Genomic DNA, 85,002 nt, shown 5'->3' with positions numbered 1-85,002 from the left:
TAAAGCTCGTAGTATTCATGGATTTCTGAGTGGGATTTACGCATCGTTATGTGCATATCAACTTAATCATCAAAATAAACCAACAATTCAAATTATGGAATCATTGGCTTAAGCGGGATTCGGGTTAAATAGTGTTGTGCCAACGCAGCCAAACCAATCACCAAGAATACTAGGGCGCCAATTTTATGAATCAGTGAAATCGGTAGTTTTTCTGCTAGCTTGTTGCCAATAAATACCGCAGGCGCATTAACCAACATGATGCCTAGTGTCGTCCCCAAAGTCACCCAGCCAATACTGTCAAAGCGTGCAGCCAGTGCAACAGTGGCAATTTGGGTTTTATCTCCAATTTCAGCCAAGAAGAACAAAACGAAAGTGGCGGTGAAAACCCCATATTTTTGCCACTTATTGATACTTTCAGATTCATCATCCAATTGATCGGGGATCAACATCCACACCGCCATAGCAATAAAGCCCAGAGAAACGATCCACAATAAAACGGTTGGACTTAAAACAGTGGTAATCCATTGACCCAACACAGCAGAAACCCCGTGGTTCACCACAGTCGCGAGGAAAATTGCAATTAAGATCGGAACGGGTTTACGAAAACGTGCAGCAAGCAGTAAAGCAAGTAATTGTGTTTTATCGCCCATTTCTGACAGGGCAACAACAGCAAGGGAAATGAAGAAAGCGGTTAACATGGTGCATTTCTCTGGCTAGCAAAAACATATACCGATGACTTATCCCTCCTGCTAGCCAATGTGCAGAGTGATAAATCAAAGGTCTTGCCAACAAAAGAAAGCTACGAAGAGCTCATTTGGTTCTTTGCTATGATGACCATGCTCGTTTTAGAGCAAATATGTTGACCATCACCTTTTTACTTTGCGTAAAAAGCGGCTACTCCCCAATGAAGTAATGTTATTCTAGCGAGGAATGCATGTTTTCGCAATTTTAATTTTCGATGACTCAATTTGATATGCAAAACAATAATCAAAAATTTCAAGAATTTATTCAACACTATATGCATGTGCAGGATGTATTAATCATTGCAGGTGGTCCATCTCAGCTCAATTTCGACTTAACCACCATTCAGCCCTCAAAAAAACTGCTGATCATTTGCTGTAATCAAAGTTTTCTTCAACTTCCTCAGGCTCAAATTGCTCATCATTCAGACTATGCATGGTGGTTACAGTATCAGCCCATGCTCAAAGCCTGCTTTCAAGGTGACATCATTAGCGGATGTGGTTTAGGTCACAACCGGCCATATCCTGAACATGAAGTAACCAACCTTAAAACCGTGCGCATCGATACGCAAGCGGAGTTATTTCATTCACCGTACTTTGTTTATGGTAATAATTGCGGCCTTCAAGCCTATTCACTCGCACATCTCTTTCAACCACAGCGTATTTGGCTGATGGGCTATGACTTTCAACACCAACAAGGTCAAACACATGCTTATCAGCATCAACATGTGCAAGAACTGGAGCATTATGAAAAGTTTTGGGGCTTATTTTTAAAAGACTTCCAACGCTTTGAACATTTAAGGCACAAGCTTTGGCCGACGGCGCACCCGCATCGTACGCTTCCACTCACCTACAACCTCAACGCAAACTCGGCATTAAAGCTGTACCCTTCACCCATTGAACTTCCTGATTGGCTTTGTCAGTCCACCACCACGCCATAAAAAAACCCTGCCAAAGCAGGGTTCATTTTGAAACTTAAACAGGTCAGATTAGATCAATAAAGTTCGGATATCTTTGAGCAGCTTCGTCAGTTTATTGGCAAAACGTGCAGCGTCCGCTCCATTAATCACACGGTGATCGTATGACAATGACAGCGGCAGCATCAAACGTGGATCAAAGCTTTCACCATTCCATACTGGCTGCATGGTTGCAGGTGAAATACCCAAAATCGCCACCTGTGGCCAGTTGACCAACGGTGTAAATGCCGTGCCACCAATTGAACCCAAACTGGTAATGGTAAAATTCGCACCTTGTAGATCTTTTGGCGATAGTTTTTTGTCACGTGCTTTTTGACTCAGCTCACCCAGCTCAATTGCAATCTGCTTAATCGATTTTTGATCTGGATTACGCAGTACAGGCACGGTCAAACCATCAGGCGTGGCAACGGCAATCCCCATATGGATTTCATTGCGTAGCAATACTGACTTGCCATCATCAGACAAATGACCTGCAAATTCACGCTCTTCTTTCAACAAATAAGCCACTGCTTTGATGATGAAAGCCATAATGGTTAAGCCAATACCTTCTTTCTTAAAGTTAGCTTTTAAATCATTACGCCAAGCTTCAAGATCGGTAATATCCGCAGCATCGAATTGCGTCACTTGCGGGATAAAATTGTTTAAAGACAATTGCGGAATCGACACTTGTTGTAAACGTGTCAAAACTTTCTCTTCCACACCACCAAAAGCATCAAAGCTTGGCAATTTCGGCAAGCCTGAAACCTGTGCCACAGCTTGAGCTGCAGGTGCAACTTGCGGAGTGGTCAAACGGGTTTTCACATAAGCGAATAAATCTTCTTTCATTAAACGCTCATGCGGGCCAGATGCTTTGACTTCTGCCAAAACCACACCTAATTCACGTGCAAGCTTACGAACGGCCGGACCTGCATACACTTTGGCATTGGCAGCATTTTGCTCTTTGGTGAGCTTATCTGCGCCTTGTGGTTGCGGTGCTGCTGCTTCAACTTTGCTTTCAGCTTTAGGTGCAACTGTCGCAGGCTGTGCTACAGCTGGTGCAGGTTTCGCTGCTGGCGCTGGTGCAGGTGCTGCAACAGCTTGACCTTCGGCTTCAATCGTCACTAAAGCGACGCCTTCAGAGACACTTTGCCCTAACTGAACATGAATCGCGGTGATTTTACCAGCGGTAGAGCTTGGTACTTCTACCGTTGCTTTGTCTGATTCCACCACGATGATACTTTGGTCTTTTTCAACCACATCACCCACAGCGACTAAAATTTCAGCCACTGCTGCTTTATCAACACCTAAGTCAGGCACTGCAATTTCTACAGGCCCAGACGCCGCAGCCGTAGACGGCGTTGGTGTTGCTTCTGCGACAATGGGTGCAGCAACAGGCTGTGCAGTTTCTTGCACAGGAGCCGATGCAACCGCAGCAGACGAAGCCGCCGTTTTCACAGTTAAAATCACTACGCCTTCTTTCACTACATCGCCAGCACTGATCGTGATCGATTCGATACGGCCTGATACAGTACTTGGAACTTCGACTGTCGCTTTGTCTGATTCCACCACGATAATACTTTGATCGACATCAATCTCATCACCAACAGAGACCAAAATCTCACTCACCGTAGCTTTCTCTACGCCAATATCAGGGACTTGCACATCGATACTTTGCGACTGAGGAGCATTGGCTGCAACAGGTGCTGCTGCAGCTTGTTCTGCTTCCACAACCGGAGTTGGTTCTGCTGCTTGGTCTTCAGTTGCATTTTGTACTGGCTCAGCTGTAGCAGCACTTTGACCTTCTGCTTCCAACTCGATCAGCACAGCACCTTCAGCAACACTGTCACCCAGATTAACTGCAATGCTTTTCACCACGCCTGCCAAAGTGCTTGGCACTTCAACAGAGGCTTTGTCAGACTCTAACAACACAATGCTGTCATCAACGCTAATGGTGTCGCCGACTTTCACTAAAATCTCAGCGACCGTTGCTTTATCTACACCAATATCAGGAGTCGTAATTTGCATGATTAGTTCTCCTCTTTGTAGTCAGCCACAGCATGCAGTTCAGGCGTTTCCTGCGGAGCCCATGCCACTGGACGGTCAGTATCTAGTTCAAAGCTTGAGATAGCATCTTTAACTAAACGTGCATCAACTTCGCCTTCATCCGCGAGTTTTTTCAATGTTGCTACCACAATATGTGCGGCATCGACACCAAAGTAGCTACGTAAGTTGCCACGTGTATCTGAACGACCATAACCATCTGTACCTAATGCAACGAATGGACGATTGTCTGGAAGATAGGCACGGATTTGTTCGCTATATGCACGCATGTGGTCAGTTGCCGATACCACAATACCGTCTTTTTCACGAAGCAATTGAGAGACCCAAGCTTCTTTCGTATCTTCAGCCAACGGATGTAAGCGGTTGTATTCTTCACACGCCATACCATCACGAGCTAATTCGTTAAAGCTAGTGACGCTCCACACGTTTGAATGAATTTGATATTCATCACGAAGGATTTTCGCTGCTTTGATTACTTCGCGCAGAATCACACCTGAACCCATCAACTGAACCGTTGCTTTCTCATCTTCTTCGAAGAGATACATACCACGTTTAATGCCTTCTTCAGCACCTTCAGGAATAGCTGGATGTTCGTAGTTTTCATTCATTACTGTTAAGTAGTAGAACACACGCTCTTGGTTCACGTACATGCGTTTTAAACCATCATGTACGATTACTGCCAACTCATAACCAAAACATGGGTCATAAGAAATACAGTTTGGAATCGTATTTGCCAAGATATGTGAATGACCATCTTGGTGCTGTAAACCTTCACCATTCAGTGTTGTACGACCCGCAGTTGCACCGAGCAAGAAGCCTTGCGCCTGCGCATCACCTGCAGCCCATGCAATATCACCAATACGTTGGAAACCAAACATCGAGTAGTACATATACATCGGAATCATTGGCAAGTTATTGGTTGAATAACTGGTTCCTAACGCAGCCCAAGCACTCATCGCACCCGCTTCGTTAATCCCTTCTTGTAACATGTGACCATCTTTAGCTTCACGGTAATGCATCAACTGTTCTTGGTCTTCAGGGGTATATTTTTGACCATGCGCAGCATAGATCCCCAACTGACGGAACATACCTTCCAAACCGAAAGTACGCGCTTCATCTGGCACAATTGGTACGACACGATCTTTAATGGCTTTTTCTTTCAATAATGATGAAATCAAACGTACCATCAACATGGTCGTCGATTGCTCTTTACCGCCACTGCCTTTCAGTACCGCATCAAACACAGACAATTCAGGAATCGCCAGCTGCTCGCTTTCTTTACGACGTGCAGGTAAATAACCACCCAATGCCTCACGACGTGCTTTCATGTATTTAATTTCAGGTGAATTTTCACTTGGACGGTAGAATGGCACTTCTTCAAGCTGTTCATCGGTAAATGGCAAGTTGAAACGGTTACGCACGTATTTCAACGACTCAAGCTGCATTTTCTTGATTTGATGCGTCTTATTGACTGCTTCAATCTCTTCCGACAAACCATAACCTTTGACTGTTTTTGCCAAGATAACTGTTGGCTGACCCGTTTCCTTCATCGCTTCGGCATAAGCCGCATACACTTTGAATGGGTCATGACCACCACGGTTCAGGTTATCAATATCTTCATCGCTTAAGTTGCGCACCAACTCTTCAGCTTCAGGATACTTACCAAAGAAATGTGCACGCGTATACGCACCGCCTTTCACTTGATAGCGTTGGAAGTCACCATCGACCGCTTCTTCCATCACCGCTTTTAAGGCACCTGAATCATCTTTTGCCAGTAGCGGATCCCAATGACGACCCCATACCACTTTAATCACACGCCAGCCTGCACCACGGAACAATGATTCAAGTTCTTGAATAATTTTACCGTTACCACGAACTGGGCCATCTAGACGCTGTAAGTTACAGTTCACGACCCAAATTAGGTTGTCGAGCTTTTCACGACCTGCAAGTGAAATGGCACCTGTACTTTCAGGTTCATCCATTTCACCATCACCGAGGTAAGCCCAAACTTTACGGTTTTCTTCTTTGATCAGGCCACGGTTCATCAAGTACTTTTGAATGTGTGCTTGATAGATCGACATGATTGGGCCTAGACCCATCGATACGGTTGGGAACTGCCAATAATCTGGCATCAAGTACGGATGTGGGTATGACGGCAAACCTTTACCCCCCACTTCACGACGGAAATTATTTAAATGTTCTTCAGTCAAACGACCTTCTAAGAACGAACGTGCATAGATACCCGGTGCACAGTGACCTTGATAATAGATCATGTCACCGCCAAAGCTGTCGCTATTGGCACGGAAGAAGTGGTTAAAGCCCACGTCATATAAAGTGGCAGATGATGCAAAACTTGCCAAGTGACCACCTAAGTCATCACCTGTTTTATTGGCACGCAGTACCATCGCTAAGGCATTCCAGCGGATCAGCGCACGAATACGGCGCTCCATATCCGAATCACCTGGCATAGGCGGCTGTTCTTCAACTGAAATGGTATTTAAGTAAGGAGTATTTAGTCGCTGAATGGGAACGTGCTTAGCAATCGCTTGTTGATAGAGTTTTTCAAGCAAAAATGCAGCGCGGTCAGTTCCCATGTGCTGTAAAACTGAATCAAATGCGTCCTGCCATTCTTGGGTTTCTTGCGCATCTGTATCGCCATAAAACGCCATACTTCACCTATCCTATGTGCTAAATATATGGCTCTATTAGTACCATATTTTGGCTAGGCTCAGTTATCGCCACAAATGAATACGAAATAGCTCTGTTATTTATTTACTAAATACTCATTGATTAACAATTACACAAATTTACATTTTTGGGTCAATTTTCGCCATTTTTCATACAGACAATATTTTTTAAAATGATAATTTTATAGTTATTAGCGATAAATAAAAAAGCCATTGTCTGTAGAGGTTCAGACAATGGCTTCGTATATAGATGTTATATGTGCTTATGGCAACATCGCTAAATACGTCGATGGGTTTTTGCGTTGACCATCTTTCACTACTTCGTAATGCAAATGTGGGCCAGTACAACGACCAGTACAACCAACGTTAGCAATATGCTCACCCGCAGCAACACGGTCGCCTACACGTGCAATTAAGCGTGATGCATGTGCATAACGTGTCAGGTAACCATTACCATGGTTGATTTCAACATATTGGCCATAACCTGTGCCCCAGCCTGATTTAGTTACTATGCCAGGGCCTGTTGCATAAATAGGTGTGCCACTTGCCGCAGAAAGATCTAAACCTGAATGATTTTCTGCACGGCCACCCATGGTACGACCACCATAGTTTGAGCTCACGCGCTTCATGTCTGGAAGTGGGTGGGCAATTAACCATGAATATGGATTATTTGAACTTGCTGAATAGTTTTGAGAGGAATTGCTTGAACCGTATTTTTTTGCGATTGTCGCATTGTTGAGTTCAATTGATTTTTCACGAATTTGAACATTCAACTTCGTTTCCGCTGGAACATCAATATCATTGCTTTCAGAGTAAGCACCTTGAGACAAAGTGCGAGTTAACTGTTCAATACGATCTGATGATGAGTCTGCTTGATTTAATTCAACTAAATCTGCAAAAGCGACTGAAGCGGCCGAAGCTGCCAATGAAAACGCCAATAAAATACGTCGTAAATGCATAAAAAACCTCTATAAACTGTTCTCTTTTGTTCCTTGTGTGATTTCGTCCTTGATATCAGCCAAAAGGAGCGCATAAGATTAAGACATAAACATGTAGGAAATATGTATGTCAGAACCTGTCAACGTCTTTCAACCAACAAGAAAACACATAAAAACAGGAAACTTGTCGTTTCTCTCAACGCAAGTTGCTGTATGGCAGAAACTTACGAAAATTGTTCAACCGCTATTGCCCCAACCGGATCAATGGCAAGTTGTTTGTTATATAAATGGTGTACTTATATTAACTGGAGAAAATCAGGCACTGATTAGTCAGTTGGCCTATTTGCAAAAGCAATATATTGCACAATTATCACAAATATACGAATTCAAGGATTTGCACAAGATTCAAGTCCGTCTGAGAACTCCGTCTCCAACGCCCCATTCCCCTGAAAAAATTTCAAGAACCCTCAGTACAGAAACTCAGGATTTACTCCGTAATGCTGCTGACTTTGTGAGCGACCCTAAGCTTAGCCAAGCAATGCTGCGTTTGGCAAGCAATAAAAAGTAACCACCCAGTTGTAACAGACAAATTTGAATGCTCAGAATGTGACAGACTTAACACTTACAAATGATACAATATAACATCACTATTATAAGACAATGACTTATGTCACATTCACATAACTAATTGGGCAATCATTAATGTCATCAAATGTTACAATTTCATAGCTATCTGGATCACTTTTGACATTGCGTAATAACTGATTATTTAATGCATGACCTGACTTATAGGCATCATATTTCGCAATAATTTGATGACCAAGCAAATATAAATCACCCACAGCATCTAATATTTTGTGACGAACAAACTCATCCGAGAAGCGTAAACCCTCTTCATTGACCACACCATTTTCATCTACGCCAATGGCATTTTCGAGACTCGCCCCCAAAGCCAAATTATTGGCTTTGAGATAATCCAAATCTTTCATAAAGCCAAAAGTCCGCGCTTCACTGACTTCATAGACAAATGTTTCGGTTGAAAAGTCGATGGTTGCCGATTGAAATTCTTTCTTAAATGCAGGATGGTCAAAATCAATCGTAAAATTTAATTGGAAACCGTCATGCGGTTGAAAGGCAGCACGTTTATCATCAATCAGTGCTTCGACAGGTTTAAGTATTTTTATGAATTTTTTAGGTGCATTTTGTTCTTGTAGTTCACCTTGCATAAGCAAATAAATGAACGGGCCTGCACTCCCATCCATAATAGGCACTTCAGATGCCGACACTTCCACAATCAGGTTATCAATCCCTAAACCAGCAATCGCACTCATAATGTGCTCAATTGTGCCCACCTTGGCGTTTTCTTGCACCAAGTTAGAACACATGAATGCTTCTTGAATCAGCATAGCATCAGCTGGAATATCAATCGGTGGATTTAAGTCGATACGACGAAACACAATGCCCCCATCGGCATGATGTGGCACAAAGTTAATCATCACTTTTTGCCCACTATGCAGTCCGATGCCACTCGCTTTCACGATGCGTTTCAGGGTACGTTGTTTCAACATGTGTCTTCTATCATCAGTTCACAAAACCGCTATACGTTAGCATATTTAGCCATTGATAAAAAACAAAAAGGTAGCTGATCAGCTACCTTTTGTAATCAATAGACACTTAAGTCATTGAATTTATGTTATTTACGTTGCTGATTTTTCAAGTAGTCTTGAATACTCATTGGCGTAGGGCGTGAATTCGATGCTGACGCCGCCGCAGCCGCCGGAGCAGCTGCTTCATTGTGCTGACGTTGAATCGCTGGTACATCATCTTCATCTACAGGTGCTTGTGCAGAAGCGACTGTACGCGTTGCTTGTGCGACAGGGCGTTTCACTGGCTCAGCAGAATCGGCAGAATTACGCGTTAAACCCGTTGCGATCACAGTTACACTAATTTCATCACGTGCATCTGGATCAAATACCGTACCGTAGAAAACTTGACCTTCATCAAGATCCACAATTTGGTTCACTACATCAGTGATTTCTTCAATTTCACCGAAGGTTACGTCATCGCCACCTGTTACGTTAATCAAAATGCCTTTTGCATTCATGATCGTCACGTTATCTAACAATGGGCTACGGATCGCTTGTTCAGCAGCTTGACGTGCACGGTTTTCACCACGACCAGAACCTGCACCCATCATGGCATAACCACGTGTACTCATCGCAGTTTTCAAATCGGCGAAGTCAAGGTTGATATGACCAGGACGCACCACAAGATCGAAGATACTACGTACAGCATTTAACAGTACGTCGTCTGCTTTTTTGTAAGCATCTTTCATCGAGATATCACGGAACACTTTTAGCAGGCGTTGGTTCGGAATAATAATCAGAGAATCAACATGTTGCTCAAGTGCTTCGATACCTTTCTCAGCAGATTGCTGACGACGTTTACCTTCAAAGTTAAACGGAGTCGTCACCACACCTACCGTTAAGATACCCATTTCTTTGGCAATTTCAGCAACAACTGGCGCAGCACCTGTACCTGTACCACCACCCATACCTGCAGTCACGAACACCATGTCCGTTCCTTCAAGGTGTTGGCGAATCAACTCACGGCTTTCTTCAGCAGCAGTTTGACCCACTTGTGGATTTGCACCTGCACCCAAACCACGGGTACTTTGCTCACCCAGTTGGATTTTAAATTGTGCATTCATGCGATCGAGTGCTTGTTTGTCTGTATTGGCACAAACAAATTTCACACCCTCGATATCTGATTCCAACATGTGTTGCACAGCGTTACCGCCAGCACCACCTACACCGAATACTGTGAAACGGGCTTGACCGTTGCTGTCGCTTTGATCATCTTCTAAAAATTCAAATGAGGCCATGCCTAAAAAATTCCTAATCCATAATTGGCAGACACTTCAGCCCGTATACTGCCTTGATCTTAATAAAAATTGTTTTTTAGAATGCTGTCCAAGTTCCAGCTTGTCAAGTACAAGCAATAATCCGTACAACTTCCCAACAATATTCCCAAATATTTCAACTTAAAAGATCGACTTCAAGGTGTCATTGAAGCCCGACCATGCCCGTTTTACCCGATTCAATACTGAAAGTTTTTCCGTATCTTCTGGCTCAACGATCGTATCTTGTGTTTCGCTTTGACTGAAAATTAACAGACCTGCGGCAGTCGCGTATTGTGAACGACGTAAAGCTGCTTGCTGTTGATCATCGGCATACACTTGCATAGGTGGATTACCTAAATGTGCAGAGACACCTAAAATCCGGCGTGCAAATGTCACCATTCCTTCAATTTGGCAGGCATCACCTGTGAGTACAACACCATGGTATAAACCATGAATTGCACCATGATCGACCAATTCATTACGCACTTGATTAAAGATTTCTTCATAGCGCGCAATAATGATTTCGGTCAGTTCAATACGGCTAATGGTTTGTGGACCATCAATCCCTTGGAACTGAATCATACTTTCAGGTTTAACCACTTTCAGGTCGACACAACCATACAACAGCTTAATGCGTTCCGCTTCTTCTGTTGTGGTTTGCAATACAGCAGCAATATCACGTGTTACATGCTCACCGCCACGTTGCAAGGTATGTGTCATCGCCAAGCGACCATCTAAATACACCGCGATATTGGTCGTACCTGCACCAATATCGACCAAGCACACACCATATTCTTTTTCATCTTTAAGCAAACTGGCTTCAGCTGTTGCTAATGATGAAATGACCATGCGTTCAACACCAATATTGGCGCCTTTTAATGCACGATCCAAATTCTGCATGGTGCTGATGGGCAACATCATCAAATGATAATGCCCTGTCATACTCCGTGCTGACATGCGAATCGGGTTTAATACCCACTCAGGTTCATCATCTAGTTCAAAACCTAAAGGTACAGCACTCACCAAATAGTGGTCAGACGTTAAATGACTGGCTTTGGCCAGTTCTAATGCACGCACCACTTCATTGGTGGTAATCGCATGGTCATTATTTTCAATTGGAGTGCGACCAGAGGCATAAAAACTTTTTAGTTCAGCACTTGGAATGGAAATCCACGCAGAATGTACACGACATTCCGCCATATCTTCCGCTTCCTGCACTGCATTTTTAATTGCGGTAACAACTTTATCGAGACTGACAATTTTCCCTTTATTCATGCCGCGGTTACGAGCGGTCGCCATCCCTACCACTTGGATAGTGTCTGGCGCGTGTACCTTACCAATCAAAACTGAAACTTTGTGTGTCCCAATGTCAATCGCAACAACCGAGGGAACAGCTTCATTCATTATTTACTACTACCATTCACATGTTTGTTTAATTTATGGCTTAAAGCCTCTACTTATAAAGCCGATCATTATGGCTTTACCGGCGCTGCATTCGCAATGCCTATGTCATCACTGGTTACAACAAACTGACCATTTACCGACTTTGCTGGCACAGAGTTTTTCCATTGAATCGCTAAACCATTTCGGTAGCGCAAATCGATGGCAGAAATTCGTGGCCATACAGGTTTTAAGTCACTGTGTGCGAGATAACTTAAACGCTGCAACTTACTCATGGTCTGATCTTGATCGACAATCACGCGTAAGCCTGAATCAAACTGCATAAACCAAGTCATTCGTTCGGTTAAATATAATTCTTTTAAACGAATGCCAACAGGTATAAATAGTTGATTAATTTCATTATAGCGACGCATCATCATTTTGGACTGACTCGTCGGCCCATGCAATAACGGTAAATTCTGATGATTGGTCGGAGTTAATTCAGCAAATACATCACCACTGTCGCTTAACAGTCGCCCAGTTCCCCAACGTGCAATCGCTTGACGCGGCATCACCCGTACACGAATTGCATTCGGCCATGCACGCGATACCACCACGCGATCGACCCAAGAGATTTCTAAAGTACGGTCACGAATGACACGTAAATCAGAGGTAAAATAGTTTTCAGTCATCATCGGTGAAACGTATGACATGACTTGTTGTTTTTCTTGGGCGCTCCGCACACCCACCACATCAAGTTCAGCCACACGTGCATCCGTCATGACTTTATATAGCCCCCAAATCCCAGCAATCAAGACCACACATGCAATAAACAACAACAGCCATCCACCCACATTGGTAAGCTTTTCCTTACGTGTCGGTGGTTTATCATGTATCGATGTCGTTGCTGCACGTTTACGGCGCATAGACGCAGGAAGTTGAGCCATAATTTAGTGTGCCGCACCTGTCAGGGTTTGTTCCAAAATCGCGACACAAAGATCATCAAAACTATAGCCTACAGCATTAGCAGCTTTTGGCACTAGAGAATGACTGGTCATCCCCGGAACAGTATTTACCTCAAGTAACCAAAAGTTTCCTTCTGCATCTTGCATCGCGTCAATACGGCCCCAACCACTCGCACCTACCGCTTGGAAAGCACGTAAAGATAAAGCTTGTAGACGCTTTTCTTCATCTTCCGTCAAGCCACATGGAATACCATATTGCACATCGTTACGGTTATATTTCGCTTCATAATCGTAAAAAGCCACATCTGCAGGCGGTTCTAAACGAATCACCGGTAATGCCTGACCATTTAAAATCACAATGGTAAATTCACGTCCGGTAATCCATTTTTCAGCCATCACGACTGCATCATGCTGGGTCGCTCTTGCAATTGCGGTTGCAAAGTCTTCAATTTTTTCAACTTTGCTCATACCAATGCTTGAACCTTCATGCACCGGCTTGATAATAAATGGCAAACCAATTGAATCTACAATTTCTTGTAAATCTGAGTCTTTGCTGACAATACGATAAGGTGCTGTCGGTAGTTCTGAACCTTGCCAAACTTGTTTAGTTTTGACTTTATCCATACCAATCGCCGAGCCTTGAACGCCCGTTCCAGTGTACGGAATGTTTAACCATTCCAAAGTACCCTGAATTTGACCATCTTCACCACCACGGCCATGAAGTACGATAAATGCACGGTCATAAGCCACCAACTCAGTCACACTGCGTTGCTGCGGATCGAATGCTTCGGCATTTACACCCGAACGCACCAATGCTTCAAGTACAGCTTTACCACTATCGAGAGAAACCTCACGTTCGGCAGATTTCCCACCTAATAACACGGCAACTTTGCCGAATTTTGAAGCATTTGACACGTTTATATCCTTAAACTTTTATCTACGGTCTAAACAAACTTTGGATCACCAAGCGGTAATCATTTTACATAGAGATTGTTTTGAGCAAGTTCGATTGAGATTGCTCCAACATTACCTGCGCCCTGTGTTAATAACAAGTCATTTGCTTGTAACACTTTTTTCATTACTGCTTGTAAGTTGCCTTCTACTGGATCGATAAGAATCGGCTCAACTTCACCACGTAGACGAATGCTTCGAGCCAATGCACGACTATCCGCACCCACAATTGGTTTTTCACCCGCAGGATAAACTTCCAATAACAACAGTTGATCAACTTGTGACAATACATCGACGAAGTCATCAAAACAGTCACGCGTACGGCTAAAACGGTGCGGTTGGAACATCATCACCAAACGACGATCTGGATGACTTGCACGTGCCGCTTTAATGGTCGCTTCCACTTCTTTTGGATGGTGACCATAGTCATCGACCAATTTCACCAAGCCATCTTCAACTTCAAATTCGCCTTGTACTTGGAAACGACGACCTACACCACTGAAGCTTTCTAAGGCACGCGCAATCGCAGCATCAGAAACACCTTCATCCGTTGCAATACCAATCGCTGCCAAGGCATTTAAGATATTATGAAGACCCGGCAAGTTAATGGTTAAACGTAACGGCTCACGGTCTTTACGCAAAACTGTAAAGTGTGATTGCATGCCTTCTTGAGCCACATCAACAGCACGAATGTCATTGTCTTCATTGAAACCATAAGTCACGACAGGACGACCAATACGCGGCATAATTTCACGGATGTTGGCATCATCACCACACATCACGGCTAAACCGTAAAATGGAAGACGCTGTAAGAATTGCACAAAGGTATCTTTTAATACATCGAAACTACCGCCATAGGTATCCATATGGTCAGCGTCGATATTGGTGACAATCGTTGCCATCGGCTGTAAATGCAGGAAAGATGCATCTGATTCATCCGCTTCGGCCACGATATAACGACTTGCACCCAATGCAGCATTCACACCAGTACGATTTAACAAACCACCAATGACATAAGTTGGGTCCAGATTTTCTTCTGCCAACATGCATGTCACAAGACTGGTTGTCGTGGTTTTACCATGCGTCCCCGCAACGGCAATACCATGACGGTAACGCATTAATTCACCCAACATTTCTGCACGACGCACGACAGGTGTACGGGTTTCAATCGCCGCTTTCACTTCCGGGTTTTCAGAATCAATGGCTGTTGATACCACGATTACATTGGCACCTTGAATATTTTCAGCAGCATGACCGATGAAAACTTGAATGCCATTTTCTTCAAGCTGAGCCGTGGTTTTCGACGCTTTAATATCTGAACCTGAAACTTTATAGCCTTGGTTTTTCAATACTTCGGCAATACCGCACATGCCCGCACCACCAATTCCAATAAAATGGATGTGTTTAATACGGCGCATTTCTGGCACTTTAATGAGCTTTTTCGCTTGATCGGCAGGCGTTGATGGAGACATAGATTACTCGAATTTTACAAATCTTGAATTAAACCAACCACGTGCTGTGTCGCATCGGGTTGTGCCTGTTGTCGAGCCTTAACCGCCATTTCCATAAGTCGTTGGCGATTCATCAGCGGCTTCAACAACGCTGTTAAACTTTCTGCGGTCATGTCCGCTTGTGGGCAAATTTTTGCAGCATTGATATTGGCCAAGAACCCTGCATTTGCAGTTTGATGGTCATCCACTGCACTTGGCAGAGGAACAAACACGGCTGCTACACCCGCTGTCGCAATTTCAGTGACGGTTAGTGCACCAGCACGGCAGATAATCAAATCCGCTGCAGAATAGGCTGCTGCCATATCTTCAATAAACGGCTGAACTTCAACTTGTATATGTTCAGGTGCGTTTGCATAACGAGCCAATGTGCTTTCAGCATTATTTTGACCACACTGATGATATACACTCAGGGGCTGTTCTAATTGCTGCAAAGCAACCGGCACACATTCATTTAAGGCACGTGCGCCCAGTGAGCCCCCTACAATTAAAACCCGTAATGGCAACCCAGCTTTTTCACGCTCTTGGTAACGCCATGACGGATTTAAAATTTCTGTAATTTCTTTACGTACAGGATTCCCTGTGGTTACGATTTTATCTTGTGCTGGAAAGGTATTTGGAAATGCCTGACAAACAATTTTGGCCACACGTGACAACTGCGTATTGGTAAAACCTGCCACCGCATTTTGTTCATGGATAATGACTGGAATGCCCAATGCACGAGCTGCCAAGCCACCCGGCCCAGCCACATACCCCCCAAAGCCTGCAACTGCATCGACTTTGAGTTGTTTCATATAACGCATGGCACTCAATGTAGCTTTGAGAATTTTAAATGGTGCCATCAGCTTACGCACGACTCCATTGCCGCGTACGCCTTGGATATCAATTTGATAAATTGGAATATTATGATTTTTAAGCAGGCGATTTTCCATGCCTGTTGGCGTTGCGAGCCAAGAAACTTCACAGCCTTGTTGTTGCAACTCTTTGGCAACAGCGAGCGCTGGAAAGACGTGACCACCGGTTCCGGCAGCCATCATCATGACATGTTTCGGCTTTACTTGCGTTACTTCGGTCACTGTCTAATTCTTCAATTCTAAAAAGAGGCTAATGATATTCGATTTTAAGCAAACAATTGTAATCACAAACGCATGACCGTGAAAGGTAATTTACTTTTTTTCAACAGGCGTATGATTGTTTTTTTCTACTATTTTAAAAGTTTAAACTAGTTTTATTATTAATCTATGAGAATTGAAAAAAAATCAGACAATTTTTCACTTTAATTGCATTCACTTACAGTTTTTTTGCTTTTTAAGCTCCCCTCCCCTTAGCGCAGGACAAAAAAAGAGCCCGTGAAGGACTCTTTTAAATCTAGTGCAAAATTAAGCTTTTAAACCTGCCTCAAGGACATCAAATAAATCATCGGCAATCGAGGTACCAAATTGCGCATCAATTTCACGTACACAGGTTGGACTGGTGACATTGATTTCAGTCACGTAATTACCAATCACATCCAGACCAACAAAGACTAAACCTTTTTCACGAAGGAATGGCCCGACTTTGGCTGCGATGGCTTTATCATTTTCAGTCAATGGACGCGCCTCGCCCAAACCACCTGCCGCCAAGTTACCACGCACTTCACCATTTTGCGGAATACGCGCCAAACAATACGGCACGGGTTCGCCATTGATCATCAAAATGCGTTTGTCACCATCCACAATTTCAGGGATGTATCTCTGCGCCATAATCGGCTGTGTGCCGTTATTGGTCAGGATTTCAATAGTTGAACCGATATTAACGCCATCTTGGTATAAACGGAAAATACCCATACCCCCCATGCCATCTAATGGTTTCACGATCACATCGCCATGTTCTTGTAAAAATTCACGAATCAGACTTTGTTGTGAAGTCACCAAGGTCGGTACTTGAAGTTCAGGAAATTGCGTCGCAAACAATTTTTCATTGCAGTCACGTAGGCTTTGCGGTTTGTTAATAATCCATGCGCCTTCGCGTTCAGCCTGTTCCAAAATATAGGTGGTATAGACAAAGTTCATGTCAAACGGCGGATCTTTACGCATCAAAACCACGTCATAAGCAGCAATTGATTCTTTTTGTTTTTCGCCGAGCTCGTAATAGTGGTTGTAATCTTCAAAAACTTTTAGCGGAGAAATCAAACCAAAGGCTTTGCCTTGATCGATATATAAATCTTGCTGTAATGCATAGCCTAGCTCATGTCCACGGCGTGCTGCTGCCCATAACATCGCCATTGAGGTATCTTTTTTTAGGTTTACATTTTCGATGGGATCCATCACAACAAGTACACGCATTATTCAGTGCTCTGTTCATTATTAATTTATGAATGAGTATAGCCGAGATTTTTCTTTTGTTTATTCTGATTTTGCATGTGTATGTATGGATTCGTGTGATGCATGCAATATTTAAAAACATTTCTATCATCCACCTTATCTCAATAATGGAAATAAGCTTTAATAATATCATTTGATAGGTCTGCATAAATAAATACCAAAGCATTGCTACCTGTTTAATTACTTCCAAATATACTTAGCCCTATTTTTGGTTAAAAAATACGTGATTTTTTATTTTTTTTAGCTATTGTGTTAATTATTGTAAATAAAAAATAGAATTCATTGATGATCAACATTGAGCAGATGGCTATCATTCTTGATGCTTTACCAGACCCTGCATTTGTCATATCACGTAGTGGAAAATACGTTGCAGTTTTTTGGCGGGCGCGATAATCGTTATTACCACGATGGTTCCGGTCTTGTTGGTACCTATATTTCAGATGTGATCAAGCCAGATAAAGCCAACTTTTTTATGCAATTGATCGACCAAGCTCTAGCGTCAGGAAATCTACTCATCGAAGAGTACGAATTGAGCAATAGGGATGTAAAAGGTCTGCCCGATTATGGTCCTGAAGAGTCCATTTGGTTTGAGGTGCGCATCCAAGCTCTCAGTTTTTCGGTAGATGAAGAAGACGTTGTACTTTGGGTCGCAAGTAATATTTCAGCGCGTCACAACCTGGAAATCAAGCTGAAAGAACTCAGCCATACAGATCAGTTAACCGGTCTTTTCAACCGAAGAAAATTAGAGCATGACTTAGCATTACATTATGAATCATACCTACGGCATTCCATACAGACCTCGATCTTGATGTTCGATCTTGATAACCTCAAAAAGATCAACGACAGCAAAGGCCATCATGTTGGTGATGAGGCAATCCGAGCAGTCGCAGATATTCTTCGTTTAACGCTGCGTAAGACCGATTGCGCCTGCCGCTTAGGTGGAGATGAGTTTGTGGTCGCCTTGCCCAACACGGGCTGCGAGCAGGCCATCCAGTTTGCCAAACGGATTCATGAACATTCCAGAAAAGAATTAAGTCGGTTTTCAATAGATAACGCGCATGTCACCGTGAGCATAGGAGTGACAACCATCATGCCTGAAGATTGCACCTACGAAGATACAATTCAACGTGCTGATCTAGCGCTGTATAAAGCTAAACATGGCGGGAAAAATAGAATTGTCGCGGCCTAAGCGTGCGGCAGAAATAAACCAAATTTCACAGTCTATTTTGCAATTCGATATTCAAGCCGTTGTGATTGCTCAACATGAACTCTTTTCCCTTTTCAGCATCATTTTAATTTAGATAGGTGTTTAATATGCAGCAAGCCATTGTTGATTTTGCCTTGGATGATGAAAATCATTGGTATGCCATTTTAGCTTGTGGTCATACACAGCATGTCCGCCATGATCCTCCATGGCAAAACCGTCCTTGGGTTATCACTGAGCAAGGACGGAAAGAAAAGTTAGGGGTAATGTTGGAATGTAAGAAGTGTGATGAAGAGAGTTTCGCATAAGAGATTTTATGTTAAACGAGTGATGAAAAGGCTCATGAATTGTGCCTTTCATATAACATCTATTATTTAATTTTAAATTATGAATGTTGAATATCGAATACCGTACCTAATCGAGCTGATATTTTTTCAATAGTAGACTCCAATACTTCAGAGGTTAGATCTAATTTAATTTCTTCTGGATAAAGATTTAATAATTCCTTAATAGAGGGTCGCTGATTTAAAGGTAGACAATCAATTAAGGCCATCAAAAATTTAGGATCAAAAGATCTTATTGATTTAGCCTTTAGAACTAAACGAGGCATTCTATATATTTATTCTAATAATGTACTTAATGTAAATTATATCAATTAATTAAATATACTATAAATGACTTTTTGTATCAAAAAATTGAATATTTATTTACCTTTTGGTTGTAATTTCTATTACCTAAAAATCAAAATTGAAGCTAATCACGTAAGATAATTTCGGTTATGAGAAATGAGAGCTACCTTTTCTCGTTTTTTTATTCTAAAACTGCTAAAATTCTTATACGCCATTGACGTACTTGAGCTCATGTTATTCATTGAAACCAGTGTTTTTACCAAGCAAATTAAAGAGCTTGTAAGTGATGAAGAGTATCGTCAGCTCCAGCAAGATCTTTTGGTACAACCTGATAAAGGTGACTTAATCAAGAATGGTGGTGGAATTCGTAAAGTACGCTGTACTCAAGGCAATAAAGGTAAAAGCGGCGGCATCCGGGTGATCTATTATTGGGTCACAGAAGATGATCAGATATTTTTCCTGGTGGCTTATCCAAAGTCTGTGAAAGATAATCTGACAGACAAAGAAACATCGATCCTGCGTCAATTAGTAAAGGAGCAATTTCATGGATAACAACTTATTTGATGACCTGGTTGCTTCAATCAAAGAAGCTGGTGCCATCAAACGTAATGAGATAAAGGCCAGTCGAGTCACAGAGCTTGAATTGCCAGATATTAAAGAAGTACGTGAGAAAACTGGATTAACGCAAGCAGAGTTTGCTGCACGTTTGCATATTAGCGCGAGAACGCTACAGAACTGGGAACAAGGCCGACGCTATCCGACTGGTCCTGCAGCGACTTTAATTCGCATTCTGGATGCCCATCCAACTTTGATCTAAATATTTTAGATAATAAAAAACCCCAGCATCCTGCCGGGGTTTCTCATATTGGGTTGCTAGGTATGACTCCTGTCTTACCTCACGCTCCTGGTGCGATCTTTCTTATTCTTGTTGTTTGGAACATCCTGTTCTCTATGACTTCATCATAGGAAAATTCACCTATCCTGGATAGCCGCAAAGGGCCGAGTTTTATGTGAGCCAAAGCGTACAAAATAGCCTAAATTTTATCCCCAGCAATTGGGGATAGTTTTGGAACCTGGATCCGTATGAAATGGGCACTGATTGCTAAATTGATCATTTTTTAGCCAATTTTCTTGGCAAAAACTATCAAAATCGATCATAAAAAAGCCGACTTGTTTCAAAGTCGGCTTTTTGGGCATTTTTGGATTTTTCTATTTTTATTAAGTAGTTGATATCTATATTAATATACAAGTGTACTTCGTATAATCGCCATTATATGTTAAATGGAGAGAAAATTAGTCTAAAATTCTTATATATTCTTTTTGTACCCCAGTTAAGATACTCACAAGTTGTTTCTTTAAATTATCAGCATCTTCTTTATAATCAGTATTCCAATCATTCCATTCAGTTGGTCTGTTAGCTAAATCCCAATCGCATAAAGCTAACCCATTTATTACTTCCATATCGAAAATTAAAGTACCTAATTGCTCCTGCATTTCTATAGGGAAATTATCTTTAAAACCATCGTAAATATTTTCAACATTTTTCGTAAATTCAGCATAGTGGTAATGAGTTTCTGTGGGTCTCGAATAGTTCTGTACAAATTCTAAAAGTTCATTCATTTTATTTTCCCTTACCATCAATTTTCCCATGCGATACTGTAACCACATCGCCTCGTTTATTAGTTACCACTGTGACATTATTTGCTGGACTATAATGGTTAGTGGTAGATTTTGTACCTACTGTTTGAGAGCCGTTTTTAATCGTATCTTTTACAACTGATGGCATGATACCTCTATCCTGCATCCTATCAAGAGCATGCCCGGAATAATTACGACCATCGATATTGGTAGGATTATTCCGAACTGGCTGATAACTTGGATTCTTGGGCTGATTCATTTGATTATGGCGACTACCTAAAACACCTGTAGCTTCTTTTCCTAAAACTTTCCCTCCAACTTCTTTTGCCGCCTTACCAATAGCTTTAACTTTTCCAGGGCCAATTACCGCCCCAACAATTTCTCCCTCTTCTAATTTCTTAGGATCAGCAGGTTTCATTCCTAAAGCAGTTAAAACTTTTTCACTTATTCCAAAAGTTAAATTATTTAATACACCTCGAGTGTTATCAGGGTCACCGTGCCCTCCGCCAGTAAATGGTCCTTTGGGTTTATCACTTTGCTTTGTTAATCCCATTGTCATATTTGGCACGTTTGAGGCAACCTTTGTTATTGGAGATTGGGCAATATTTAATTTTGATATTGCTGAGCTAGCTGATGAAGAACTCTTAGGCTGTGACAACAAGGGATTGATTACCAAGAAATGTAGCGCCACATGTTGTTTTATCACCTGCAAGTACTATAGCCCGACCATTAACAATAGTGGTTTGATCAGAAGCAATTGCGGAAACGACAGTTTTACATTGAGGGCAGAAGTGTTTCATACCATTTAAATGAACTGCAATTCCATTAATGATAAAAGTAGTGTCACACTCTGCAACGATCCCACCATGACTAGTTATCGATCCAATGGTAACTAAAGCTTTAGACATAGTTTTATATTTAGGTTTTTTCTTTGTGGCAAATTTATCATAATTATTTAGGTTCGAATCTGAGAAATTATCCTAATTTCTTAACTATTCTAAAATTAACATAGTATGGATTATATGAAATCATCAATGTATGGCTCTAATTTCCTGTTGGAAAGCCATGAAACATCCATTGTATTCCCCATAAGATTACTAAGATGAGAATCACCCAAACAATAATCTTTAACTTATACATTCTGTAAGTTTTCCTAAAATTAACATAATACACGTTATACGAAATTCTTTAAATTTTCTATAAGTATCAATACCTTAACTAAAGCCGTTTCAGTAAATAGCGCACTGAGACGGCTTTTTATTGATTCTTCACGTTTAACGCCTACTTTTTAAGCAATATTTCACGTTTTTTGTTAGTTAGATGCAACAATCATCATTTAAAGACGTAAAAAAGGCAGCTTCAGCTGCCTTTTGAAATCCCGAAAAATTAGATGCCGTATTTAACACGGTACGCTTCCATTTTCGCCAAGGCTTCAGTTTCGCCTTTTGCATCTAAGAAAGTCATTAAATCTTTCATAGTGATTAAAGCATGTACAGGAATTTCTAACTCTTTTTGTACTTCTTGAATCGCAGACAAATCGCCCTGACCTTTTTCTTGACGGTCTAGCGCCACCAATACGCCCGCAATTTGTGCACCGGCATTTTTCAGAATAGTCACTACTTCACGAATCGCTGTACCCGCAGTGATCACATCATCAATGATCCAGACTTTTTTACCTTCAACAGACGCACCAACCAATACACCGCCTTCCCCATGGTCTTTCGCTTCTTTACGGTTAAAGCCCCAAGGTACGCTCACACCATGGTTTTGTGACAGTGCGACAGCCGTTGCTGCTACAAATGGAATACCTTTATAAGCTGGGCCAAAGACCACTTCCACATTATCGCATTCTGTTAATTTAGCTGCATAGCCAGAAGCCAATAATGATAAGGCTTCACCATCGTTCAGTAGACCTGCATTAAAAAAATAAGGACTCACACGACCCGATTTTAAAGTAAACTCACCAAATTTAAGCACACCACGTGATAATGCGAGTTCGATAAAAGCTTGTGGATTAAATGCCGCTTGCGCTGTCATGAGGTGCTCCATTTTTTTAAGTTTGAGGTTAAACCTGAGCATGATACCAAAGAGTAGCTATCCAAGTGATCAAAAAATTTTACGTGTCGTTTCAATTAATGTGAATGGTCTGCGTTCCGCTGAAAAAAAAGGTATTTTTGACTGGATGGCAACTTCAGATGCCGATGTCATCTGCATGCAAGAAAGCCGCATTACCCATGAACAATGGACCGATAAATTTAAACCCGAAGGTTGGTTTACACACCTTTTCCCTGCAGAGCGCCCAGGCTACGCAGGTACAGCGATTTATAGCCGCATACCCTTTGTTTCGGTGACAGATGGTTTAGGTTTTGAATTGGCAGACACTCAAGGCCGCTTTATTTCTGCTGAGTTCGATTTAGGACTTGGACAAACTGCGCATATTTGCTCGCTCTACCTGCCTTCAGGTTCATCGGGTGATGAAGCTCAGGCGCGCAAAGACCTATTTTTAGGCGAATATCAACAAATTTTGAAGCAATGGCGTGCTGAAAATAAGTCAGTGATTGTTTGCGGTGACTACAACATCGTGCATAAACGTATCGATATTAAAAATTGGTCTGGGAACCAAAAGGCTTCGGGCTGCTTACCGCATGAACGTGCATGGCTCGATCATATTTATGATGAACTTGGCTATGTCGACACCTTCCGTGAGGTTCGCAAAGAAGCTGAGCTTTACTCTTGGTGGTCTAACCGCGGACAAGCACGTGCCAAAAATGTGGGTTGGCGTATCGACTACCATGCATGTTCACCTGACTGGAAAGAACGTACCGTGAATGCTTGGGTATTTAAAGATGAATGGTTTAGCGACCATGCCCCAGTGATTATTGACTATAAAATTTAAGCTTTCAGCAATTAATTGAGTGAACGATTGTTTACTCAATTAGAGGTTATTTCTCACATTACATGACGAATTTGTGGATTTATCTCACAACTCGAACGTAGCATTATGGTCGCACGGCAAAGGGACATGTCAGGATGACACAAAAGGATTGGACGCCGAAGGAAGTATAAAAACAAACTAAATGATTTAGCTTGTTTTCAAGGATGTGACAATGGACGTTGGATTGAGACCCGCATGATCAGGATGATTAAATGCGGGTTTTCTCTTATCTAGCCCTTGTATCTCTAGACTCAAAACATCCCCCAACTAAAACAGCTAAAAATTCGATCTGCACAGCATTTTCTTATTCTCGCTTTCTTTCTACTTTTGACTATGCAACCTTAAGCTGAATTTTCTAGTTATCGCATCGCTTTCTTTTCTGAGCATCATTTTGTTCTGTAGGCTATTCTAAAAGACCAAAATGTCGTTTTGATGACAATACCCAGTATTTATTACATGCGACTTTTACAGCAAAATATTTATTTCTCAATCCACATCACGATCAAGCTTTGAGCATTAATGAATTAGCCTGTAGGATAATGCTGAAGTGTATTTTTATCTTATTGTTTGAATAATTAAGGACACCTGTTCATGCTTAAAATTTATGGCATCAAAAACTGCAATACCATGAAAAAAGCTTTCGACTTGCTCAACGAATTAGGCCTAAGCTACGAATTTCATGACTATAAAAAACAAGCGATTGATGCTGAAACCGTAAAAAAATGGCTCGATGCCAAAGGCGCTGATGTGATTCTCAACAAAAAAGGCACCACATGGAAAAAACTCAGTGAAGAAGAGCAACAGACAACCTTAGCCAGTGAAGAAAATTTGATTCAGTGTTTAACAGCGCATAGCAGCATGATTAAACGTCCTGTACTCGATACAGGTAGCGATTTATTGGTTGGCTTTGATGAAAGCGCTTACCGTGCATTGAAATAAATTTTTTTATCACACTCATGCACGGCTCTAGTTCAATTGTGGCTGAAAATAGGCTATAAAAAAGCCTGACATTGTCAGGCTTTTTTGTTTGAATCATGTCAAATTAGTTGGCACGAATCCATGTTTGATTACGACCTAAAGCAGCAACGCCAATAAAGCCGCGAAGCTCTAGTTTCTTGCCACCATCAGCCAATTGACCTTTTAACTTGTAAGTTTTACCTGATTGAGGATCCAAAATTGAACCGCTCTCATAGCTTGTACCACCAACATTTTTAAGACCGGTCACAATTCGCAAGCCTTTTAATGATTTGTTGTGATATGGGCCTTCACATTTTTTACATGCATTCTCTTCACCTGGTGTCAAAACTGACTGAATGCTCGCAGAAAGCGTACCATTTTTTTGCTCGGTGAATTTTACAATCGCTTTTGGCTGCTTGGTTTTATCATCAATGGTTTTCCAAGTTGTACCATTTAGCGGGTCTGCAGCATTTGCAAATGCGGCTAAACTCATCAATCCTAATGCTAGTGCAATTTTTTTCATTTTTGTTTATTTCCCTGGTCTGATATAGACGACATTAGTATCCAAAAGTCACAACAATTTATCAATTTTTGTATGTGACCGTTTAGTGTAACCTTGTAATTTGTGTTGGTAAATATGCTCACACGATTCCTAAAATAGAAAAAGATGGAAAGACAATGAAGATATCGCCACTGACGAAACAACTGATTACAGAAAGCATTTTAAAAACAACAATTCGTGGGCCGAGCCAGTTCAATTTACCGCCCAATACTTTACGTTTTGCTTTGGAACAAATGTGTCGTGCATTTCCCCAAAACCCCGATGTACAAATTCGTCCTATTCGCTTAGCCGGCTTAAAAGCCGAAGAAATCAAACCTCAACAGGCATCGACCCAACTCATTTTTCATATTCATGGGGGCGCATTTTTCTTGGGTTCGATGAACACGCATCGGGCGTTTCTGACTCAAGTTGCGGCACGCACGCAAATGCAAGTGTTACATTTGGATTATCCTTTATCCCCTGAAGCACAGTTCCCTGAAGCACTCGATGCCCTTTTTGATGTGTATGCGGTGTTATTAGATCAAGGGGTTCAAGCCAAAGATATTATTTTGTCAGGCGACTCTTGTGGTGCAAACTTGGCGCTTGCCTTAGCCCTTAAAATTCAACAGGAACAACTTCCACAAGTCAGTGGTTTGGTGTTAATGTCACCGTTTTTAGACTTGACGCTGAGCAGTGAGTCTTTGCGTTATAACCGTAAGCATGATGCGCTGTTAAGCATAGAAGCCCTCGAAACAGGCATTGATTATTATGTACCACGCTCGGTCGATCGAGCTGATCCATTGGTCTCGCCTTTTTTTGCCGAGCTCAAAGAACTACCTCCGATTCATATTCAAGTGGGTTCTAAAGAAATTTTATTGGATGATGCGCAGCGCTTTAAAGTCAAAGCAGAAGAAGCCGGCCTAGATGTCGAATTTATGCTGTACACTGGCATGTGGCATAACTTCCAAATGTTTAGCTCTTGGTTTGAAGAAGGACAACGTGCGCTGAGTGATTTAGCTGATTTTGCACACCGACTGGATCAGGACTAATCCGTGAAAACCAATTCCTGAAAACTGATCCCTGAAACTAATCAAAGTCACCATAAAAAAAGGTCAGCAGATGCTGACCTAAGAGGGAAATGTCATTCTGTTAAATGGCTTGAATTTGAGCCTGAGCTGTCGCCATTGCTTGTGCTTTCATGTCAGGTCCCATATTGACACCTTCGGCACGAATCACATCAATATCGCTAACACCTGTAAAATTAAATACGGCTTTTAATAAACCTTCTTGATAATCTACAGGGCTGTTATCGCCATACACGCCGCCACGACTGCTGGCAATATAGACTTTTTTATCACCTGCCAAGCCCACTGGACCTTGTTCTGTATATTTAAAGGTACGACCAGCAACACTGATACGGTCAATCCATGCTTTCAAAGTTGATGGCAAACCGAAGTTATACATAGCAGCACCAACCACAACCACATCGGCATCTAAATACTGTTGCAACAACTGCTCGCCTAAAGCCGATTGTTCTGCATTTTGACCCATCAAAATTTCACTGCTGAGATGTGGAATCTGCTGTACAGCTAAATCGAGATGTTGAACCTGTGCCGCATCACCATGTTTTTGCTGTAGCTGTTGTACAATTTCAGCGCTGAGTTGACGTGAAACTGAAGCGTCGCCCATGATGCTTGAATCAATATGCAGAATTTTCATGACTAAAACCTAAAGCTGTTGTTATTAACTTGAGCCTAGTGTAATCACTTTTCATAAATAGAATAATCCCGATCCTTATGACACTATGTTTTATTTTTAGAACAATCATTTTGAACTCGCAAAAAATTTAAAATTACTGAGCGGTTCTTGACCGTTATCAAGTGTAAATTTTCATGCTAATGTAAGCCTATAAAATGATATCTATATAAACTTTAAGAAAAAAACTGATAACTCGAACAGGGCAATGACACAGGATGACGGTGAAATCAAGCATACGTGACATGATCCTCCGCAATAGAATCGCCCAGTATTTACTGGAAGATGAAGTGGTGATGAATTGGAGTATCCTGAAAAAGTGTATGCTCATGCTGATGCTTGGCTCAGCCATTCATCTGCTTTGGATCATTTGGAAATTTTATGTTTATGTCACGCCAGAACTTTGGCAGTGGGTTAACCTTGAGCTCATCCACTCTCAATTGTGGACCAACATCGTCTTTTTTTGCTTAATGGTCCTGCTGATTTGGCCTTGCTATGCTGGAAAAGATAATCCCAAGATTCAGCTAATTTTACCTTATCTTTCGGTCGGCTTATTCGTCATTTCTTTATGTCGTGATGGTTATTTAATTGGCGTCATGAGTCCAGCCACTATGATCTCCTACGTGAGCCTTGTGACCGTTGGATTGGTACTATTTACACGAAAAATCGTCTATAGCATGCTGATTCCAGCCACGATTTTTTTATCCATTTGTATGTATTTAAGCATCCGCGGCATTATCCCCTATGCCCCGATTTTTCAACCTCATGCCTATGGCTATCAAAATAGTTTTTGGCTCTTCTCAATGATCTTTTTCATTGTTCCTATTTTATTAACCTGTTTGGCTTTATTTGAAATCTTACTCAGCCAATGGCGTCACCGAGAGCATCTGATTCAAAAACTTAGTCAAGTCGACCCACTGACCAATTTATTTAATCGACGCAGTATCAATCAGTGTTTGGAACAGCTCGATAGTGCTAAAACAGATACATATGCACTGGTCTTATTGGACTTAGACCATTTCAAACGCATCAATGATGAATATGGACACGATAAAGGCGATGAAACCTTGATTCTTGTCAGCCAAGTATTAAACCAACATTTACGCGGTAGTGATGTGGTTGGGCGGTTTGGAGGGGAAGAGTTTATTTTGGTGCTAAAAAATTCTAACTTAGAACAAGCGATATTCATTGCAGAGCGCTGTCGAAAAGCCATTGAGCAGCTTGAAATTTGGGGACATGATGGTCAGTCAATTCATGTGACAGCCAGTTTTGGTATTGCGATTTCTACGCCAGAATTGGTACCGCAACAATTGCTGACCCATGCAGATCAAGCGCTATACGCAGCTAAAGCTGGCGGCCGCAACATGGTGATGGCCTACACCGAACAACAAAGCTTTAGCCATTTGGTTTAAAACTTTTATACAGATCAGACGTGGCGTTGAGCTTTTAACGTGGATACTGTTCCATACGACGGACTGGCTGTTCCAGTTGAGCAGCCGCGATCCATGCCTCCACAGAAGGATGCTGCAAAATCTTTTGCATATAACGCTGTGTGTTGTCACTCACAGGTAACTGAAAGGTCTGTAAACGTGTTACCACGGGTGCAAAAAAAGCATCGGCAATAGTAAATTCACCGCATAGAAAGCCATCCACCGCAGGACGACTCGACCAAATCTGTTCGATTCGCGCTACTTCAGCACGCAATTCGGCATGTTCAGACCATAATATTTGACCATGGCGACCATAATCCGCCTGCAAATTCATACTGCATAAGCTACGCAATTGCATAAAACTACTGTGCATTTCCGCGCAAATACTCCGTGCCCATGCACGTTGTGTGGGATCTTTGGGCCACAGTGTAAGCTCTTGAAACTGCTCTGCCAAATATTCACAAATCGCCAATGAGTCCCAAATCATCACACCGTCATGTTGCAGTAGGGGCACCTTGCCATTGGCATGTAGGGCTAACATTTGCTGCTTGAACGCTGCGCCATCTGCTTCTTCAGAAAAAGGAATCAAGATCTCTTGAAAGGGTAAATTAAACGCGTGTAACACCAACCACGGTCGCATAGACCACGTCGAATAGTTTTTATTGGCAATATATAATTGCATCATTTTTATTCTCCACGCGATTTAAATTTTTCCAATTGCGCTAACAATTCTTTCTCGCTAAATGCGCCCGTCAAGCGCAGTCCACGTATCTCTTGATGCGCTGTATCTAAAAATAAATAGGTCGGTGGCCCTAAAATATCCCATTGATTGAGCAGTACTTGATGGGTTGCATCATACTGACTCAAATCCAACTTAATTAAGTAATACGGTGCCAAAGCCTGTTGCACTACTGTCGATTTTAAAACTTTATGTTCAATCGGCTGGCAGGCCACACACCAATCGGCATAGACATCAATAATTGCGGATTGACCTTGAGGAATTTCACTTAATAAACGTTGAAACTCTTCCGCTGTATGTGCCACATGCCAAGCACTTTGTTGTTGATTTTCTTCGACTAAAAAACGTTGGCTATGTTGATATTGACTGTACACAATATAAGGTACGGCGGCACAGAACACCAAGATATACAGCCATTTGAGCTGAGTACTGCGCCATAAAATGCGCCAAAGCACATAAGCGCTAAACACCAGACCCAGAGCAAGGGATAACCACTGTAACCAAGCTTCACTGATCAATGGTCGAATAAAATACAAAGCCAATGCCAACATAATGAAAGCAAAGAGCACCTTGATTTGATTCATCCACAAACCCGCTTTAGGCAATACCCGTGAGCCAAGGACACTGGCCAACAATAGCGGGGTCCCCATGCCAAAGCCGAGGGTGAATAACAATAACGCACCTTGCCACTGACTTTGGGTTTGGGAAATAAATAATAATGCGCCTGCCAACGGTGCTGTCATACAAGGACCGACCAGTAATGCTGAAATCATCCCCATGACCCCAGCGCCAACGAGACTACCGCCCTTTTGCATCGACTGAGCTTGGTCTAAGCGATTGACCCAACTGCGTGGCAATTTCAGTTCAAATAAACCAAATAAATTCAGGGCAAAAACCACAAAGAGTACGCTAAAGGCAATTAAGGTCGAGGGTTGTTGCAACCAACGCTGGAAATTCAAACCTGCAGACGACGCCACCAAGCCGAGAATGGCATACACCATCGCCATACTGGTGACAAAAGTCAGTGCAATCATCCATGCTTTTAAACCTCGGCTGTCGCGGACAATCAGTGAGGTTAAAATCGGCAGCATTGGCAATGAACAAGGGGTAAAAGCCAGCAAAAAACCCAGGCCAAAAAACAGCAAAAGTCCATAAAATATAGAGCTTTGCGCTAATTTTTCAGACCACATTTGGTCGCTTGCGGTATAGCGTTCAGAAGCCAGTGCAGCATTATCTGCCCTCTGCTGATCTAAACGATTCGCCGTAGGCTGTTCAGCATTATTTTCTGCTGCAAAGTCGAGTAAACGTTTGCTTGGAGTGGCTAGATTTTGCTGTGTGACCAAACCAGAAGCATCCGTTTCAAAGCTGATGCTCTGTGGTGGATAACACACCCGATCCTTGGCACAGCCTTGCCAATTGACTTGATAAGTCTGCAGTTTTTGAGTTGGAATTTTAAAACTCAACTGTTGGTAATACACCTGCGTATGACCATAGTTATCGTCTTTTAAATCCTCAGCAGCAGGCAAATCCAAAGCCAAAACTTGATTGCCCTGCTTCACCTCTATTTTGTGCTGATACAGATAATAATGCGCTGGAATATCCCAACTCAGCTCCGCCTGATCTGCACGATCGGAGACGACCGAGAAAGGAAAAGCATCTTCAGCTGAAAGTAATGCATCCTGAGCAGAGACGCCCATACTGAACGACAGCACAGCCGCTGCCGCAACATAAGTCCATTGTTTCATTCAGCTGAATTCATCCTCAGTCTGTATTTATACGTTTTAAAATTTAGGGTTCTTTTAGAACAGGTAAGATACGCCCAAACCGGACTGATAATTTTTATGACCGCCGGTGAGTTCTAGACCGACGCTCGCATCCAACTGCATACGATCCGAAACGGCATACGTCAGACCTGAAGCCAAAGACACTTCCTGATCGGTACTCTCTGCTTTGCGATAAACCAGCTCAGAAAAACCCGATAAATTACCCGCAATTTGATATTCCATTCCTGGAATGGCACTCACAGCCCAATCACCATCTTGAACTTCATAACGCATGGTCATTGAAGTCCCAATTGTATCGCTATAATCATAAGCCACAGCGGAAGTCAGACTATAAATATCGTCCTCAGCACTAAAACCTTCATTGCCTGTTGCAATAATCGCTTCAGCAAGAATAGCCATCGACAATTTCTCATCATTCAAATCAATAGCTTTTTTCAGGCCAATGCTGACATCACCCAAACCATCATCTTCAACTGAGCGACCCGCAACTTTGGTTTTAGACCATGCAGGACCTTGCCAACCCAATTGCAATTCCAAATCTTTTGCCAAACCAGTACGGAATAACATGTCTGCATTTAAAGTGGTGTTTTTTACTTTTTCACCATTTTCATCACGACTTTCACTATAGCTCGCTGCTGGCAAACTTTGTTCCCATGCCAAACGACCTACAGGGGTAATGCCTGTGCCCATACCCGCGCCCGGACGATCAAATGAAAAATCCGCCGCAAATGCAGACAGGCTCAAACTGGATAATGTTGCAATGCTTAAAACTTTAAATACAGTCATGTTTTTACTCACAATTATGCTAATTCTTTGGTCATTTTTGCGCCATGGCTACGCAAAAGCTCCAAGGTTTGTTTTTCTTCTTCCAATGCTTCTGACCAATTTACCGCATCAAAATCACAGTCAAAAAATAATTCACTAATCGACGATAAAATGGTTAAACCATCGCTATCAATCATATTTGGATTCACTTTTTCATCCAATAAACGCTGTACCGCAGGGACACATGCTGCACTCGCAGCATCCCATAATGGACCATAAATTTCTTCAGCATCCCATAAATGCACATTGGCTTTGGCTTGAATCAGCGCTTCCAAGATTTGCATATGTACATCTAAATGTTGTGTTTTCTGTTCTGCTGTTAAAGGTTGGCCTGCTTCATACGCTTCGCAAACCATTTCCCACCATTTAAACAAACCATCAGACCATACAGAAACCGCAGGTCCTTTCTCAAAGTCGATAAAATTTGGATTAAGACCATCTGCCAACAGGCGTTGCACCTGTGCAAGATCTTGTTCTTCTAACGCTTGCACAAAAAGCTGTTGTTGCGCTGTTAACATCTGGAAAGCTCACTTCAATTTATTTTGATCTATTATGCCGAATAAAGCTGCGTTTGTTTGAATTTCATGTAAAACAAAATACAAAACACACAAAAAAAGCCCCGCAGGGCTTTTTTTAAATTTTGAGACTTATTCGTCGTCTACGATATCATCCGCTTCAGCAAAAGCAGGTTGCGTACTGCGTGGGTTCTCTTTCTTTTCGAACACATGTTCAAGACTACGTTTAAGTCGATCAATTGCACCGTGAATAGCTGTATCTACATTATGACCACGATGGTTGACCACGACAGGCTTCAAACCTGCTGGACGCGCTTCAATCATACATTTGATGTCGTCGCTGCCGCCCTTGTCCCCATTTTCATCACTTAAATGCACCGAAAAGTGGGTAATGCGTTCACTATGGCGCTGAAATTCTTCATTAAGTTCTGCACGAACGTATGTAATTAGTCGATCACTGTTTATAATGTTTTTATCTGTACGGATTTCAATGTTCATAATATCATCCTCATATCTATCTGTATTAGCTATAAAAATTTGTGCAAAACTTATTATCTTGGCACGTTACATTTGCTGTAAATGTTACAGCAATGACCATCTTCAACTTTGTATGGAACATCGTCCTCCACATTGAATGATGAACACTTTAGAGTCTGCAGATCCGTGTCCTTATACTTCGAATATCGGTCTTAAGTTAGAATTTTGCAAGTGCTATTTTGATATTTTTTTAATATCCATAAAAAAAGTAAGACTTTATTGTAGATTTGCATTGTTTTAATTGATTTGGGTCATATTTTTGTGCATTTCCTCGACGCCCACCTTCTATTTGCACAATTCCATTCAAACTCAAAATCTCGCTTTTACCGTCATCGATCATGCACAGCGTATTTCCCCTTCAAATTACAAAACAATTTTGCCGTTGAGTAAAATTTGGCTTTATTTTTGCTTAATAATCTGTATGCTTTCAGTGCTTCTCGGGGGAGATATTTTTTAATGAAACTTACACAAATCGTTGCATCATGTGCATTAGCATCTGCTGCTGCTTTCACTCAAGCTTCACCTATCGTATGGCAAGATTTCAGCTTAACTGGCCTATATGGTGAAAATTATGTTGTGCCTTTTGATGGTGACAACAATGAACAGAAAACGATCACAGCTGAATATGCCGCTAAACTGAAATATTCAGATGTATTCTTCTTCGTTGACCAAGCTTGGGACAAAGATGATGAAGCATCGACTTACCTTGAGCTTGCACCGCGCCTTAGCTTAGGCGAAGTTTCTGGTAAAGACCTTTCTATGGGGCCGATCAAAGACGTTCTGATTGCAACGACTTGGGAACATAATGCCGGCTACGACAAAAATTCTGAGTTTAATAACTTCTTGTATGGTATTGGCTTTGCTTTAGACATTCCATATACACAGTATGCAAACATCAACTTCTATAAAGCCGATAATGATTCTAAATCAGCCGGTACTAAAGATGATTATCAAATGACGATCACTTATGCTGTGCCATTTAAAATTGGCTCTGAAGATTTTCTAGTAGATGCTTTCCTTGACTGGTCAACAGCTGAAAAAGGGGCGCAAGCTAGTGAATTAAACTGGACAAGCCAATATAAATGGAATATAGGTAAGCATATCTCTCCTAAGACTAAGCTCTACGTAGGTGTTGAACACTCGGTTTGGAACAACAAATATGGCCTGAAAGGTCAGGACCAAAACGATGTCAGCGCTTTGGTGAAATACCACTTCTAAGTTCGACTCAGAACGCGATGAAGAAAAAAGCAAGGTTCATCACCTTGCTTTTTTTATGCCTAAGTTTTTAAATTGACTTTATTTTTATCAGAAATTTGCGCATGTCTTTTCTCATTCGACCTGCAACTCCACAAGACTTAGCGGCCATTCTCGCAATCTATAATCATGAAGTTCTCAACGGCTTTGCGACATGGAATGATCAAGCTTACACTCTTGACTCTTTTCAACAGAAATTGCTGGATTTCCAAAAGCAAAATTTTCCTTTTGTGGTGATTGAAGATCAGGATCAACAGCAAATCGCCGGTTATGCTGACTATGGTTCTTTCCGCCATTTTGCTGGCTATCGACATACTGTTGAGCATTCTGTCTATATTGACCCAAACTATGCTCGACAGGGTCTTGGTCAGCAATTATTAGAGCACCTAATTCAGCATGCCAAAAGCCAAAATATGCATGTCATGATTGCAGGCATTGATCACGGCAATAGCGCCTCGATTGCCCTGCACAAAAAATTAGGCTTTAAGCAAACAGGTTATATGCCTGAAGTGGGACAAAAGTTTGGTGAATGGCGTGATCTGGTCCTGATGCAACTTCAGTTATAACCCGTGTTGAGCTGTGTTTATGGTAATTTATCCAAACGAATACCATCTTGAATTACACTCAGCACCGATAAATTATGACGCACCGCATCACGATAAAGATCTTGTAACTGTAAAAAAAGTAGTTTTAATTCGGCCAATTTAAGCTCTTGCTCAGGTGCGGTTTCTGCAATCGTGACCAAATAACGTTTTTTGATTTCATCCACGCTTAACTGTTGTAATGCCTGATGGATTTCTGCAACGCGAACTACAGTATTGTAATGCACTGCAAGGCTCAGTCCCGGTCGTCGCTCTGACAAAGGATGTTCTGCCTGAATGGCATAACTCAGTGCCGCAACTGAATCACTGTTCACGCTTAATAATGGATTCAACTCTTGCCACGCTTCCCCTAAAAAAAAGGAGTGTTGTACAAAAGGTGAATCCAAGACATCTTGAGGGGTTTCTGCTTCTAAAATCAGTGTTTCCAAATCATTCGGTGGGATCAAATATAATATCGCGTCCATATTCTTATCTTCTTGTTATGTATTTAGTTAAGATTAACTTTTATTGAGCAATAATTATACAATTTTTTGTATATCAGCTGACTTATTCAATTCATGTATAGCCCAATCTATTCCGACTGAAATCATAAGTAACTCACTATTACTATGCTTACCGCCAATTCAATTAGACCACCTGCTATCAAAAAACAAATGCATGTCTAAAGTTTAAAAGCGAATTATTTCAAAGTATGAATTTTATGCGCTAAAATTTAAAATTATCAAAATTAATCAGGGGGATAAATGGCAAAATTCTTAAATACCAGTGGCACTAACTTCTTTCTTGAAGAGTTAATCAAAAATGCCAAAGAGCGTTTGATTTTAATCAGCCCCTATTTACGTTTAAATGACCGTATTAAGGAGCTTCTTGAAGATAAAGACCGTATGAAAATTGATATTCGTATTGTCTACGGTAAGAGTGACTTACATCCAGATGAAATAAAATGGATGCAAAAACTGGATTATGTCCGCGTGAGCTTTTGTAAAAATTTGCATGCAAAGTGCTATTTAAATGAAGGTGAATGCATTATTTCAAGTTTAAATCTTTATGAATTTAGCCAAGTAAATAACAATGAAATGGGGATTTTAGTTCGTAAATACGAAGATGATGAAGTCTTTAAAGATGCCTATGAAGAAGCCCAACGTATTATTCGCATCAGTGATGAAGTACGCATTACTTTAGATGAGGTGAAAGCAGAAAAACCTACTATTGAAAAAAATGAAGAAGAATCACTTTTACAATCTAAATTAACCAGTTCAAAACTCGCCGCAAAGCACAAATTAAAACCCCCTGAATTATTAGAACTATTGGTGAGTAAAGGGTTACTTGAAGAAAAAGCAGAAGGTAAGCATACGCTTACAGATTCAGGTAAATTCATTGGAGGAGAATTCAAGCCCAATCAATATGGTGGCTATTTTCTTTGGCCTGAAAACATTGAACTTTAATCCACATAAAAATTTCCTCCCTTTAAGCATTACAGCCGTGAGTAAAATACCTTCCCCCTCTCTTGCCCCAAAATATGGAGCAAAAGAGGGTATTAAACAACCTAAATCGCCACCAGTTCCCGAATGCCTTTTTCGGGCATTTCACTACCGACACCTTGTGCAATCACTTGCCCCCGCGCCATCACGGTATATTCATCTGCCAGTTCTTCTGCAAAATCATAAAACTGTTCAACCAAAACAATCGCCATTTCTCCACCATCGGCTAACTGACGAATCACACGGCCAATGTCTTTAATAATCGACGGCTGAATGCCTTCGGTCGGTTCATCTAAAATCAATACCCGTGGTTCGGAAGCGAGCGCACGGGCAATCGCCAATTGTTGCTGCTGACCACCAGATAAATCTCCACCTCGACGATGTTTCATTTCATCCAATACGGGGAAAATCTCATAGAGATGTTCTGGCACTTTTCGGGTTTTAGCGCCTTTAAATTTTGCCATCCCAATCAAAATATTTTCTTCAACGGTCAAGGTCGAGAAAATATCCCGCCCTTGCGGTACATAAGCTAAGCCTTCACGTACACGCTGTTCTGGACTCAGCTTAGAAATATCTTTGCCATCCAGTAAGATCTGCCCAGACTTGATCGGTAAAATGCCCATTAAACATTTTAAGAGGGTGGTTTTACCCACACCATTTCGCCCGAGCACCACTGAACATGCCCCCACGGGAGCGGCAAATGTCACATCTCTTAAAATATGACTGCCACCATAAAACTGATTGACGTCTTTGACTTCTAACATGGTCTGCTCCTTAACGTCCGAGATATTTTTCAATGACATCTTCATTGGCTTGGACTTCGGCCAATGTACCCTCTGCCAAAATCGCACCTTGCGCCAACACGGTGACTTTTTCACTGATGGTGTCAATAAAGCTCATGTCATGTTCAACCACGATAAGGGTATGGTTCTTTTTCAATTCTAAACACAGCTCTGCGGTACGCTCTGTTTCAGCATCGGTCATTCCTGCTACAGGTTCATCCAGCAAAATCAATTTTGGACGCTGCATTAGTAGCATGCCTATTTCTAACCACTGCTTTTGACCATGTGACAACAGCCCTGCCGGTTTATGGATCAATTCTTCTAAGCGGATTTGTGCTAAAGATTCGTCCAAGGCGTTTTGCGCATCTGGATCGAGTTTGCTGAAAAAACTCTTTTTCACCCGTTTATCTTTAGGTGCAGCCAATAACAGATTTTCCATCACGGTAAAATTTTCAAATACGGTTGGCTTTTGAAACTTACGACCGATTCCGGCTTCTGCTATTTGCTCCGTGCTCATTTTTGCCAAATCATAGGTTTGCCCAAAAAAAGCCGAACCTTCTGTTGGGCGAGTTTTACCGGTAATCACATCCATCAGCGTGGTTTTGCCTGCACCATTGGGACCAATGATGCAGCGCAGCTCACCTTCTTTGATATATAACGACAAATCATTTAATGCGCGGAAAGAATCAAACCAAACGCTGACTTTTTCTAAATACAGGGCAATCCCGTGACTGAAGTCCGCACCCTGCTCTTTCGGTCGTCCATAACCTTCTGCGGCATGACCGCCATGCGGTTGAACCCATTGATCATTCATTCGCTGCGCTCCTTTTTAAACCGCTCTAATAGCCCAATCACGCCATTTGGCAGGAATATCGTTACCACAATAAACAGCGCACCTAAAATCAATAGCCATACCTCTGGATAAGCCACCGTGAAATAGGTCTTCATCCCGTTGATCAAACCTGCACCCAGTATCGGGCCAATCAGCGTACCGCGACCACCTGCAGCCACCCACACCGCCATTTCAATCGAATTGACAGGGTTCATCTCACTCGGGTTAATAATGCCAACTTGGGGTACATACAGAGCGCCTGCAATCCCTGCGATCACGGCAGACAACACCCATGCAGAGAGCTTGTACCATAAGGTGCGGTAACCTAAATATTGCAAACGGTTTTCACTGTCACGAATTGCACCGAGTACACGACCATAGGGTTTATTCATCAGGTGGCGTAAGCCGACAAAACAGACCAGCAAAGTCAGCGCAGTGAGGAAACACAAGGTTGCACGCATTGGTGCAGAGGTAATATCCATACCCAAAATGGTTTTAAAACCGGTAAAGCCGTTGTTACCGCCAAAGCCGGTTTCATTGCGGAAAAACAGTAGCGCCGCAGCAAAGGTCATGGCTTGGGTAATAATTGAAAAATACACGCCTTTAATTTTTGAGCGGAAGGCAAAGAAGCCAAAAATGAAGGCAATCAGTCCTGGGACCAAAACCACCAAAGCCAATGCCCACACGATATGTTCAGTACCCATCCAGTACCACGGTAGCTCGGTCCAACTCAAAAAGCGCATAAAGTCGGGTAAGCCATCGCCTGCCGCTTCACGCATGAGATACATGCCAAAGGCATAGCCGCCCAAGGCAAAGTACAAACCATGCCCCAAGCTTAAAATGCCGGCATAGCCCCAAACCAAATCTAAGGCCAATGCCACCAAGGCGAGACACATAATCTTGCCAATGAGCGTGACCCAATACGCTGATAAATGCAGTGCTGAATCGGCGGGTAATACATGTAACCAAGGTAAAATCAGTAAAATGGCAAAGCACACGGCAATCGCCATACCGCTATAGGGTTTATCCGATAATAACGAAGTGATTTTCATGCGCTTACTCCACAAAACGGCCTTTGATGGCAAACAAACCTTGTGGACGTTTTTGAATAAACAAAATCACAAGAACCAGTAGAATAATTTTCGCTAAGACTGCACCCATGCCGATTTCCAGCACTGTGCCACTGACACCTAGACCTAAAGCCGCCAATACTGCGCCCCATACTTGGCCAACACCGCCAACCACAACCACCAAGAACGCATCGATAATATAGTTTTGTCCTAGGTCAGGACCGACATTGCCGACTTGTGCTAAGGCACAGCCTGCTAGACCTGCAAGCCCCGAACCTAAACCAAAAGCCATCATGTCAATGCGGCTAGAACGGATACCAACGGCCTGTGCCATTTGACGGTTTTGCGTCACGGCACGAACAAATAAACCAAAGCGGGTTTTATTCAGCAAGTAAACCAGCAACAGGAGTACCGCAATGGTAAAGCCAATAATGGCAATACGGTTATAAGGCAGCATCAGGCTCGGTGTCACGGCAATGCCCCCAGACAGCCATGAAATATTCGACACCTCAACGTTCTGCGCTCCAAAAACCATACGCACCAATTGCATTAAAATTAAGCTCACACCAAAGGTGGCTAATAGCGTTTCCAATTGACGGCCATACAAGGGACGAATAACAGTACGTTCAATCAACATGCCGATCAAAGCGCTAACAAAAAATGCAGCAGGAATCGCGGCAATCAAGTACCAATCGACATAGCTACTGAGATAACTCTTAAACAGGCTTTGCACCACATAAGTGGTATAGGCCCCGATCATGATCAGTTCACCATGCGCCATGTTAATCACGCCAAGCAGACCATACGTAATGGCTAAGCCCAACGCCGCCAGCAATAAAATACTGGCCGTGCTCAGTCCAGAAAAGACATGTCCAGTCCATTCACTGGCCTGAATACGGGTTTTAATATTGCTCTTGGCTTCTGTCAGTGCGGCTTTTAACTCGGGATGCAGGTTGGCTTGTTGTAATTCCTGTTCCACCATCGCCAATACATCGGGACGGTTAGAATCTTGCAGCACTTTAGCCGCCTGTATTTTTTGTAAAACATCAGGGTTTTGATAGTCCAAGCGCGCTTTAAGCTGCGCTAAACGGGCTTTAACTTTGTTATTTTTTTCATTTAAATACAATTGATTAATATTTTTAACATCCAACTCAGCCAAGTTATTTTCTAAAATATCAATTGCATCCAAACGTTGGTTTAAATCATCCGATTGCAGCTTTTCTTTCGCTTGCGCAAACGTTAAGGCTTTACGAAGGGTATTCACCAAGGTGACTTGAGATAAATCGGCAGGCCAATCCGTCACGGTTTGCAAATCAGGATAGCTCAATAATTTTTCGTCAGTTTCTAAAATATAGGTTTGACCGCTTTGACCACTATATAACTGGTCTTTTTCGACCAATGCGGCCAACTGATCTAAGGATTCAATATCGCCCGGCCATTGATTCAGTAAGCTGCGGCGCTCGGTAAAACTACCGCGAACAAATTGCTGAATGGCGTCACCTTGCTGCACAGATTGCACCGTAGGTGCCACATCTGCTGCTGTTTCTGCATGCACGATTTGCAGACAGAATAATTGGCTCAGGAATAGAAACAGGATCGGGAAATTGCGTAATTTTTTCATCTTATAAGCATCCCTATTGAGTAATAGAACAACCCCATCTAGGGATCACATCAAAACATGCCCACTACACAATGGCAGTAGGCATTTGGATTGAATTATTTCGGGATGTACGGGCTCCATGGCTCTGCAGCAATGGTTTTTGCGGTTTTGTGCACCACATCAAACTGACCATCGGCACGGATCTGACCAATCATGACTGGTTTATGCAAATGATGGTTCGACGCATCCATTTGCAAGGTATAGCCCGATGGCGCTTTAAATTCTTGGCCGGCCATAGCTTCACGCACTTTATCGACATCTGTGCTTCCTGCTTTTTCTACCGCTTGTTTCCACATATTGATGCCGACATAGGTAGCCTCCATCGGGTCATTGGTCACAAATTTATCGGCATTTGGCAGTTTGTATTCCACGGCATACTGCTTCATTTTATTGGTGAATTCAGTATTCACTGGATTTTTCACCGACATGAAGTAGTTCCACGACGCCAAGTGTCCTACCAGCGGCTTGGTATCGATACCGCGTAATTCCTCTTCACCCACAGAGAACGCCATCACTGGAATATCCGCAGCTTTGATGCCTTGGTTGCCCAATTCACGATAGAACGGCACATTTGAATCGCCGTTAATGGTCGAGATCACAGCAGTCTTTTTCCCTGCCGCAAACTTCTTCACATTGCCCACAATGGTTTGATAGTTGCTATGACCAAATGGGGTATATTCTTCCATGATGTCTGCATCGGCAATGCCTTTCGACTTCAAAAATGCACGTAAGATTTTGTTGGTGGTACGTGGGTAAACATAGTCTGTGCCCAATAGTACAAAGCGTTCTGCCTTACCACCCTCTTCACTCATCAGATATTCAACAGCAGGAATCGCTTGCTGATTCGGTGCTGCACCTGTGTAGAAAATATTTTTAGACTGTTCCTGACCTTCATACTGAACAGGGTAGAACAATAAGCCATTTAATTCTTCAACCACGGGTAAAACCGACTTACGAGATACCGACGTCCAGCAACCAAAAATCACGGCTACTTTGTCTTGGGTAATCAACTGACGGGTTTTTTCCGCAAATAGTGGCCAGTCCGATGCCGGATCCACCACCACAGGTTCTAGTTTTTTGCCCAATACCCCGCCATTGGCATTAATTTCATTAATCGCCATCAAGGCCGTATCTTTTAGAGAAGTTTCTGAGATCGCCATCGTGCCTGACAGCGAATGTAAGATCCCGACTTTAATAGTATCGCCACTTGCTGCAGCGGCTTTTGGTTCTGATGTAGCGCTTTCTGTTTTTTCTTCTGCAGGTTTTGAACAGCCCGTTAAAGCAATCGCCCCAGTCATCGTTGCCGCTAAAATACTTTTAGCAAATACATTGCGTTGAAACATTATTCACACTCCCAACCTAAGCTTGTAATTCACATTTTTAAAATGCATTTGTTGTCTTTCATCACAACAGAGCAATTCAATAACTGTGCCAAGCCTTATTTTTTATTTTAATTGAGTGCTTTTATTTATTTTTAAATGTTATTTTTCACATAGTTACAATCATAAAATTTGCTTTTAATTTTTTATTGGTCGATTCAAAAATCGTAAAATCACCGCAAAGATGCATACAAACTTGTATCCAACATTTGACCTATAATTGAACAATTTTGCGACGTTTTTCAAAAAACACGGTGTTTTGGCACACAAATCATGCAGCTTTTCCTAAATTTGAAGCAAAAAAAAACCACTTGCGTGGTTTTTTCCTTGTTGCAATTTTAAACCGCTAAATCGGCCAAATTACCCTTCTGTTCCAACCAATATTTACGGTCTGAAGAGCGCTTCTTCGCCAATAATTTGTCGAGTAAACCTGAAGTAAACTGTACGTCATCCAAGTCCAGTTGCACTAAACGACGTGTATCGGGATCCATAGTCGTTTCACGCAGCTGACTCGCGTTCATCTCGCCCAATCCTTTAAATCGAGTGATTTGAGGATTTTTGGTTTTACATTTCTTTAAGATGCTTTCTAGTTCATCTTCATCCAAGGCATAGTGCACATCTTTATTGTCATCTATACGGAACAGCGGTGGCATCGCCACAAACAGATGCCCTTCCTCAACCAAAGTATGGAAATGTTTGACGAACAGTGCGCAAAGTAAAGTTGCAATGTGCAAACCATCCGAGTCGGCATCGGCCAAGATACAAATCTTGCCATAACGGAGTTCTGACAAGTCGTCACTGCCCGGATCAACGCCAATGGCAATCGCAATATCATGTACTTCTTGCGATGCCAAAACTTCGTCTGAAGACACTTCCCAAGTATTTAAAATCTTACCACGGATCGGCATGATCGCTTGGAAGTTCTTATCACGTGCTTGCTTGGCAGAACCACCTGCAGAATCCCCTTCCACAATAAACAGTTCTGATTCTTCGAGGGTATGACCTACACAGTCAGCCAATTTACCTGGTAAAGCTGGACCTGAAACGATCTTTTTACGTTCAACTTTTTTCGCAGCTTTTAAACGGCGACCGGCCTTGGCAATCACCATTTCAGCCAGTTGCATGGCAATATCGGAGTTTTGATTCAGCCACAGTGCAAAGGCATCTTTGGCAATATTTAACACCACACCAGAGGCTTCACGGCTTGAAAGTCGTTCTTTGGTCTGACCCGAAAATTGTGGCTCTTGGAATTTCAAAGACAGAATAAAGTTGACGCCATCCCACACATCTTCGGCAGACAGTTTCATATTCCGTGGCAATAAATTCCGTAATTCACAGAATTCACGAATCGCATCTGTCACACCCGAACGTAAACCGTTGACATGGGTACCGCCCTGCGCGGTCGGGATGAGGTTCACATACGACTCTTGAATGGACTCACCGCCTTCCACATTCCAACAAATCGCAAACTCGGCGCTGGCACGCTCTGCTTCACCAGTCGCCACAAATGCAGGGGCAGGAACGATGTCACGGTCTTGCAGTTCATCCATCAAATAGTCAACCAGACCATTTTCAAACTGCCATTCAATTTTTTCGTTATTGATTTGATCGACATAAATGATTTGTAGACCGGCTGCCAATACTGCTTTGGCTTTTAAATTATGTTTAAGTGCTTTTAAGGCAAATTTAGGCGAGTCAAAATATTTCGCTTCAGGCCAAAAATGCACGGTTGTTCCTGTCGCACGTTTGGCACATTTACCTTCTAAAACTTCCAGTGGCGCAACTGGCTCACCGTGTTCAAAGGCCATTTTATACAGGTTGCCATGACGTTGAACTTCCACCTCAACACGGTTGGACAATGCGTTGACGACAGAAATCCCCACACCATGCAGACCACCTGAAAATTGATAATTGTCTGTGCTGAATTTACCGCCGGCATGTAGTTTGGTCAGAATGATTTCAATCCCGCTTTGACCATACTCAGGATGGATGTCAACTGGCATCCCACGACCATTATCTTCAACTGACAATGAGCCATCTTTATACACTGTCACGGTAATTTTATTGGCATGTCCTGCAAGCGCTTCATCGACGGCGTTATCTATCACTTCCTGCGCCAAATGGTTTGGTCGTGTAGTGTCTGTATACATCCCCGGACGACGACGTACCGGATCTAGGCCAGATAAAACTTCAAGTGATTGAGCCGTATATTGCGTCACGTTGCAAAATTCCCTGCTTTTTTGGTTAAAACATTTCTTCAAGCGCTACAGTATATGCTTTTTTATTAAAATGCATATCTCTTGCGATCAGCCGCCATTTTCTTAAACAATTTAAACGTCAAATGATGTCGTAACTGCCCATTTTTTGTATGTTGGATCTAGCTTTTCAGCATTTGGATTGGATCATTTTATTTAGGCATATTTTTGACAGCATCGGACAAAAACTGCAAGAGCATCGGTATTTTTTCTGCAAAATCATCCATGCCATGCGTTCCACCCACCTCAGTGATCAGCATAGCCGTGCCGGCTTGAACCGCACTATAAAAACTAGTGGCATCACGATAATCCAAGGTTTCATCACCTTGTTGGAGCAAGACCAACAGTTGATCTGCATTTTCAACCTTAGATACCGCCAAAGCCTGCATTTGATTGAGCTGTGCATCATCCAAGCACCACGTTTTAGTCACCTGATAGGGCAATGCCGTCTCGCCAAATAAATCACGAAATAAATGCCAAGGACGTACCGCGGGATTAATCAACACAGCAGGCACATGGTACTTCGCCATTAACTGTGTGGCATAGAAGCCGCCTAAACTGCTACCGACCAAAACCACATTATCCAAACCTTCAATCAGCTCTGACATCTGCTGCATTACCTGTAGCGGTGGCATATTCAAATCTGGCAAATGCACGTGCACACCATTTAAGTCTGCGCAATGGCGCCGCAGTATCTGTCCTTTCACTGAATTTGAGTTACTTTGAAAACCATGCAAATACACAATATTCATCATTTTGATTCCAAATTGATCTTTAAATTGCTTTAAAAGTGGCATATAAGTGCTAACTGCGTCACATTTTCTAAATTTGAATTTTTAGTAAAATTGTCAGACAAAAGGCATTCACCGACAGGTCTGTTATCGGTATTGTAAAAGCTGTTCGTGAGAATTTTATAAAATAAACAATGAAACTTCAGGCTATTCCAGTAATAAATACAATCGAGGAATAGCATTGAATGTAAGGATAGGAACATTATGCCTAGCTTAACACCATTGCATGAAACCTATTGTAAATGGGACCGCACGCCGCCCAGTCAAGCAGATGTACTGGAAGGTTTGGCACAACTCGTGACAATGCGTTTTAGTGATGTCGTGCATGACTTGATCAAAAACATTCAACGTGAAATTTTAATCAGTATTTTTGGAATGAGCGAACAAGGCTCGAAAGCCTTTCATAAGCAGCCAACCATTGCACGGATTTACGAATTTTCTTACAACACCTTTTTCAATTATGGCAATTATTTACTCGCACCAACGCTGCGTAGCATTATTGAAAAATTCCCACGCTTACACGACAAACCGCTCACGCCGTCTTTACATTTTCTAGTGGGCGCGCTGAATGGGGTCTTGGGCGACTATTTACTGAAATATCACAACCCGATGGCCTTACCCATGGTGGTTTACGACCATTATGGTGCGGTACAAAAAGGCGAATTAACCGGTCGTATTACCCTGTTGATTCATGGGCTGTGCATGAATCATCTGTCATGGTCGACAGCCAAATATGGCGGCATTGGTGAAAAATTACTTTCTCAACGTGACCATAACACCATGCTGTATTTAAATTACAATACGGGTCGTCGTATCTCGACCAATGGTCGCAACCTAGCCAATACATTAGAAGATTTGGTCCGTCGCAACCCCGGCATTACCAGTATCGACTTAATTGGTCATAGTATGGGGGGCTTAGTGTCCCGTAGTGCCATTTTTTATGGCAAACAAAATATGTATCAATGGATTCATCAAGTCGAAAATCTAGTCTGCTTGGGCTCACCACATCATGGTGCTGTGCTTGAACGTGTCGGATTTCATCTGCAAGATCAATTGGGGCGTTTCCCCTTGGTCAAAATCGTGGGCCACGTGGTGAATATTCGTAGTAACGGCATTTTAGATTTGCGCTATGGCAGCGTGCGTGATGACGATTGGGAACATAATGATGTCCGCATTGGGCTCATGGATGACAACCGTAAACCTGCCCCGATTCCATCACATATCAATACCTACCTCGTGGCAGGGACCATTGAATATGAACATCGTCGCAATAAAACGCGACATGTGATTGGAGATTACTTGGTCAGTGTGAAAAGTGCATTGGGGGAACACCCAAATGCACGGTATCAACTGAAAGTGCCAGATTCACATAAAGCGATTTTTTATGGTCTGAACCATTTCGAAATTCAGCATCACCCGCAAGTAGCCGAGCAAATCGTGCATTGGTTCTATCCAAACAATGACGATAAAGCTTGTGATCATATCTATGAATTTATGATGGACTTGGAAAGTATGGAAGGCATTGCCCTGACCTAAGGTAAACTTCCCCCATTCAGACTCGTAAAAAAAGCCCTCAACTGAGGGCTTTTTTTTGCATGATAGAATTAAAACTTATCACGTAAACGTGGGACTGGTTTGCTTGGGTATTTACGCAATAACTGCCAAAGACTGAGCAAGGTTAATACCGCAAAAAACACCAATGACCAAACCGGTAACGATTGCCCCAAGAAGGTCCAATCTACTTTGGCACATTCACCAGAGCCGGTCAGTACTTGTTCAAAGACCGATTTTAAAGGCAGTGTTTCTACCCAATAATCCAGTCCTGGGCCACAGCTAGGTACTTTGTCTGGCGGTAAGTTTTGCAGCCAAATATGACGCGCAGCCACCCCAGCAGACCATAAAATCGACAGTGTCCCCAACGATGCGTAAATGCGTTTACCCCAATTCGATGCTGGATTGTGAATCAACGCAATCAATGAAATGATGCCGAGTCCAATCAAACCAATACGTTGGAATACGCACAACGGACAAGGTTCTAAGCCTTGTACATGTTCTAAAAACAGCGCAAAAGACATACCGATCACGCTGGCTAAAAACAACAAACCACTCACGAAGCGGAAACTCCATTTCATGGTAAATCCTCTTAAATTTTTTATCTAAAGTTTTTCAAATATTCTTCAAAACTCAAGGTGCAGTCTTGCTCAAGTTGAGCCTGTTTTTCTAAAGACTGCTCAGCAGCTTGTGCAAAGTATGCTGCAGTTTCAGGGCTCAAGACATGCTGCTCATACACTTCAGCATGTTGTAAGGCCATAAAGCTACCAAAGCCCCAAGTTCCACCTTGTTCTAAAGTATCGCTAATCATACGTGCCGACAATGTTTCATCGACTTCATCGATGCGTGATTGCATCACAGCCATTGCCTGAGTGTAAATATCTGTATTGTAAGAATCATCCAGCAATTCAGCCAACGGTTGCATCGCTGCAACATGTGTACGACACCATGTTTCAATTGGAATCGCCTGACCTTGCTGTAAAATCACTGCGTTTGGCGCACGACCACGGTTTACTACTTCCGCCTGATTTTTCTCAATTTCATTTTGTTCGGCATCTAACAATGCTGGGCTGTCTTGCAATAAACAGTATAAAGCCACCACTTCAAGCAAGCCTGCTGTGTCTTCATTGATCCCAATCGGGCTATAAGGATTGACGTCTACCGCACGTAATTCAACATAACCTACGCCACGATTTTGCAGGGCTTCAGAAGGTGTTTCACCATCCTGCGGCACTTGTTTCGGACGAACCAAACTGTAGTATTCATTTTCAATTTGCAATACATGGTCATTAATTTGAATCGGTTCACCCTGTTCATCATTTAAACCTAAATGACTAAATGCGGCATACGGGGTATGCACCGCTTTTTGCAAACCTTCCAAATATGCCTGAATGTCGTTGTAGTGAATCCCTAACTGTTTTTGTGCTGAATTCTGATAGCCAAAATTTCCCATACGCAGCGCCGTTGCATAAGGTAAAAATAACGTGCCTTTTAAGAGTGGTAACAGCTGATGTTCACGTCCGGTCATAAAACATTTACACACCGACGGGCTCGCCCCAACCAAAAACATCACCAATGGCGTTAAACGGATAAAATTACGGATCAGGCCAAAATAACGATGACTACGATAATCCTGTAAGCTCAATGCTTTGAGGGCATCGTCAGTTTCGTGCTGTTGTAGTGCTTCAAAGAAATGATCTGGGAAGGATAAATTATAATGCACCCCTGAAATGGTCTGCATCCGGCGACCATAACGCACCCCTAAACCACGACGGTACAAGGTTTTAAAGCGCCCAATATTCGAGCTGCCATATTGCGCTAAACGAATACTGTCTTCGTCTTTATCCAACATGCATGGCATCGACAACGGCCAAAGTTTTTCACCATGTTCTAAATGCGTATGCGCAACAGCATGAATATCTTGCAGATAATTCAACGCCTCGGTAATGGTTTCTTTTGGCGGTGTGATAAATTCCATTAAAGCTTCAGAATAGTCTGTCGTAATATGCGGATGAGTCAAAGCCGCACCCAAGGCTTGGGGATGGTCGGCCTGAGACAAGAAACCGTTGCTTTGCATACGTAAGCTTTCACGCTCAATACCGCGCAACATTCCTTTAATCAGCGAAGAATCTACCCAAGTCGGTAAAATGTCTTGAGAGGTCGATTCGGGTTGACTCATTGCTATCTCGCTTAAATGGAAGAAACTACTAAAATAAAATCATCAGTTTATATCAGTATAACGCGATTTGAAGTGGGCAAATGACCCACTGTATAGTTTTGAGACAAACCGTGATTTTATTTTGGCAATTTTTTATCACAAACTTACTCTATATGACATTTGAAATTTGTGATTTTATAAACAAATATATGCTAATAATGCTTAAAACTTATGAATTATCAAGATATTCTCGAATTTTGGTTTAACCCAGAAAATCAGCCTAATTGGTTCGCTAAAAGCAATAATTTTGATGTTTTAATCGAAAAAAAGTTTAAAGACATCCATCAAGCGGCCAGTCAAGCAGAACTGTGGCAATGGCGCACCACAGCCGAAGGTCGCTTGGCTGAAATTATTGTTTTAGATCAATTTTCTCGAAATTTATTCCGTGATTCTGGCTTGGCTTTTGCCCAAGATGCACTGGCTTTGGCGCTTGCCCAAGAAGCCATCGCGCAGGGTTTAGATCTACAATTAAGACCTGAACAGCGCTCATTTTTATATATGCCCTTTATGCATAGCGAATCGACAAAAATTCATCAAAGCGCGTTAAAATTATTTGAGCAACTGGGCAATCCGATCAACTTAGAATTTGAAAAAAAGCATAAAGTGATTATCGATCGATTTGGACGTTACCCTCATCGCAATTTGGTATTGGGCAGAACATCCACAGCAGAGGAATTGGAATTTTTAACCCAGCCCAATTCTAGCTTTTAATTGACGGCTTTTGGCCAGTATCTCCCCTTGCCAAGAACCGACTGAACAGGAGTATGCGCATGAACAAACTCATTATCGCAGCAGCCATGACCGCAGCACTGGGCTTCACCGGCTGTGCAAGCACCCCATCGAAGCCTTTAACCTTCGAACAATTGGGTCGTTATACTGCAACGCCATTAAATGCTCAAAGCTATCGGATTAGCTTCCAAGCTAGACCCAATATGAGCTATGGCACTGCCGAAGAAATCACCTTGGTTAAAGCCGCTCAAACCACCCTACACAATGGCTTTCAATATTTTAAAGTCATGGATGACCCGAGTAACCGGAGTCAAAAACCGCCACGCCAAGCAGTGATTTACCCAGACCCTATGCCTTATCCATATGGCTATTACCGTCGCCATCCCGGCTTTTGGCCAGGCCCGTTTTATGACGTTCCACAGGTGGTCACACTCGATCCAACTCAAGTTTCCTACAGTATTACTTGCTATAAAGATCGTGCCAAAGCCCCTCAGGATGCCTTTGATGCTCGCTTGATTTTGCAGTCACTCGGGGCTAAATATGGTCTAGACAGCGAAGGAAATCCTTTGCCTGTAGCCGCTGAGCCTGCCACCAAATAAGTCAACCCATAGAGACCCGATCATTGATGAACCCAACTGAACAGCCCGCTGTTTCACCCAGTCTGCAACGCAGTAAACGCTTTGCCACCATTGCTTTGGTGGTGGCGGTGCTGGCGTGGATTGCATTGATGATCGCAGCTAAATTGCTGCCTGAATACGTCTGGCTTATTCATATTTTGATGCTTTCAGCAGAAGCTGGCGTGGTTGGTGGTTTGGCAGACTGGTATGCGATAACTGTCTTATTTCGCAATCCTTTTGGTCGGATTCCGATTCCCAAATTTTTACGTGACCACACTGAAATTATTCCACGCAATAAAGCACGCATTGCCGAGTCGATGGGCCGCTTTGTTCAGGAAAATTTTCTTTCACCTCAAGTGGTTGAAAAAAGCTTAGCGGAGACGGATCTCTCACTTGCCGTCGGGAAATGGTTGGCCAATCCGCACAATAATGCGCAAGTGACCCAAGTCATTCAGCAAACGGTACCGAAAATTTTCGAATTTGTCGGTCAGGAACAAATTGGACGATTTATCCAAAATAACAGCGTGCAATGGGTGCGCAATACGCAAGTCAACCATCTTGCCAGTGAAATGCTGCGGGCAGTTTTAGAAAATGATTTCCATCAAGACGTCCTGCAACGTGGACTAGATTTAGCCCATGATTGGATGTTACAGCACCCCGAACAAACTCGTGATTTATCTCGTCAATTGTTTAAAGAACTCGGGGTTTGGAAGCTCGCCAAAGGTGCGAGCTGGATTGGTATTGATGTACAGCAGCGAACCATTGATTCACTGGTTAGTCGTGTCGAGTCCATGCTTGCCGACCATGAACATCCGTGGCGCCGTAAAATCGAAGACATGGCACAGCAGCTCATGCAGCAACTGGCGGACAATCAGAGTGTTGCCAGCCAACGCCTAAACAGCACCAAAGATGCCATGCTCGATAGTCCACAAATGTTGAATTTTATCAGTGGTGCAGTGGTGATTTTATGCGACGCGATTCGTTCTGATTTAGAAAAGCCCAACTCAGGCATTGCACAAAACCTACGCGTCGCCATTCAACAAGTGGGCGAAAATATTGTCTCTAATGTCGCTGTACGCCAATTGCTGAATGAGAAAATGAGTGATATTGCCATCAATCTCTCCGACCAATATAGTGAAAAAGTCATTCGGTTTATCAGTGAACGTATACATGAATGGGACTCACGTGAAATGATCGATAAGATCGAAAACGAAGTCGGTGGCGACCTGCATATGATCCGAGTCAATGGTGTCGTGGTCGGCGGTTTTATTGGCCTTGCACTGGGGATTATTCGTGCCTGTGTAGAATGGCTGCTTTAGCCGCCTGCAGCAGTCCTCCTCAAAGGAGATTGGCCGCAGGTTTGAGCTTTATGCGTAGAACCGTTAAACTTTGCCGATCCGAAAATTTAATAGAACAATAAAATCTATGCACTTACCTGCCATCTATACACTACCATTCATTCTAATCATCAGTAGCTTAAGCGCTTGCCAGACCATTTCCAAAACCAGTAGCACAGTCAGCGACAAAGTGATGGGCATGCTCGGTAAAGAAAAAGCCCCTGAAATCGATAAAAAAGGCACAGTCGATATCAGCAAAAGTACCCAACAACAGTTAGAAACCCTACTGACCAATATGCCGAAAAATCAGTGGGTCTATATTGAAAATGATCAACAAGGTACGTCTACCCTCAAAAATAAATCGGCAGACAATTTCACCTTGAGCCTCAAATTGAATTGCAAAATCAGCACTCAGCGCCCTACTTTCAGTTTAAGCAATGCAGATGGCCAAGACATCCTAAAAGCACATGACACGAATGTGGGGCAAATTCAAATTTTGCTCGACAATAAAAACTTTGGAAATCCGTTTGAGACAGCCAATCAGCAAAAGTTCCAAAACTTTAAAACCGCTATCGCTCAAGCTAAAGTCATCAAAGTGTTTAATGCCTCAAAACTCTATACCTTCCAAAACAACAAAGCCGAGTTACTCTCTAAAGCCGTAAGTTGTCGCGATAGCTTATAAATATTCAAGGCAAAATGCAGTAAGTCACCTTTTGACTCAGCTGTGACTTACATGCAGGCTTATTTTGCAGGTGGCTGTGGCCCTGACATATCGACCAACAGGCCTGTAAATTTTCGAACAAACGGCAATAAAATCAGCACAATGGGAAAAGCAATTGCCCAAGAAATCATCCAATTATGCAGCCATAGAGTCAGAAATCCCTCAAACCAGCCTAAATTTCTGAGCATATTAATAAACGAAATAATGCCGCTCATGAGACAGGACAAAATAAACGGCACGATAATCAGCGCCCAGCGTGCAGCTAACTTCGGCACATTGCCAAAAATTTTAGGGGTGGGTTGTGACATGTCCATATACTCAAGCAGTGATCCTGAATCGCTAAACCACTTATATCGTTTTACTTCGATATAAGCAATGCTTCACTTTTATCGAATATTTTTTATTCGCAACAAATGGGTTCACCTAAAGAGCCTGAAATTTGCTATATTTACCGTTTTTCTGCGACATTTATTTTTCGACTGATTATGAATACGGCAATACAAGCAGCGCTCGATCATGCAGTGCAATCCCTTCAAGCTGAAGGTGTACTCCCAACTGACTGGAACAATACTAGCAATTTGACCCGAACCAAAGACCGAAGCCACGGTGACTTTGCGTCAAACATTGCCATGATTGCCTCTAAAGCTGCAGGTATGAAGCCGCGTGATTTAGCCGAAAAAATTCTGGCAAATCTTCCAGAAGTCGCAGATATCAGCAAAGCAGAAATTGCAGGTCCTGGCTTTATTAACTTCTTTTTAAATGCTGACCAACGTTTTGCTGTCTTAGACCAAATTCAAGCTCAGAAAGATCAGTTCGGTCGCACACAGGCCAATGCTGAAAAACGTGTTCAAGTGGAATTCGTTTCAGCCAACCCAACGTCTAGCCTACACGTGGGTCATGGTCGTGGCGCAGCTTATGGTATGACCGTTGCCAATCTTCTTGAAGCAACAGGTGCCAAAGTTGACCGTGAATACTATGTCAACGATGCTGGCCGTCAAATGGATATCTTGGCGACATCAACTTACTTGCGTTATTTAGAATTGACCGGTCAACAACTGATCTTCCCTAAAAATGCATACCAAGGCGACTACGTTAAAGAAATCGCACAAAGCATTATCGACAAAGATGGCGATGCTTATGTACGCCCTGTTGCCGACATCTACAAAGATGTTCCAGAAGATGTGCAATATGCCGCTGAACTCGATAGCGAAGGCAATAAAGTCGTTGTTTCAGGCGATAAAGAAAAACACATTGATGGCCTAATTCATAATTCACAAAACCATTTGGCTGCGGGCTACCGTGTGTTCCATCAAGCTGCGCTGAAAGCCATTCTTGATGACATTAAAGATGACCTCGGTGAGTTTGGCGTGACTTTCAATCAATGGTTCAGCGAAGCAACCTTGACTGAAAAAATTGATGAAGCATTACAAATGCTCGATCAACGTGGTTTCTTATACGAAAAAGATGGCAACATCTGGTTCAAATCAACTGAATTTGGTGATGAAAAAGACCGTGTTGTGAAACGTCGTAATGGTCAGACTACATACTTCGCATCCGACATTGCTTATCACTTAAATAAACTACAACGCGGATATACCGATATCATTGATATCTGGGGTTCAGACCACCACGGTTATATTGCACGTGTGAAAGCAGCGATTGATGCGCTTGGCTATGATTCTAAAAAATTGACGGTGCTTTTGGTTCAATTTGTGAGCCTATGGCGTGGCGGCGAGATGGTTCAAATGTCATCTCGTTCAGGTCAATTCGTGACTTTACGCGACTTACGTAAAGAAGTAGGCAACGATGCTGCTCGTTTCTACTATGTCATGCGTAAATCAGAACAACACATTGACTTCGACTTAGACCTTGCTGTGTCTCAAAGCAAAGACAATGCGGTGTACTACATCCAATACGCACACGCACGTATCTGCCGTATGCTCGAAAAAGCCGCTGCGACAGACGTTCAATTCTCTGCTGAAGCTGCACGTCAATTTGCAGCTAAACTTGAGTTAGAAGCTGAAACTGAAGTTCTTGCTAAACTTGCGGCTTACCCTGAAATTGTGGTTCGTGCAGCAAACAGCTATGAACCACACCAAGTGGGTAACTACTTGAAAGAATTAGCGGCGTTGTTCCATGGTTGGTACAACGAAAATAAAGTCTTGGGTGATAATGCAGAACTGACTCAAGCGCGCTTATTACTGTCTGTAAACGTACAGCAAGTTTTACGCAATGGTCTTGAATTATTGGGTGTGAGTGCGCCTGAAAGCATGTAAGCAACCCTTTATGTTGCGAGCACAATAGAAATTCATCGGCATCGCCCATGCACAAACACAGCGCATGGGTTTAAGCGTCATCAATTGCATTGTGCTAAAAAGAATCCTTTTCAATACAGGCTCGAAATGAGCCTGTATTTCGTTTATATTCAGCAATATGTCCGTGTCATCTTGGCTGTGCTGAAATTGTGAAAATTAAACAAATTCCTGATGACACTCATGTAATATATAACAATCAAGACTTGCTACTTTGGGCTGCCCCAAAGTGGTTCGTGACAATTAAAATTAAATGAGGTTTCCACGTGTTTGGAAAAACGCAGCGCGGTGTATCTGATCGGCCAAATAAGCCTAAAAAACCATTGATTCCAGCATGGCTAGGTACACTTGTCATCATTTTAATCGTGTTGAGTTTCTTAGTTGCGCTCATGCTTTGGAAACCTTGGGAGCCTGTGAAGCCAAAAGGTCAAATTACCTCTGAACACTACCAAGAAGAAACCAATAAAGACTATCGTTTCTACGACCTATTGCCTCAGCAACAAGTGACGCCAATTCCTGAACAAGCTGTTCCAGAAACCGAAAATAAAGAAACGGTGGTGATTGTTGATGCACCAGAACAAAAGCCAGTTGAAACCACAGAGCTTGGACTAGAAACCACAGAAACTGCGCCTGTTGCTGCAAGTTATATTCTGCAAGTGCGCAGTTATGATGATCCTGATCAAGCCGATGCACGACGTGCTGAAATTATTTTGAACGGTTTATCTGCCGATGTGATCCAAAGTAATGAAAACGGCAAAGTTTGGTATCGCGTTGTGTCTGGCCCTTATGATTCACAAGAAGCTGCTGTGATTGCACAGCAAACTTTACGTCATAGCAGTATCGACTCGATTGTCGTAAAACGCTAAATTTTGAAATTAAAAAAAAGCGCCTGATGGCGCTTTTTTTTATTCATTCCTTTAATAAAGGGAGGTTAGAAGGGGTTCTTTTTTGAATACATCAGCTTAGCTCAAAAACCTCTCCCTAACCCTCTCCTAAAAGGAGAGGGAATTCATTAAATGGTATGCCCTATAGCTTCGCCCATCACCACAGTCGAGTTGGCTTTAAAGGTCGCATCCCATTGCATTTTGTTTTCTTCAAACAACACAACCGCTGTTGAACCTAAATAGAAACGGCCCAATTCTGCACCTTTTTCTAAGAATAAATCGTGTTGATTCAGTTCCAAACGCCCTGTCGGTTTAACTTTACCTGTAGCCACGGTTTCAATACCTGCCACGATCATTGCACCTACCAGTACGACCGCCATACGACCAACTTCTGTATCAAATAAGCAGACCATGCGTTCATTACGAGCGAATAAACCCGGAATATTTTCAGCAGTGGTCTGGTTTACTGAGAACAATTCACCCGGTACATACAGGGTTTCTGTCAATGTTCCTGCAAATGGCATATGTACACGGTGGTAGTCTTTTGGTGACAAATAAACCGTAGCAAACTGCCCATTTTTAAACGGCTCTGCCAATTGTGGATCGGCAATCAGGTTTTCAACGGTGAACTTCTGCCCTTTGGCCTGAAATACGTCACCATTTTCAATTTTACCTAGTTGTGAAATCGCACCATCTGCGGGTGAAACAACACTGTTGGCATTTGCATCAACTACACGTACGCCTTCTTTTAAAGAACGAGTGAAAAATTCATTGAATGATTTAAATTTCAGGGCATTACTTTGCTCAGCAATCGACATGTCGATGCCATACTGTGCTTTAAATGCGGTAATCACAGCATTTTTCACCACAGGGTTTTCACTCGCAGCCAATTTACCGACGATACGTGATAATTTGTGCTGTGGAACAACACGCTGAGCTTGAATAAAAATTTGTTTTTTTAACTGAGATGTAAGGCTCAAGACGGCAACTCTCCGGTGATCACAGGACTATCGAGTCGGTTGCCCCACTCGCTCCACGCACCATCATAAGCTCGAATATTCCAACCGAGTAAACGTCCCAGTATATAAGCTAGGCCCGACCGATGATGGGACTGACAATATACCACCACAGGTTCGTTTAAATTGAATCCCAATTGTTCTAAGCGTTGTTGTGTGCGTTCTAAAGGATGCAATTTTAAATGATTTTCCCGGTTAAGGGCAGTACTCCATTCGAAATGTCGTGCCCCCGGAATGTGACCGCCGCGTCGCGCAGCCAAACGTAGGCCTGTATATTCATCTTCGGTACGGCAGTCCCATACTTGGATCTGCTCCTGCTGCACACGAGCCAATAGCTCATCATAATCTGTTTGATACTGAGCACGCGCCTCTGCACTTACTTCAACCAATGGGCTCACGGGTTCAAATTGCTCAATTTCAGACGAGGTCGGTAAGCCTGCCCCAAGCCAAGCATGGATGCCACCATTGAGGAGACTGGTATTTTCAAAACCGAGGCAATGTAAGTTCCAAATCAGTCGACCAGCCCATGCACCACCTTCATCGTCATACACTACTACATGATGTTCTGGACTGATATTCAGATAACGAATGAGCTGCTCTAAGCCAGCTTGGTCAGGTAATAGTCCCATCGCTTGTTCTTCTTGGCGCACCAACAATTTTGGCTGGACATGCAGGGCATGTGGAATATGCAACTGGTCATAAACCGAACGACGACTTAAATCGACGATCCGTAGTTTTTCATTGCCCAGATGTGGAACCAATTCTTCCGCTTCAATCAGCAGACCAAAATTCAGTGTAGATGCTGTCATCGTTGTTCGTGTTGTATTTTGTGCGATTAAATTCGATCTTAGCATAAGTCATTTTCACTATTATTCTGAATTTTTGCATTCCTTTAGCAATATTTTAGATATAAAAAAGCCGAATCATTGATTCGGCTTTTTTATTTTTATCTAATGCTGTGTTTAAGCGCTAACTTCAGAGATGTCAAACACCTGACGTAGATACGCTAAGAAAGTATCATTATCCGTCATGGTTTTACCCGGACTATCTGAAATTTTTGCCACAGATTGACCATTACATTCAACCAGTTTCAGTACGATATTCAGCGCAGTTTGCCCCATATCATTGGTTAAGTTGGTACCAATACCAAAGCTGACTTGGAAACGGTCTTTAAAGTAGTTATGTAAATCCCAGGCTTTTTCGATATTTAGACCATCACTAAAGGTCAACATTTTACTTTTGCTATCGACTTTGAGTTTTTTGTAATGCGCATAGGCTTTATCGCCCCATTCATACGGGTCGCCACTGTCATGACGTAAACCGTCGAATAGTTTGGCAAAGTACAAATCGAAGTCACGTAGGAACGCATCCATACCGACAACGTCTGTTAAGGCTATTCCTAAGTCACCGCGGTATTCCTGCACCCATGTTTCTAGCGCAGACTTCTGGAAGTTACGTAGACGAACATCAAGCGCTTGGAATGCTTGTAGGAACTCATGCGCCATCGTACCAATTGGAGTAATGTTCAAGTCTTTGGCAATCAGAACATTACTTGTACCGCGGAAAATATACGGTGAAGCCTGATTTAATTCTTCAATTACATGCTTTTGCCATGCATAACTATAACGACGACGCGTGCCAAAATCAGAGACCAAGAATGGTGGATCATTTGGATTTTGCCGTGCTTCATACTGCTTCAGCAAGGCAATCTTATGTTGCAAACGGCGCTCACCTTCGGCTAAAACTTCGGGTGTACGAATACGTTGGAAATATAATTCATTGACGATGGCTAAAACAAAGATTTCAAACATCATCGCTTGAACCATTGGGCCTTCTACCCAAATGTCGAGTCGACCTTCATCATCAATACCCGCTTTAATAAAACGGCGTTTAAGCTGAAATAATTCAAGATAATCAACAAAATCGCTTTTAATAAAACGTAAACTGCGTAAATACTGCAATTCATCTTCTTTAAACTTCAACTGACAAAGCATGTCGAGCTGCATGTTTAAATCATCCAAAATTTCAACCAGTGGATAGGCTGTATCATCCAAGTTACGGCAACGAAAGTGATACACACTATGGGTTTGCGGAAATTTGTGTAACACCACCTGAAGCATGGTGAATTTATACAGATCTGTGTCTAATAAGGATTGGATGATTGGAGACATAAAGACTTTCAGTTTTTATCAACTCTTTGCATTAAAGCATACTTTATTGATAAAAAGCCGATTGATTTAGTGGAATAACTTATAAATCACCGCGATTCATCGACTTTTTTCAATTTTTTTGCTGAAGCTGAGCGCGATCAAGCTCACTATTTTTTGAGTAACTGTCGATATTTTTCTTCTTGACCAAATTCACGCGCAAACTGTTCTGCAGTCTTTTGCCCCATTTTTTTGGCATTTGCATCGCAATCCACTTGGCGTAATTGCTTTGCAATCGCCCATTCTAATTTAAACATGGCACCCATCAATGCGGTGTTGCCTTTATTGTCACGTGCGCAGCGGTCTGCACCTTGTTCTAGCAAACGAGTCACAATATTTTGATGACCATAATAGGTCGCCATCATCAGTGGTGTAAAACCCGAAGCATTGCGCACATCGACCGGAAAACCGTGCTTAAGAAATTCATTGATGACTTCTTCATTGCCAGTTTTGGCTGCAGCAAAGAAAATTGCGATCAATTCCTGTTGTGAGGTCATCTGATCGCTTGCAGTTGCTTTAGCGGGGGAGATATCTTCCGCGATTGCCACGTTTGCGAATGCGGAACCAAACGCTAGAAGACTGGCTAAAGTCAAATGTTGCATAACTTTCATGATGAACTCCAACAGAAATCGAATGTAGAATTGAATTGGAAACAATTCATTTCATTAAAAAAATGAATATTTAAGGAGTGCCTATGAAACTCCCCCTAGGGTGCAGGAAAGGTATGGAGCTTCATAGGACTTTTTTGAGGTAACGTTCTAGCCCCTAGTTACCAATCCTTCAGACTGATCGAAATTAGTCTTTCAGTTGTGCTGCTTTGGCTTTTACAGTTGCAAGGTTACCGTTTACTGCTTTGGTCATACGCATACCGTAATCTGCATCTGCTTTGTAGAAGTAAGACAACATGATGTGCTTGGTCTCAGAATCTTTTACGTTGCCAAGATCCGCAGCCAAGTTCATGATTAAATCGTCTTTTTCTTTAGCAGAGTATGAACGGTAAAGCTCACCCGCTTGCTTGAAGTTTTGCTCTTTGGTACCGATCTGTTGAACTGTGCCAGTCAGCGGTGTTTGAACTGCACGTGCTTTCTCAGTGGCAGCTTTAGGCTCTTTACGGCTTGGCTCGTAGTTCACGTCAGAATCACGCTCGCTAACATTCATGTAGCCATCTTGGTTGTTGTTGTTAACAGCAACAAGCGGACGGTTTACTGGAATTTGCTGGTGGTTCGCGCCTAAACGGTACATTTGAGTATCTGAGTAAGAGAAGATACGACCTTGTAATAGACGGTCTTCTGAAGGCTCGATACCTGGAACTAAGTTACCTGGAGCCAATGCCACTTGTTCAGTTTCATTGAAGAAGTTTTTTGGCATACGATTCAGCGTTAAAGTCCCCACTTTGGTTTCTTTCACTAGATCTGTAGGCCAGATTTTTGTTGGATCAAGCGGGTCAAAATCAAAGCTGTTTAAATCTTTAGGATCTAACACTTGGATATAAAGATCCCATTTCGGGAATTTACCAGCATTGATGTTGTTATAAAGATCGTTAGTCAAGTGGTTGAAATCTTTACCTTGTTGCTCAGCAGCTTCTTTAACGTTCAGACCTTTCACACCTTGTTTAGAGCGGAAGTTGAATTTAACGTATTTGTATTCGCCTTTGTCGTTATAAAGCTTGTATGCATGCACACCAAAGCCGTCTTGTTCGCGGTAGCTAGTTGGAACGCCTTGGTTACCATACACATAAGTCAACATGTTGGTTGCCCATGGCTGGCTAGACAAGAAATCAAATACGCGGTTTGCGTCTTGAACGTTGTTGATTGGGCTAGGCTTCATGGCATGGATGAAGTCTGGGAATTTGATCGCATCACGGATGAAGAACACTGGAGTTTGGTTACCCACTAAGTCCCAGTTGCCTTCTTGTGTATAGAACTTAATCGCAAAACCGTGCGGATCACGTAAAGTTTCTGGAGAACCTTTACCGTGAATTACAGTCGAGAAACGTAAGAAAACTGGAGTCTTGGTACCTGCTTTGAACAATGAAGCAATGGTGAGATCAGATAAATCTTTAGTTGCAACGAATTCACCATAAGCACCTGTACCACGGGCATGTACCACACGCTCAGGAATACGCTCACGACCAAAACGTTGTAATTTTTGAACCAATTGTACGTCTTGAAGTAGAACTGAACCATTTGGACCCGCAGTAATCGAGTTTTGGTTATCGCCTACTGGTGCACCATTGTCTTTAGTTAATAGCGCTGCTTGAGTCGCCGCTGTTGCTGTTGCTAACATCGCAACCAATAAAGAACGCTTAAACATCGTCTTAATCTCTCTGTTAAATACCTTTCCTGCCCCGCAAAGATACTGGCATTCAATAAATAGATAAAACAGATTATTTTTATAAATTCAATCGCATTATTAGATTTATAAAAAATATACAGTTCATTTTCAAATGTTTAAGCCCAAAAATTTCTACACATCGCCTCGAAAGAATGCTGTCTTTGCTACAATCCCTGCCCTATGTTCAATTTTCTACTCGGAAGAAGTTATGCGGGCCTTGTTACAACGTGTTTTAGAAGCCAAAGTGGTGGTCGATGGTGAGATCACGGGTGAAATTAATCACGGTATTTTGGTGTTTTTAGGCCTTGGCAAAGCTGACGATTTAGAAAAAGGCAAAAAGCTGATTGATAAGATCTTGAAATACCGCTTTTTTGATGATGAACAAGGCAAGATGGGCTGGAATGTCAGTCAAGCCGGCGGCGGTATCCTCTTGGTGTCTCAATTTACCCTGATGGCGCAAACGCAAAAAGGCCTGCGCCCCGATTTTGGCCCTGCCATGCCGCCAAACGATGCCAAAGCACTGTATGAACAGCTGGTCGATTACACCAAGAGCCAATATGACCATGTACAAACAGGCATCTTTGCTGCCGACATGAAAGTGCATTTGGTTAATGACGGTCCAGTGACCTTTAATTTAGAAGTTGAATAACAACTGAAGCATAAAAAAAGCCCTCAAAAGAGGGCTTTTTTTTAATCCTTCCACTAAAGGAGGAGAACAAGGCGTAAATCTTACTTACCTGTTTTTTCTTTAATAAACGCACGTGCGATTTTGATTTTTTCTTTAACCGGTTTTGGAAGTTTAGGTGGAATTAACTTCGCCACTTGGTTAAACCAAACCAAAAGCCCAAAATCACCTTCCATTTTAATACTGCCATTTTGCATACCCGTCATGAATGCAGTTGGGTCACCTTTCATCAGGGTTTTTACGCCCTGTTCGCTGTCCGCAAATTGCAAAATAAAGTCGGCTTTTTCAGCATCACCTGAAACAGTATCAATCTGTCCATTATTTACAATAATTTGACGTGCAACACCCAAATCCGTACCGATTTGAATGCGAAATTGACGTTCATGAACCAATTCAATGAATTTAGGGCTAGTACGTGCAAGCTGTTTCATACGAAGCGCTAAACCTGCCACGAGTAAATCAAGTGGATCCGTACTGACATCAACTAAAGGTAGTTTTACGACAGGAATTGATGATAGTTTCATGAATTAAAGCCTATTGTAATTGTTGGAAAATTGACTGGCTTCATCCTACCATAACTTGGCTTTTGAGAAGTAAGGCTTTGTATCTCAAATCGGACTAATGCGTTCATAAAAAAATGCGCCCTTAGGCGCATTTTCATTGAAATTTTGTTCTGGCACTTATCGGCTCGAACATTGCTGTTCTTCATCATATACAGGCGTGTGCTCTATACATTGGCGCTTTGCCATCGCACGCTCTGCACGGCGGTCTTCACGTAACAATACTAAAGTGAATACCACCATTGCGGCCATTAATGCCGTTAAATAACTATAAGTTACTGATAATTCAAACATGGTTTGTGTGCCAAATCGAATCACTTCAATGAGTCCCCACACCAGCATCCCCGCCAGCATAAAACTTAACCAGCGACGATAAGGCGAGAAGAAAACAGCAATCACAGCCGCCGATACCAAGCTCAGGCCAACGATTGTTGCTAAATTCGCTGTTAACATAAAAACCTCCGTCATTTGACAGCTGACATCTCTTGTCTTACAGGATGCTGAGCCGTCTCACTACTGTATCTTCAGTAAATAGATTTGGTCGATCTCAATCTCTTGCAAGCATTATGCTGAGTTTTTTGCATAAAAAAAGTCTCGTTTTTTGTCCATGCGACACACCTTGTCGCAACATTATTTTGTCATTACATTTTTTCTTTTTAAAGAATTTCTAGAACAATGATGGCATCTCGTTTCGAGTGTCATTACAAAAAAAACAGCTGGTTTTAGGCTAAAAAAATTAATTTTTCGAATGCTGTTAATTGTTGTTTTTATCGACAATTTTCTTCTACCGTTCATCGGATGAGCTGAATTCTTGGCATAAAAAAACGCAGCCTTTTGGCTACGTTTTTGACTGTGCCTTAAATGGTTTTAAGCACGATTTAAATCTTTATCATGCACACCAAGCAGGTAAAGAACACCATCTAGACCCACGCTTGAAATGGCTTGATTGGCATTTTGACGAACCAAAGGTTTCGCACGGAAAGCAACGCCTAAGCCGGCTAAAGACAACATAGGTAAGTCATTCGCACCATCACCGACAGCAATGGCTTGTTCTAATGAAATCCCCATTTCTTCAGCGATTTGAGTCAACAAGAAGGCTTTGCGAGCACCATCGACAATATGACCTTTCACTTCACCTGTTACCGCGCCATCTTGGACGTCCAGTACATTGGCATGGACTTCATCGATACCCAGTTTTGCTTGTAGATATTCGGCAAAATACTGAAAACCACCTGACAAAATAGCCGTGCGATAACCCAGTGATTTAAGCGTTGAAATCAGACGTTCCGCACCTTCTGTGACAGTCAGACGTTCTGCAATTTTAGGCAATACCGAAGCATCCATACCTTTGAGCAGTGCCACACGTGCACGGAAACTTTGTTGGAAATCGAGCTCGCCTTGCATAGCACGTTCAGTGATTTCAGCCACTTGAGCCCCGACACCCGCTTCAATCGCCAATTCGTCAATTACTTCTTGCTCAATCAGCGTTGAGTCCATATCAAAGCAGACTAAACGACGATTACGACGGTAAGCATTGTCTTCTTGAACGGCAACATCTACCCCTAGTTCAGTAGATAGACGTAAACATGCTGCACGCATCGCAGTGGCATCCAACATCTGGCCTTTTAAGCCAAATTGAACGCAGGCACGGCGTGGACCTTCGCTTGATCCATCTAACTCTGGACGGCCAGATAAACGAGTCACAGTTTCAATATTAAAGCCTTGGCTCGACACAATATTTGTAACTGCCTGTAAATGAGACGCCTGTAATTCTGGCGCAAGTGCCGTAACGATATAGCGTGTGCGGCCTCCCTCATTTACCCATTGTTGATATTCTGTTGTAGAGATTGGTTTAAAGCGCACAGTTAAGCCAATATCATGTGCTAAAATCAACATCTCCTTCATGGCTAATGCTGTCGCAGTCTGGTCTTCCGACGAAACAACAATACCTAAAGTCAGCTGATTGTGGATGACTGCTTGTCCGACATCTAAAATCTGTAAGGAATGTGCGGACAAAACCTGCATTAATCGTGTAAATTGATTAGGTTGGTCAGGTCCTAAAAGTGATATAAGAATGATTTCTCGCATGAATTGACTCGGGTCTGAGCTACAACTAATGTAAGAATCATAATCTAAATTGAATAGAATTGCCTTGGAAGTTTACGTTGAATGCGCCTAGACAAGGGCTATTTGCTAGCCTATTAGTAGTTTGTTTTGCTTTGCATACCTTTTTATTGGTATTGGCAACAACCCACCAATTGAACGAAAACCGTGCCAGTCAGGGACAACTGATGACCAGTCAATTGGTTACAGACAGCCTATCTGAGCTTGAGCCGGCCAATACCGTATCATTAGCCTTACTTGCTGACCGCTATGCAACCAACCCGAGCGTGGCTTCCATCCGCATTTTAAATGCCAATAATCAAGTTTTGGCCACAGGCGGTTTGACCAAAACCCGTGACGGTGAAATCTTTGTTCGTGATGCGCTGCAAAACGAAAAGAAAGTCGGAACGGTTGAAATCACCTTAATTAAACCAAGTATTGGTGAAATCTTACGTACGCAGTGGGCTGCGATTCTATTTTCATTATTCTTACATGGCTTGTTATGGTTGGCGTATCGCGCTATTGCGCGTCCAAGTCGTACTGAATATTTAGCGCGAATCAACAATGAATCACGTCTAAAACATGAAATTCAAACGCTAGCGCAGGCTTTAGAACAAGAAAAACATAATGCCGCTCTGGCGATTGCTCAAGCGCAGCAAAATGCGCAAGCCAAAGCAAAACAGCATAAAGACATGAAACCAGTGGTTCTCGACAGCAACAGCTTGGCATTAAATATTCAATTTTATGATCCGAAACAGCTGCTCGATAGCGTCAACAAAACCGTGTCTGTGCCGTATTTTAATCTCTGCCAAATTTTCTTAAATAAAACCACAGAACTCTGTGTTCAACATTACAAATTGAACAGTTCTGACATCAGTACGGTACATAAGTTTGATGAACATGGCGCAACCATCAGCATGACCGCTGACACTCCAGATGCGCTGCGTTGCCTCACCATGATCAGCTCAGTATTCCAATTGCTTTCTGATGTTTTATATAAACGCTACCGTGAAGAAAAACGTTTCGTTTTACAAACCCGTAGTGCAATTTCAAGCTCTGTCGAAGCCATGCAATTGTCTTCTGTACAAGCGGCTGAACGTTTAGTCCAACAATTGGTTGCCAAAGAAAGTGCCATTCATGTGCCGACAACTTTGCTCAAAGAGATTTCAGATCATTTCCAATTGGTCAGCTTGCCAAATCCGACCAATGTGCTCACTCGTCATGCATTTATGCTCAATGGGATGGACAGTGATGCTGCTGAATTGGCTCAAAACTTCAGAACTGAAATTTTAAAATCCAAACAGTCAAAAGCCTCGTAAAGGTTTGAGCGAAATCAAAAATCCCGACTTAAGTCGGGATTTTTTGTCTTAAACAGTCGAAATTTTCTGTGCAATCAAATATTTTTGCGCGTTATGCGGTTCGGTACCTGCTTCAACCGCGACTTTCTCCCATTGCCCATTCGACTGCATTTCCCATGCATTTTGATTATCTTCCAAATAGTTAAGTAAACAATCTTTCATAATGCGTTTTTTCAAACGGCTTTCCAAAATGGGAAAACAGGTTTCGACCCGTGAAAATAAGTTACGTCCCATCCAATCGGCACTGGCACAGTACAATCGTTTTTCGCCTGCATGCTCAAAATAATACACTCGAGTGTGCTCTAAGAAGCGCCCAACGATAGATCTCACATGAATATTCTCAGACATACCTTTGACCTGAGGAATCAAACAACAAATCGAACGGATAATTAAATCTACACGTACCCCTGCTTGCGATGCACGATACAAAGCAGCAATCAGTTGCGGTTCCGTAAGTGCATTGACCTTCACAATAATTCGTGCGTATTTTCCCGCTTGTGCAGCAACAATTTCCTGTTCAATTAGTTTCAATAATTCAGTATGCAGGGTAAATGGTGCATGCAATAAAGCTTTCAGCTTCGCCATCTTGCCCATACCGGTCAGTTCCTGAAACATACGATGCACATCCTCGCAAATATCGGGATGCGTCGTCATCAAGCCATAATCGGTATACATCCGCGCATTGCCTGCGTGATAATTACCTGTTCCCAAATGGGCGTAGCGTAGCAGCTGATTATTTTCACGGCGTACAATCAAAATCATCTTGGCATGGGTTTTATAGCCCACGATGCCATACACCACGACAGCCCCAGCTTCTTGCAATATATTGGCCACAGTAATATTGGATTCTTCATCAAACCGCGCCCGAAGTTCGATAACTGCGGTTACTTCCTTGCCGTTGCGAGCAGCCTCCGCCAAAACTTGTACGATGTCCGAATCTGGCCCACTGCGATAGAGCGTCTGCTTAATGGCTAAAACCTGAGGATCTTTTGCAGCTTCACGTAATAGGTTAATGACCGGTTGAAAGGAGTCAAACGGATGATGTAACAACACATCTTGTGTTTTTAATACATCAAAAATCGCGGTTTGTTTCCGAAAAACTTTAGGAATAATTGGTGTATAGACCAGATATTTCAGTTCAGGTCGATTAAAACTGGCACTGAGCCGCGATAAATTGATCGGGCCGTCAATGCGATAGAGCTCCTGCTCACTCAAATCAAATTCATCTAACAAATAATCAATAATGCTTTGCGGACAATCAGCTTCAATTTCTAAACGAACTGCCCGACCAAAACGGCGTGAAGACAATTCATCTTTTAATGCCACCGCCAAGTCATCCACATCCTCAGCCAAAACCAAATCTGCATTGCGTGTCACTCGAAAGGCATAACAGCCCGTCGCTTTCATCCCCGGAAATAAATCATTGATGTGTTGCTGAATAATGGCGGTCAGGAAAATTTGTGTCTCTGCACTGCCTTCAACTTCGACGGGCATTTTGATTAAACGCGGCAACGAACGTGGCGCAGGCACAATCGCCATTTCAATGGCACGACCAAAGGCATCTTTGCCTTCTAGGCTCACAATAAAGTTGAGGCTTTTATTGACCAAGCGTGGAAACGGATGAGATGGATCTAAGCTAATCGGTGTTAAAACTGGTTGAACTTCTTTACTAAAATAATGGCTAATCCACGCCCGATGTTTTTCTAAAATATCTTTAAATTGAATAAAGCGAATACCTTCACTTTGTAACGCAGGCAATACAGCATGATTGAGGGTCTGGTATTGCTCTGCAACCGTGTCATGAATCACTTGGGAAAGTTCATCTAAGACCACTTCAGTCGGAATGGCATCTGGCGTCCGTGCAATCGCATTCAAATCTCGTTGTTTCATCAGCCCCGCAATACGAATTTCAAAGAATTCATCTAAATTGCGTGAAAAAATGATGAGAAAATTCAAGCGTTCAAGTAAAGGTAAACTTGAATCGAGTGCCTGAGCCAAGACCCGCCGATTAAAATCTAAAAGTGACAATTCACGATTATAATAGGTCTCTGATGAATGCTGAAAATGTTGCATACCCTCTCAATGCTGTTTGAAACAGTCTATATCTAAAGTGGTTGCCGGCATGTTAGGCAGCGGAGATGACACTTATGTTACAAATAGCATTAATCAATTAAAAAGGCATGCAATTCCCTAAAACACTGTTCATCAAATCGTAAAATTTATTTTCGACATAAAAAAAGAGGGAGATTACCCTCTATTTTACTGAATTGTTTTTTGTTTATTGCACAGGCTTGTCTTGTTCCGATGCTTTGGGCTCACTCGTCCGCGCTGCCCAATAGGTTGCCAGTGCGGGACCCGAAATATTGTGCCACAAACTAAAAATCGCACTCGGCACAGCGGTCAGAGGTGAAGCGACAAAATGGGTCGCCGCCAATGCCACACCCAAACCTGAGTTTTGCATCCCAACTTCAATCGACACTGCTTTACAGTCTGCATAGGGCAATTTAAATAGTCGGCTGGCCCAAAAACCCAATAGATAGCCCAAGCCATTATGTAAGGCCACTACCCCAAGAATCAGTAAACCTGATTGCAAAATCTGTGTTCGGCTACCCGCAATGATGGCCGCCACAATCGCCACAATTGCCACAACAGAAACCAATGGCATGACCTGTATATAAGCATCCACTCGATGCTTAAAGACAGTTCGAATCATTAACCCCACAATGATCGGAAATAAAACCACTTGTAAAATTGAAACCAACATCGATGCAGCATTAATTTCAATCCATTGGCTTGCTAACAAATAGAAAATCGCAGGGGTTAAAACCGGTGCGAGTAATGTCGAAACAGAGGTACAGGCAACAGATAATGCGGTATTGCCTTTTGCCATATAGGTGATGACATTAGAGGCCGTTCCACCCGGGCAGCAACCAACAAGAATGACCCCTATCGCGATTTCTGTCGGCAGTTGTAATAATTTACACAAGAAAAAAGCCAATCCCGGCATCACAATAAACTGTGCCAAAACCCCGATCATCACAGCTTTAGGACTTTGCAATACACTTTTAAAATCTTGCAGTGTCATGGTCATGCCCATACCCAACATAATGATGCCTAGCATCCATGGAATATATGCTTTTAACCAAACAAATACATCGGGAAAAAACATGGCGAGCGCTGCAAACAGCACCACCCAAATCGCAAATGTTTTCTGCACAAATTGAGTGAATTTTAAGAAAGCCGACATAGGCATCTTCCATTTAAAAACAGGGACAAAAAAAGGCACACCCTTGTGCCTTTTCTCAACTGAGCCCACTGGGTCATGCCAAAGATAATGCCTGTGCATGCTGCTGCACAATATCTTTCAGGTAAATACGCTTCACCCCATTCGCCAACATGTCTTGCCATGCATGCTGTAAAGAACCCTGTAAATCGATCCCTTTGGTCAAATCAGCAATCACAAAAGTTTCAAAACCAAGCTTACGTGCATCCATTGCCGTCCATGCAACACAGAAATCCGTGGCAATGCCCACCACAAAGACCGTATCAATACCACGTTCGCGCAAATAGCCCGCCAAACCCGTTGAAGTTTTCTGATCCGCTTCCATAAAAGCAGAGTAGCTGTCGATATGCTGATGAAAACCTTTACGGATAATCAGCTGCGCCGTCGGTAAATTTAAATCCGGATGCAATTCGGCATCCTGTGTGCCTTGTACACAATGCGTCGGCCACAATACTTGCGTTCCATAATTCAGCTCTATGCTGTCATAAGGTGCATGCTCAGGATGATTTTCAGCAAAAGAAATATGGTCGGCTGGATGCCAATCTTGAGTCAGCACAATATTCGTAAAGTATTGTCCCAATTGATTAATCCCTGGAATAATTTGATCGGCATTGGCAACAGCCAACTGACCGCCTGGGGTAAAACCATTTTGTACATCGACCACAATCAGCGCTGTATTCTTTTGCATATCTCTCCATCCGTTGTCATGCATTGTCGGCGACTCTACTGATTCGCTCATATTTTAAAAGCCTTAGTATTCAGTCCTGTGCATAAAAATAAAATGACTGTCCTTCCTGACAATACCGATACTTGGGCAAATGCTCAACCAAACGCTGTGCAAAGCGTGGGTAAATACGGGCTTTTCGCCGAGTCGAAGCATGAAAATAAAAATAGCGCGGTTGATGTTGAAAGATATATTTTAATAAATGGCGGCGTGTCTGTTGCATGACCTCAAACGCATTAATATTTTCAGCAACATCTTCTAGGGTAGGTTCATCGGCAAAGGCCAACCACGCATTTTGTCTCGGCTGATGGCGATTTCTTTGAAATACAGGTTTGAGTTCCAAGATAAATTCGTATTGATGTAGATACAAACTGAATTCACGTTGATCAACTTTAAAAATTGCGACCAGTTTTCTTGCTGACATAGCCCCTCTACGTTGATTTTTTATTTTCTCTTTCTGCTGTATTTTTACATAAAATACATTCATTTATATTGGTTTAGAGCATTAGTGCGACTTCTATTGTCGCCATAAAAAAAGCCCGCATGATGCGGGCTTTTTTTGATATAACATGTTTCTTATGATGGAATACGACGTACCAATAACAACATAAATATTGCAGAGATTGCGATACATGGAATTGCCGCGGTAATCACCCCTGCCGCACCAAAACCTGCTGCCAATAACTGACCCGCAATTGCAGGGCCTAACATTGCACCGACACGACCAACGGCTGAAGCTACGCCAACACCCGTACCACGTAACTGTGTTGGATACACGATACCACCGAAGGCATACAGTACACCTTGACAACCAATCACGAATGCACCGACTAAAGCTGACGCCATGTACATTTGAGTCAATGAACCTGCACCATTCAGCGCAAATAGACCTGCCAAAATACCGCCGTACATCAAAATGATCACATAAGCTTTCTTCCAACGATCAGTCAACATACCTAAAATGATCGTACCAATGGTTGCACTCACCATGAAGTAGAACTGCGCAGTTGCACCATCTTTACGAGTGAAACCGAGTTCGGTGAACAACGACGGTAACCAGCTCAACATGATGTACACCACCATCAAGGTGAAGAAGTAGCTCACCCAAATTGAGAAAGTACGTAAACGGTTTTCTGTGTTAAAGAGGTTTTTGAAAGCACCTTGTTGCACTTCGCCATTGGCGGTCGCTTGAACCGCTTGATCTTTGGCTTTCAAGAATTCACGCGATTCGGGCAGGAACCAAATCATCAATGGAATCACAACAATCGGTAATAAACCACCTAAATAGAAAATATTTTTCCAGTTTGCACCGAAGTCCGTCATTGCGACCAATGATAAGATTGCCGCACCCACAGGCATACCACAGTACATCAAACCGACTGCACGACCACGATTTTGTGGCGTTACCGCTTCAGATGCCAAGGTAATTAAAATTGGCATTGCTGCACCTAAACCTGCACCTGCAAGAAAACGTACAGCGAGTAAGCTATGGAAGCTATTTACCCATACCGTACATAAGGTAAAGATGGCGAACATCCCCGTAGACCAAATTAATACTTTTTTACGGCCCATTCGGTCTGCAATCCGACCACCCACCAAAGCACCAGGTAATAATCCTAAAATACCGGCACTAAAAAACACCCCTAGCTGCGAGCTATCCAGCCCGAAATATTCACGAATCCCTGCTGCTGCAATACCTGCAGCCTGAATATCCAGACCTTCGATTACGGCAATAAGGAAGCAGATTGCTACCGTGACAATAGCATGCTTATTATCTGACTTTTCCATTGGAGAATCCTTGTTGTCATCAGCGTTCAAATTAAGTCGCATCATCGCTGAGCCTTATAAAGGATATAACTACCAATAAGTTGAAGCCTTTCGTCCAAAATTGGATTACGTGCATGGTGTAATAGTTTTTGTGCTTTAAGTCACAAAGTCGTAAAAACAATTAAAAATTTAAAATAAAAAAATATGAATCGTGCAATGAACAGTCAAATCAAGCGATCTTTTTAAACACTCATAAAAACATGTCTATTTCTATTAGATATAAAAAAGATTATTACCCAAGTTTTTAACAATCATTTGTAATAAAACCCGAGCGAATTGATATAGTTTTTAAATCTTTAGTCATTGTTATTTAATCTTAAATTCTGATTAAAAAGCACGGAATACACATAGATCAACCTTTTGCTGATGATTTAATCAATCCCATCAACCATGCCAACCCTCTCGATTGAATAAAACATTTTCAAGATTCAGCCCCTGCTGAACAATTTTCAGGCTGCAAAAAAACCGCTATTTTACACTTGATTGTTTTAAGTTTGATTTGTATAAAGAATTTTATGGCTTTGACCAAAGCATATTGTTCTTATGCGTTTGATCAGTCATAATTTGCGTAAGCATTATTCAATTTGGGTATAGCCCAATGAACATGCTACAAATCAAAATTCGAAACCATCCAGAAATCAATATTTCATCTTGTCGGATGGACAAATAGGATAGCTTTTCAAAATGACTCAGCAAGCTCAGACCATTCAAGGTTCAATTGTCGCAATCGTCACCCCAATGTTTGAAGATGGCAGCGTAGATTGGAAGAGCCTCGAGAAGCTGGTTGAGTGGCATATAAAGCAAGGCACCAATAGTATTGTTGCTGTAGGGACTACAGGTGAAGCTTCTACCTTGAGCATGGCCGAACACACTCAGGTGATCAAAGAAATCATCCGTGTGGCGAACAAACGCATTCCAATTATTGCCGGCACAGGTGCAAACTCAACCCACGAAGCGATTGAACTCACCAAAGAAGCCAAAGAGTTAGGTGCAGATGCGGCATTATTAGTTACACCATACTATAACAAACCTACCCAAGAAGGCCTGTATCAACACTACAAAGCGATTGCTGAAGCTGTTGATTTACCTCAAATTTTATACAATGTACCTGGCCGAACCGGTGTAGACATGCACAACGACACCGTGATCCGTCTTGCTGATATTCCACAAATCGTGGGCATTAAAGACGCCACTGGCGATGTTCCTCGTGGTCAAGAACTCATTGAAGGCCTTAAAGGCAAAGATATGGTGGTGTACTCAGGTGATGATGCAACGGCTTATCAGTTAATGGGTTTAGGTGCTAAGGGCAACATTTCGGTTACTGCGAACGTGGCGCCAAAAGAAATGAGCGAAGTGTGTGCAAGCGCTTTGGCGGGTGACGCAGTCCAAGCCGAGCAACAAAACAATACTGTTGCAAATTTACATCAAATTTTATTTTGCGAATCGAACCCAATTCCTGTGAAATGGGCACTTCATGAGATGAACCTGATTGAAACAGGCATTCGCTTACCATTAACACCCCTTGCAGAACAATATCGCACTCCGCTTCGTGAAGCACTCATCACTGCGGGCGTTATCAAATAAAGAAGAGCAAACATCATGCAATTACGTTTAGGACTTAGCCTGGCACTTTCAGTGTTTACATTAGCCGGTTGTAGTTCACTTGCCTTTAATAATGGCACACTGGACTATAAACAAACCACAGATGTTGAACCACTGAAATACCCTGAAGGGTCGATGGTTCGTCCTGCAACGCCTTTGTATCCTGCTCCATCTGTTGACCCACTAGCAATTGAGCATGCACCAAAGCTTGAAAATAAGCGCGGCAATCGCTATGCCCTTCCGCGTCCAGCCGCGGAAAAAAATAATGTCGTTGCAGATTCCTCAACAGACAGTACAAATATTAGCCGCCCTCAACTATTGGTGGATGGAAATCAAAATCCACTGATCAAAGTTGAAGGAAATTCTGCTACAATTTGGCAATACACACTTGCTACCCTCAGCAGCCTTAACCATACCATTGTTGGTCAGAGCAAAAACCGTTACGAAGTAACCGTCAAGGTCGATCAACAGACCTATGTTTTAAGACTTTCTTCTGTAGGTTCAAGCAATAACATCGCTGTGTTCAATGCCGATAACAGTTTTGCAGACAAAGAAAAAGCTGCAGATCTGTTAGCTCAGATTTACCAAAATTGGCCAGCCTAGTCGTACTAGGCATTTTTTCTCGAAAAAGGTTCCCTCATGTTAAAACAAACCTTGCTCTATACTGGTAAAGCGAAATCTGTTTATGAAACAGATAGTTCTGACCACCTCATCCTAGTTTTCCGTGACGATGCTTCTGCATTCAACGGTGAAAAAATTGAACAACTGGATCGCAAAGGTAAGGTGAACAACCGTTTTAACGCCTTTATCATGGAAAAATTGGCTGCGGCTGGTATAGAAACTCATTTCGAAAAACTTCTTTCTCCAACTGAAGTTTTAGTGAAAAAATTGACTATGGTTCCTGTAGAGTGCGTAATCCGTAACTATGCAGCAGGTTCACTTTGCCGTCGTTTAGGCGTTGAAGAAGGTAAAGAACTTACTCCGCCAACTTTCGAATTGTTCTTCAAAGACGATGCGTTAGGCGACCCAATGGTGAATGAATCACAAGCGATTGCATTAGGTTGGGCGACTGCAGAACAACTCGCTCAAATGAAAGAATTGACTTATAAAGTAAACGAAGTACTTAAAGGTCTATTCGATGCAGGCAACATGCTGCTTGTTGACTTTAAACTTGAATTTGGTGTGTTCCACGACCGTATCGTACTGGGTGACGAATTCTCTCCAGACGGCTGCCGTCTATGGGACAAAGACACTAAGAAAAAACTCGACAAAGACCGTTTCCGTCAAGGTTTAGGCGGTGTGGTTGAAGCGTATGAAGAAGTTGCTGCACGTTTAGGTATCGACCTTTCTGATATCTAATTCGTTCATCGATGTAAAAAACCGAGCTCTTTAGCTCGGTTTTTTAATAAAATATTACTCGATTAATCCATGATCGAAAAAACAAATGTTAACCATAAAAATCCTCTGTTTCACATTTAGCCAAGTTCACACTAAGATAGCCACATACCAGGCAGCATTAGGATCTATAAGTTTCCAATGTGTATGCCGACCAGATTTTCCATCTACCCTCTAGGATGTATCTCCCCAAAGGCATCCTATTTTTTCAGCCCAGCTCGCCTTGAGTTGGGCTTTTTTTTGCGTGAATTAGACATAAAAAAAGGCACCGAAGCGCCTTTTCATTATGATCATTCAAATCATTGTTGCTGTTGTTGTTGCATCCAACGGCGTTGCTGCAAACGCTCACCTTCGACTTCACGTTTATTGCGTGCAGACTCATACAGCTTAGTGCCTTTCAGTTCAGGCGGCATATAGTCTTGCATGACAAAATGTTCAGGATAATTATGTGGATATAAATAGTCCACGCCATAGCCTTGCTCTTTCATCAATTTGGTTGGTGCATTTCTCAAATGCAATGGCACGGGTAGATTCGAGGTTTTTTCTGCCAAATCTAAAGCTTTGTTTATGGCCAAATAAGTGCTGTTACTTTTTGCACTGGTTGCCAAGTACACCGCACATTGCCCCAAAATGATTCGACATTCAGGCATACCAATTGCCTGCACAGATCGGAAGCATTCTCCTGCCAACAGCAAGGCATTTGGATTTGAGTTGCCAATATCTTCTGATGCCGCAATCAACATACGACGAGCAATAAAGACAGGATCTTCACCACCTTTGAGCATTCGAGCCATCCAATACAAAGCTGCATCTGGATCACTGCCTCGAATCGACTTAATAAAAGCCGAAACTAAATCGTAATGCTGTTCGCCCGATTTGTCATAGCGTGCAATATTTTGCTGCGCCACTTTGACCACCACCGCATTGCTAATGATATTTTCTAAGTCTGGCTCAAACGTACTGGCGATTAAATCTAAAAGATTTAATGCTTTACGAGCATCACCTGCGGCAAATTGAAATAAAGCTTCATATTCTTCGATTTGAATATAACGCTCTTTTAAAAACGAATCTTGCTGAATGGCTTGATCCAATAAGCGCTGAATTGCGTCATTATCCAGAGCATTTAAGGTATAGACCTGACAACGCGACAATAAGGCATTGTTGACTTCAAATGAGGGATTTTCTGTGGTTGCACCGATCAGGGTAATTTTGCCCTTTTCGACAGCATTCAGTAAGGCATCTTGTTGTGACTTATTAAAGCGATGAATTTCATCAATAAACACCACAGGTGTCAATAAATCTCCACCATCGGCGATGATTTCACGTAACTCTTTCACCCCAGTATTGAGCGCAGATAAACTAATAAATGGTCGGTCAACGGCCTGCGCTAACAACAATGCAATTGTGGTTTTACCTACACCCGGAGGTCCCCAAAAAATAATCGATGGCAAATGCCCTTGGTCAATCATCTGGCGTAACGGTGCATCTTCACCCAAAAGGTGATCTTGTCCAATAATTTGCGATAAATCATGAGGACGCATGCGTTCAGGAAGAGGAATTTGGCTGTCTGACATCTTATTATTTCGTTTCCGGCAATTGGGGACGTTTTTTCTATTCTAACACTGCCTTGGCAGAATCTTTGCTTTATTCGGTATTCAATTTAGGAGGGTGGTTTAATGTCGTTATTTAATTATCTTGCATGTAAAAATCCTTAGGCGAATGTTAACTATAATGTAACAAGAGATCTTATCCCTTATCGATCAAATTAAAGTATCATCGGCTAGATATCCCATTTTTAGCTTGCCTGACCCAATTGGACAGATTGTATGAAGCAATCATTAAAGCAAAAGCAAATACCTCAAGTTCAACAAGGCATTGATCTATCTATATATTCATTTCAACAAATGCCTCAAGCCAAGAATATACAATTACAACATACCCAATGTGCAGAATTACGCGAAAAACTCGACAGCCGTAATCAAATGTTAGATGCCAGTGTCGACTGTATTAAATTATTAAGCCTAGACGGTCATATTCTGCATATGAACCGCGCTGGTTGCTTAGCTCTCGGTGTGTCGCCGACTGAAACTGAGTTTGGTATGTCATGGCACAAATTATTGCCTGAAGAAGTCCGCGACGCGTGTCTGAATGCTTTTGCAGAAGCCAAACAAGGAAAAACTTCTCGCTTTGTCGGCATGAGCCAAGTGGCCGATGAACCCATGGCTTATTGGGATAACATGCTCAGCCCAGTATTCAATGAATATGGTCAAGTCAAAGAAATCCTCTGTGTCTCCCGTGATATTACGGTACAGCGACTGGCGGAAAATAAACTCCAACGGATCATTGAACAGGATGATTTAACAGGTTTATTAAACCGCCGTGCGTTTAGTCGAGTCTTTAAAAGTCACTTAAGAGTGGCACGAGAACATCAGCAACAACTGGGTTTGTTATTGATCGATCTGGATTATTTTAAGCATATTAATGACACCTTAGGGCATAGTGCCGGAGATCATTTACTGCATACCCTTGGGCAGCGTTTTCAGCACTGTTTTGATGCAAATATCGTGGTTTCACGCTTAGGTGGCGATGAATTTGCCATTTCTATTCCGAACTTAAAATCGCAACAACAATTAACAGATATTGCCAGCATCGCCTGTCAGCAAATGGATATGCCGATTTTCTATAATGGACAAAGCATCAATATAGGTATGAGTATTGGCTGCGCGATCTACCCACGCGATGCACAAAATTCCTCGAATTTACTTAAATGCGCAGATATTGCACTGAATGATTTAAAAGGCAGTGGTCGTGGTGGGGTGCGAATGTTCAACCACACCATGTTCAAAATCCTTGAAAATACCACTCGTCAATTAACGCTAGCGCGCAGCCTGATTAAGTCCAATCAAATTATTCCGTTTTATCAACCCAAAGTTCGCCTTTCTGACAGTCAAGTGGTCGGCTTTGAAGCTTTGCTGCGTTGGTACGATAAAGACCAACAATTACAATTACCTTCTCAAATTTTTGCTGCATTTCAAGATTATGAATTGGCTTCACGCATTAGTGAAACAATGCAAATTAAAATCTTTCAAGATATTCAAAAATGGATTGAACTTGGACTGCAACCGCTACCGATTTCAATAAATGCTGCACCTGTCGAATTTTTACGTGATGATTATGCGGAAAAACTACTGAATCGCTTAAAGCAGTTTGGTATATCACCAGATATTATTGAGGTCGAAATTACCGAGCAAAGCCTGTCAGAACGTGGCTCAAATTATGTGATTCGTGCCCTCAATTTATTGAAAGACCATGGCATCCACATTTCTTTAGATGATTTTGGTACAGGTCATTCATCATTAACACGTCTAAGTAACTACCCTGTCGACTGTATTAAAATCGACCGTAATTTTGTGGAACGCATGCATACCGACTGTTCAGCACTTGCCATTGTCAAAGCGATTACACAAATTGGTGCGAGTGTTTCCCTGAATATATTAGTCGAAGGTATAGAGAAACCGGAACAGGTCGATACCTTAAAAGAATGTAATTGTCATACTGGACAAGGTTTTTACTTTTATCGTCCGCTCAGTTATGACCATGCGATGGAACTTTTGAGTCACTAAAACTTGTGGAGCAAGACACGATGACACTGAAGTATTTAGTCAGTGCCTGTCTGGCAGGCCAACCCGTTCGTTATGATGCCAAATCAAATACACAACAAGCAATTTGCCAACTGATGCAGACTCACCAAGTCATTACGGCCTGCCCAGAAATGATGGGCGGCCTGAGCTGTCCACGTTTTCCTGCAGAAATTCAAAATGGTCAAGCCAGTGATGTGCTCAATGGCACAGCCCAAGTCAAAGATGTCTTGGGCACAGATGTCAGTGCTGAATTTATCGCGGGTGCCCATCGCATGTTGGAATTGGCCCAATTGCATAAGGTTGATGTGGTGGTATTGAAGGATCGTAGTCCGTCTTGCGGTAGTCATTATATTTATGATGGCAGCTTTACGCGTACAAAAATTGAGGGCTATGGAGTAACCACAGCACTCCTTAAACAGCATGGATTTCAGGTTCTGTCAGAACAAGACTTTCTGGCCATGATACAAGATCAACTCTAGACCCAAAATTGAGCGTATCTGTGTCCTTTAGCGTACCCAACGCACAATATAATCTTCAATATCATCAGGGTTGACGTCTTCTTCACTGATGCAACGCCCTGCGGCAGACTTTCGTGCCTTCAAAATACTGTCACGACTTCCCGTCACTAGATGATGCCAACGCGGTAAATCTTTCCCTTCAGAAATTCTACGATAAGCACAGCTCGGCGGTAGCCAATGAAATTGGTGAATTTGTTCAGGTGTCAGCTGTATGCAGTCTGCAACGTGTGATTTGCGATTTGGATAATCGGAACAACTGGCGGTTTCACAATCTAAAAGTTTGCATGCCACTTTGGTGTAAGCCACCTCTTGCGTATCTTCATCTTCAAGCTTGATTAAACAACAAAGCCCGCAACCATCACAGAGGGACTCCCACTCCAAATGGGTGAGTTCAGTCAAAGCATGCTTTTTCCAAAAATGTGGGCGTAGAGTATCGGTCATCTTCTCGCTCGCAACGAAGGTGGCAGGCATATTAACTGAACCCGCACATAAATTCCTCATTTAAGTTACCGAATATTGAACATTAAATAAACAAAAGAATACATAGCATGCTTTCTGTGACTCCTATACTGATGAGACAGAATAAAAAATCACATGGAGATAAAACTATGTTCCGCTGGGCTATTATTTTCGCTGTAATTGCTTTGATTGCGAGTCTGCTAGGTTTTGGTGGTGTGGCAGGCTTATCCAAAGACTTTGCTGTTATTCTTTTGGTTATTGCAGTCATTCTCGCAATTGTTGGTTTCCTCTCTCGAGGAAAAGTTTAGGCGACTGATTGAATGTCGTTTTAAACTACAAATTACTCCCCTCAGACTCATGAATCAGAAACGTATGTTTTTATCATCTTGAGTCTCAATCAAAAAAATAAGAGCCTATAGGCTCTTATTTTTTTACATCAACGTCAAACGCATTACGCTGTAGGTTTTAGCTTTAAGGTTTTAAGTGACGAGGTCTAAAGCCGGTTGCAATTAAAGCAATCCCATAAGCAGCAATGCCAATCACACATAAGATGATCACTTCCGCGACACGCATCCACGCAGATACATCACCGTTGTACCATGTTAAGCCATACCACAGTGCAGCAATCATCACAGCATTGGCAATCGCAAACTGAATCACCAATTTTTTCCAATGTGCGCCAAAGCGAAAAATATTGCGCTTATGTAAATAAAAATACAGCATCCCTGCATTCACTAATGCGGAACCAGAGGATGCCAATGCCAAGGCCATATGCTCAGCATGCCAATCAATCAGTTTAAAGAATCCAATAAACACCACGTTAAGAATGGCATTGGCTGCGACCGCCATTAAACCTACACGTACAGGAGTTTTGGTATCTTGTTGCGCATAAAACCCTGGTGCAAACACTTTAATGAGCATGAATGAAATCACACCGGCACTCATACATTGCAATGCCAATGCGGTCATCTGTGTATCTTCAAAGCTAAATTGACCACGTTCAAATAAGGCCTGAATAATAGGTGTAGAGAGCATGAAAAGCGCAATACTTGCAGGCACACCCACCAAGATAATGACCTTAGCTGCCCAATCAATCATACGACGGAATTTTTCTTGATCTTGTTCAGCATGACGCGCAGACAACGAAGGTAAAATTACGGTACCTATCGCGACACCAATTAAGCCCAATGGCAATTCGGTCATCCGTTCGGCACTGTATAACCATGACACCGAACCATCTTGCATGAAAGACGCCCAAATGGTGTTCAACAGTAGGTTGATCTGCGTCACTGAGACACCAAACAGCGCTGGCAGCATCAACTTCATGATGCGATCAACACCTTCATGTTTGAAGTCAACTTTCGGTGGAATCAGTAATTTTTTACGCCATAGCTCTGGAATCTGAATCGCCAATTGTAAGAAGCCTGCAGCGACAACAGACCAACCTAAAGCCATAATTGGCTCGGCCATATAAGGGGTTAACCATAGCGCACCGGCAATCATCGCGACATTAAGTAACACTGGAGCGAACGCAGGTGTACTGAATGAGCCATAACTATTCAAAATACTGCTGGCAAATGCCGTTAAGGACATAAACAGTAAGTAAGGAATCGTTAGGCGGAACATATCGGTAGCTAACGCAAACTTGTCTGCATCACCATGGAAACCCGGTGCATAGATATAAATAATCGCGGGTGCCGCCACCATCGCGATGAACGTCAAACTAGTCATCACCAGACCTAAACAGCCAAAAACACGGCTAATCAGAATCTGGACTTCGGCATGGGTTCGACTGGTTTTATATTCAGTCAATACAGGAATAAAGGCTTGTGAAAATGCCCCTTCTGCGAATAAGCGCCTAAAAAAGTTAGGAATACGAAAGGCAACCACGAAGGTATCGAAGTCTTTACCTGCACCAAATACATTTAACAGGACAATATCCCGTACCAGTCCCAATACACGGGACAACATAGTCATTGCACTGACAATGACTGTCGAACGCCAAAGCGCCATCGGTATTTCTCACTTTTGAAAGTGCGCCTATTGTAATGAAACTCGTCAAGGAATTTCATTGGTTTATTAAACGCAGTATGTATTGTTTATTTGTTTTTAAAATGATGTAGCTGTTGACGAAAAGCGTTCCACTCAAAAAATGGACCCGGATCAGTTTTACGTCCCGGTGCAATATCTGAATGCCCTGCAATATGTTGTTGAATTTTAGGATAAGCCTGTTGTAAACACGCCACGACCTCGGTCAGCACAGCATATTGTGCAGCTTCAAAAGGTAAATCATCACTTCCTTCGAGTTCGATGCCTATCGAATAATCATTACATTCTTTTTGTGCTAAATAGGTTGAACGACCTGCATGCCAAGCCCGATCATTAAAATTGACAAACTGTAGGACTTCACCCGTACGCAGAATCAATAAATGTGTCGATACTTGCATCCCTTCTATGGTTTGAAAATAAGGATGTTTCGACCAATCCAACTGATTTTGGAAAAATTGTTCGATATAACCACCTCCAAACTGAGAAGGTGGCAAACTAATATTATGAATGACGACAAGCTGAATTTCGGTATCTTCAGGACGCTGGTTAAAATTCGGTGATGGAATTTGACGCGCACCTAGCAATTGCCCATCCTGCACCTGAAATGTTGTTGCTTGTGACATAAAAAAATCCTGTGTCTAAGCCGGCCTGCAATGCTGCAGATCAAAACGCCGAGCCCTACTTGAAAGGTTTAATGCTAAAACTTTCACATTGAAATCTCAATTCAAGTCTGTGAAAGGAGTTAAAAATCGCTCATTTTTCATGAACAATGCTAATATAACGCGCACATTTTCCTGGGTTAAAAAGATACGGAACTTCTTATGAGCATATCGCAATCTTTGCTTGAACAATCAATCCAAATCAATATTCAACACGCACTACAAGAAGATATTGGCGAAGGCGATATTACAGCCCTGTTAACTCCAGAAGATGAACAAGCGACCGCAACAATTATTAGTCGTGAAGATATGGTGCTAGCAGGGCAACCGTGGGTCAATGCGCTCATTCAAACTTTTGATGCAAGTGTACAAGTCACATGGTTAAAAAATGATGGGGAACGTGTCTCAGCAGGTGAGGCTTTCTTAAAATTAGCAGGTTCTGCACGTAGCCTATTAACCGTTGAACGCCCTGCACTGAATTTTGTGCAAACATTATCGGCTGTAGCCACTAAAACAGCTGAATATGTTCAACAACTGGAAGGTTTAAATACTCGCTTATTAGATACGCGTAAAACGCTGCCAGGCCTACGTATTGCACAAAAATATGCAGTTGCTGTCGGAGGTGGTCAAAACCATCGCTTAGGTTTATTTGATGCGTTTTTAATTAAAGAAAATCACATCATGGCAGCAGGTGGCATCCAACAAGCGATTGCCAAAGCACACCAGATTGCACCGGGCAAACCTGTGGAAGTTGAAGTCGAAACTTGGGATGAACTCAACCAAGCATTGGAAGCAGGTGCGGATATTGTGATGTTGGATAACTTTAGTCAGCAACAAATGATTGATGCCGTTAAACACGTCAATGGTCGCTGCAAACTTGAAGCGTCAGGCAATATCACTATTGCAAACTTACGTGAAGTGGCAACGACAGGGGTCGATTATATCTCGACGGGTGTTTTAACCAAAGATGTGAAAGCAATTGACCTATCTATGCGCTTTAATGCTTAAACGTTACCAAAATTAAATCCATTTAAAGAAGGGTGCTCATCAGCACCCTTTTTAATACGATTCCTTTTAATCATCATCCTTATCTTTTGAATCCTCTTCTCGGTCTTCATCCTGATCATCACGATCGTGATCAGCTTTAGCATCCCGATCATCATCATTTTGCTCATTGTCATGATCACGATCTGATGAAAAAACAGAGCGCTCTTTATCCTCATCCTTTGAATTAGAACCATCACAAGCGCTTATCGCTAAAAATCCCAATAATGAAAACCCGATCAATAACGCTTTCATTATTTTCTCCTTGTTATTGTGTTCTTCACACTGTGCTGAAACTTTGCTGCCAACAATAGCGCTTTTTAGTTTTAATTCGTCAGTTGATATTACTTATCCAACTTAAAAATAAAAAAAGCACCCAAAGGTGCTTTTATCAACTTAAGCTTTAGTCATATTACCAACCCAAAGCTTCTTGTTGTTTCTTAATTAACTCTTGAATGCCTTTTTCAGCCAATTCAAGCATTTCATTACACTGTGCACGCGTAAATGGTTTGTCTTCAGCTGTGCCTTGAAGTTCAATGAACTCACCTGCTTGTGTCATGACCACATTTAAGTCAGTTTGGCAGTTTGAATCTTCTTCATAGCAAAGATCAAGTAATGCTTCATCTTGATACATACCTACAGAAACAGCTGCAACTAAGCCTTTAAGCGGATCTTGTTTGATTTTTTTATTTTCAAGCAAGACATTCATCGCATCGACCAAAGCAACAGCTGCACCTGTGATTGATGCTGTGCGTGTACCGCCATCTGCTTGAATCACATCACAGTCGATGCTAATGGTATTTTCACCCAATTTTTTCAAATCGACCATCGCACGTAAGCTACGACCAATCAGACGTTGAATTTCTTGAGTACGACCGCTTTGTTTACCACGTGCCGCTTCACGGTCAGTACGTGTATGTGTTGAACGAGGTAACATGCCATATTCAGCAGTCACCCAACCCTGACCTTTGCCTTTAAGGAAACGCGGCACGGAGTTGTCGACACTTGCAGTACAAAGAACTTTTGTATGACCAAATTCAACCAATACAGAACCTTCCGCATAACGTGTGTAGTTACGGGTAATTTTTACTTCACGTAATTGATCTAATGCTCGTTGGTCGATACGCATAATGAGTCCTTAATCTGACAAAATTGATTGCGGTACATTATAACAGAAGGTACAGCCAGATTCGGGACGCATTCGTGTGCATTTACAAAATCCATTCATCCAAGTTTTGATAGGACCGTCGTACGTCATCAGGAAATTTGTTAGACTGAAGCCACGCAATATTCAGGACGAATTGCATGTCGATACGGGAAGAACGTAAGCAACAAAGTCGTAAAGCTATCCTTGATGCAGCGCTTGCATTGAGTACCACAGGCCGTTCTTTTAGCAGTCTGAGCTTACGCGAAATTTCCCGTCATGTTGGCTTGGTCCCCGCTGCATTTTATCGTCATTTTCAGGACATGGACGAACTCGGTTTGGAACTGGTCGACCAAATGGCCCTGCACCTTCGTAATGTACTCAATCAACTGAGTCAGCAATGCTTTCAAGCACCCGATGCACGTACACGACAGAGTCTGGATTATTTATTTCATGCCGTTGAGCAATTTCCTGAGGCATGGATGTTTCTCATTGCAGAGCGTTGGGGTGGTTCAGCTTCCTTAAGACAAGCCATTACACGTGAATTTAATTTTCTCAGTACTGATTTGGCCCATGCACTGGCTCAAGTTGAAGCGACTCAACACATTCAATCCGAACAAGACCTCAAAGTATTGGGACAAATTTTGTTTGAATTGGCCTTAAGTTGGGCAATGCAGTGGATTGACTTACATCGACATATTGACCTTCCACAACGTACGGATGCGCTACAACAATTTCGCCGCCAAGCTCAGACTCAAGTTCAGCTCTTATTTCGTGGCATCTTACATTGGGATCGATCTTTGGCTCAAATCGCTGATCCGCAAAATTTATCGACCTAAAACGCAAAATGTATGTCTTGTCCTGAAATAGATTGACAGTATTCCACTTCAAACCGAGTTAAGCAATTAGCTCGGTTTTAGTTTGCTCATACGTCTGATTCGGGGTGTTCATATTTAAACTTAAATGTGGTCTATAACAA

The 85,002-nt window shown here is 42.3% G+C and carries 84 protein-coding genes, 1 pseudogene and 1 riboswitch; of the genes and pseudogenes, 31 read left to right on the top strand and 54 right to left on the bottom strand.

Annotation, left to right across the window (positions count from 1 at the left end):
- Positions 1–112 (top strand): annotated as a pseudogene (locus FTV38_RS09705) (IS982 family transposase); the annotation flags it as partial.
- On the opposite strand, the gene FTV38_RS09700 reads toward FTV38_RS09705, so the two are convergent.
- Complete coding sequence (locus FTV38_RS09700; RefSeq protein WP_180022345.1) at positions 93–698, bottom strand: TMEM165/GDT1 family protein; 606 nt, start codon at positions 696–698, stop codon at positions 93–95. The pseudogene FTV38_RS09705 and the gene FTV38_RS09700 overlap by 20 nt on opposite strands.
- A 74-nt stretch (positions 699–772) precedes the next feature.
- A riboswitch (yybP-ykoY riboswitch) is annotated at positions 773–915 on the bottom strand.
- A 58-nt stretch (positions 916–973) separates the two neighbouring features.
- On the opposite strand from FTV38_RS09700, the gene FTV38_RS09695 reads away from it, so the two are divergent.
- The gene (locus FTV38_RS09695; protein ID WP_180022344.1) at positions 974–1,681 is read left to right on the top strand and encodes a methyltransferase type 11; all 708 of its coding nucleotides are present in this window, start codon (positions 974–976) and stop codon (positions 1,679–1,681) included.
- A gap of 48 nt (positions 1,682–1,729) precedes the next feature.
- Here the strand turns inward: FTV38_RS09695 and FTV38_RS09690 are convergent, their stop codons facing one another.
- From FTV38_RS09690 to FTV38_RS09680, 3 genes are all read right to left on the bottom strand, one after another.
- Positions 1,730–3,721 (bottom strand): 2-oxo acid dehydrogenase subunit E2, encoded by a 1,992-nt coding sequence (locus FTV38_RS09690; protein WP_180022343.1) that lies wholly within the window; start codon positions 3,719–3,721, stop codon positions 1,730–1,732.
- A 2-nt stretch (positions 3,722–3,723) separates the two neighbouring features.
- Positions 3,724–6,426: a pyruvate dehydrogenase (acetyl-transferring), homodimeric type gene (gene aceE, locus FTV38_RS09685; RefSeq protein ID WP_180022342.1), complete on the bottom strand. Its 2,703-nt coding sequence runs from the start codon at positions 6,424–6,426 to the stop codon at positions 3,724–3,726.
- A 281-nt stretch (positions 6,427–6,707) separates the two neighbouring features.
- Entirely contained in the window at positions 6,708–7,403 is a 696-nt protein-coding gene (locus tag FTV38_RS09680) for a M23 family metallopeptidase (protein ID WP_180022341.1), read from the bottom strand.
- A 106-nt stretch (positions 7,404–7,509) separates the two neighbouring features.
- Here FTV38_RS09680 and FTV38_RS09675 point away from each other — a divergent pair, with 106 nt between their 5' ends.
- Positions 7,510–7,950 (top strand): DciA family protein, encoded by a 441-nt coding sequence (locus tag FTV38_RS09675; RefSeq protein ID WP_168379402.1) that lies wholly within the window; start codon positions 7,510–7,512, stop codon positions 7,948–7,950.
- Between the two features lie 97 nt (positions 7,951–8,047).
- On the opposite strand, the gene lpxC is transcribed toward FTV38_RS09675, so the two are convergent.
- The 8 genes from lpxC to gshB all read right to left on the bottom strand — a co-directional run bounded on the left by lpxC (position 8,048) and on the right by gshB (position 17,412).
- Positions 8,048–8,950, bottom strand: coding sequence for a UDP-3-O-acyl-N-acetylglucosamine deacetylase (lpxC, locus tag FTV38_RS09670; protein WP_168379401.1), 903 nt, complete (start codon positions 8,948–8,950; stop codon positions 8,048–8,050).
- Between the two features lie 125 nt (positions 8,951–9,075).
- Positions 9,076–10,266, bottom strand: coding sequence for a cell division protein FtsZ (gene ftsZ, locus FTV38_RS09665; RefSeq protein WP_168379400.1), 1,191 nt, complete (start codon positions 10,264–10,266; stop codon positions 9,076–9,078).
- 159 nt (positions 10,267–10,425) lie between these two features.
- Positions 10,426–11,688: a cell division protein FtsA gene (gene ftsA, locus FTV38_RS09660; protein WP_180022340.1), complete on the bottom strand. Its 1,263-nt coding sequence runs from the start codon at positions 11,686–11,688 to the stop codon at positions 10,426–10,428.
- A 68-nt stretch (positions 11,689–11,756) separates the two neighbouring features.
- On the bottom strand, positions 11,757–12,611 hold the full coding sequence (locus tag FTV38_RS09655; protein WP_180008770.1) for a cell division protein FtsQ/DivIB: 855 nt from the start codon (positions 12,609–12,611) through the stop codon (positions 11,757–11,759).
- Positions 12,612–12,614: 3 nt separating this feature from the next.
- The gene (locus FTV38_RS09650) at positions 12,615–13,544 is read right to left on the bottom strand and encodes a D-alanine--D-alanine ligase (RefSeq protein ID WP_180022339.1); all 930 of its coding nucleotides are present in this window, start codon (positions 13,542–13,544) and stop codon (positions 12,615–12,617) included.
- Positions 13,545–13,603: 59 nt separating this feature from the next.
- Positions 13,604–15,052 carry a UDP-N-acetylmuramate--L-alanine ligase gene (murC, locus tag FTV38_RS09645; RefSeq protein WP_078190576.1) on the bottom strand — a complete coding sequence of 483 codons (1,449 nt, stop codon included), beginning with the start codon at positions 15,050–15,052 and terminating at the stop codon, positions 13,604–13,606.
- 14 nt (positions 15,053–15,066) lie between these two features.
- On the bottom strand, positions 15,067–16,164 hold the full coding sequence (murG, locus tag FTV38_RS09640) for an undecaprenyldiphospho-muramoylpentapeptide beta-N-acetylglucosaminyltransferase (protein WP_180022338.1): 1,098 nt from the start codon (positions 16,162–16,164) through the stop codon (positions 15,067–15,069).
- Positions 16,165–16,467: 303 nt separating this feature from the next.
- The gene (gene gshB / locus FTV38_RS09635; protein WP_078190578.1) at positions 16,468–17,412 is read right to left on the bottom strand and encodes a glutathione synthase; all 945 of its coding nucleotides are present in this window, start codon (positions 17,410–17,412) and stop codon (positions 16,468–16,470) included.
- A 358-nt stretch (positions 17,413–17,770) separates the two neighbouring features.
- Here gshB and FTV38_RS09630 point away from each other — a divergent pair, with 358 nt between their 5' ends.
- Together FTV38_RS09630 and FTV38_RS09625 are read left to right on the top strand one after the other, a co-directional pair.
- On the top strand, positions 17,771–18,640 hold the full coding sequence (locus FTV38_RS09630) for a GGDEF domain-containing protein (RefSeq protein ID WP_306669474.1): 870 nt from the start codon (positions 17,771–17,773) through the stop codon (positions 18,638–18,640).
- Between the two features lie 125 nt (positions 18,641–18,765).
- Complete coding sequence (locus FTV38_RS09625) at positions 18,766–18,963, top strand: DUF3565 domain-containing protein (protein ID WP_180022337.1); 198 nt, start codon at positions 18,766–18,768, stop codon at positions 18,961–18,963.
- 77 nt (positions 18,964–19,040) lie between these two features.
- Here the strand turns inward: FTV38_RS09625 and FTV38_RS09620 are convergent, their stop codons facing one another.
- A complete protein-coding gene (locus tag FTV38_RS09620; RefSeq protein WP_100329926.1) occupies positions 19,041–19,265 on the bottom strand; it encodes a hypothetical protein in 225 nt (74 codons plus the stop codon).
- A 250-nt stretch (positions 19,266–19,515) separates the two neighbouring features.
- Here FTV38_RS09620 and FTV38_RS09615 point away from each other — a divergent pair, with 250 nt between their 5' ends.
- Together FTV38_RS09615 and nadS are read left to right on the top strand one after the other, a co-directional pair.
- A complete protein-coding gene (locus FTV38_RS09615; protein ID WP_067765721.1) occupies positions 19,516–19,836 on the top strand; it encodes a type II toxin-antitoxin system RelE/ParE family toxin in 321 nt (106 codons plus the stop codon).
- Complete coding sequence (gene nadS / locus FTV38_RS09610) at positions 19,829–20,101, top strand: NadS family protein (protein ID WP_004641921.1); 273 nt, start codon at positions 19,829–19,831, stop codon at positions 20,099–20,101. The genes FTV38_RS09615 and nadS overlap by 8 nt, the downstream gene beginning before the upstream one ends.
- A 476-nt stretch (positions 20,102–20,577) precedes the next feature.
- Here nadS and FTV38_RS09605 read toward each other — a convergent pair whose 3' ends face one another.
- The 4 genes from FTV38_RS09605 to pyrE all read right to left on the bottom strand — a co-directional run bounded on the left by FTV38_RS09605 (position 20,578) and on the right by pyrE (position 22,959).
- Positions 20,578–20,904, bottom strand: a complete 327-nt coding sequence (locus tag FTV38_RS09605) for a hypothetical protein (protein WP_180022336.1) — start codon at positions 20,902–20,904, stop codon at positions 20,578–20,580.
- 1 nt (position 20,905) lies between these two features.
- A complete protein-coding gene (locus FTV38_RS17940; protein ID WP_218950270.1) occupies positions 20,906–21,583 on the bottom strand; it encodes a DUF4258 domain-containing protein in 678 nt (225 codons plus the stop codon).
- Complete coding sequence (locus tag FTV38_RS09595) at positions 21,567–21,830, bottom strand: PAAR domain-containing protein (RefSeq protein WP_180022335.1); 264 nt, start codon at positions 21,828–21,830, stop codon at positions 21,567–21,569. The genes FTV38_RS17940 and FTV38_RS09595 overlap by 17 nt, the downstream gene beginning before the upstream one ends.
- Positions 21,831–22,308: 478 nt before the next feature.
- Positions 22,309–22,959 (bottom strand): orotate phosphoribosyltransferase, encoded by a 651-nt coding sequence (pyrE, locus tag FTV38_RS09590; RefSeq protein ID WP_078193224.1) that lies wholly within the window; start codon positions 22,957–22,959, stop codon positions 22,309–22,311.
- Between the two features lie 40 nt (positions 22,960–22,999).
- Here pyrE and FTV38_RS09585 point away from each other — a divergent pair, with 40 nt between their 5' ends.
- On the top strand, positions 23,000–23,818 hold the full coding sequence (locus FTV38_RS09585; RefSeq protein ID WP_180022334.1) for an exodeoxyribonuclease III: 819 nt from the start codon (positions 23,000–23,002) through the stop codon (positions 23,816–23,818).
- 630 nt (positions 23,819–24,448) lie between these two features.
- Complete coding sequence (locus tag FTV38_RS09580) at positions 24,449–24,796, top strand: Spx/MgsR family RNA polymerase-binding regulatory protein (RefSeq protein WP_180022333.1); 348 nt, start codon at positions 24,449–24,451, stop codon at positions 24,794–24,796.
- Positions 24,797–24,899: 103 nt separating this feature from the next.
- Here the strand turns inward: FTV38_RS09580 and FTV38_RS09575 are convergent, their stop codons facing one another.
- Positions 24,900–25,337 carry a DUF2147 domain-containing protein gene (locus tag FTV38_RS09575; RefSeq protein WP_078190586.1) on the bottom strand — a complete coding sequence of 146 codons (438 nt, stop codon included), beginning with the start codon at positions 25,335–25,337 and terminating at the stop codon, positions 24,900–24,902.
- 155 nt (positions 25,338–25,492) lie between these two features.
- Between FTV38_RS09575 and FTV38_RS09570 the strand changes: the two genes are divergently transcribed.
- Entirely contained in the window at positions 25,493–26,404 is a 912-nt protein-coding gene (locus FTV38_RS09570) for an alpha/beta hydrolase (RefSeq protein ID WP_180022332.1), read from the top strand.
- A 100-nt stretch (positions 26,405–26,504) separates the two neighbouring features.
- Here FTV38_RS09570 and FTV38_RS09565 read toward each other — a convergent pair whose 3' ends face one another.
- On the bottom strand, positions 26,505–27,074 hold the full coding sequence (locus FTV38_RS09565) for an FMN-dependent NADH-azoreductase (RefSeq protein WP_078190588.1): 570 nt from the start codon (positions 27,072–27,074) through the stop codon (positions 26,505–26,507).
- A 281-nt stretch (positions 27,075–27,355) separates the two neighbouring features.
- On the opposite strand from FTV38_RS09565, the gene FTV38_RS09560 reads away from it, so the two are divergent.
- Positions 27,356–28,522, top strand: coding sequence for a GGDEF domain-containing protein (locus FTV38_RS09560; protein ID WP_257222616.1), 1,167 nt, complete (start codon positions 27,356–27,358; stop codon positions 28,520–28,522).
- Positions 28,523–28,556: 34 nt separating this feature from the next.
- On the opposite strand, the gene FTV38_RS09555 is transcribed toward FTV38_RS09560, so the two are convergent.
- From FTV38_RS09555 to FTV38_RS09535, 5 genes are all read right to left on the bottom strand, one after another.
- On the bottom strand, positions 28,557–29,225 hold the full coding sequence (locus FTV38_RS09555) for a glutathione S-transferase family protein (RefSeq protein WP_180022331.1): 669 nt from the start codon (positions 29,223–29,225) through the stop codon (positions 28,557–28,559).
- Between the two features lie 2 nt (positions 29,226–29,227).
- Positions 29,228–31,024, bottom strand: coding sequence for a protein-disulfide reductase DsbD (dsbD, locus tag FTV38_RS09550; RefSeq protein WP_180022330.1), 1,797 nt, complete (start codon positions 31,022–31,024; stop codon positions 29,228–29,230).
- Between the two features lie 54 nt (positions 31,025–31,078).
- Positions 31,079–31,849 (bottom strand): transporter, encoded by a 771-nt coding sequence (locus FTV38_RS09545; protein ID WP_180022329.1) that lies wholly within the window; start codon positions 31,847–31,849, stop codon positions 31,079–31,081.
- A 14-nt stretch (positions 31,850–31,863) separates the two neighbouring features.
- Entirely contained in the window at positions 31,864–32,406 is a 543-nt protein-coding gene (locus tag FTV38_RS09540; RefSeq protein ID WP_078190592.1) for an ankyrin repeat domain-containing protein, read from the bottom strand.
- 129 nt (positions 32,407–32,535) lie between these two features.
- Positions 32,536–32,901: an HPF/RaiA family ribosome-associated protein gene (locus FTV38_RS09535; RefSeq protein WP_168379689.1), complete on the bottom strand. Its 366-nt coding sequence runs from the start codon at positions 32,899–32,901 to the stop codon at positions 32,536–32,538.
- Between the two features lie 495 nt (positions 32,902–33,396).
- Here FTV38_RS09535 and FTV38_RS09530 point away from each other — a divergent pair, with 495 nt between their 5' ends.
- Both FTV38_RS09530 and FTV38_RS09525 read left to right on the top strand, forming a co-directional pair.
- Complete coding sequence (locus FTV38_RS09530; protein ID WP_168379688.1) at positions 33,397–34,158, top strand: outer membrane protein OmpK; 762 nt, start codon at positions 33,397–33,399, stop codon at positions 34,156–34,158.
- 101 nt (positions 34,159–34,259) lie between these two features.
- A complete protein-coding gene (locus tag FTV38_RS09525; RefSeq protein WP_180022328.1) occupies positions 34,260–34,760 on the top strand; it encodes a GNAT family N-acetyltransferase in 501 nt (166 codons plus the stop codon).
- Between the two features lie 17 nt (positions 34,761–34,777).
- Here the strand turns inward: FTV38_RS09525 and FTV38_RS09520 are convergent, their stop codons facing one another.
- Positions 34,778–35,260, bottom strand: a complete 483-nt coding sequence (locus FTV38_RS09520; protein ID WP_168379686.1) for a DUF1877 family protein — start codon at positions 35,258–35,260, stop codon at positions 34,778–34,780.
- A gap of 279 nt (positions 35,261–35,539) precedes the next feature.
- Between FTV38_RS09520 and FTV38_RS09515 the strand changes: the two genes are divergently transcribed.
- Positions 35,540–36,241, top strand: coding sequence for a phospholipase D family protein (locus FTV38_RS09515; RefSeq protein WP_180022327.1), 702 nt, complete (start codon positions 35,540–35,542; stop codon positions 36,239–36,241).
- A gap of 101 nt (positions 36,242–36,342) precedes the next feature.
- Here the strand turns inward: FTV38_RS09515 and urtE are convergent, their stop codons facing one another.
- The 7 genes from urtE to FTV38_RS09480 form a co-directional block, all read right to left on the bottom strand.
- On the bottom strand, positions 36,343–37,041 hold the full coding sequence (gene urtE / locus FTV38_RS09510; protein ID WP_068532840.1) for an urea ABC transporter ATP-binding subunit UrtE: 699 nt from the start codon (positions 37,039–37,041) through the stop codon (positions 36,343–36,345).
- A 10-nt stretch (positions 37,042–37,051) separates the two neighbouring features.
- Complete coding sequence (urtD, locus tag FTV38_RS09505; RefSeq protein ID WP_068532837.1) at positions 37,052–37,873, bottom strand: urea ABC transporter ATP-binding protein UrtD; 822 nt, start codon at positions 37,871–37,873, stop codon at positions 37,052–37,054.
- On the bottom strand, positions 37,870–38,943 hold the full coding sequence (gene urtC, locus FTV38_RS09500) for an urea ABC transporter permease subunit UrtC (protein ID WP_168379684.1): 1,074 nt from the start codon (positions 38,941–38,943) through the stop codon (positions 37,870–37,872). Before urtC ends, urtD begins: the two co-directional genes overlap by 4 nt.
- 4 nt (positions 38,944–38,947) lie before the next feature.
- Positions 38,948–40,582, bottom strand: coding sequence for an urea ABC transporter permease subunit UrtB (urtB, locus tag FTV38_RS09495; protein ID WP_180022326.1), 1,635 nt, complete (start codon positions 40,580–40,582; stop codon positions 38,948–38,950).
- A gap of 95 nt (positions 40,583–40,677) precedes the next feature.
- The gene (gene urtA, locus FTV38_RS09490) at positions 40,678–41,964 is read right to left on the bottom strand and encodes an urea ABC transporter substrate-binding protein (RefSeq protein ID WP_180004371.1); all 1,287 of its coding nucleotides are present in this window, start codon (positions 41,962–41,964) and stop codon (positions 40,678–40,680) included.
- A gap of 374 nt (positions 41,965–42,338) precedes the next feature.
- Positions 42,339–44,219 (bottom strand): DNA topoisomerase IV subunit B, encoded by a 1,881-nt coding sequence (parE, locus tag FTV38_RS09485; RefSeq protein WP_180008637.1) that lies wholly within the window; start codon positions 44,217–44,219, stop codon positions 42,339–42,341.
- A 188-nt stretch (positions 44,220–44,407) separates the two neighbouring features.
- Entirely contained in the window at positions 44,408–45,007 is a 600-nt protein-coding gene (locus tag FTV38_RS09480) for a YqiA/YcfP family alpha/beta fold hydrolase (protein WP_180022348.1), read from the bottom strand.
- Positions 45,008–45,250: 243 nt separating this feature from the next.
- Here FTV38_RS09480 and FTV38_RS09475 point away from each other — a divergent pair, with 243 nt between their 5' ends.
- Entirely contained in the window at positions 45,251–46,582 is a 1,332-nt protein-coding gene (locus FTV38_RS09475) for an alpha/beta hydrolase (protein ID WP_180022325.1), read from the top strand.
- Between the two features lie 68 nt (positions 46,583–46,650).
- Here the strand turns inward: FTV38_RS09475 and FTV38_RS09470 are convergent, their stop codons facing one another.
- Together FTV38_RS09470 and gshA are read right to left on the bottom strand one after the other, a co-directional pair.
- Positions 46,651–47,178: a disulfide bond formation protein B gene (locus tag FTV38_RS09470; RefSeq protein WP_180022324.1), complete on the bottom strand. Its 528-nt coding sequence runs from the start codon at positions 47,176–47,178 to the stop codon at positions 46,651–46,653.
- A 20-nt stretch (positions 47,179–47,198) separates the two neighbouring features.
- Complete coding sequence (gshA, locus tag FTV38_RS09465) at positions 47,199–48,776, bottom strand: glutamate--cysteine ligase (protein WP_168379700.1); 1,578 nt, start codon at positions 48,774–48,776, stop codon at positions 47,199–47,201.
- Positions 48,777–48,986: 210 nt separating this feature from the next.
- Here gshA and FTV38_RS09460 point away from each other — a divergent pair, with 210 nt between their 5' ends.
- From FTV38_RS09460 to FTV38_RS09445, 4 genes are all read left to right on the top strand, one after another.
- Positions 48,987–49,526 (top strand): DUF924 family protein, encoded by a 540-nt coding sequence (locus FTV38_RS09460; protein ID WP_180022323.1) that lies wholly within the window; start codon positions 48,987–48,989, stop codon positions 49,524–49,526.
- A gap of 59 nt (positions 49,527–49,585) precedes the next feature.
- Entirely contained in the window at positions 49,586–50,143 is a 558-nt protein-coding gene (locus FTV38_RS09455; RefSeq protein WP_180022322.1) for a hypothetical protein, read from the top strand.
- Between the two features lie 26 nt (positions 50,144–50,169).
- A complete protein-coding gene (locus tag FTV38_RS09450; protein WP_180022347.1) occupies positions 50,170–51,480 on the top strand; it encodes a DUF445 domain-containing protein in 1,311 nt (436 codons plus the stop codon).
- 106 nt (positions 51,481–51,586) lie between these two features.
- Positions 51,587–52,180 carry a hypothetical protein gene (locus tag FTV38_RS09445; RefSeq protein WP_168379702.1) on the top strand — a complete coding sequence of 198 codons (594 nt, stop codon included), beginning with the start codon at positions 51,587–51,589 and terminating at the stop codon, positions 52,178–52,180.
- A gap of 59 nt (positions 52,181–52,239) precedes the next feature.
- On the opposite strand, the gene FTV38_RS09440 is transcribed toward FTV38_RS09445, so the two are convergent.
- Positions 52,240–52,527 (bottom strand): DUF2798 domain-containing protein, encoded by a 288-nt coding sequence (locus tag FTV38_RS09440; protein WP_372491143.1) that lies wholly within the window; start codon positions 52,525–52,527, stop codon positions 52,240–52,242.
- 177 nt (positions 52,528–52,704) lie between these two features.
- On the opposite strand from FTV38_RS09440, the gene argS reads away from it, so the two are divergent.
- The gene (gene argS, locus FTV38_RS09435) at positions 52,705–54,495 is read left to right on the top strand and encodes an arginine--tRNA ligase (protein ID WP_180022321.1); all 1,791 of its coding nucleotides are present in this window, start codon (positions 52,705–52,707) and stop codon (positions 54,493–54,495) included.
- Between the two features lie 302 nt (positions 54,496–54,797).
- Positions 54,798–55,397: an SPOR domain-containing protein gene (locus FTV38_RS09430; RefSeq protein ID WP_180004357.1), complete on the top strand. Its 600-nt coding sequence runs from the start codon at positions 54,798–54,800 to the stop codon at positions 55,395–55,397.
- Positions 55,398–55,543: 146 nt separating this feature from the next.
- On the opposite strand, the gene asd is transcribed toward FTV38_RS09430, so the two are convergent.
- The 5 genes from asd to FTV38_RS09405 form a co-directional block, all read right to left on the bottom strand.
- Positions 55,544–56,395: an archaetidylserine decarboxylase gene (gene asd / locus FTV38_RS09425; RefSeq protein WP_180022320.1), complete on the bottom strand. Its 852-nt coding sequence runs from the start codon at positions 56,393–56,395 to the stop codon at positions 55,544–55,546.
- Positions 56,392–57,240 carry a sulfurtransferase gene (locus FTV38_RS09420; protein ID WP_180011651.1) on the bottom strand — a complete coding sequence of 283 codons (849 nt, stop codon included), beginning with the start codon at positions 57,238–57,240 and terminating at the stop codon, positions 56,392–56,394. The genes asd and FTV38_RS09420 overlap by 4 nt, the downstream gene beginning before the upstream one ends.
- Positions 57,241–57,393: 153 nt before the next feature.
- Positions 57,394–58,602, bottom strand: coding sequence for a nicotinate phosphoribosyltransferase (gene pncB / locus FTV38_RS09415; protein ID WP_111885113.1), 1,209 nt, complete (start codon positions 58,600–58,602; stop codon positions 57,394–57,396).
- A gap of 146 nt (positions 58,603–58,748) precedes the next feature.
- Entirely contained in the window at positions 58,749–59,249 is a 501-nt protein-coding gene (locus FTV38_RS09410; RefSeq protein WP_078193253.1) for an ankyrin repeat domain-containing protein, read from the bottom strand.
- A 184-nt stretch (positions 59,250–59,433) separates the two neighbouring features.
- Positions 59,434–60,951 carry a catalase gene (locus FTV38_RS09405; RefSeq protein WP_180022319.1) on the bottom strand — a complete coding sequence of 506 codons (1,518 nt, stop codon included), beginning with the start codon at positions 60,949–60,951 and terminating at the stop codon, positions 59,434–59,436.
- Between the two features lie 229 nt (positions 60,952–61,180).
- On the opposite strand from FTV38_RS09405, the gene dtd reads away from it, so the two are divergent.
- Entirely contained in the window at positions 61,181–61,621 is a 441-nt protein-coding gene (gene dtd, locus FTV38_RS09400; RefSeq protein WP_168379709.1) for a D-aminoacyl-tRNA deacylase, read from the top strand.
- A gap of 80 nt (positions 61,622–61,701) precedes the next feature.
- Here the strand turns inward: dtd and FTV38_RS09395 are convergent, their stop codons facing one another.
- The 3 genes from FTV38_RS09395 to serB all read right to left on the bottom strand — a co-directional run bounded on the left by FTV38_RS09395 (position 61,702) and on the right by serB (position 64,305).
- The gene (locus tag FTV38_RS09395; RefSeq protein ID WP_078190615.1) at positions 61,702–62,181 is read right to left on the bottom strand and encodes an SCP2 sterol-binding domain-containing protein; all 480 of its coding nucleotides are present in this window, start codon (positions 62,179–62,181) and stop codon (positions 61,702–61,704) included.
- A gap of 156 nt (positions 62,182–62,337) precedes the next feature.
- Positions 62,338–62,670 (bottom strand): AciT family ciprofloxacin tolerance protein, encoded by a 333-nt coding sequence (aciT, locus tag FTV38_RS09390; RefSeq protein WP_078190616.1) that lies wholly within the window; start codon positions 62,668–62,670, stop codon positions 62,338–62,340.
- 414 nt (positions 62,671–63,084) lie between these two features.
- Positions 63,085–64,305 carry a phosphoserine phosphatase SerB gene (serB, locus tag FTV38_RS09385; protein WP_078193257.1) on the bottom strand — a complete coding sequence of 407 codons (1,221 nt, stop codon included), beginning with the start codon at positions 64,303–64,305 and terminating at the stop codon, positions 63,085–63,087.
- 77 nt (positions 64,306–64,382) lie between these two features.
- Here serB and FTV38_RS09380 point away from each other — a divergent pair, with 77 nt between their 5' ends.
- Positions 64,383–65,639, top strand: a complete 1,257-nt coding sequence (locus FTV38_RS09380) for a hypothetical protein (protein ID WP_168379711.1) — start codon at positions 64,383–64,385, stop codon at positions 65,637–65,639.
- 48 nt (positions 65,640–65,687) lie between these two features.
- Here FTV38_RS09380 and ppk1 read toward each other — a convergent pair whose 3' ends face one another.
- The 5 genes from ppk1 to mhpT form a co-directional block, all read right to left on the bottom strand.
- A complete protein-coding gene (gene ppk1 / locus FTV38_RS09375; protein WP_180022318.1) occupies positions 65,688–67,751 on the bottom strand; it encodes a polyphosphate kinase 1 in 2,064 nt (687 codons plus the stop codon).
- A gap of 205 nt (positions 67,752–67,956) precedes the next feature.
- Positions 67,957–68,925, bottom strand: a complete 969-nt coding sequence (locus FTV38_RS09370) for a bile acid:sodium symporter family protein (RefSeq protein ID WP_180022317.1) — start codon at positions 68,923–68,925, stop codon at positions 67,957–67,959.
- 73 nt (positions 68,926–68,998) lie between these two features.
- Complete coding sequence (pncA, locus tag FTV38_RS09365) at positions 68,999–69,649, bottom strand: bifunctional nicotinamidase/pyrazinamidase (RefSeq protein WP_180022346.1); 651 nt, start codon at positions 69,647–69,649, stop codon at positions 68,999–69,001.
- A 70-nt stretch (positions 69,650–69,719) separates the two neighbouring features.
- Entirely contained in the window at positions 69,720–70,109 is a 390-nt protein-coding gene (locus FTV38_RS09360; RefSeq protein WP_180022316.1) for a hypothetical protein, read from the bottom strand.
- A 152-nt stretch (positions 70,110–70,261) separates the two neighbouring features.
- Entirely contained in the window at positions 70,262–71,473 is a 1,212-nt protein-coding gene (mhpT, locus tag FTV38_RS09355; RefSeq protein ID WP_180004342.1) for a 3-(3-hydroxy-phenyl)propionate transporter MhpT, read from the bottom strand.
- A 723-nt stretch (positions 71,474–72,196) separates the two neighbouring features.
- Here mhpT and dapA point away from each other — a divergent pair.
- The 3 genes from dapA to purC are packed head-to-tail and all read left to right on the top strand — an operon-like array spanning position 72,197 to position 74,473.
- Entirely contained in the window at positions 72,197–73,096 is a 900-nt protein-coding gene (dapA, locus tag FTV38_RS09350) for a 4-hydroxy-tetrahydrodipicolinate synthase (protein ID WP_078193262.1), read from the top strand.
- Positions 73,097–73,111: 15 nt separating this feature from the next.
- Positions 73,112–73,717: a lipoprotein-34 precursor (NlpB) gene (locus FTV38_RS09345; protein WP_078193263.1), complete on the top strand. Its 606-nt coding sequence runs from the start codon at positions 73,112–73,114 to the stop codon at positions 73,715–73,717.
- A gap of 36 nt (positions 73,718–73,753) precedes the next feature.
- Positions 73,754–74,473, top strand: a complete 720-nt coding sequence (gene purC / locus FTV38_RS09340; protein ID WP_078190626.1) for a phosphoribosylaminoimidazolesuccinocarboxamide synthase — start codon at positions 73,754–73,756, stop codon at positions 74,471–74,473.
- A 335-nt stretch (positions 74,474–74,808) separates the two neighbouring features.
- On the opposite strand, the gene FTV38_RS09335 is transcribed toward purC, so the two are convergent.
- Positions 74,809–76,083, bottom strand: coding sequence for a replication-associated recombination protein A (locus FTV38_RS09335; RefSeq protein ID WP_078190627.1), 1,275 nt, complete (start codon positions 76,081–76,083; stop codon positions 74,809–74,811).
- 252 nt (positions 76,084–76,335) lie between these two features.
- Between FTV38_RS09335 and FTV38_RS09330 the strand changes: the two genes are divergently transcribed.
- Positions 76,336–78,132, top strand: a complete 1,797-nt coding sequence (locus FTV38_RS09330) for an EAL domain-containing protein (protein WP_180004336.1) — start codon at positions 76,336–76,338, stop codon at positions 78,130–78,132.
- Between the two features lie 20 nt (positions 78,133–78,152).
- Entirely contained in the window at positions 78,153–78,629 is a 477-nt protein-coding gene (locus FTV38_RS09325; RefSeq protein ID WP_180022315.1) for a DUF523 domain-containing protein, read from the top strand.
- Positions 78,630–78,656: 27 nt separating this feature from the next.
- On the opposite strand, the gene FTV38_RS09320 is transcribed toward FTV38_RS09325, so the two are convergent.
- Positions 78,657–79,109, bottom strand: coding sequence for a YcgN family cysteine cluster protein (locus FTV38_RS09320; protein WP_168379729.1), 453 nt, complete (start codon positions 79,107–79,109; stop codon positions 78,657–78,659).
- Positions 79,110–79,276: 167 nt separating this feature from the next.
- Between FTV38_RS09320 and FTV38_RS09315 the strand changes: the two genes are divergently transcribed.
- A complete protein-coding gene (locus FTV38_RS09315; RefSeq protein ID WP_005006601.1) occupies positions 79,277–79,435 on the top strand; it encodes a DUF1328 domain-containing protein in 159 nt (52 codons plus the stop codon).
- A 163-nt stretch (positions 79,436–79,598) separates the two neighbouring features.
- Here the strand turns inward: FTV38_RS09315 and murJ are convergent, their stop codons facing one another.
- Entirely contained in the window at positions 79,599–81,140 is a 1,542-nt protein-coding gene (gene murJ / locus FTV38_RS09310; RefSeq protein ID WP_180022314.1) for a murein biosynthesis integral membrane protein MurJ, read from the bottom strand.
- An 86-nt stretch (positions 81,141–81,226) separates the two neighbouring features.
- Positions 81,227–81,799, bottom strand: a complete 573-nt coding sequence (gene ampD / locus FTV38_RS09305; RefSeq protein WP_078190631.1) for a 1,6-anhydro-N-acetylmuramyl-L-alanine amidase AmpD — start codon at positions 81,797–81,799, stop codon at positions 81,227–81,229.
- A gap of 198 nt (positions 81,800–81,997) precedes the next feature.
- On the opposite strand from ampD, the gene nadC reads away from it, so the two are divergent.
- Positions 81,998–82,843 (top strand): carboxylating nicotinate-nucleotide diphosphorylase, encoded by an 846-nt coding sequence (gene nadC / locus FTV38_RS09300; RefSeq protein ID WP_180022313.1) that lies wholly within the window; start codon positions 81,998–82,000, stop codon positions 82,841–82,843.
- Positions 82,844–82,909: 66 nt separating this feature from the next.
- Here the strand turns inward: nadC and FTV38_RS09295 are convergent, their stop codons facing one another.
- Positions 82,910–83,134: a hypothetical protein gene (locus FTV38_RS09295; RefSeq protein ID WP_180022312.1), complete on the bottom strand. Its 225-nt coding sequence runs from the start codon at positions 83,132–83,134 to the stop codon at positions 82,910–82,912.
- Positions 83,135–83,291: 157 nt separating this feature from the next.
- Entirely contained in the window at positions 83,292–84,008 is a 717-nt protein-coding gene (gene rph / locus FTV38_RS09290; RefSeq protein WP_078193269.1) for a ribonuclease PH, read from the bottom strand.
- Positions 84,009–84,184: 176 nt separating this feature from the next.
- Here rph and FTV38_RS09285 point away from each other — a divergent pair, with 176 nt between their 5' ends.
- On the top strand, positions 84,185–84,862 hold the full coding sequence (locus tag FTV38_RS09285) for a TetR family transcriptional regulator (protein ID WP_180022311.1): 678 nt from the start codon (positions 84,185–84,187) through the stop codon (positions 84,860–84,862).
- Positions 84,863–85,002: the final 140 nt, after the last annotated feature.

This window comes from Acinetobacter sp. YH16044 (assembly GCF_013417145.1).
GTDB lineage: Bacteria > Pseudomonadota > Gammaproteobacteria > Pseudomonadales > Moraxellaceae > Acinetobacter > Acinetobacter amyesii.
This window is presented reverse-complemented; position numbering and strand designations above follow the sequence as displayed.

Excerpts from the sequence above, each read along its gene's own strand:
- FTV38_RS09700 (WP_180022345.1), bottom strand. The coding sequence starts at position 698 with ATGTTAACCGCTTTCTTCATTTCCCTTGCTGTTGTTGCCCTGTCAGAA.
- FTV38_RS09695 (WP_180022344.1), top strand. The coding sequence starts at position 974 with ATGCAAAACAATAATCAAAAATTTCAAGAATTTATTCAACACTATATG.
- FTV38_RS09690 (WP_180022343.1), bottom strand. The coding sequence starts at position 3,721 with ATGCAAATTACGACTCCTGATATTGGTGTAGATAAAGCAACGGTCGCT.
- aceE (WP_180022342.1), bottom strand. The coding sequence starts at position 6,426 with ATGGCGTTTTATGGCGATACAGATGCGCAAGAAACCCAAGAATGGCAG.
- FTV38_RS09680 (WP_180022341.1), bottom strand. The coding sequence starts at position 7,403 with ATGCATTTACGACGTATTTTATTGGCGTTTTCATTGGCAGCTTCGGCC.
- FTV38_RS09675 (WP_168379402.1), top strand. The coding sequence starts at position 7,510 with ATGTCAGAACCTGTCAACGTCTTTCAACCAACAAGAAAACACATAAAA.
- lpxC (WP_168379401.1), bottom strand. The coding sequence starts at position 8,950 with ATGTTGAAACAACGTACCCTGAAACGCATCGTGAAAGCGAGTGGCATC.
- ftsZ (WP_168379400.1), bottom strand. The coding sequence starts at position 10,266 with ATGGCCTCATTTGAATTTTTAGAAGATGATCAAAGCGACAGCAACGGT.
- ftsA (WP_180022340.1), bottom strand. The coding sequence starts at position 11,688 with ATGAATGAAGCTGTTCCCTCGGTTGTTGCGATTGACATTGGGACACAC.
- FTV38_RS09655 (WP_180008770.1), bottom strand. The coding sequence starts at position 12,611 with ATGGCTCAACTTCCTGCGTCTATGCGCCGTAAACGTGCAGCAACGACA.
- murC (WP_078190576.1), bottom strand. The coding sequence starts at position 15,052 with ATGTCTCCATCAACGCCTGCCGATCAAGCGAAAAAGCTCATTAAAGTG.
- gshB (WP_078190578.1), bottom strand. The coding sequence starts at position 17,412 with ATGCGTGTACTTGTTGTGATGGATCCCATCGAAAATGTAAACCTAAAA.
- FTV38_RS09630 (WP_306669474.1), top strand. The coding sequence starts at position 17,771 with ATGCTTTACCAGACCCTGCATTTGTCATATCACGTAGTGGAAAATACG.
- FTV38_RS09625 (WP_180022337.1), top strand. The coding sequence starts at position 18,766 with ATGCAGCAAGCCATTGTTGATTTTGCCTTGGATGATGAAAATCATTGG.
- FTV38_RS09620 (WP_100329926.1), bottom strand. The coding sequence starts at position 19,265 with ATGCCTCGTTTAGTTCTAAAGGCTAAATCAATAAGATCTTTTGATCCT.
- FTV38_RS09615 (WP_067765721.1), top strand. The coding sequence starts at position 19,516 with ATGTTATTCATTGAAACCAGTGTTTTTACCAAGCAAATTAAAGAGCTT.
- nadS (WP_004641921.1), top strand. The coding sequence starts at position 19,829 with ATGGATAACAACTTATTTGATGACCTGGTTGCTTCAATCAAAGAAGCT.
- FTV38_RS09605 (WP_180022336.1), bottom strand. The coding sequence starts at position 20,904 with ATGAATGAACTTTTAGAATTTGTACAGAACTATTCGAGACCCACAGAA.
- FTV38_RS09595 (WP_180022335.1), bottom strand. The coding sequence starts at position 21,830 with ATGTCTAAAGCTTTAGTTACCATTGGATCGATAACTAGTCATGGTGGG.
- pyrE (WP_078193224.1), bottom strand. The coding sequence starts at position 22,959 with ATGACAGCGCAAGCGGCATTTAATCCACAAGCTTTTATCGAACTCGCA.
- FTV38_RS09585 (WP_180022334.1), top strand. The coding sequence starts at position 23,000 with ATGATACCAAAGAGTAGCTATCCAAGTGATCAAAAAATTTTACGTGTC.
- FTV38_RS09580 (WP_180022333.1), top strand. The coding sequence starts at position 24,449 with ATGCTTAAAATTTATGGCATCAAAAACTGCAATACCATGAAAAAAGCT.
- FTV38_RS09575 (WP_078190586.1), bottom strand. The coding sequence starts at position 25,337 with ATGAAAAAAATTGCACTAGCATTAGGATTGATGAGTTTAGCCGCATTT.
- FTV38_RS09570 (WP_180022332.1), top strand. The coding sequence starts at position 25,493 with ATGAAGATATCGCCACTGACGAAACAACTGATTACAGAAAGCATTTTA.
- FTV38_RS09565 (WP_078190588.1), bottom strand. The coding sequence starts at position 27,074 with ATGAAAATTCTGCATATTGATTCAAGCATCATGGGCGACGCTTCAGTT.
- FTV38_RS09560 (WP_257222616.1), top strand. The coding sequence starts at position 27,356 with ATGATCCTCCGCAATAGAATCGCCCAGTATTTACTGGAAGATGAAGTG.
- FTV38_RS09555 (WP_180022331.1), bottom strand. The coding sequence starts at position 29,225 with ATGATGCAATTATATATTGCCAATAAAAACTATTCGACGTGGTCTATG.
- dsbD (WP_180022330.1), bottom strand. The coding sequence starts at position 31,024 with ATGAAACAATGGACTTATGTTGCGGCAGCGGCTGTGCTGTCGTTCAGT.
- FTV38_RS09545 (WP_180022329.1), bottom strand. The coding sequence starts at position 31,849 with ATGACTGTATTTAAAGTTTTAAGCATTGCAACATTATCCAGTTTGAGC.
- FTV38_RS09540 (WP_078190592.1), bottom strand. The coding sequence starts at position 32,406 with ATGTTAACAGCGCAACAACAGCTTTTTGTGCAAGCGTTAGAAGAACAA.
- FTV38_RS09535 (WP_168379689.1), bottom strand. The coding sequence starts at position 32,901 with ATGAACATTGAAATCCGTACAGATAAAAACATTATAAACAGTGATCGA.
- FTV38_RS09530 (WP_168379688.1), top strand. The coding sequence starts at position 33,397 with ATGAAACTTACACAAATCGTTGCATCATGTGCATTAGCATCTGCTGCT.
- FTV38_RS09525 (WP_180022328.1), top strand. The coding sequence starts at position 34,260 with ATGTCTTTTCTCATTCGACCTGCAACTCCACAAGACTTAGCGGCCATT.
- FTV38_RS09520 (WP_168379686.1), bottom strand. The coding sequence starts at position 35,260 with ATGGACGCGATATTATATTTGATCCCACCGAATGATTTGGAAACACTG.
- FTV38_RS09515 (WP_180022327.1), top strand. The coding sequence starts at position 35,540 with ATGGCAAAATTCTTAAATACCAGTGGCACTAACTTCTTTCTTGAAGAG.
- urtE (WP_068532840.1), bottom strand. The coding sequence starts at position 37,041 with ATGTTAGAAGTCAAAGACGTCAATCAGTTTTATGGTGGCAGTCATATT.
- urtD (WP_068532837.1), bottom strand. The coding sequence starts at position 37,873 with ATGAATGATCAATGGGTTCAACCGCATGGCGGTCATGCCGCAGAAGGT.
- urtC (WP_168379684.1), bottom strand. The coding sequence starts at position 38,943 with ATGAAAATCACTTCGTTATTATCGGATAAACCCTATAGCGGTATGGCG.
- urtB (WP_180022326.1), bottom strand. The coding sequence starts at position 40,582 with ATGAAAAAATTACGCAATTTCCCGATCCTGTTTCTATTCCTGAGCCAA.
- urtA (WP_180004371.1), bottom strand. The coding sequence starts at position 41,964 with ATGTTTCAACGCAATGTATTTGCTAAAAGTATTTTAGCGGCAACGATG.
- FTV38_RS09480 (WP_180022348.1), bottom strand. The coding sequence starts at position 45,007 with ATGAATATTGTGTATTTGCATGGTTTTCAAAGTAACTCAAATTCAGTG.
- FTV38_RS09475 (WP_180022325.1), top strand. The coding sequence starts at position 45,251 with ATGCCTAGCTTAACACCATTGCATGAAACCTATTGTAAATGGGACCGC.
- FTV38_RS09470 (WP_180022324.1), bottom strand. The coding sequence starts at position 47,178 with ATGAAATGGAGTTTCCGCTTCGTGAGTGGTTTGTTGTTTTTAGCCAGC.
- gshA (WP_168379700.1), bottom strand. The coding sequence starts at position 48,776 with ATGAGTCAACCCGAATCGACCTCTCAAGACATTTTACCGACTTGGGTA.
- FTV38_RS09460 (WP_180022323.1), top strand. The coding sequence starts at position 48,987 with ATGAATTATCAAGATATTCTCGAATTTTGGTTTAACCCAGAAAATCAG.
- FTV38_RS09455 (WP_180022322.1), top strand. The coding sequence starts at position 49,586 with ATGAACAAACTCATTATCGCAGCAGCCATGACCGCAGCACTGGGCTTC.
- FTV38_RS09450 (WP_180022347.1), top strand. The coding sequence starts at position 50,170 with ATGAACCCAACTGAACAGCCCGCTGTTTCACCCAGTCTGCAACGCAGT.
- FTV38_RS09445 (WP_168379702.1), top strand. The coding sequence starts at position 51,587 with ATGCACTTACCTGCCATCTATACACTACCATTCATTCTAATCATCAGT.
- FTV38_RS09440 (WP_372491143.1), bottom strand. The coding sequence starts at position 52,527 with ATGTCACAACCCACCCCTAAAATTTTTGGCAATGTGCCGAAGTTAGCT.
- argS (WP_180022321.1), top strand. The coding sequence starts at position 52,705 with ATGAATACGGCAATACAAGCAGCGCTCGATCATGCAGTGCAATCCCTT.
- FTV38_RS09420 (WP_180011651.1), bottom strand. The coding sequence starts at position 57,240 with ATGACAGCATCTACACTGAATTTTGGTCTGCTGATTGAAGCGGAAGAA.
- pncB (WP_111885113.1), bottom strand. The coding sequence starts at position 58,602 with ATGTCTCCAATCATCCAATCCTTATTAGACACAGATCTGTATAAATTC.
- FTV38_RS09410 (WP_078193253.1), bottom strand. The coding sequence starts at position 59,249 with ATGAAAGTTATGCAACATTTGACTTTAGCCAGTCTTCTAGCGTTTGGT.
- FTV38_RS09405 (WP_180022319.1), bottom strand. The coding sequence starts at position 60,951 with ATGTTTAAGCGTTCTTTATTGGTTGCGATGTTAGCAACAGCAACAGCG.
- dtd (WP_168379709.1), top strand. The coding sequence starts at position 61,181 with ATGCGGGCCTTGTTACAACGTGTTTTAGAAGCCAAAGTGGTGGTCGAT.
- FTV38_RS09395 (WP_078190615.1), bottom strand. The coding sequence starts at position 62,181 with ATGAAACTATCATCAATTCCTGTCGTAAAACTACCTTTAGTTGATGTC.
- aciT (WP_078190616.1), bottom strand. The coding sequence starts at position 62,670 with ATGTTAACAGCGAATTTAGCAACAATCGTTGGCCTGAGCTTGGTATCG.
- serB (WP_078193257.1), bottom strand. The coding sequence starts at position 64,305 with ATGCGAGAAATCATTCTTATATCACTTTTAGGACCTGACCAACCTAAT.
- ppk1 (WP_180022318.1), bottom strand. The coding sequence starts at position 67,751 with ATGCAACATTTTCAGCATTCATCAGAGACCTATTATAATCGTGAATTG.
- FTV38_RS09370 (WP_180022317.1), bottom strand. The coding sequence starts at position 68,925 with ATGTCGGCTTTCTTAAAATTCACTCAATTTGTGCAGAAAACATTTGCG.
- pncA (WP_180022346.1), bottom strand. The coding sequence starts at position 69,649 with ATGCAAAAGAATACAGCGCTGATTGTGGTCGATGTACAAAATGGTTTT.
- FTV38_RS09360 (WP_180022316.1), bottom strand. The coding sequence starts at position 70,109 with ATGTCAGCAAGAAAACTGGTCGCAATTTTTAAAGTTGATCAACGTGAA.
- mhpT (WP_180004342.1), bottom strand. The coding sequence starts at position 71,473 with ATGGAAAAGTCAGATAATAAGCATGCTATTGTCACGGTAGCAATCTGC.
- dapA (WP_078193262.1), top strand. The coding sequence starts at position 72,197 with ATGACTCAGCAAGCTCAGACCATTCAAGGTTCAATTGTCGCAATCGTC.
- FTV38_RS09345 (WP_078193263.1), top strand. The coding sequence starts at position 73,112 with ATGCAATTACGTTTAGGACTTAGCCTGGCACTTTCAGTGTTTACATTA.
- purC (WP_078190626.1), top strand. The coding sequence starts at position 73,754 with ATGTTAAAACAAACCTTGCTCTATACTGGTAAAGCGAAATCTGTTTAT.
- FTV38_RS09335 (WP_078190627.1), bottom strand. The coding sequence starts at position 76,083 with ATGTCAGACAGCCAAATTCCTCTTCCTGAACGCATGCGTCCTCATGAT.
- FTV38_RS09330 (WP_180004336.1), top strand. The coding sequence starts at position 76,336 with ATGAAGCAATCATTAAAGCAAAAGCAAATACCTCAAGTTCAACAAGGC.
- FTV38_RS09325 (WP_180022315.1), top strand. The coding sequence starts at position 78,153 with ATGACACTGAAGTATTTAGTCAGTGCCTGTCTGGCAGGCCAACCCGTT.
- FTV38_RS09320 (WP_168379729.1), bottom strand. The coding sequence starts at position 79,109 with ATGACCGATACTCTACGCCCACATTTTTGGAAAAAGCATGCTTTGACT.
- FTV38_RS09315 (WP_005006601.1), top strand. The coding sequence starts at position 79,277 with ATGTTCCGCTGGGCTATTATTTTCGCTGTAATTGCTTTGATTGCGAGT.
- murJ (WP_180022314.1), bottom strand. The coding sequence starts at position 81,140 with ATGGCGCTTTGGCGTTCGACAGTCATTGTCAGTGCAATGACTATGTTG.
- ampD (WP_078190631.1), bottom strand. The coding sequence starts at position 81,799 with ATGTCACAAGCAACAACATTTCAGGTGCAGGATGGGCAATTGCTAGGT.
- nadC (WP_180022313.1), top strand. The coding sequence starts at position 81,998 with ATGAGCATATCGCAATCTTTGCTTGAACAATCAATCCAAATCAATATT.
- FTV38_RS09295 (WP_180022312.1), bottom strand. The coding sequence starts at position 83,134 with ATGAAAGCGTTATTGATCGGGTTTTCATTATTGGGATTTTTAGCGATA.
- rph (WP_078193269.1), bottom strand. The coding sequence starts at position 84,008 with ATGCGTATCGACCAACGAGCATTAGATCAATTACGTGAAGTAAAAATT.
- FTV38_RS09285 (WP_180022311.1), top strand. The coding sequence starts at position 84,185 with ATGTCGATACGGGAAGAACGTAAGCAACAAAGTCGTAAAGCTATCCTT.